Origin of the sequence: Streptomyces sp. NPDC051987 (assembly GCF_040680735.1) — a bacterium.
Lineage (GTDB): Bacteria > Actinomycetota > Actinomycetes > Streptomycetales > Streptomycetaceae > Streptomyces.
Genome location: NZ_JBFAXI010000034.1, coordinates 1 through 93,055 on the forward strand (window position 1 = coordinate 1; position 93,055 = coordinate 93,055).

At 71.7% G+C, this 93,055-nt stretch carries 72 protein-coding genes, 1 tRNA gene, 1 rRNA gene and 3 pseudogenes; 29 read left to right on the forward strand and 48 right to left on the reverse strand.

Annotated features, from left to right (window positions below; genetic code table 11):
* Nucleotides 1–86 precede the first annotated feature (86 nt).
* The 5 genes and pseudogenes from AB0M11_RS19845 to AB0M11_RS19865 all read right to left on the reverse strand — a co-directional run bounded on the left by AB0M11_RS19845 (nt 87) and on the right by AB0M11_RS19865 (nt 6,823).
* Nucleotides 87–974 carry a FadR/GntR family transcriptional regulator gene (locus AB0M11_RS19845; RefSeq protein ID WP_365707136.1) on the reverse strand — a complete coding sequence of 296 codons (888 nt, stop codon included), beginning with the start codon at nt 972–974 and terminating at the stop codon, nt 87–89.
* Between the two features lie 162 nt (nt 975–1,136).
* Complete coding sequence (locus tag AB0M11_RS19850) at nt 1,137–3,773, reverse strand: ATP-binding cassette domain-containing protein (protein ID WP_365707139.1); 2,637 nt, start codon at nt 3,771–3,773, stop codon at nt 1,137–1,139.
* A gap of 79 nt (nt 3,774–3,852) precedes the next feature.
* Nucleotides 3,853–4,611, reverse strand: coding sequence for an NUDIX hydrolase (locus AB0M11_RS19855; protein WP_365707141.1), 759 nt, complete (start codon nt 4,609–4,611; stop codon nt 3,853–3,855).
* Between the two features lie 187 nt (nt 4,612–4,798).
* Nucleotides 4,799–5,002 (reverse strand): annotated as a pseudogene (locus AB0M11_RS19860) (glycogen debranching protein); the annotation flags it as partial.
* A 255-nt stretch (nt 5,003–5,257) separates the two neighbouring features.
* Nucleotides 5,258–6,823: a DUF4192 domain-containing protein gene (locus AB0M11_RS19865; protein WP_365707143.1), complete on the reverse strand. Its 1,566-nt coding sequence runs from the start codon at nt 6,821–6,823 to the stop codon at nt 5,258–5,260.
* Between the two features lie 130 nt (nt 6,824–6,953).
* On the opposite strand from AB0M11_RS19865, the gene AB0M11_RS19870 reads away from it, so the two are divergent.
* On the forward strand, nt 6,954–9,119 hold the full coding sequence (locus tag AB0M11_RS19870) for a RecQ family ATP-dependent DNA helicase (protein WP_365707145.1): 2,166 nt from the start codon (nt 6,954–6,956) through the stop codon (nt 9,117–9,119).
* A gap of 286 nt (nt 9,120–9,405) precedes the next feature.
* The gene (locus AB0M11_RS19875) at nt 9,406–10,026 is read left to right on the forward strand and encodes a hypothetical protein (protein WP_365707147.1); all 621 of its coding nucleotides are present in this window, start codon (nt 9,406–9,408) and stop codon (nt 10,024–10,026) included.
* A gap of 360 nt (nt 10,027–10,386) precedes the next feature.
* Here AB0M11_RS19875 and AB0M11_RS19880 read toward each other — a convergent pair whose 3' ends face one another.
* The 6 genes and pseudogenes from AB0M11_RS19880 to AB0M11_RS19905 form a co-directional block, all read right to left on the reverse strand.
* Complete coding sequence (locus AB0M11_RS19880) at nt 10,387–11,013, reverse strand: hypothetical protein (RefSeq protein WP_365707149.1); 627 nt, start codon at nt 11,011–11,013, stop codon at nt 10,387–10,389.
* A 68-nt stretch (nt 11,014–11,081) separates the two neighbouring features.
* Entirely contained in the window at nt 11,082–11,783 is a 702-nt protein-coding gene (locus AB0M11_RS19885) for a ribonuclease HII (protein WP_365707151.1), read from the reverse strand.
* 81 nt (nt 11,784–11,864) lie between these two features.
* Nucleotides 11,865–12,224, reverse strand: a pseudogene (locus AB0M11_RS19890) (TetR-like C-terminal domain-containing protein); the annotation flags it as partial.
* 484 nt (nt 12,225–12,708) lie between these two features.
* Nucleotides 12,709–13,638, reverse strand: a complete 930-nt coding sequence (locus tag AB0M11_RS19895) for an ADP-ribosylglycohydrolase family protein (protein ID WP_365707153.1) — start codon at nt 13,636–13,638, stop codon at nt 12,709–12,711.
* A gap of 10 nt (nt 13,639–13,648) precedes the next feature.
* Complete coding sequence (locus AB0M11_RS19900) at nt 13,649–14,308, reverse strand: histidine phosphatase family protein (protein WP_365707155.1); 660 nt, start codon at nt 14,306–14,308, stop codon at nt 13,649–13,651.
* Between the two features lie 86 nt (nt 14,309–14,394).
* Entirely contained in the window at nt 14,395–15,000 is a 606-nt protein-coding gene (locus AB0M11_RS19905) for a YdbC family protein (RefSeq protein ID WP_365707157.1), read from the reverse strand.
* 150 nt (nt 15,001–15,150) lie between these two features.
* On the opposite strand from AB0M11_RS19905, the gene AB0M11_RS19910 reads away from it, so the two are divergent.
* Nucleotides 15,151–15,684 carry a TerD family protein gene (locus AB0M11_RS19910; RefSeq protein WP_365707159.1) on the forward strand — a complete coding sequence of 178 codons (534 nt, stop codon included), beginning with the start codon at nt 15,151–15,153 and terminating at the stop codon, nt 15,682–15,684.
* Between the two features lie 84 nt (nt 15,685–15,768).
* Here the strand turns inward: AB0M11_RS19910 and AB0M11_RS19915 are convergent, their stop codons facing one another.
* Both AB0M11_RS19915 and nrdR read right to left on the reverse strand, forming a co-directional pair.
* Nucleotides 15,769–18,663, reverse strand: coding sequence for a vitamin B12-dependent ribonucleotide reductase (locus AB0M11_RS19915; protein WP_365707161.1), 2,895 nt, complete (start codon nt 18,661–18,663; stop codon nt 15,769–15,771).
* 164 nt (nt 18,664–18,827) lie between these two features.
* The gene (nrdR, locus tag AB0M11_RS19920) at nt 18,828–19,379 is read right to left on the reverse strand and encodes a transcriptional regulator NrdR (protein ID WP_365707163.1); all 552 of its coding nucleotides are present in this window, start codon (nt 19,377–19,379) and stop codon (nt 18,828–18,830) included.
* A gap of 504 nt (nt 19,380–19,883) precedes the next feature.
* On the opposite strand from nrdR, the gene lexA reads away from it, so the two are divergent.
* Entirely contained in the window at nt 19,884–20,663 is a 780-nt protein-coding gene (lexA, locus tag AB0M11_RS19925; protein WP_089104346.1) for a transcriptional repressor LexA, read from the forward strand.
* A gap of 242 nt (nt 20,664–20,905) precedes the next feature.
* Here the strand turns inward: lexA and AB0M11_RS19930 are convergent, their stop codons facing one another.
* The 4 genes from AB0M11_RS19930 to AB0M11_RS19945 all read right to left on the reverse strand — a co-directional run bounded on the left by AB0M11_RS19930 (nt 20,906) and on the right by AB0M11_RS19945 (nt 28,022).
* Nucleotides 20,906–22,900, reverse strand: a complete 1,995-nt coding sequence (locus AB0M11_RS19930) for an ATP-dependent DNA helicase (protein ID WP_365707166.1) — start codon at nt 22,898–22,900, stop codon at nt 20,906–20,908.
* Between the two features lie 247 nt (nt 22,901–23,147).
* Complete coding sequence (locus tag AB0M11_RS19935) at nt 23,148–23,945, reverse strand: GNAT family N-acetyltransferase (RefSeq protein WP_365707168.1); 798 nt, start codon at nt 23,943–23,945, stop codon at nt 23,148–23,150.
* Between the two features lie 63 nt (nt 23,946–24,008).
* Nucleotides 24,009–25,958, reverse strand: coding sequence for an IucA/IucC family protein (locus tag AB0M11_RS19940; protein WP_365707266.1), 1,950 nt, complete (start codon nt 25,956–25,958; stop codon nt 24,009–24,011).
* A 426-nt stretch (nt 25,959–26,384) separates the two neighbouring features.
* Nucleotides 26,385–28,022, reverse strand: coding sequence for a diaminobutyrate--2-oxoglutarate transaminase family protein (locus AB0M11_RS19945; RefSeq protein WP_365707170.1), 1,638 nt, complete (start codon nt 28,020–28,022; stop codon nt 26,385–26,387).
* Nucleotides 28,023–28,351: 329 nt separating this feature from the next.
* On the opposite strand from AB0M11_RS19945, the gene AB0M11_RS19950 reads away from it, so the two are divergent.
* Both AB0M11_RS19950 and AB0M11_RS19955 read left to right on the forward strand, forming a co-directional pair.
* Nucleotides 28,352–29,599 (forward strand): enolase C-terminal domain-like protein, encoded by a 1,248-nt coding sequence (locus AB0M11_RS19950; protein WP_365707172.1) that lies wholly within the window; start codon nt 28,352–28,354, stop codon nt 29,597–29,599.
* 99 nt (nt 29,600–29,698) lie between these two features.
* The gene (locus tag AB0M11_RS19955; RefSeq protein ID WP_365707174.1) at nt 29,699–30,922 is read left to right on the forward strand and encodes a hypothetical protein; all 1,224 of its coding nucleotides are present in this window, start codon (nt 29,699–29,701) and stop codon (nt 30,920–30,922) included.
* Nucleotides 30,923–31,070: 148 nt separating this feature from the next.
* Here AB0M11_RS19955 and hflX read toward each other — a convergent pair whose 3' ends face one another.
* The 6 genes from hflX to miaA all read right to left on the reverse strand — a co-directional run bounded on the left by hflX (nt 31,071) and on the right by miaA (nt 39,355).
* The gene (gene hflX, locus AB0M11_RS19960) at nt 31,071–32,564 is read right to left on the reverse strand and encodes a GTPase HflX (RefSeq protein WP_365707176.1); all 1,494 of its coding nucleotides are present in this window, start codon (nt 32,562–32,564) and stop codon (nt 31,071–31,073) included.
* 158 nt (nt 32,565–32,722) lie between these two features.
* Nucleotides 32,723–34,270 carry a M1 family metallopeptidase gene (locus tag AB0M11_RS19965; RefSeq protein ID WP_365707178.1) on the reverse strand — a complete coding sequence of 516 codons (1,548 nt, stop codon included), beginning with the start codon at nt 34,268–34,270 and terminating at the stop codon, nt 32,723–32,725.
* A gap of 70 nt (nt 34,271–34,340) precedes the next feature.
* Entirely contained in the window at nt 34,341–36,482 is a 2,142-nt protein-coding gene (locus AB0M11_RS19970; protein ID WP_365707180.1) for an HD domain-containing protein, read from the reverse strand.
* 295 nt (nt 36,483–36,777) lie between these two features.
* Nucleotides 36,778–37,653 (reverse strand): diaminopimelate epimerase, encoded by an 876-nt coding sequence (gene dapF / locus AB0M11_RS19975; protein WP_365707182.1) that lies wholly within the window; start codon nt 37,651–37,653, stop codon nt 36,778–36,780.
* A 149-nt stretch (nt 37,654–37,802) separates the two neighbouring features.
* The gene (locus AB0M11_RS19980) at nt 37,803–38,309 is read right to left on the reverse strand and encodes a hypothetical protein (protein ID WP_365707268.1); all 507 of its coding nucleotides are present in this window, start codon (nt 38,307–38,309) and stop codon (nt 37,803–37,805) included.
* A gap of 107 nt (nt 38,310–38,416) precedes the next feature.
* Complete coding sequence (gene miaA / locus AB0M11_RS19985; RefSeq protein ID WP_365707184.1) at nt 38,417–39,355, reverse strand: tRNA (adenosine(37)-N6)-dimethylallyltransferase MiaA; 939 nt, start codon at nt 39,353–39,355, stop codon at nt 38,417–38,419.
* Between the two features lie 180 nt (nt 39,356–39,535).
* On the opposite strand from miaA, the gene AB0M11_RS19990 reads away from it, so the two are divergent.
* Nucleotides 39,536–39,850 carry a hypothetical protein gene (locus tag AB0M11_RS19990; protein ID WP_365707186.1) on the forward strand — a complete coding sequence of 105 codons (315 nt, stop codon included), beginning with the start codon at nt 39,536–39,538 and terminating at the stop codon, nt 39,848–39,850.
* A gap of 33 nt (nt 39,851–39,883) precedes the next feature.
* Complete coding sequence (locus tag AB0M11_RS19995) at nt 39,884–40,171, forward strand: antitoxin (protein ID WP_365707188.1); 288 nt, start codon at nt 39,884–39,886, stop codon at nt 40,169–40,171.
* Nucleotides 40,172–40,279: 108 nt separating this feature from the next.
* On the opposite strand, the gene AB0M11_RS20000 is transcribed toward AB0M11_RS19995, so the two are convergent.
* The 4 genes from AB0M11_RS20000 to AB0M11_RS20015 all read right to left on the reverse strand — a co-directional run bounded on the left by AB0M11_RS20000 (nt 40,280) and on the right by AB0M11_RS20015 (nt 44,754).
* Nucleotides 40,280–41,086 carry a class III extradiol dioxygenase subunit B-like domain-containing protein gene (locus AB0M11_RS20000; RefSeq protein ID WP_365707190.1) on the reverse strand — a complete coding sequence of 269 codons (807 nt, stop codon included), beginning with the start codon at nt 41,084–41,086 and terminating at the stop codon, nt 40,280–40,282.
* 10 nt (nt 41,087–41,096) lie between these two features.
* Nucleotides 41,097–41,387, reverse strand: coding sequence for a hypothetical protein (locus tag AB0M11_RS20005; RefSeq protein ID WP_365707192.1), 291 nt, complete (start codon nt 41,385–41,387; stop codon nt 41,097–41,099).
* A 160-nt stretch (nt 41,388–41,547) separates the two neighbouring features.
* Entirely contained in the window at nt 41,548–43,074 is a 1,527-nt protein-coding gene (gene miaB / locus AB0M11_RS20010; protein WP_365707194.1) for a tRNA (N6-isopentenyl adenosine(37)-C2)-methylthiotransferase MiaB, read from the reverse strand.
* Between the two features lie 159 nt (nt 43,075–43,233).
* Nucleotides 43,234–44,754, reverse strand: a complete 1,521-nt coding sequence (locus AB0M11_RS20015) for an amidohydrolase family protein (protein ID WP_365707196.1) — start codon at nt 44,752–44,754, stop codon at nt 43,234–43,236.
* Nucleotides 44,755–45,079: 325 nt separating this feature from the next.
* On the opposite strand from AB0M11_RS20015, the gene AB0M11_RS20020 reads away from it, so the two are divergent.
* From AB0M11_RS20020 to AB0M11_RS20030, 3 genes are all read left to right on the forward strand, one after another.
* Nucleotides 45,080–45,631, forward strand: a complete 552-nt coding sequence (locus AB0M11_RS20020) for a histidine phosphatase family protein (RefSeq protein WP_365707198.1) — start codon at nt 45,080–45,082, stop codon at nt 45,629–45,631.
* A 65-nt stretch (nt 45,632–45,696) separates the two neighbouring features.
* Nucleotides 45,697–46,056, forward strand: coding sequence for a DUF6204 family protein (locus tag AB0M11_RS20025; protein ID WP_365707200.1), 360 nt, complete (start codon nt 45,697–45,699; stop codon nt 46,054–46,056).
* Nucleotides 46,057–46,315: 259 nt separating this feature from the next.
* Complete coding sequence (locus AB0M11_RS20030) at nt 46,316–47,770, forward strand: hypothetical protein (protein WP_365707202.1); 1,455 nt, start codon at nt 46,316–46,318, stop codon at nt 47,768–47,770.
* A gap of 7 nt (nt 47,771–47,777) precedes the next feature.
* Here AB0M11_RS20030 and AB0M11_RS20035 read toward each other — a convergent pair whose 3' ends face one another.
* Nucleotides 47,778–48,245 carry a hypothetical protein gene (locus AB0M11_RS20035; RefSeq protein ID WP_365707204.1) on the reverse strand — a complete coding sequence of 156 codons (468 nt, stop codon included), beginning with the start codon at nt 48,243–48,245 and terminating at the stop codon, nt 47,778–47,780.
* Between the two features lie 150 nt (nt 48,246–48,395).
* Between AB0M11_RS20035 and AB0M11_RS20040 the strand changes: the two genes are divergently transcribed.
* Entirely contained in the window at nt 48,396–49,394 is a 999-nt protein-coding gene (locus AB0M11_RS20040) for a TAXI family TRAP transporter solute-binding subunit (RefSeq protein WP_365707206.1), read from the forward strand.
* Between the two features lie 27 nt (nt 49,395–49,421).
* Here AB0M11_RS20040 and AB0M11_RS20045 read toward each other — a convergent pair whose 3' ends face one another.
* Nucleotides 49,422–50,819, reverse strand: a complete 1,398-nt coding sequence (locus tag AB0M11_RS20045; protein ID WP_365707208.1) for a HAMP domain-containing sensor histidine kinase — start codon at nt 50,817–50,819, stop codon at nt 49,422–49,424.
* A gap of 9 nt (nt 50,820–50,828) precedes the next feature.
* On the reverse strand, nt 50,829–51,521 hold the full coding sequence (locus tag AB0M11_RS20050) for a response regulator transcription factor (RefSeq protein WP_365707210.1): 693 nt from the start codon (nt 51,519–51,521) through the stop codon (nt 50,829–50,831).
* A gap of 317 nt (nt 51,522–51,838) precedes the next feature.
* Between AB0M11_RS20050 and AB0M11_RS20055 the strand changes: the two genes are divergently transcribed.
* From AB0M11_RS20055 to AB0M11_RS20090, 8 genes are all read left to right on the forward strand, one after another.
* The gene (locus tag AB0M11_RS20055) at nt 51,839–52,615 is read left to right on the forward strand and encodes an amino acid ABC transporter ATP-binding protein (RefSeq protein WP_365707212.1); all 777 of its coding nucleotides are present in this window, start codon (nt 51,839–51,841) and stop codon (nt 52,613–52,615) included.
* Nucleotides 52,616–52,686: 71 nt separating this feature from the next.
* Nucleotides 52,687–53,523 carry a glutamate ABC transporter substrate-binding protein gene (locus AB0M11_RS20060; protein WP_365707214.1) on the forward strand — a complete coding sequence of 279 codons (837 nt, stop codon included), beginning with the start codon at nt 52,687–52,689 and terminating at the stop codon, nt 53,521–53,523.
* Nucleotides 53,524–53,633: 110 nt separating this feature from the next.
* A complete protein-coding gene (locus AB0M11_RS20065; protein ID WP_365707216.1) occupies nt 53,634–54,299 on the forward strand; it encodes an amino acid ABC transporter permease in 666 nt (221 codons plus the stop codon).
* Entirely contained in the window at nt 54,296–55,198 is a 903-nt protein-coding gene (locus tag AB0M11_RS20070; RefSeq protein ID WP_365707218.1) for an amino acid ABC transporter permease, read from the forward strand. The genes AB0M11_RS20065 and AB0M11_RS20070 overlap by 4 nt, the downstream gene beginning before the upstream one ends.
* A gap of 236 nt (nt 55,199–55,434) precedes the next feature.
* Nucleotides 55,435–57,093 carry an FAD-dependent monooxygenase gene (locus AB0M11_RS20075; protein WP_365707220.1) on the forward strand — a complete coding sequence of 553 codons (1,659 nt, stop codon included), beginning with the start codon at nt 55,435–55,437 and terminating at the stop codon, nt 57,091–57,093.
* Between the two features lie 78 nt (nt 57,094–57,171).
* Nucleotides 57,172–57,243 (forward strand): putative leader peptide, encoded by a 72-nt coding sequence (locus tag AB0M11_RS20080; protein WP_311737274.1) that lies wholly within the window; start codon nt 57,172–57,174, stop codon nt 57,241–57,243.
* Between the two features lie 70 nt (nt 57,244–57,313).
* Complete coding sequence (locus tag AB0M11_RS20085; RefSeq protein WP_365707222.1) at nt 57,314–57,862, forward strand: cysteine dioxygenase; 549 nt, start codon at nt 57,314–57,316, stop codon at nt 57,860–57,862.
* Nucleotides 57,853–58,275, forward strand: coding sequence for a rhodanese-like domain-containing protein (locus AB0M11_RS20090; protein ID WP_365707270.1), 423 nt, complete (start codon nt 57,853–57,855; stop codon nt 58,273–58,275). The genes AB0M11_RS20085 and AB0M11_RS20090 overlap by 10 nt, the downstream gene beginning before the upstream one ends.
* Nucleotides 58,276–58,326: 51 nt before the next feature.
* Here the strand turns inward: AB0M11_RS20090 and AB0M11_RS20095 are convergent.
* From AB0M11_RS20095 to recA, 3 genes and pseudogenes are all read right to left on the reverse strand, one after another.
* A pseudogene (locus AB0M11_RS20095) lies at nt 58,327–58,512 on the reverse strand (hypothetical protein); the annotation flags it as partial.
* A 97-nt stretch (nt 58,513–58,609) separates the two neighbouring features.
* The gene (gene recX, locus AB0M11_RS20100) at nt 58,610–59,476 is read right to left on the reverse strand and encodes a recombination regulator RecX (protein WP_365707224.1); all 867 of its coding nucleotides are present in this window, start codon (nt 59,474–59,476) and stop codon (nt 58,610–58,612) included.
* Between the two features lie 4 nt (nt 59,477–59,480).
* Nucleotides 59,481–60,614 carry a recombinase RecA gene (recA, locus tag AB0M11_RS20105; protein ID WP_365707226.1) on the reverse strand — a complete coding sequence of 378 codons (1,134 nt, stop codon included), beginning with the start codon at nt 60,612–60,614 and terminating at the stop codon, nt 59,481–59,483.
* Nucleotides 60,615–61,086: 472 nt separating this feature from the next.
* Here recA and AB0M11_RS20110 point away from each other — a divergent pair, with 472 nt between their 5' ends.
* The 4 genes from AB0M11_RS20110 to AB0M11_RS20125 all read left to right on the forward strand — a co-directional run bounded on the left by AB0M11_RS20110 (nt 61,087) and on the right by AB0M11_RS20125 (nt 64,528).
* Nucleotides 61,087–61,383, forward strand: a complete 297-nt coding sequence (locus AB0M11_RS20110; RefSeq protein ID WP_365707228.1) for a polyprenyl synthetase — start codon at nt 61,087–61,089, stop codon at nt 61,381–61,383.
* Nucleotides 61,376–62,428 (forward strand): polyprenyl synthetase family protein, encoded by a 1,053-nt coding sequence (locus tag AB0M11_RS20115; protein ID WP_365707230.1) that lies wholly within the window; start codon nt 61,376–61,378, stop codon nt 62,426–62,428. The genes AB0M11_RS20110 and AB0M11_RS20115 overlap by 8 nt, the downstream gene beginning before the upstream one ends.
* A 49-nt stretch (nt 62,429–62,477) precedes the next feature.
* Nucleotides 62,478–63,638: an oxygenase MpaB family protein gene (locus AB0M11_RS20120; RefSeq protein WP_365707232.1), complete on the forward strand. Its 1,161-nt coding sequence runs from the start codon at nt 62,478–62,480 to the stop codon at nt 63,636–63,638.
* Nucleotides 63,639–63,790: 152 nt separating this feature from the next.
* Nucleotides 63,791–64,528 carry a hypothetical protein gene (locus AB0M11_RS20125; protein WP_365707272.1) on the forward strand — a complete coding sequence of 246 codons (738 nt, stop codon included), beginning with the start codon at nt 63,791–63,793 and terminating at the stop codon, nt 64,526–64,528.
* Between the two features lie 9 nt (nt 64,529–64,537).
* On the opposite strand, the gene AB0M11_RS20130 is transcribed toward AB0M11_RS20125, so the two are convergent.
* Together AB0M11_RS20130 and AB0M11_RS20135 are read right to left on the reverse strand one after the other, a co-directional pair.
* Nucleotides 64,538–65,818, reverse strand: a complete 1,281-nt coding sequence (locus AB0M11_RS20130) for an AI-2E family transporter (protein WP_365707234.1) — start codon at nt 65,816–65,818, stop codon at nt 64,538–64,540.
* A 60-nt stretch (nt 65,819–65,878) separates the two neighbouring features.
* On the reverse strand, nt 65,879–66,073 hold the full coding sequence (locus tag AB0M11_RS20135) for a DUF3046 domain-containing protein (protein WP_365707236.1): 195 nt from the start codon (nt 66,071–66,073) through the stop codon (nt 65,879–65,881).
* Between the two features lie 80 nt (nt 66,074–66,153).
* Between AB0M11_RS20135 and AB0M11_RS20140 the strand changes: the two genes are divergently transcribed.
* The 4 genes from AB0M11_RS20140 (at nt 66,154) to AB0M11_RS20155 (ending at nt 74,045) form a co-directional block, all read left to right on the forward strand.
* A complete protein-coding gene (locus tag AB0M11_RS20140) occupies nt 66,154–67,098 on the forward strand; it encodes a hypothetical protein (RefSeq protein WP_365707238.1) in 945 nt (314 codons plus the stop codon).
* Nucleotides 67,099–67,289: 191 nt separating this feature from the next.
* Complete coding sequence (locus AB0M11_RS20145) at nt 67,290–72,275, forward strand: ATP-dependent helicase (RefSeq protein WP_365707240.1); 4,986 nt, start codon at nt 67,290–67,292, stop codon at nt 72,273–72,275.
* Nucleotides 72,276–72,405: 130 nt separating this feature from the next.
* The gene (locus AB0M11_RS20150; RefSeq protein WP_365707242.1) at nt 72,406–73,248 is read left to right on the forward strand and encodes a DNA-formamidopyrimidine glycosylase family protein; all 843 of its coding nucleotides are present in this window, start codon (nt 72,406–72,408) and stop codon (nt 73,246–73,248) included.
* Nucleotides 73,249–73,280: 32 nt separating this feature from the next.
* Nucleotides 73,281–74,045, forward strand: coding sequence for an SDR family NAD(P)-dependent oxidoreductase (locus AB0M11_RS20155; RefSeq protein ID WP_365707244.1), 765 nt, complete (start codon nt 73,281–73,283; stop codon nt 74,043–74,045).
* Here the strand turns inward: AB0M11_RS20155 and AB0M11_RS20160 are convergent.
* From AB0M11_RS20160 to AB0M11_RS20205, 10 genes are all read right to left on the reverse strand, one after another.
* Nucleotides 73,993–74,271, reverse strand: coding sequence for a hypothetical protein (locus AB0M11_RS20160; protein ID WP_365707246.1), 279 nt, complete (start codon nt 74,269–74,271; stop codon nt 73,993–73,995). The two genes, AB0M11_RS20155 and AB0M11_RS20160, sit on opposite strands and share 53 nt — an antisense overlap.
* Before the next feature lie 101 nt (nt 74,272–74,372).
* Complete coding sequence (locus AB0M11_RS20165) at nt 74,373–74,843, reverse strand: DNA starvation/stationary phase protection protein (protein WP_365707248.1); 471 nt, start codon at nt 74,841–74,843, stop codon at nt 74,373–74,375.
* Between the two features lie 205 nt (nt 74,844–75,048).
* Nucleotides 75,049–75,423, reverse strand: coding sequence for a helix-turn-helix transcriptional regulator (locus tag AB0M11_RS20170; protein WP_132894382.1), 375 nt, complete (start codon nt 75,421–75,423; stop codon nt 75,049–75,051).
* A gap of 109 nt (nt 75,424–75,532) precedes the next feature.
* Nucleotides 75,533–76,078, reverse strand: coding sequence for a CinA family protein (locus AB0M11_RS20175; protein WP_365707250.1), 546 nt, complete (start codon nt 76,076–76,078; stop codon nt 75,533–75,535).
* Nucleotides 76,075–76,830: a CDP-diacylglycerol--glycerol-3-phosphate 3-phosphatidyltransferase gene (gene pgsA, locus AB0M11_RS20180; protein WP_365707252.1), complete on the reverse strand. Its 756-nt coding sequence runs from the start codon at nt 76,828–76,830 to the stop codon at nt 76,075–76,077. The genes AB0M11_RS20175 and pgsA overlap by 4 nt, the downstream gene beginning before the upstream one ends.
* Nucleotides 76,827–78,299 carry a 30S ribosomal protein S12 methylthiotransferase RimO gene (gene rimO / locus AB0M11_RS20185; RefSeq protein ID WP_365707254.1) on the reverse strand — a complete coding sequence of 491 codons (1,473 nt, stop codon included), beginning with the start codon at nt 78,297–78,299 and terminating at the stop codon, nt 76,827–76,829. The genes pgsA and rimO overlap by 4 nt, the downstream gene beginning before the upstream one ends.
* 92 nt (nt 78,300–78,391) lie before the next feature.
* Entirely contained in the window at nt 78,392–79,234 is an 843-nt protein-coding gene (locus AB0M11_RS20190) for a RodZ domain-containing protein (protein WP_365707256.1), read from the reverse strand.
* 277 nt (nt 79,235–79,511) lie between these two features.
* A complete protein-coding gene (locus AB0M11_RS20195) occupies nt 79,512–82,262 on the reverse strand; it encodes a DNA translocase FtsK (protein WP_365707258.1) in 2,751 nt (916 codons plus the stop codon).
* A 124-nt stretch (nt 82,263–82,386) separates the two neighbouring features.
* Complete coding sequence (locus AB0M11_RS20200; RefSeq protein ID WP_365707260.1) at nt 82,387–83,067, reverse strand: response regulator; 681 nt, start codon at nt 83,065–83,067, stop codon at nt 82,387–82,389.
* A 274-nt stretch (nt 83,068–83,341) separates the two neighbouring features.
* Nucleotides 83,342–88,801 (reverse strand): HAMP domain-containing protein, encoded by a 5,460-nt coding sequence (locus AB0M11_RS20205; RefSeq protein WP_365707262.1) that lies wholly within the window; start codon nt 88,799–88,801, stop codon nt 83,342–83,344.
* A gap of 398 nt (nt 88,802–89,199) precedes the next feature.
* Here AB0M11_RS20205 and AB0M11_RS20210 point away from each other — a divergent pair, with 398 nt between their 5' ends.
* Nucleotides 89,200–91,953, forward strand: a complete 2,754-nt coding sequence (locus AB0M11_RS20210; RefSeq protein WP_365707264.1) for a SpoIIE family protein phosphatase — start codon at nt 89,200–89,202, stop codon at nt 91,951–91,953.
* Nucleotides 91,954–92,037: 84 nt separating this feature from the next.
* Here the strand turns inward: AB0M11_RS20210 and AB0M11_RS20215 are convergent.
* The 3 genes from AB0M11_RS20215 to rrf form a co-directional block, all read right to left on the reverse strand.
* Nucleotides 92,038–92,110: transfer RNA gene (locus AB0M11_RS20215), tRNA-Thr, on the reverse strand.
* Nucleotides 92,111–92,186: 76 nt separating this feature from the next.
* Nucleotides 92,187–92,849, reverse strand: a complete 663-nt coding sequence (locus AB0M11_RS20220; protein ID WP_365707274.1) for a DegT/DnrJ/EryC1/StrS family aminotransferase — start codon at nt 92,847–92,849, stop codon at nt 92,187–92,189.
* 113 nt (nt 92,850–92,962) lie between these two features.
* A 5S ribosomal RNA gene (gene rrf, locus AB0M11_RS20225) occupies nt 92,963–93,055 on the reverse strand; the annotation flags it as partial.

Genomic DNA, 93,055 nt, shown 5'->3' on the forward strand with positions numbered 1-93,055 from the left:
CCGGCGGCGGCCGACGGAAGCGGGTTCCCGGAGCGACGGCGCCCCGAGAACGCGGCACTGACCGAGCGCACCGCTCTCGACGCGGATCAGTGCTCGCGCGGGGCGGGCACCACGCGCTCCACCTCGGGGTGGATGGTCAGCAACTGGCGCATCGCCGACTCGGCCGCGGTTCCGTCTCCGGTGCCAAGGGCGTCGACGATCCGCGCGTGCTGGGCGAGGGACGTCTCGTTCGGCCGGTCGCAGCCGGTGACCGGGCCGCCGGACACCTGGAGGGCCGCCGACACGATGCCGGAGAGGTGCTCCAGCATGCGGTTCCCGGCGATCTGGATGAGCAGCGAGTGGAATTCGGCGTCGGCGCGCGAGAAGGTCAGCGCGTCACCCTGCGCCATGGCGTGGCTCATGATCTCGACCATGTCGCACAGGCGCTGCTGGACGTCCTCTCGCCCGTGCCCGGCGGCGAGCCGGGCGGCGAGCGGCTCGATCGTCCAGCGCAGCTCGCTGAGCTCACGGCGCTGGTCGTCGCGCTGCGGCCCGAAGGCCCGCCACTCGATGATGTCCGGGTCAAGGAGGTTCCAGTCACTGACGGGACGCACGCGTGTGCCGACATTCGGGCGGGCGCTGACCAGGCCTTTGGCCTCCAGAACCCGGAGGGACTCGCGGACGACGGTGCGGGAGACCTCGAAACGCTGGCCGATCTCCTCGGGGACCAGGGGGCGGTCCGCACCCAGGTCTCCGGAGACGATCATCTGACCCAGCTGCTGGACGAGTTGACCGTGCAGTCCGCGGCCGCGGCTGCCTGCGGCGCGGCGTCCCACACGGCCCAGCTCCGGCTCCGCGCCCTCCCAGGACGGCGAACCGACACGGTCGGCGGCGGGGACCTCCGCATAGGGGTAGCGGTCGAGTTCGCCCGGGCCGACCAGACCAGAGTCTGCGGAGCGAGCGGCGGTCATCATGGTGTGCGCAAGGGTACTCACGGATCCTTTGTCGGCGCTGCTTCCAACTCCCTTGAGGTCTTTGGTGAAAAGCACACGAAAGGGTGATCGCTCACCCCGTCGCAATTGACGCCTTATCGGAAGGAAATGGCCTTTCTGTAGGGAGTTGTGCACACGACGGGATCGCAAGCGTCCGATCCGCGGTCACCGGGGCCTCGTCCGCAAAGTACTGAACACATACGCGCAGACCAGTGCGACCAGCGACAACGCCAGCGCGCCCCCCATGGGTTGGGCCAGCACCCGGACCGCTCCGACCAGATAGCGCTCTCCCCCGAAGGGCCACTTCAGCAGGAGCGTCTCCCGCAACCGCATCGGGAGTCCGGCGGCCGTCCGCACCCCCGTACCCCGCACTGCCTCGTGTACGACGGGCACGACGAGCACGGGCACGGCGAGCACCGCCGCGAGGCCTCCGGTGGTGGACCGGAAGACGCCCGCCGCCAGTACCCCGGCCCAGGCGCAACCGACGATCAGCCCGAACCAACTCACGGTCAGCAGGGGCCAGTCGGCGGGAACCTGCGTGAGCTCCCGACCGTAGAGGAGGTAGAGCACTTCGGCGTCGCAGCCCACGGTGAGGAACGAGAGCAGTACCGCGGTGGCCCCGGAGACCAGCAGTTTCGCGGTGAGCAGCCCCAGTCTCCGGGGCACGGTGCCGCGGTCCGCCGCCAGCGCGGGGTGGCGGAACTCGTCTCCGAAGGCCAGCGCGCCCAGCAGACCCGCGCCGAGTGCCGCCGGGGGCAGCGGCAGCTCCCGCGGCCAGGCCGCGAACAGCCGGGCCTGGGGGGTGTGCCCGACCCGGGCCAGTAGCAAGGCGGTGAGCACGGACACGAGCAGAACGGCACCGCAGGTGAAGAAGCCGGCGCCGATCCCGGCAGCCCGGCGGAGTTCGTAGCGCAGGGGGCGGAGGGGACTGGGGGCGGGCCGTACGGAGATGGGGGGCGGAAGCGGGGACGGCGCGCCCAGACCGCCCGTGGCGCCGGCCTGGTGCGCGGGTCCGGAGCAAGCGGGCGGCCCACCTGCGCGGTTCTCCCCGGACACGTCGCGGTTCGATGGCTCGTCGACGGCGGCTTCGGCGGATGCGGACTGGGCCTCCGGTAGCGCGGGAGCTTCCAGGGGCAGCGCGCGGGTGGCGGACTGGGCCGCGGTGGCATGGCCGGGTACGGCGTGGGTCGCCGACTGGGCCGCCAGGGCGTCGAGGGCCGTCGGGCTCTCGACGGGCACCGTGCGGGTCAGCGGCTGGGCGGAAGCGGCGGCCGGCGGCTGGGCCGGGACGGCGGGCGCCGTCCTCGTGGCCCCGGCATGCCCGGAGGGCTCGGTGGCACCCAGGGAGGCCGACGTCGTGGCGAAGCCGGGCGCCGCCGAAGGCCTGCCGGCCGCCGGAGCGGACAACTGGTCGCCGGGGTGTACGGGGGTGGAGAACCCCCCGTCCGAAGTGACGGGCAGGAACGCGGCGGCCGAGTCGTCGGTGGGCCCCGCGGCGGTGCGGCAGGGCTGTTCCTCAGCCGCGCCCGGGGGCTCCGTGGTCACCGTCGGCCGGCCTCGACCCGGCTCCTGGTCGGCGGTGCGCGGCCGCTGTGCGGGGTTCGGGGCGTCCGTGGACAGCGGGCCGCTCTGCTCGGCCCTCGGCGCAGGGGCGACGGCGTGCGTGTCCACGCCCTGGCGCCGGTCAGCGCGCGGTGCGCCCTGCCGGCCCGCGGCAGGTTCCTCTCGCCCGCCCGGCTGCGGACGCGCCGGCCGGTCGTCCTCCCGCGCGACCCGCTCACCCTGGCTCGCCCCAGGTGGACGCTCGTGTGCCGACCGGTTCCCGTCCGCGGCGGCAGGCTCCCGGGGGTACGGTTCCCGAGGGTACGGCTCCCGCCACGCCGCCTCCGGTGCCTCGTACGCCGACGGCTCCGCCACGGCGGCGCCCGGCCCCATGTCGCCTGTCTCGTCCGCGAGCTGGTGGACCAGAATGCCGTGCCGGAAGGCGGCCTCGCCGACTTCGGCGGTCGTACTGCCGTACACGGAGAGGCGGTTACCGCCTTCCCGGACGACCTCCACCGAGCGGCGGCCCGCGCGCGCCTCCTTGCCGAGCACGGCGGCGAGCCGGTCGGCGTGGGGGCTGCGGACGGCCACGCGCGGTCGGAGCCGGGTGCGGGCGAACTCCCTGGCCTCCTGGTCCGCCACGAGCCTGCCGGTCTTCAGGGTGACGACCCGGTCGGCGGCGCGGGCGGCCTCCTTCGGGTCGGCGGTGGTGAACAGGACCGTGCCGCCCTGCGCCGCGTGCGCACGGAGCATGCGGTGCAGCCAGTGGGCCTCCCGGGTGGGCAGGCCGTCGGTGGGTTGGTCCAGCACGAGGGTGTGCGGGTCGGGAAGGAGGGCGCAGGCCAGGCCGAGTCGGCGGTCCATGCCGTGCGACAGCGTGCCCAGGCGCTCCTCGCACAGGCTGACCAGCCCGACCGCCTCCAGCACTTCGTCGGCGCGCCGGGCCGGTACCCCCGTCGCCGCGCACAGCATGCGCAGATGACCGCGGACGGATCGGGACGGATGACCGGGGACGTCACCGAGGAGTACGCCGACCTCACGGGCGGGATGGGCGATCCGGTGCAGGGGGCGGCCCCTGAAGTAGGTCAGCCCACGCCCCTGTTGGAGTTCGAGCATCAGTCTGAGCGTCGTGGTCTTGCCCGCGCCCGTCTCACCCAGGAGCGCGGTGACGCGGCCCGCGTCCGCTTCGAAGGTCACGTCGTCGACGGCGGGCGGGTGCGCCTTGCGGGGGTTGCTGGTCAGTCCGAAGGCCTGGATCACCTAGGGAAGATAGCGCGGAATGACCGTTTTTCCGGGTATAGGGAGTTTTGGCGTTTGCCGAGTTCGCGCGGTCGGACGGTCACACCTCGGGCCGCAGCATCGGCGGGTTGAGGAGCGTGGCCCCGCCGGCCCGGAACAGCTGGGCAGGGCGGCCGCCCTGACGAGTCGTCGTACCGCCGGTGGGGACGAGGAAGCCGGGCGTACCGGTCACCTTGCGGTGGAAGTTGCGCGGGTCGAGCGCCACGCCCCACACCGCCTCGTAGACGCGGCGCAGTTCGCCGACCGTGAACTCGGGCGGGCAGAACGCGGTGGCCAGAGACGAGTACTCGATCTTGGAACGGGCTCGCTCCACACCGTCGGACAGAATCTGGGCATGGTCGAAGGCGAGTGGCGCGACGGGCTCGCCGTCCCGGCCGTAGCCGCCCTGAGCGAGCAGTTCCTCCACCGGCGCCCAGCGCGCGTTGCTGGCGTCGCCACCCGCGCGCGGTGCGGGCAGATCCGGTGCCAGGGCGAGATGGGCAACGCTGACCACCCGCATCCGGGGGTCCCGCTTGGGATCACCGTAGGTCGCCAACTGCTCCAGGTGGGCTCCGCCCTCCTGGGCCGGCGCGTCGGGGTCGTGGGCCCGCAGCCCGGTCTCCTCCGCGAGTTCCCGCGCCGCCGCCTGCGAAAGATCCTCGTCGGCCCGCACGAAGCCGCCCGGCAGCGCCCAGCGCCCCTGGAACGGCGCCTCGCCCCTGCGCACGGCCAACGCGCACAGGGCATGGCGCCGCACGGTCAGCACGACCAGGTCCACGGTGACGGCGAACGGCGGAAAGGCTGACGGGTCGTAGGGCATGCGGTGATCATAGTCGTCTGCCTGACGATAAACACTCCCTTCGGTGGTCACTCCGACGGCTGATCCACTTTCCTCCGCCATGCCGCCCGTTCGTTCCGGCATGCGTTCGTCGCTCGATCGTCCTTTCGCCCCGGCCGAGACGTCGTACCCGCACGCCCTTCCGCCGGCGGCTCACCCGCCCAGCTGCCAGCGGTAGCCGCAGCGAGTGGAGTGCGCAGTTGCGCAAGGTGATGCGCTCGGTGCCGTCGGCGTGCCGGATTCGTTCCACGACGACGTCCGGATCCGGGCCTGCACGGCGAGCGGGTCGCGGCCCGCGACCCGCGACCCGCACCTGACAACGCGCGAGAAGCCGTCGACCCGCGCGGTAGAACCCGTCCAGGAGTTCCGCCACTCAGGTGAACGGGGACGGGCTCCTCCTGGTCACGCCCCTGCCTGCCGAAGCCGATCGGATTCCGGGGCGGTACGGAGTCGTTCTGACCGGTCGGCCGGCCACCATGGCAGGGGACACCCAGGTCCGGTGGACCGATCCGGTTGCCGTGGGAGGTGGGTCGGTCACGGCGCCGCTCGGCTCTGATGAGGCTCCGGACCCAGCGGCAGAGATCACCGAGCCGAGTTCGGCCGACCGCCGTCCACGACCGTCCCGATGTCACTCGTCCCCCTCGGCATGACCGCTCCCCGACAGCCCGCCCTCCTGTGCCGCTCCGCCGGCCCCTGCCGCGCTCCGCTCCGTTCGCTCCGCCGCACGCGTGCGCGTGCGTGTGCGTGTGCGTGTGCGTGCGCCGCCCGGCCTGGACGAATCAGGACCGCTCTGTTCCGAGCGCGCCTGCCGCGGGGAGCCTTCCGGCCTGGACCGTCGGGCGTCGGCGGCGTCCCCGACGCGCGGGGGGCGGCGACGGCGGGGACCGGAGGCAGGGACCGGCGCGCCGTCGGCTTCGGCACCCACTTGGGGTTCGCTCCCGGCCTCGGCATCCCGACGAAGCGGGGCGGCGTCGCCCGCCACTGCCGTGTCGGCCACCCGCGCGGGGCCGGTGCGGGCCGTCCGTTCCGTCCGCAGGCAGCGGCGGATCGACTCCGGGTCCAGGCCCTCGTTGCAGGCTTGGTGGAGGAGGCGGGCGAAGAGGTAGTCGGGGTCCGCGCCCAGGGCCATGGCCAGGGCCTCTCGTGCCTCCAGGTCGTCACCGGTCGACCAGGCGACCCAGCCCGCCAGGGTGAGGGGAGCGGCGGCATGTTCGCCGTACGGGCCGACGCAGCGACGGGCCAGGGCTCGCCACAGGCGCAGGGCGGGCTGGGCTTCGTCGCCCTCCATCCAGGCGGCAGCGCGGTCGCGGGTCGTACGGTCCTGCAGGCCGAGAATCAGCGTCGCCGCCTCGCCGTGGGAGACCAGCGCGTCGTCACGGAGGTCCGCCTGACGGGTACCGGACACGGGGTGGGCGGCGGCGTAACGGTGGATGACCCGCTCGGCGAGGGCGAGGGTCTCCTCGGCCACGTCCGCGCGACGGGCGTCGTCGAGAATGCGAGGCACCAGCGCCATTCCGGCGCTGTCCAGCGCGATCTCCTGCTCCTGCACGGCGCCGGTCTCCCAGGGTTGCAGCCGGGCCCGCAGCTCGCGCAGGCTGCCGCGCACCTGGATCCCGGCGTAGGTGGCCGCGGCCGCGAGCACGGAGGTGCCGGGCAGGCCCATGGGGGCGCCCTCGGGGGGACAGCATTTCTCGGCCGGGCAGCAGTATGACCAGAAGCGGCCGTCCGAGACGCACAGTGCCTCGATCACGGGCACGTCGAGCCGACCGCACTCGGTACGCAGCAGCTGGGCCAGCGGCGTGAGCCGGCGCATCACGTCCCGGCCCGATTCGCCGGGCGCCGGTTCCTGGCAGACGTAGGCGACCATCTGCTCGGGCCGGGCTCCCCGGCGCTCGCCGCCGGTCACCAGGCCGTGAGCGAGCTGGCGTGCGGCCGACTCCCAGTCGTCCGTGCTCGCGGGGATGCCGAGCCGGGCGCGGCCGCCGAAGCGGCCACGGCCGGCGCGGTCGTGCAGGGCCACCAGCACCATGCTGTCCTCGGGGCGGTACCCGAGCAGATAGGGCAGCGCGTCGGCCAGTTCGGCCGGGGTGCGCAGGGTGACCTGCGCGTCGTGGATGGATAGCCCGAGGGGGACCGCGCCTCGGGTGATGTCGCCGTTTTCGGAGGGTCCGGTGGTTTCGCCGTGATTCGTCATGCGCAGACGATCTCGCAGATCCGGTGATTCCGGTTTTGCCTGTGGATAAGTCAAATCAGGGACACGACAAAGCCGTCTCGCTGTCCACAGGCCCGCCCGGCTGTCGGTTCCGTCCTGTTGTATGGGACGCATGGAGCACACGAGCAACGCGGAACTCCGGGCCCGGGCGGACGCCGTCCTCGCCCGCCTCGTCGGTGACGACACGGGCGCCGCCCGGCTGCGCGAGGACCAGTGGCGGGCGATCGAGGCGCTGGTCGCGGACCGGCGCCGGGCGCTGGTCGTCCAGCGCACGGGCTGGGGCAAGTCCGCGGTGTACTTCGTGGCGACCTCGCTGCTCCGGGCGGCGGGCAGCGGGCCGACGGTGATCGTCTCCCCGCTGCTCGCGCTCATGCGCAACCAGGTGGAAGCCGCGGCACGGGCCGGCATCCACGCCCGCACCATCAACTCTTCCAACACCGAGGAGTGGGAGTCGATCCAGGCGGAGATCGCGGCCGGTCAGGTCGACGTCCTGCTCGTCTCCCCGGAGCGGCTCAACAACCCGGACTTCCGCGACCAGGTGCTGCCCAGGCTCGCCGCGGCGACCGGACTGCTGGTCGTGGACGAGGCCCACTGCATCTCGGACTGGGGCCACGACTTCCGGCCCGACTACCGGCGGCTGCGCACCATGCTGGCCGACCTGCCGCCGGGCGTGCCGGTGCTGGCGACCACCGCCACGGCCAATGCGCGCGTGACCGCCGACGTGGCCGAGCAGCTCGGGACCGGTGCCGCCTCGGACGCACTGGTGCTGCGCGGCCCGCTGGACCGGGAGAGCCTCAGTCTGAACGTGCTGCGGCTGCCGGACGCCGCACACCGGATGGCCTGGCTCGCGGACCATCTGGCCGAACTGCCGGGATCCGGCATCGTCTACACGCTCACCGTGGCCGCCGCGGAGGAGGTCACCGCGTTCCTGCGACAGCGCGGGCACACCGTGGCGTCGTACACGGGGAAGACGGAGAACGCCGACCGGCAGCAGGCCGAGGACGACCTGCTCGGCAACCGGGTCAAGGCGCTGGTCGCCACCTCGGCGCTCGGCATGGGTTTCGACAAACCCGACCTCGGGTTCGTGGTGCACCTCGGTTCACCGTCCTCCCCCATCGCCTACTACCAGCAGGTGGGCCGCGCGGGCCGCGGTGTCGAGCACGCCGAGGTGCTGCTGCTGCCCGGCCGGGAGGACGAGGCGATCTGGGAGTACTTCGCCTCGCTCGCCTTCCCGGCGGAGGACCTCGTGCGCCGCACCCTGGACGTCCTCGGCCGGGCAGCCGGACCCATGTCGCTGCCCGCGTTGGAGCCGCTGGTGGAACTGCGCCGCTCCCGGCTGGAGTCCATGCTGAAGGTGCTCGACGTGGAGGGCGCGGTCAGGCGGGTCAAGGGCGGCTGGATCGCGACCGGGCAGCCGTGGGCGTACGACGCGCAGCGGTACGCCTGGGTGGCCCGGCAGCGCGAGGCCGAGCAGCAGGCGATGCGCGAGTACGCGGCCACGCGGGACTGCCGGATGGAGTTCCTGCAGCGTCAGCTGGACGACGAGGGCGCCAAGCCCTGCGGTCGCTGCGACAACTGCGCTCGACCCCGGTTCACGGCCGACACCTCCGCTGCCGCACTGGACGCCGCTCGGGTCGACCTGGACCGCGCGGGCGTCGAAGTGGAGCCCCGCCGGATGTGGCCGACCGGCCTGCCGGCGATCGGCATCGATCTCAAGGGACGCATTCCTGCCGGTGAACAGAGTTCGGCGGGCAGGGCCCTGGGACGGTTGTCGGACATCGGCTGGGGCAATCGGCTACGACCTCTGCTCGCACCCCAGGCCGAGGACGCGCCGGTGCCGGACGACGTCGCCCGTGCCGTGGTCGAGGTGCTGGCCGACTGGGCGAAGGGTCCCGGCGGCTGGGCCCCCGGGGCGACCGAGGCCCAGCCGCGCCCCGTGGGGGTCGTCACCGTCGCCTCGCGCTCCAGGCCGCTGCTGATCAACTCGCTGGGCGCGCGCATCGCGGAGGTCGGCCGACTGCCCCTGCTGGGTTCCGTGGAGTACGCCGGCGAGGCGCCACGCATCTCGCGCAGCAACAGTGCCCAGCGCCTGAAGGCTCTCGACGGTGAGCTGACCGTGCCGCCCGGCCTCGCCACCGCTCTCGCCGAAGTCCAGGGGCCGGTCCTGCTCGTGGACGACTTCACCGAGACCGGCTGGACTCTGGCGGTCGCGGCACGCATGCTCCGCAGGTCCGGGGCGCGGGGGGTGTTGCCGCTGGTCCTCGCCGTTCAGGGCTGACCGGGCCCCTCATGGTTCGAACCGGGTGCGGGGTTCGGCGTACGCACGTGCCGCGCTCGAACGTCCCATGGGTCGCCGGACGCCTCACCGGGTAGGGATATATGGCACACACCATCAGATAACAGTCGGTGGCCCCATTTGCTCGTTGCCGCATCCAAGTTCGACAGGAAGAATTGAGGTCCGCTCCCCGCACGGCTCGTCCGTGATCCGGTTGGGCTTTGCTGCGGTGCGCGCGGCCCCGAATCCGTCTCGCCCGCTGTGTGGGCGCGTAGCCGAAGGGAGGAACGTGACCTTCGGATTCGCTCCGTCCTCGGCGGCGTCGTTCTCGACGTCCGCGTCCGCCGCGTCCGCCAGTCGTCTGCTTGAGCCCGCGGAGTGGGCCGACGCCGGAATACCATTGCTGCGCAACCCTCGTGAGGTCGTCAGCGGCCTGCATGCCCGGCATCTGCCGCGTCCCGGCACCGCGGTCGTCGCCGTTCTCGATCCGGAGGAACGGCTGTGTGCCAGCGCTTCCTTCGGTCGGCGCTCGGCCCCGGCCGACGGCTGGATGTTCCGCAACGTGCTGCTGGACCAGTTGCGCAGAGTCATCCCGCACGACCTTCGTCGCCGCACTCCCGTGCGGACAGCCGTGCTGCTCTACTGCCGCGAGGGCGACGCGCGTTGGACGGAGGAGGACGGTGCCTGGATGTGGGGGCTGCGGGACGCCTGCACGTTGCACGGGCTGCGCTGCGGGGCGTACATCACGCTGACCCACGACGGCTGGCAGGTGCTCGGCGAAGGCCGCGGTGGACGGCGGCCCAACGCCGACTCACCGCCTGAGCCCTTCGCCCTGTCGGAGGCCCCACCGCTGGCGCCGCGGACGGGAGGCGCTGCCTCCGAGGTACTGCGCCGCGCGGCCGCCCGCTGAGCCCCGGCCCAGGGCGGGAGCACCCGCCGGGCACGCTTCGCCGGGCGCCACGCCCCGGACTTGGCCTTCGACGTGCTCGGCGGTGGCGCCGCGCTCAGCGCCGGAGCAGAACTCGTCGCGGACGCCCCTCCGCCCCCGTTCGGCCGGTCACCTGACGGACCCCCGTCGGCCGGTCACCTGACGGATCCGGCCCGGTGCCCGCGCGCCGGATCTCTCGTTTCCCGCGTTTCCCGCCGAACAGCCGCTTCGCGACGGTCGGCGGCCCTTGCCCGTCGTCCGGGCACGACAAAGGGACCACTGTGCGAGTCACCACTGCGGCCTCTTCGGTACCTCCGGTGTCCCAGAGGCGCCGGAGGAAGCTCAGACGCCCGCGCCGAGCACCGCGTTGATGCGCTGCGGGTCGCCGCAGACGATCAGCAGGGCGCCGGCCCGGGAGAGAGCCAGGGGCAGGGCGGTGGCGGCGACGGCGTCGGAGCCGCCGTTGAGGGCGACCACGACCACGGAGCGGGTCGCGGCACGGGAAGCGACGGCGGCGTCCGCGTAGAAGACGTCGTCGCCCGCGTCGTGCTGGGCCCAGTAGGAGGCTTCGCCGAAGGACAGCTCGTGATCGGCCCACGGGTGCTGCGCGCCGGTGGTGATCACCAGCACGTCGCCGGGGGCACGACCCGAGTCGAGGAGCAGGTCCACTGTCTCCTCGGCCGCGTCGAGAGCGCTCTCGACGGAGGCCGGGATCAGCTGGATCTGCGGGGCCGCCGCTGCCGCGGCGGGGACGGCCGGGCCGGGCTGGCCTGGCTTGGCCACGTCACGCGGCGTTCGCTGCACCGGCGGCGTGGGCCGCAGAGGGCCGGGACGACCGGGACGCGACGGAGCCGCGGGGCGGGGGCCGGGTACGGGACGAGGGGTCGGCGCGGTACGGCCACTGGCCGGAGTGGCGCGGGGACCCTGGGCACTCTCGTGAATCTGAGGCTCCTCGGGAATGAGAGGCATGAGCTGATATTTATCAAACATTGGTGCAGGTCACGTGAACCGGGTGGCACAACAGTGCGACCGGAAGGTCAGAAATCGAAGCCGAGCTGACCCTCGATCTCCGGAACGCTTCCCTCCGCCCAGCTGCGGACCTTCTTGAGGTGCCGCCACTGGGGCAGCGCATCAAGATACGCCCACGACAACCGGTGGTACGGGGTGGGGCCCCGCTCCTCCAGTGCGGCCTTGTGCACGGGCGACGGGTACCCGGCGTTGTCCGCAAATCCGAAGTCTGCATGGTCGGTACCCAGTTCGGCCATCATTTTGTCGCGCTGAACTTTGGCGATCACCGACGCCGCAGCCACGGCGACACACGATCGGTCACCCTTGATGACCGTGCGCACCTGCCACGGGGCGCCGAGGTAGTTGTGCTTCCCGTCGAGGATGACCGCGTCAGGACGGACGGGCAGGGTCTCCAGGGCCCTGACCGCCGCCAGCCGCAGTGCGGCCGTCATCCCGAGGTCGTCGATCTCCTCCGGCGAGGCGTGCCCCAGGGCGTAGGCCGTGACCCACCCGTGCAGCGTTCCGGCAAGTTCGGTACGCCGTTTGGCGGTCAGGAGCTTGGAGTCGGTGAGGCCCTCGGGCGGTCGGCGAAGACCGGTGACCGCGGCACAGACGGTGACGGGACCGGCCCAGGCCCCGCGCCCCACCTCGTCGACACCGGCAATGACCTTGGCTCCGGTCGTGGCGCGAAGGGAACGCTCGACGGTGTGAGTAGGTGGTTCGTACGGCATGGCGCCCTTAGGGTACGCCGCGCCGATCCCCGAGCGACACCCCGGCTGCCCGACGATGCCGAAGACCGCCGGAGCCGTGGCTCACACCCCGCGCGACAGCAGCAGCGGAAGCACGAGCCGGTCGATCATCTCTTCGATCTCCCGGTCGCTCCATTCGCTTCCAGAAATCTTGTTGCGGTACATCATCATCGTCGGAATGACGTCAAGGACATAGCCGTTGAGCGCGTCGGCGCGCACCTCTCCGCGTTCGATCCCACGGGTGATGATGTCACCGATCAGCCGGATCGTCGGCCCCACGACCCCACTGAAGATCACGCCACGGAAACGTTCAACCTGTCGCTGATCGCATTCGTGAATCACCGACCGCAGCGCGAAGCCGGGACGGGAGAACATCGCGTCCCGGGCCTGCCGGCACAGGGCCAAGAGGTCTTCGCGCTCTGAGTCTCTCCAGCAGGCAAGGGGAAGCGAGGGATCGCAGAGCGAGGGGGACGCGAGGTGCGACGGCAGAGGGGGACTCGGCACACGACGCGCGGTTGAGTGAACGCGGGCGTTCACTGACAGCTTCGTGGCGGATCCATAGTGGCAACCTCTCAGCTGATACCGGATCAGAAACCAGGTGCCGCCCGTCGGCAGAGGCGCCCCGGCATCGCGCTCACCGTGACTGCCCCCTGCCAACTCATGGTGGTACTCGACGGAAGCGTTCGGCTAGACGCCGAAAGGCTCCGGGGCAGCTCCTCCAGGATGTAGCCGCCTCGGACCTCCGGCGGGGAAGCGGTTCGGCGCCTGCCACGGCCGGCCACCGGCCGGCACAAACGGCTCGACGGCCCCCCAGGCGGCGTCACTGACTCGCGCCGGGACCTTCTCCGGCGCCGCGCCGCGCCGCCGTCGCACACGGTCCGCACGGTCCGTTGCCGATGTCAGCCGTTCACTCGCCGGCGCCGATCCCCGTGGCCGCGGGCACCCATTCCGGCAGTGCCTCCGTCCAGTCCGCCCATGCGGTCGGCGGCGCGCCCGCCGTCGCGCCCGCGAGCACGCCGCCCACGATGGCGCAGGTGGTGTCCACATCGCCGCCCACCTGTGCGGTGGCCCAGAACGCCGTCTCGTAGTCGCCAAGGGCGCGGGCCGCCGACCAGAGGGCGAAGGGAACGGTGTCATGGGCGGTCGTACGCCGTCCGCAGCCCAGGACGGCCGCGACCGTGCCGGGGTCGTCGTAGTCGAGCATGTCGCGGGCGCGCCGCAGGCCCTGGCCGACGGCGCTCCTGGGGACGAGGGCGACGACCCCGTCCAGAAGTGCCTTGGGACCCGGCGGGCCGCCGGGCGCGGCCGTGAGCGCCGCTGCGGCCGCCACAGCCATGGCACCGACCACGGCCTCCCGGTGCTGGTGCGTGGGGTAGGCCGAGATCTCGGCCTGGTGGGTGGCCTGCTCCGGATCGTCCGCGTACCAGGCGCCCAGCGGCGCGATCCGCATCGCCGCGCCGTTGCCCCAGGACCCCTGTCCGTTGAAGAGTCCGGCGGCCAGCTCGCGCCAGTCGCCGCCCTCCCGGACGAGGCGCAGCAGGCGGTTGACGGCGGGGCCGTAACCCCGGTCGAAGTCGTGGTGCGTGGCGAAGGAATGGGCCAGCGCGTCCTGGTCGACGCGCTGGTGGGCGGCCAGGACGGCGACGACGGAGCAGGCCATCTCGGTGTCGTCGGTCCACTGCCAGGGTGCCGGAGGCAGCTCCCGTCGCTTCAGCAGCGGGTAGTTCTCCGGCACGAAGAACTGCGAGCCCAGCGCGTCGCCGACGGCGAGTCCGCGCAGGCTGGCCAGGGCGCGTTCCAGGCGCCCTGGGGCCGGGGATTCGGGGGAGGAGGTCATCACGGCCAGCCTAGCCGCTCATCCAGTAGGGCTCCGGGTCCCGCCAGCGGTCGAAGGGCTCGTTGAGCGTGTACTTCCCGTCGTCCCCGAGCACGAGCATCCTCATCTCGGCGTTCCCCGGGTTGGAGAGCGATTCGAACTCCGCGACCGTCCAATGGAACCAGCGCATGCAGAACAGCCGCATCGCCAGGCCGTGGGTCACCAGGAGCACGTTGGGCGGGTGGTCCGGGGCCTCGAAGCTGCGGAACAGGCTTTCCAGGAAGCCGCCGACGCGGTCGTACACGTCGGCACCGGACTCCCCCTGCGGGAAGCGGAAGAAGAAGTGCCCGTACGCGTCCCGGTACGCCTTCTGCAGCCGCACGTCGTCGCGGTCCTGCCAGTTTCCCCAGTCCTGCTCGCGCAGCCGTGGCTCCTCGCGCACGCGTATGAGATCCGGGTCGAGGTGGAAGGCGCGGAGGGTCTCGTGGGTACGGCGGTAGGGGGAGACGTACACGCTGACGCGCTCCCGGCCGAAGATCTCCCGGATGCGTTTTCCGGTCTCCTCCGCCTGTCGCCGGCCCCGCTCGGTCAGGGCCAGCGCGTGGTCGGGTTCCCGCTCATACACGGAGTCGTCGACATTGCCGGTTGACTCGCCGTGCCGGACAAGGACGATGCGCCGTGGTCGTGCCATGCCAAAACCCTAGATCGAGTGACGAAAAATCGAGCACTCGGACGGGCTCCATACAGCGCAGGTCACACCCGTCATGGGTTTGCTTTTCAAACGATCCAGCTCGGTTCGAGCTCCACGATGTCGCCCGTGAGGGCCGCGATGTCGGCCTCCGTCTGGGCGCGGAGCGCCAGCCGCTCCACCCGTTCGGTGCGGTACTTGCCGTGCTCGGCGGCCGACCGCCACATCGAGAGGATCATGAACTCGTGCTCCGGAGCCTCCGCGAACATCCCGCGGATCATGCCTGGCGAGCCCGCCATCGCGGGGTTCCAGACCTTCTCCTGCATCAGCGTGAAGTGCTCGACGCGCTCCTCGTGCACCCGGCAGAGCGCCACCCGGACGAGGTCGCTGTCCGTGAACCGTGGTTCGAAGCCGGTCTTCACGTCGAACCGGTACTCGAACAGCTTGACCTGCTGGTCCTTGTACGTGCCGGACTGGGACGCGGCCAGGCGGTCGTGCGAGCGCGCCATGAAGGAGTCGTAGAAGGCACGGCTCTCCCAGAAGGCGAAGATGTGCGCCACTCCAGGTCGCTGTCGACTCCAGCCCCCGCCCTGTCCCCGAAATCCCGGCTCCCCCGGAAGCCCCGCCCATTTCCGCTGCCCCCGCTCGAAGCCGCGGCGGTCAACCACGGTGCAGCGAATCCACTTGACCAGCACCGCGCCATCGTAAGGCCATGGGGCGTGGCGTTGGTCACGCTCCGGCTGAGATCACCCGCGCATGCGCCCCCGCGCGCATGGCACGATGGACAAAGAGCCTTGGCAAACCATCAGTTGGGGTAGTGACCTCTAGGGGGAAGGGGACGCGTGGTGAGCGGTTTCAGCAAGGCGATCCGCAAGGTCGAGGTCGCGGTGAAGTGGGATCCGAGCCCTTCCGGGCAGCCGCCCACCGATCTGGACGTCATCGCCGGGACGTTCACGACGGCCGACCCGTACGGGGCTCCGGCCTATCTCGTGCACTTCGACAGCCGTTCGCCCGACGGCACGATCTTTCTCAACCGGGACAGTCAGGACGGCAAGGGCTTCGGCTGGGACGAGGTGATGACGCTCGAACTGGACCGGCTCTCGACCAGGTACACGCGGGTGGTGGTCGGAGTGGTCATCCAGCAACGGCCCACGCACCGGACGTTCGTGAACGTCCTGAACCCGGCCGTCCGCGTCCGGGAAGGCTACACCGTGCTGGCCGAGGACGACTTCGGCTCGGTCCTCGGGGCGACGGCGGCCACCGTCGCGGAGTTCGTGCGCGACGGCTCAGGCGACTGGAGCTTCCGCCCCGGCCTGCACGGCTTCGAGGACGACCCCGTGGTCTTCACTCAGGAGATGGGCGGACTCGGCCGTCCCTGAGGGCGGACGACCGCCCGGACCAGGCACACGGTAAGGGGCGCCGGCCATGGCCGGCGCCCCTTACGTCATGTCACATCGAGTTCGTCAGCTGCAGCCGCTGGTCGAGCCGCAGCCCTCGCAGATGTAGCAGGAGCCGGCCCGCTGCATCTTCGTACCGCAGGAGAAGCAGAGCGGTGCGTCGGCCTGGATGCCCAGCTGCATTTCCACCAACTCGGCGCTGGTGTGCGCCTGCTTCGGGGCGGGCTTGGCCACCTCGGCCTTCGGGGCGGCGACGGCCTTCAGTTCCTGGGCACGCGGCGCCGACTGGGCCAGGCCCTCGACGTCGACCTCGTCATCGTCGATGGACGGCTCGTACGAACCGGTCTCCAGGTGCCGCTGGCGCTCCTCGGCGGAGTGGATGCCGAGCGCGGAGCGTGTCTCGAACGGCAGGAAGTCCAGTGCCAGGCGCCGGAAGATGTAGTCGACGATCGACTGCGCCATCCGCACGTCCGGGTCGTCCGTCATACCGGCCGGCTCGAAGCGCATGTTGGTGAACTTCGAGACGTACGTCTCCAGCGGCACGCCGTACTGGAGGCCGACGGAGACCGCGATGGAGAAGGCGTCCATCATGCCCGCGAGGGTCGAGCCCTGCTTGGACATCTTCAGGAAGACCTCGCCCAGGCCGTCGTCCGGGTAGGAGTTGGCCGTCATGTAGCCCTCGGCGCCGCCGACGGTGAAGGACGTGGTGATGCCGGGACGACCCTTCGGGAGGCGCTTGCGGACCGGGCGGTACTCGATGACCTTCTCGACCGTCTCGCGGATGGTCGCCTCGGTCTTCTCGGCGATCTCCTCCTTCTCCTTCTCCTTCGTCTTGGCGGAGAGGGGCTGGCCGACCTTGCAGTTGTCGCGGTAGATCGCGAGCGCCTTGACGCCGAGCTTCCAGGCCTCGAAGTAGATCTCCTCGACCTCCTCGACGGTCGCCGTCTCCGGCATGTTGACCGTCTTGGAGATGGCGCCGGAGATCCACGGCTGGATCGCCGCCATCATGCGGACGTGGCCCATCGGGGAGATGGCGCGCTCGCCCATGGCGCAGTCGAAGACCTCGTAGTGCTCGTGCTTGAGGCCGGGGGCGTCGATCACATTGCCGTTCTCGGCGATGTGGGCGACGATCGCCTCGATCTGCTCCTCCTGGTAGCCCAGGCGGCGCAGGGCCTGCGGGACCGTGCCGTTGACGATCTGCATGGAGCCGCCGCCGACCAGCTTCTTGAACTTGACCAGGGCGAGGTCGGGCTCGACGCCGGTGGTGTCGCAGGACATCGCGAGACCGATGGTGCCGGTGGGGGCGAGCACGGATGCCTGGGAGTTACGGAAACCGTTCTTCTCACCGAGGCGCACCACGTCCTGCCAGGCCTCCGTGGCGGCGGCCCAGACCGGGGTGTCCAGGTCGTCCATGCGGACGGCCGCGGTGTTGGCGTCGGCGTGCTGCTTCATGACGCGGTTGTGGGCGTCGGCGTTGCGGGCGTAGCCGTCGTACGGGCCGACGACCGCGGCGAGCTCGGCGGAGCGCTTGTACGCGGTGCCGGTCATCAGGGAGGTGATGGCACCGGCGAGGGCGCGGCCGCCGTCGGAGTCGTAGGCGTGACCGGTCGCCATCAGCAGCGCGCCGAGGTTGGCGTAGCCGATGCCGAGCTGGCGGAAGGCCCGGGTGTTCTCGCCGATCTTCTGGGTCGGGAAGTCCGCGAAGCAGATGGAGATGTCCATCGCGGTGATGACCAGCTCGACGACCTTGGTGAAGCGGTCGACGTCGAAGGACTGGCTGCCCTTGCCGTCGTCCTTCAGGAACTTCATCAGGTTCAGCGAGGCCAGGTTGCAGGACGTGTTGTCCAGGTGCATGTACTCGCTGCAGGGGTTCGAGCCGTTGATCCGGCCGGACTCCGGGCAGGTGTGCCAGTGGTTGATGGTGTCGTCGTACTGGATGCCCGGGTCGGCACAGGCCCAGGCCGCCTCGGCCATCTTGCGGAACAGGCTCTTGGCCTGGACCTTCTCGATGACCTCGCCCGTCATCCGGGCGCGCAGCCCGAAGTCGCCGCCCTGCTCGACCGCCTTCATGAACTCGTCGTTCACGCGGACGGAGTTGTTGGCGTTCTGGTACTGGACGGAGGTGATGTCCTCGCCGCCCAGGTCCATGTCGAAGCCCGCGTCGCGCAGGGCGCGGATCTTCTCCTCCTCCTTGACCTTGGTCTCGATGAAGTCCTCGATGTCGGGGTGGTCGACGTCGAGGATGACCATCTTGGCGGCGCGCCGGGTGGCGCCACCCGACTTGATGGTGCCGGCGGAGGCATCGGCACCACGCATGAAGGAGACCGGGCCGGAGGCGTTGCCGCCGGAGGAGAGGAGCTCCTTGGAGGAGCGGATCCGGGAGAGGTTCAGGCCGGCACCGGAGCCGCCCTTGAAGATCATCCCCTCTTCCTTGTACCAGTCGAGGATCGACTCCATGGAGTCGTCGACGGACAGGATGAAGCAGGCGGAGACCTGCTGGGGCTGCGGGGTGCCCACGTTGAACCACACGGGGCTGTTGAAGCTGAAGATCTGGTGCAGGAGGGCGTACGCCAGCTCGTGCTCGAAGATCTCGGCGTCGGCGGGCGAGGCGAAGTACTTGTGGTCCTCACCGGCCTTCCGGTACGTCTTCACGATGCGGTCGATCAGCTGCCTGAGGCCGGTCTCGCGCTGCGGGGTGCCCACGGCACCACGGAAGTACTTGCTGGTGACGATGTTGACCGCGTTCACCGACCAGAAGTCGGGGAACTCGACGCCACGCTGCTCGAAGTTGACCGAGCCGTCGCGCCAGTTGGTCATGACGACGTCACGGCGCTCCCAGCTCACCTCGTCGTACGGGTGCACGCCGGGGGTGGTGTGGACGCGCTCGATACGCAGTCCCTTGCCGGCCTTGGTGGCCTTCGCGCGGGAACTCCGTGCCGGACCGCTCGCCGTCTCTGTCATGCCGCCTCCCTGTACGGGCTAAAACGCCCTGAAATGCCACGATGTTCCCGTGACACGCTGTTCTGTTCTCACGTCGCGGGCGCCTTCGGCCGCCGCCCGCGACAAGTCCTGGATCACCGCCCGACCACCGGATCCGGGTCCTCCGCCCGGTTCCGGTCCGCCCGTCAGCCGGCGATGTGAACGGGTGCGGGCGCCTGCGCGGCCCCGCCTGGCCCGTGCTCGTCCTCCTGGCTCCCCGCTCCCGCGTCCTCGCCGTCCGCGGCCGGGTCCTGCGCGGCCTGCCTGAGCTCCGCGATCGCGGCCTCGAAGTCATCGAGCGAGTCGAACGCCCGGTAGACGGAGGCGAATCGCAGGTAGGCGACGAGGTCGAGCTCCTGCAACGGGCCGAGTATGGCCAGCCCCACGTCGTGGGTGGTCAGCTCGGCGCTTCCGGTGGCCCGCACCGCCTCCTCGACCCGCTGGCCGAGCTGGGCGAGCGCGTCCTCGGTGACAGGCCGCCCCTGGCATGCCTTGCGCACACCGTTGATGACCTTGGTACGACTGAACGGCTCGGTGACTCCGGACCGCTTGACCACCATGAGCGAGCACGTCTCCACGGTCGTGAAACGACGGGAGCAGTCCGGGCACTGGCGGCGCCTGCGGATCGACGTGCCGTCGTCGGTCGTACGACTGTCGACCACGCGGCTGTCGGGGTGCCTGCAGAAGGGGCAGTGCATGATCTCCAACCCTCCTCACAGCAGACTCAACAGCCTCACTGGGCCACACGGACCCCTCGAAGCAGCCCCAAGCATAGGCGATCTCAGAGGAGCCGGGGACCCGGGGGACCACAACTTGTGGGCTGCCGTAGCAAGCCAACCACTAGATGTGGTGATTGGCTGATACATCGCCAGGTCGCGCGTGTCGCACACGTACCGCTGCGGCGGATACGGAGATACCGTGGGCGCCACACGGAGGTCGCGTGCGACTCCAGCGCAGATGGGGACGGACCTCCCGGTCGGCGAGGGTCCGGATGGCACACTGGGCACACCCACAAAGCCATCGGTCCGGCGGTGAAGGGTACAGCAATGGGTCCTTTTGCCCGCCGGGTACCGCGTGAGCCATACACCCAGACATGTGATCACGTACGGTGAACCGCGTTTTTTCACTCGAACGTGTGTTTGGCGCAACCTTTCGAAAGCAACTACCGTTGTCCAGCAGGGAGACCATCGAGAGGGGCCGACGTGACCACGACCGCAGACAGTGCCACCATCACCGCCCAGGACCGCTCCCAGGGCCGACTCGACCCGGTGCATGCCATGAACGAAGCCGTGAATCCCGAGGGACACAAGCGTTCTCTGCCGGGCCGACCTCCAGGCATCCGGGCGGACAGCTCGGGCCTCACCGACCGGCAGCGCCGGGTGATCGAGGTGATCCGGGACTCGGTGCAGCGACGGGGTTACCCGCCGTCGATGCGGGAGATCGGCCAGGCCGTCGGCCTGTCGAGCACGTCCTCGGTGGCACACCAGCTGATGGCACTGGAGCGCAAGGGCTTCCTGCGCCGCGACCCGCACCGCCCGCGCGCGTACGAGGTGCGCGGCTCGGACCAGGCAGTGTCCGTGCAGCCCACGGACACCGCCGGCAAACCCGCCGCGTCCTACGTCCCGCTGGTCGGCCGGATCGCCGCCGGTGGGCCGATCCTCGCCGAGGAGTCGGTCGAGGACGTCTTCCCACTTCCCCGGCAGCTGGTCGGTGACGGCGAGCTGTTCGTGCTGAAGGTCGTCGGCGACTCCATGATCGAGGCCGCGATCTGCGACGGTGACTGGGTCACCGTCCGCCGCCAGCCGGTCGCCGAGAACGGCGACATCGTCGCCGCCATGCTCGACGGCGAGGCCACCGTCAAGCGCTTCAAGCGCGAGGACGGCCACGTCTGGCTTCTCCCTCACAACGCGGCCTACGAGCCGATCCCCGGCGACGACGCGACCATCCTGGGCAAGGTCGTCGCGGTACTGCGGCGCGTGTGACGCCTGCGGCGGGCGGCCCCACCGCCCGCCCTCCGATCGGGCCCCGGAACCCCTGCGCCGGTTCCGGGGCCCTGTACTGTCCCGGCCCGGCGACCACCCGCTGCGGGACCCCGTGGGCCACCTGGGCCGCGGGGGATTGCAGAGGCAGGCGGGCTCGCGGGGACGCTTGGCACGCAGGGGCCGCCGCATGGCATCGCATACGGCCGCGGGCGGCCTGAGCGGTGCGGGTCAGGCCGCCCCGATCACTCCGCCTCCGACTCGGCCTCCGACTCGGCCTGCCGTGCCGCCGCGTCGATCGCGGCCAGCGATTTGCGGACCTGGTTACGGTCCGTGGTGTACCAGAAGTCGGGCAGTGAGGACTTGAGGTAGCCGCCGTATCGCGCGGTGGCCAGCCGCTGGTCGAGCACGGCGACCACGCCGCGGTCCCCGGACGCGCGCACCAGCCGGCCGGCGCCCTGCGCCATGAGAAGCGCGGCGTGGGTGGCGGCGACCGCCATGAAGCCGTTGCCTCCGGCGTCCTCGACGGCCTTCTGCCGGGCGCTCATCAGTGGGTCGTCCGGACGCGGGAACGGGATCTTGTCCATGACGACCAGCTGGCAGCTGGGTCCGGGGACGTCCACGCCCTGCCAGAGCGACAGCGTGCCGAAGAGACAGGTTCTGGGGTCGGCAGCGAAGTTCTTGATCAGTTCGCCGAGAGTCTCCTCACCCTGCAGCAGGATCGGAAACTCGGGAATGCGGACGCGCAGTTCCTCCGCGGCCTGCTGAGCGGCCCGCATCGAGGAGAACAGGCCGAGGGTGCGGCCGCCTGCGGCCTGGATCAGCTCGGTCAGTTCGTCGAGCATGTCTGCGCGGTCGCCGTCCCGTGCGGGGCGCGACAGGTGCTTGGCGACATACAGGATGCCCTGTCTCGGGTAGTCGAAGGGCGAGCCGACGTCGACGCCCTTCCACTTCGGGAGGTCGTCGCCCTCGGTGCCCTCCGGGGCGAGGCCCAGGGAGGCGCCGACGCCGTTGAAATCGCCGCCGAGCTTGAGGGTCGCCGAGGTGAGGACGACCGAGCGGTCCGCGAAGAGCTTCTCCCTGAGCAGGCCCGACACGGACATCGGGGCGACGCGGAGCGAGGCGCCGAACCGGTCGTGGCGTTCGTACCAGACGACGTCCCATTCGGAGCCGTTCACGATCCGCTCCGCGACGTCGTGCACGGTCTCCACGGAGGCCAGCGCCTGTTTGCGGACCGCGTCCTCGTCCTGGACGGACTTGTCGCGGGTGGTACCGAGCGCGGAGATCACGGTGCGAGCCGCGTCCCTGAGCGCCGCCAGGGCGTAGCCGAGATCCTCCGGAATCTCCTCCAGACGGCCCGGCAGAGCCAGCTCCATCAGCCGCTCGAAGCCCTCCGCGGCGGTCTGGAGCTGGTCGGCGGCCTTCTCGTCGACCAGCTTGGCGGCGCGCCGGACCGCGCGGTTGACCTGGCCCGGGGTGAGCTCGCCCGTGGCGACGCCGGTGACCCGGGAGACCAGTTCATGTGCCTCGTCCACGATCAGCACCTCGTGCTGCGGGAGTACCGGGGCGCCCTCGATGGCGTCGATCGCGAGCAGGGCGTGATTGGTGACGACCACCTCGGCGAGCTTCGCGCGCTCTCGGGCCATCTCGGCGAAACACTCGGCGCCATAGGCGCACTTGGAGGCGCCGAGGCACTCCCGGGAGGAGACCGAGACCTGGGCCCACGCCTTGTCGGAGACGCCCGGCGTGAGGTCGTCGCGGTCGCCGTTCTCCGTCTCGTCGGCCCAGTCACGCAGTCGCAGCAGGTCCTGCCCGAGCTTGCTGGTGGGCGCGGCCGCCTCGAACTGGTCGAAGAGGCCCTCCTCCTCGTCCTGCGGCATGCCCTCGTGCAGCCGGTGCAGGCACAGGTAGTTGGACCTGCCCTTGAGCATGGCGAACTCCGGGCGCCGGCGCAGCAGCGGGTGCAGGGCGTCGACGGTGCGCGGCAGATCCCGCTCGACGAGCTGTCTCTGCAGGGCGAGGGTCGCCGTCGCCACGACGACCCTCTCCCCGTGAGCGAGCGCGGGCACCAGATAGCCGAGCGACTTTCCGGTGCCGGTGCCGGCCTGGACCAGCAGGTGGGATCCGTCGTCGATCGCTTCTGCGACCGATTCGGCCATGGTCACCTGGCCGGGGCGCTCCGTGCCGCCGACAGCTGTGACAGCGGCATGCAGGAGTTCGGGGAGTGAGGGCTTCGTCATAGCGCGACCACCCTACGACCCGGCGCTGACAATCGGGCGATCAAGGCGGGGCCGGTGGGTGGGATCACGCCGGTGACTCCTGGGCGGGCGGGTCAGGGGCGACGGGCCTGCCACGGGCCTGCCACGGGCCGGGCCGCTCGGAATCTCGCTCGGAATTCCGCTCGGAACTTCTCGGAATTCTTCCGGACGGCCGGGAACTCGACCGGTCGCCGCTTCGTACTACATGTGTACGTGCCATTACTCAGCGCTACATCAGATGACGTAGGGACCGGTCCCGGATCATGAGGGCGGCCCGTTTGCCAGGCAGGTCGACCTCGGCGGCGTAGCGGAAGCCCGCGTTGAGGAAGGCGGCCACGGAGGGGGTGTTATGAAGATCGGGTTCCGCGATGACCCGCGCACAGCCGGGTCGGCGGTCGAGTACGAGATCGGCCACGGCTCTGAGCAGGGCGGACCCCAGTCCCCGGCCCCGGTCGGCGGCATCGCCGACGAGAAGGTGGAGACCGGTGTCGTGCGGGCGGGCGGGATAGTGGCGGGCGAGCGGATCGAGGTCGGCTCGATAGATCTCCCAGTAGCTCATCGGGGTGCCGTCGAGGGTGCCCAGGCACGGCACGCTTCGTCCGTCTCCTGTGAGCTGGGCGCGCAGATGGTCCTCCGTCTGCGCCGGTGAGCCGGCCAGCTGCCAGTACGCGGCCACGGCGGGTTCGTTCATCCAGGCGCTGATGACCGGCAGGTCGCGTTCGACGTGGACCGGCCTCAGGTGGAAGAGGCCGACGGAGGTCTCGACGGGGCCCCAGGCGCCCACCTGGTCGAGCAGGTCGGGTGAGCCGAGGGGGCCGGGCCGGTCGCGGTGCAGCCCAGGGGCTCGCTCGTCGGTTTCGGGTCTCTTCCCTGCGATGAGGGTGAGGAGTTCGTCGGGCAGCCGAAGGTCCAGGGTGTCCTCGCAGTCCCTGACGTCCTCGGCGGTGCGGGGATGGCCGGGATGGCCAGAGCGTCCGGGGTGCACGGGGACGGGGCCTGCGTCGGCGCTCGCGTCGGCGGGAGGCATGGTGCGCTCCTCTCAGGAGACGAGGTGGGTCGTGTTCCTCGGGCGGTGGCGGTGTCGGTGAGTTCAGGAGAGTGCGGTGTGGAGGGGGTTGGCGATGGTGACGTAGACGGACTGGGTGTCTACCGGGCCGACGAGTTCGTCCAGGCCGTGGAGCCGGGTCAGCAGGTTGGCCTTGCACCGCAGGACGGGTGAGTCGAGCAGGCGGCCGGGCAGCGGGGTGCGCAGTCGGGCGGGTCCTGCGACGGCGGCGGTGAGGAACCGGCGGAAAGCCGCGAGCAGGAGCCGTTCGTCGGCCAGCCGCTGGGAACCGAACGCCCCGATCAGGCCCAGCACGTTGTTGATGCCGAGGTAGTAGACGAAGCGTTCGTCGGTGACCTCGTCGGAGACAAAGGTGTCGCTGTGCTCGCCGATGCCCGGCAGTCGGGCGTCGAGGTCGGCCCGTCGGGACTCACGGAAGTAGTAGCCCTGGTTGTCGCGGTAGCGTCCGCCGGTGGGCCAGCCGTCGGCGTCCAGCAGAAGCAGGGTGTTCTGCTGGTGCGCTTCCAGGGCGATGCCGGCCTCGCTGTCGAGCCAGAGCACCGGACGGACGACCTGCTCCAGGTAGCGCAGGAACCACTCGGCGCTGACCGCGCCGACGGGTCGGCCGGTGCGTTCGGCGAGCCGGGAGACCACCTGGGCCAGCCGCGAGCGGGACCGGTGGGGACTGCCGTCCGCGGAGGGGACGTCGAGGGGCCGAGGCGTGACCAGCCCGGCGACGCAGGAGACGTCGTCGGTCGGGGCAAACGGGTTGTGCCGGACCACCACGTCCAGTCCCGGCACGGGCCGGCCGTCCGGGCCGTCGACGGCCAGCCAGGCGGGGTCGCGCACGATGTCGAAGCCGGGGTGGGCGGCCTGCCACTGCTTGGCGAGGCCGGTGCGCAGCAGGCGGTGCACCTCGACGCCGCGGTGGAGTTCCTTGCGGAGGTTCTCGCGGCGGGAGTTGGTGATGCGCAGGCCGAGCGACAGCTTGAGCATCGCGGGAGCGCCGGTTCGGTGGACGGTGCGTACAGAGGAGGTGGGGTGCCAGGGGGCGCCGAGCGGGCCCAGGTCGCGGAGGAGTCCCGCATCGAGGAGAGCGGCGGTCTCCTCGCGGAGAGCTGCGTCGCGGGCCTGCCAGGGGTGCAGGGGCAGGGCGGCGGCGCAGCCGTCGGGCAGGGGCAGGGCCGAGCCGGCCAGGCGTTCCATGAGCCGTGGCGCGGGGACGGGGCGGCCTCGCTCGGTCCAGGCCGAGTCGGTGGCGAGCAGGGAGGAGGCGACCGCGATCCAGTGCAGGGGGAAGGAGCCGCGCAGTTCCGGTGAGTAGAGCCGGGCTTCGGACTCGGTCAGGCCCTCGCGGCTCTTCGGGGTCGGGTGCAGCGGGTGCCCGAGGACCAGTGCCTGCTCGGCTGCGAGAAAGCGGTCGGGACCGTCGGTGGGGTGAGCGCGCCGGTCCGCGATGAAGGTGACCGTACGGCGCAGGGAGTCGCCGACCCGGGCCACGAGGTCGCCGTCGGCCGGCGCGGCCCACAGGCCGGGGGTGTCGCCAGGAGCATGGGCGGCGCTGTCCTCGGCTCGGTCGGCCGTGGCCGCGGGCTCTGCGGTCGCTTCGCGGGTGAGCAGGGCGGCGAGGGTGACCGCGTCGACGGGCGGGGCGGTGTCGGGAGCGCCGGTCAGGCGGGGCGGGCCGAAGCGGTGCCAGCCGGTCGGGGACCAGTGGTGGACCGGGATGATCAGTGCCGTGCCACTGGCGGGCAGCGGGATGCGGAGGGTGCCGGTGGTGGGCGCGGGCAGGTTGGTCTCGCGCACCCAGCAGCGCAGCAGGTTCTCCACGGCGGCGGCCTGCGCGGCGCGGTGCGGGTCAGGGTGTTCGAGGAGGTCTCCCCTGTCGTCGCGGGGCCGGTCGGGCCGAGTGGTCCGTCCTCGCTGTGGAGGGACCGACTCGGCGAGCGGAACGGGGCGTCCCTGGGGGCCTTGGTCCCCGCTTTCTTCCGGGATGGGGGTGGCGTTCAAGGAGGTTCCTCGGGGGGCTCGAGCGGTGCGACGTCCGGCGTCCGGTCGGCGAACCGGGCTGGTCAGGTGGTGAGTCGAGGGCTGGATGTCCTGGGGGAAGGGGTGCAGATCATGTGCGGTTCGGTGCGCGCGCCGGTCGGTGAGCTCCGGGGCCGTCGACCGGTGGGTTCGTCCGGGGCGGGCCGGTCGGTCGGCCTGCTGCCCGTGGTGGGACGGGTGGGCTCCGGCCGGGGCATGCGGGTCATGCGGGCCCTGTTGGCCTCCTGTGCTGGCCGGACCTCGTGGGCCTTGTGGGCCTATCTGGTCTCGGCCTGGACCTTCCTGGTCTCGGCCTGTCGTGCGGCCTGGTCGGTTCGGTCGGCGGGTTCAGGGCGATTGGGCCGGTCGGCCGGGGCCTGTCCGGTGCACCGGTCAGTCGGCCGGCTCCGGGCGGTCTTCCGGGCTCCGGGGCCGAGCGCCATGGGCGGCCGGGTCACGAGCCACGGCCGCCACGGCGTCGGCGAGACGGTCCAGTACCGCGGCCGCCTGTTCGTCGGTGATGGTCAGCGGCGGCAACAGTCGGACGACACCGGCGTGGCGACCGCCGAGTTCGACGATCAGACCCCGCTCCAGGCAGGCGCGCTGGACGGCCGCGGCCAGTTCGGGGGCGGCGGGACGCGGCCCGGGTCGGGTCTCACCGTCCCGCCCGTTCACCGCACGGCCCCGCGCCCGCACCGCATCACCGGCTGCCGCTCCATGTCCCTCCTCGGCGGCCTCCTCCGGCTCCCGCCACCCCTCCGGCTCCCGCCACCCCTCCGGCTCCCGCCACCCCTCCGGCTCCCGCCACCTCTTCGGCTCCTGCCACCCCTTCCGCTCCTTCGCCTCCCCAGCACGCGCCTCCGCCGCCGCCTCTATGGGCTCCTCCCCCTCGGGGTCCACCAACTCCACCCCGATCATCAGGCCACGGCCCCGCACGTCACCCACGCACGCGAAGTCGTCCTGGAGTCGGCGCAGTTGGGACAGCATGCGGGTGCCGAGGGCGGCGGCTCGTTCGGCGAGCGCGTTCTCGCGGACGTGGGCGAGGGTGGCGGTGCCGGCGGCCATGGCGAGCTGGTTGCCGCGGAAGGTGCCGGCGTGGGCGCCGGGTTCCCAGAGGTCGAGGTCGTCACGGTAGACGACGACGGCGAGGGGGAGGCTGCCGCCGATGGCCTTGGACAGCACCATGACGTCGGGGGTGACGCCGCTGTGCTCGACGGCCCAGAAGGCACCGGTCCTGCCCACGCCGGTCTGGATCTCGTCGGCGATCAGAGGGATGGACCGGTCGGCGGTGAGTCGGCGCATCCGGCGGAGCCAGTCGTCCGGCGCGGGGATCACCCCGCCCTCGCCCTGGACGGGTTCGAGGATCATGCCGGCCGGAAGGGGGACGCCCGACTTGGGATCGTCGAGGACGGTCTCGGTCCAGCGGGCCGCGAGTTCGGCGCCCCGGGGGCCACCGACGCCGAACGGGCAGCGGTAGTCCTGGGGGTAGGGCAGCCGGGCGACACGGACGTCGCCAGCCCCGCCGGAGGCGGCCAGGGCGCCGCTGGTCATGCCGTGGTAGGCGCCGGTGAAGGCGAGGATGCCGGTGCGGCCGGTGGCGGCCCGGACGAGTGTGAAGGCGGCCTCGACGGCGTCCGTGCCGGCGGGCCCGCAGAACTGGACGCGGGCGCGGTCGGCGAGGCCGGGCGGCAGGGTGCGGAACAGTTCGGTGACGAAGGCGTCCTTGACGGGTGTCGCCAGGTCGAGGACGGCGAGCGGGGCGCCGGAGTCGAGGACTTTGCGGATCGCTTCCAGCACGACGGGATGGTTGTGTCCGAGGGCGAGGGTGCCGGCGCCGGAGAGACAGTCCAGGTAGCGGCGTCCGTCGGCGCCCTCGATGGTCATGCCGCGGGCCCGCACCGGCACGATGGGCAGGGCGCGCGCGTAGGTACGCGCCCGGGACTCACGCGCCGACTGGCGCCCGAGGATCCCCTCGTGCGCCGCGCGCGCTCCCCCGAACGTCCCCCCGGTCACCGACTCCGTCACGGCCACGGCTCGCTGTCCTCCCCGCTGTCCAGAGGCGAGTTGATCGGTGGGCACCGGGCACAGGCAGCGGGACCCCCACCGCTACCAACCCCGGACCGGCCGACGGGTTACGGGTCGTCTCAAGATCCTTGCCGCGAGCTTGCCTTTGCTGACTCGACGGTCGTTCACTCCACCGGACAGGGACTCCCCCTCGTCCGCCCTCGACCGAGCGGTCGACCATGCCTTGACGTGGAGTTGGGGCGATTCATACCTTGGTGAGTCGAGCTGGCCGTGTGACGAGAATTCCCTGATCTGAACAGCGGTGAGACCGACCGCGGACCGGAGGCAGGCTCCCCATGCGCACGAGGATCCGTGAGCTGATCGTCACCCCGATCGCCTTCCCTGACCCACCGCTGCTCAACTCCAGCGGCGTCCACGAGCCGCTCGCCCTGCGGATCGTGCTCCAACTCGTGCTGGAGGACGGCACAGTGGGCCTCGGTGAAACCCCCGGCGGCACGGCCCGGCTGAAGCGGCTCGAAGCGGCGGCGCGGCTGGTGGTGGGCATGGACGTCTTCGACGTGACGGCCGTCATCGAGGCGATCGACGCGGCTCTGCGCCCCACCGTGCCCGCTTCGCACGAACGCGGGTGGACCACGAGTGCGGTGGAGGTGGCCTGTCTCGACGCCCAGGGCAGGCTGCTCGGGCGCCCGGTCAGCGACCTGCTCGGCGGCCGGGTCCGGGACGCGGTGCCGTTCGCGGCCTACCTCTTCTACAAATGGGCGGAGCATCCCGCTCTCGACGGCCGCCCCGCGATCGGTGACGGCTGGGGCGCGGCGCTGGACCCGGCCGGGATCGTCGAACAGGCACCGCTGATGCAACGGCGGTTCGGTTTCCGGTCGTTCAAGCTGAAGGGGGGTGTGTTCCCGCCCGACGAGGAGATCGCGGCGGTGCGGGCGCTCGCGGAGGCGTTCCCCGGGCAGCCGCTGCGGCTGGACCCGAACACGGCCTGGACGGTGGAGACGTCGACGTACGTGGCGAGGGAGCTCGACGGCGTCCTCGAATACCTGGAGGATCCCACCGCGGGCATCGAAGGCATGGCGGCCGTGGCGAAGGAGTCACCGCTCCTCCTCGCCACCAACATGTGCGTGATCGCCTGGGAGCACCTCCGGCCGGCGGTCGAGCGGAACGCGATACAGGTGCTGCTCACCGACCACCACTACTGGGGCGGGCTGCGTCGCACCCGGGAACTCGCGGGCGTCGGCGAGGCCTTCGGCCTGGCCCTGTCCATGCACTCCAACTCGCATCTGGGCATCAGCCTGGCCGCCATGACCCAGGTCGCCGCGACGATTCCGAACCTGGACCATTCCTGCGACACGCACTACCCGTGGAACAGCGCCGACGACGTCATCCTGCCCGGTGCGCTGGAGCTGGCCGACGGGGTGGTCCACGTCCCCACCGGCCCCGGGCTCGGCGTCGAACTCGACCATGAGGCGCTCGACCGGCTGCACCGGCTGTATCTGGAGTCGGGTGTACGCACTCGCGACGACACCGGTTACCTGCGACGCATCGATCCCACCTATGAACTGCGGTTGCCTCGCTGGTGAGGGCCGTAGCGAAACCGTTGCCCTTCCATGGGGAGCGGCACACAGCGAGCGCATAGTGTGTGGCGCTGAAGTTCCTTTGCAACAGGGGGTGTCACCATCATGCGACCCAACCGGCCGTCGTTCGCCCTTCGAGGTGGAGGGGGCGCGCCGCGTGCGCTGGCGGCCGTCGCCCTCGTCTCGGCGCTGGCGCTGACCGCCACCGCCTGCGGCGGCTCCGGCGACGACGACGCGGGCGGCCCGGCGTCCGCGTCCGCCACGGCCAATACTGGTGACGGCAAGATCAGGATCCCTGACGACATCAAGAACAAGCTCAAAGAGCACGGGATCGACGTCGACAAGTGGAAGCACGGCGCCTGGAAGAACTGGAACAAGGACGACTGGCTGCGCGAGGCCGACGACTTCATCAATCCCATCATCAAGGGCCTGTGGGACCCGAACCGGATGCGGGACGCCAACGACCCCGACAGGGGCAAGGGCGTCGACAGCAACGACATCTCAGGTGACCAGGGGGTCACGGACCCGACGCCGGTGCCGGTCCGGGCCCAGGCGGTGCGGCCGTCGTACCACGCGAGCGCGGCCACGGCCGGGAAGGTCTTCTTCGACTCCCCCCAGGGCACGATGGTCTGCTCGGCGACGGTCGTCGAGGATCCGGCGCACCCGGGCAAGTCCAACCTGGTGTGGACGGCGGGGCACTGTGTGCACGCCGGCAGGAACGGCGGCTGGTACCGCAACATCGCGTTCGTGCCGTCGTACAACGACCAGGGGCTGACCGGTTCGGCGCTGGCGGCGGCCACTCGTTCACAGATCGCGCCGTACGGCGTCTGGTGGGGGGACGGGGCGCAGACCTCGCAGCAGTGGATCGACCAGGGCGGGGAGACCGGCGGCCACGGGGCGTCGTACGACTACGCAGTGATCCATGTGACGCCTGAACAGGGCAGTGACGGCAAGTCGCTGGAGGAGACGGTCGGTTCGGCGCTGCCGGTGAACTTCGACGCGCCTGCGGTGCCGAAGGTCTCGCGCATCACCGCCACGGGGTATCCGGCGGCGAAGCCGTACGACGGGTCGCTGCTGTACCGGTGCGCGGACAGGCCGGGGCGGCTGTCGGTGGACGCGGCGGCGCCGACGATGTACCGGATCGGGTGCACGATGACCGGCGGGGCGTCCGGGGGCGGCTGGGTGGAGACCGGCGCCGACGGCAAGCCCACGCTGGTGTCCAACACGTCGATCGGGCCGGTGGGTTCGGGGTGGCTGGCGGGGCCGCGGTTCGGGGACGTGGCCAAGGGGGTCTACGAGGGGGTCAGCAAGGAGTTCGCCGATCAGTGAGGAAGGCGGGTTTCGCCCTCGCGCCGTGATGCACCTGGTGCGTCGGCGACCGACTCGCCGTCGGGGCTGATCGCGCGGTTCCCCGCGCCCCCGGGAAAGCGAACGGGCCGCCCCCTGAAAAGGGAGCGGCCCGTTCGCCTGCGAACTGTCACGCGGCCGGTGCCGGAACATACGGGGCGAGTTCCGCCGCCAGCTCCTCGTGGACCCGGACCTTGAGGAGGGTGCCGTCGGCGGTGTGTTCCTCCGAGAGGACCTCGCCCTCGTTGTGCGCGCGGGCCACCAGCTTGCCGTGGGTGTACGGGACCAGGGCCTCGATCTCCACCGACGGGCGGGGCAGCTCGTTGTCGATCAGGGCGAGGAGTTCCTCGATGCCCAGGCCGGTGCGGGCCGAGACGGCGAGGGAGCGCTTCTCGTTGCGAAGCAGTCGCTGGAGGACCAGCGGGTCCGCCGCGTCGGCCTTGTTGATCACGACGATCTCGGGGACGTCGGTGGCGCCGACCTCCCTGATCACCTCCCGCACGGCGGCCAGCTGCTCCTCCGGGGCCGGGTGCGAGCCGTCCACCACGTGCAGGATCAGGTCGGAGTCGCCGACCTCCTCCATGGTGGAGCGGAACGCCTCGACCAGGTGGTGGGGCAGGTGCCGGACGAAGCCGACGGTGTCCGCCAGGGTGTACAGGCGGCCGCTCGGGGTCTCCGCGCGGCGGACGGTCGGGTCCAGGGTCGCGAACAGGGCGTTCTCGACCAGGACACCGGCGCCCGTGAGCCGGTTGAGCAGGGAGGACTTGCCGGCGTTGGTGTAGCCCGCGATGGCGACGGACGGCACCTTGTTGCGGCGGCGCTCCTGACGCTTGATCTCGCGGCCGGTCTTCATCTCCGCGATCTCCCGGCGCATCTTCGCCATCTTCTCGCGGATCCGCCGCCGGTCCGTCTCGATCTTGGTCTCACCGGGACCACGGGTGGCGAGGCCACCGCCCTTGCCGCCGCCCATCTGCCGGGACAGCGACTGACCCCAGCCTCGCAGCCTCGGCAGCATGTACTGCATCTGGGCGAGCGAGACCTGCGCCTTGCCCTCGCGGGACTTGGCGTGCTGGGCGAAAATGTCCAGGATCAGGGCGGTCCGGTCGATGACCTTGACCTTGACCACGTCCTCCAGCTGGATCAGCTGGCCGGGGCTCAGCTCACCGTCGCAGATGACCGTGTCGGCGCCGGTTTCGAGGACGATGTCGCGCAGCTCCAGGGCCTTGCCGGAGCCGATGTAGGTGGCCGGGTCGGGCTTGTCGCGGCGCTGGATGACGCCGTCGAGGACGAGTGCGCCCGCTGTCTCGGCGAGAGCGGCCAGCTCCGCGAGGGAGTTGTCCGCGTCCTGCGCGGTGCCCGAGGTCCAGACCCCGACCAGCACGACCCGCTCCAGGCGGAGCTGTCGGTACTCGACCTCGGTGACGTCCTCGAGCTCGGTGGAGAGGCCTGCCACGCGGCGCAGAGCCGCGCGCTCGGAGCGGTCGAACTGGTCGCCGTCCCGCTCTCCGTCGATCTCGTGGCTCCAGGCGACGTCCTCTTCCATCAGGGCATCGGCCCGAAGACCGTCGGGGTAGTCCTGCGCGAGGCGCCTGGTGTCCTGGGAAGGGGAAGAAGAGGAGGTCATTGGGTCCTTACGTCGATGGGGGTGCCGATGCCGGCCTTCGCTTTCCTAACGTACGAGTACCCCGGGAGATTCCCCGCGACCCGTACCGTGCCGGCCCGACGATGGTCGCACGGTACGCCCCGCCTCGGCACCGTGTTATTCGGGGGGCCGTCCCGCCGTCACGTGCGGGTCGGCTTCTTCGGGGCCGGGACCTGCTTCCAGTCCGGGTGGCCGGGCATCGGCGGGGTCTTCGCGCCGTACAGCCAGGCGTGGAAGAAGCCGGTGAGGTCGCGGCCGGCGATCGCGGAGGCCAGCTGGACGAAGTCGGCGGTGGTCGCCGTGCCGTCCTTGTGGCGCTGCACCCAGACCCGCTCCAGGCGCTCGAAGGCGGGCTTGCCGATCGTCTGGCGCAGGGCGTAGAGGGCGAGGGCGGCGCCGTCATAGATGTTCGGGCGGAAGATGCCGATCTTCTGGCCGGGCTCGGGGGGCTTGGGCAGGGCGGGCGGCCCGCCGGCGGCGCGCCAGCGGTCGGAGGCTCCGTAGGCGGCCTTCATGCGGTTGATCATGGGCTGGTGGCCCTTCTCCTCCGCGTACAGCTCCTCGTACCAGGTGGCATGGCCCTCGTTCAGCCAGACGTCGGACCAGACGCGCGGGCTGACGCTGTCCCCGAACCACTGGTGGGACAGTTCGTGCACCATGATCGACTCGATGTACCACTTGGGGTAGGCGGGCTCGGTGAACAGGCTCTTCTCGAAGAGGGAGAGGGTCTGCGTCTCCAGCTCGAAGCCCGTGGACGCCTGTGCCATGAGCACGCCGTACGTCTCGAAGGGGAAGGGCCCGACCTTGCTCTCCAGCCAGGCGATCTGGTCCGGGGTCTTGGCCAGCCAGGGTTCGAGCTTCTTGGCGTCGGCACTCGGCACGACGTCCCGGACGGGCAGTCCGTGCGGTCCGGCGCGGTGCAGTACGGCGGAGCGGCCGATGGAGACCTGGGCCAGCTCGGTGGCCATGGGGTGCTGGGTGCGGTAGGTCCAGGTGGTCGTGCGGCCGGTCCGGGCCGTCTCGGTGGGCAGGCCGTTGGCGACGACGGTGTAGTCGTTCGGGGCGGTCACGTGGAAGGTGAACATCGCCTTGTCCGACGGGTGGTCGTTGCAGGGGAAGACCAGGTGGGCGGCGTCCGCCTGGTTGGCCATGGCGAGGCCGTCGGTGGTGCGCACCCAGCCGCCGTCCTGGCCCTTGGCGGAGACCGGGTCGCTGGTGTGCCTGACGGTGATCCGGGTCCAGTCGCCCCGCCGCAGCGGCCGGCCGGGCGTGACGACCAGGTCCTCACCGGCGCTCTGGAAGGCGGCGGGCCGGCCGTCCACCTCGACGGACTCGACCTTGCCGTGCGCGAAGTCCAGGTTGAGCCGGTCCAGCTCGGTGGTGGTCCAGGCGTCAATGGTGGTGACGGCCTGGAGCGGCTTGTCGTTGCTGCCGGGATAGGTGAAGGAGAGGTCGTACGACGCCACGTCGTACCCCGGGTTGCCGAGGTACGGGAAGAGCCGGTCGCCGAGGCCGAGCGGGACCGGCGGGGCGCTCGCGCCCAGGAGGGCGACCGAGACGGCGCAGGCGAGGAGGGCGGCGGCCCGGCGGCGCCGGAGCAGGCCGGTATCACGCGTGGCAGGGGCGGTGGTTCGCGGGAGCGGGCCGATGCGTCCCGTCAGCGGGCGGGTGCGGAGGGTGAGCGGCATGAACCACCGCTACCAGCGCGCCTCACCCGCAGAGCGACAACACCGAAATGATCCACTCGAACGAGTGAGTTCACTGGTGTTGTGCTCGGCCGACGTCGTACACGCCGGGCACATTGCGCATCGCCCGCATCAGGGCCGGCAGGTGAGCCGCGTCGGACAGCTCGACGGTGTACGTGTGCCGGACGCGCTGCTGGCTGGGGGGTTCCACGGTCGCCGAGACGATCTCGGCGCCCTCCTGGGCCATCGCCTCGGTGAGGTCGGCGAGCAGGTGCGGGCGGCCGAACGATTCGGCGACCAGGGTGACCCGGCAAGCCGTGCTGTCGCCCCAGCTCACGGCCACTTCGGGGCGCCCGGTGCCCTTCATGTGCAGCACCGCGGCGCACTCCACGCGATGCACGGTGACCACTCCCCCGCGCACCGCGAAGCCGGTGACCTCGTCGGGCGGGACGGGGGTGCAGCAGCCGGCGAGCCGCACGGTCGCCTCCGGGCGGTCCACCACCTGGGCGTTGGCGGTCCGGGGGGCGGCGTCCGCGGCGGTGGCGGAGACGGGGAGTTCGGGTACGGGCCGGCTGGGGGCGGGGGCAGGCTGCTCCTCGGCGCTGTCCGGGTGGGCGGCGAGCCAGCGCTGGATGGCGATCCGCGCCGCCGGGGTGTGGGCGTGCTCCAGCCATTCCCGGGAGGGCTCGGAGGCCGGGTCCTGGCCCATCAGGAGCTGGACGGTGTCGCCGTCGACCAGGACCGTGCTGAGGGTCGCGAGGCGGCCGTTGACGCGGGCGCCGATGCAGGCGTGGGCGTCCTCGCCGTACTGGGCGTAGGCGGCGTCCACGCAGGTGGCGCCCTCGGGGAGGCCGAGAGTGCCGCCGTCGGGACGGAAGACGGTGATCTCCCGGTCCTGGGCGAGGTCCTCGCGCAGGGTGGACCAGAAGGTGTCGGTGTCCGGGGCGGCCTTCTGCCAGTCGAGGAGACGGGAGAGCCAGCCGGGACGGGTGGGGTCGGCGCGCTCGCCGTCGGCCGGGGAGTCGGCGGCCTCCGCCGCCGGAGCGTCGGCGCCCGGGGCGTAGGGGTTGCCGAGGGCGACCACGCCGGCCTCGGCGGTCTTGTGCATCTGGTGGGTGCGGATGAGGACTTCGGCGACCTGTCCGTCGGCACGGGCGACCGCCGTGTGGAGCGACTGGTACAGGTTGAACTTCGGTACCGCGATGAAGTCCTTGAACTCCGAGACCACCGGGGTCATACAGGTGTGCAGTTCGCCGAGGACGGCGTAACAGTCCGCGTCCTCGTTGACCAGGACGAGGATCCGGCCGAAGTCGGCCCCGCGCAGCTCGCCGCGCTTGCGGCTGACGCGGTGGACGGAGACGAAGTGGCGGGGCCGGATCAGGACCTCGGCCGGGATGTCGGCCTCGCGCAGCACGCCGCGCACCTCGTCGGCGATCTCGGCGAGCGGGTCGCCGGGGCGGGCCGCGTTCTCGGCGATCAGCTCCCGGGTGTGCTCGTACTCCTCGGGGTGCAGGATGGCGAAGACCAGGTCCTCCAGCTCGGTCTTCAGCGCCTGCACGCCGAGCCGCTCGGCGAGCGGGATGAGGACGTCGCGGGTGACCTTGGCGATGCGTTCCTGTTTCTCGCGACGCATCACGCCGAGGGTGCGCATGTTGTGCAGGCGGTCGGCGAGCTTGATCGACATCACCCGGACGTCGCTGCCGGTGGCGACGAGCATCTTGCGGAACGTCTCGGGCTCGGCGGCGGCCCCGTAGTCCACCTTCTCGAGTTTCGTCACCCCGTCGACCAGATAACGGACCTCCTCGCCGAACTGTTCCCGCACCTGGTCCAGCGTCACATCGGTGTCCTCGACGGTGTCGTGGAGCAGAGACGCCGTCAGGGTCGTGGTCTCGGCGCCGAGTTCGGCGAGGATCAGCGTGACCGCGAGGGGGTGGGTGATGTACGGCTCGCCGCTCTTGCGCATCTGGCCGCGGTGCGAGGACTCGGCCAGCAGGTAGGCACGGCGCAGGGGTTCGAGGTCGGCGTCGGGGTAGTGGGCGCGGTGCGCCTCCACCACATGGCCGATGGCATCGGGGAGTCTGCCGCGGGCGGCGTTGCCGAGCAGCGCGGCCCGGCCGAGCCGACGCAGGTCGATCCGGGGGCGGGCCTTCCTGCGGACCGCCGCCGCGGGCGCTGCTGGACCGGGCGTCGCAGGGTTCGTGGCCTCCGCACTCATGGGCACCTCCGGCTCGTGGACCGGCGGACGGGGCCCCAGGGCATACGCGGCTCAGGGATTGGCGACGTTCCCCCGTCCGTGCCGGTGCTTGATGCTACCGAGCCCATCACCCCCGATTGACCGGCTCCCGCCGAGCGTGAAACGGATCACCCCATCGAGCGACGATTTCGAGGTTTACGATTTTGCGCCACCTGTTCGGGGAGTGGCCGACGTTTCGTGTCGGCGAGGGCAACACCGGCCGTGGATCTGGATGTTGAATGACCGTCCGGAGCTTGGTTTCCGCCGTGCGATCGGCTCAACGCACGGCGTTTTCCAGCCACTCGGCATCGATCTCGCCCTCCGCGACGATCACCGCGGGCCCGGTCATCTCGATCTCGCCGTCGGGCCGCTCGGTGATGACGAGCCGTCCGCCGGGCACGTCCACGGTGTACGTCACCGGGGTGCCGGTGGCCGAGGGGTCGGCGCCGTCCCGGCGTGCGGTGGCCACGGCGACCGCGCAGGCACCGGTGCCGCAGGAGCGGGTCTCGCCGGAGCCGCGCTCATGCACCCGCATCGCCACGTGGCGGGGGCCGCGGTCGACGACGAACTCGACATTGACCCCTTCGGGGTAGGCCGACGGCGGGCTGAAGGGGGGCGGGGCAAGGAGGTCACCCGCGTCGGTGAGGTCCTCGACGAAGGCGACGGCGTGCGGGTTGCCCATGTTCACGTTCCGCGCGGGCCAGCTGCGGTCGCCGACGCTCACGGTCACGTCGCCCTCGGGGAGACGGGCGCGGCCCATGCCGACGGTGACGTCTCCCTCCTTGGCGATGTGCACGGCCTTGACGCCGCCGCGGGTGGCGATGGCGAGGTCCCCCTCCGTGGTGTGCCCGGCGTGCTGGAGGTAGCGGGCGAAGACGCGGACGCCGTTGCCGCACATCTCGGCGATCGAGCCGTCGCCGTTGCGGTAGTCCATGAACCACTCGGCGTCGGCGGCCATCCCCTTGGCCTCGGGGTGCGCGGCGGACCGTACGACGTGCAGCACGCCGTCGGCGCCGATGCCGGCGCGGCGGTCGCAGAGGGCGGCCACGGCGGCCGGGGTGAGGTCAAGGGCGTTGTCGGGGTCCGGGACGATCACGAAGTCGTTCTCGGTACCGTGGCCCTTGAGGAAGGGGATGGGCGTGCGCGTGCTCATCCCTCGATCGTACGGGAGCGGTCTTCGGTGGCAGTGCCCCGCAGTGGGTCACCGCGGGCGCGTCGCGGCTGGTCGCACGGTTTCTCCCCCAGCCTTCGGCCGGGAGGCCGGCCCAGTGCCCCTTACGGGGTGCTCCGGTCGGCGGCGCTTCAGCGCAGGCGCGCCACGCGCCAGACCGCCAGGACGGCCACGATCGCCACCAGGACCACGTAACCGATCACCACGCGCCAGTCGGCCCTGTGGCCCGAGCCCCGTGCCGGGAGGCCAGGCCACGTGTAACCGACCTTGCGGGCCGCCATCATTCCCCAGCCCGCCGCGCAGCAGCAGATCAGCAGGCCCAGCATGGCGATCACCGCGCCGCTGTCGCCGAAGTCGAAGGCCAGCGGGAAGGCGAACATCAGGGAGCCGACCGCGGCCAGGCCGACGATGGGCGCCAGGTGCCACAGGCGCAGGCGGCGCTGCGGGCGGAGCTCCACCTCGACCTCGGGGCCGCTCGTGAACATCTCCTCCGGCTCGGGGCCGTCGGCGGTCACGCCGCCGCCCACCGTGTCGTCCGGTCCGTCGGAGCTCAGCCGGTCCTCGGCCTCTTCCCCGTCCTGGTGCCCGATGGCGACATGCTCGGTGTCTTGTGCGGTGTCGCGAGGGCCGGCCTCCATCGCCACGCGCCCTCCCAACCTAGGACTCCACTTGCGATCGAAGCTCGATGATGGCACGGCGTCGGAGCCCCGGATGGCCGGTGGCGCATCCCGATGCCATGACGTGATCAGGCTGTGACCGGTCGTTCGAGCAACGCCAGGGCCAGCCGCGGAAGTTCCTCCCGGTCCGCCGCGGCCCCACTCAACCAGTGCACCCGGGGATCGCGCCTGAACCACGAATCCTGGCGGCGCGCGAAGCGCTTGGTGGCACGGACGGTCTCGGCCCGCGCTTCCGCTTCCGTGCACTCGCCCGCGAGCGCCGCCAGGACCTGCTGGTAGCCGAGGGCGCGCGACGCCGTGCGGCCCTCGCGCAGCCCGTGCGCCTCCAGTGCGCGCACCTCGGCCACGAGACCGGCCTCCCACATCCGGTCGACGCGCCGCGCGATGCGCTCGTCGAGCTCGGGCCGGGCCACGTCGACGCCGATCTGGACGGTGTCGTAGACCGAGTCGTGACCGGGCAGGTTGGCGGTGAAGGGGCGCCCGGTGATCTCGATCACCTCCAGCGCGCGGACGATACGGCGGCCGTTGCTGGGCAGGATCGCGCGGCCGGCCTCGGGGTCGGCGGCGGACAGCCGGGCGTGCAGGGCGCCGGAGCCGCGCAGGGCGAGTTCGTCCTCCAGCCGGGCCCGGACCTCGGGGTCGGTGCCGGGAAACTCCAGGTTGTCGACGGCGCCGCGGACGTACAGGCCGCTGCCACCGACCAGGATCGGCCAGCGGCCGGCGGCGAGCAGGGCGTCGATGCGGGCGCGGGCCAGCCGCTGGTACTCGGCGACGGAGGCGGTGACGGTCACGTCCCAGATGTCGAGCAGGTGGTGCGGGACACCGGCGCGTTCCTCGGGCGTCAGCTTGGCGGTGCCGATGTCCATCCCCCGGTACAGCTGCATGGAGTCGGCGTTGACGACCTCCCCGCCGAGCCGTTGGGCCAGGAAGACGCCGAGGTCGGACTTCCCGGCCGCGGTGGGGCCGACGACGGCGATGACACGGGGGGCGGAGGGTGCGCTGCTCACCGCACCAGTCTCGCAAACCTCGGAGGCGGGTCTCGAACGAGTTACGTGACGGAGCGTGTCCGGCTTCGTTGCCCGTTGCGAGGTTCCCGCCGCCGCCGGGAGGCGACCACCGCTCCGACGCAATCGGACGCACCGGGGTCACGCGGGATTTCGCTCGCACGAGTAACATATGGAGTGGATATGGGCGTTTTTGCACGTTTCCTCGGGAAGAAGCCGAAGATCTCGGACGAGCCGGCGGCGTCCCAGGAACCGAAGGTCGAGGCGTCGGCCGGTGCCGAGCCGGACGGGCCCGGACCGGAGAACGCCACGGAGGAGGCGGCCGAGGCGGCGGCGAAGGGCTCGGGCGAGGACGCCGGCCGAAGCGCGGACGCGGGGAAGGGCACGGACCCGGAGACGGAGCGCGTCACGGTCGCCGCGGAGTGCACCGAGATCCCCAAGCAGCAGTCCGCCAAGGAGGCCGCCGACAACGAGGCCGGCGAGGGCGCCCGCACATAACGCCCCGCGAGGGAAGCCACAGGGAAGGTGACCATGGGTCTTTTGGAGAATTTGAAGGCCAAGCTCGCCCCGGCCAAGGACAAGGCCTCGCACTTCGCGCAGCAGCACGAGGACAAGGTCGACAAGCTCCAGCACGGCATCGACAAGGCCGCGCGGGTCGTCGACGAGAAGACCAAGGGCAAGTACAGCGACAAGATCCAGACGGGGACGGGCAGAGCCAAGGGCGCCATGGACCGGTTCGTGCACCCGGACGCCATGGGAGGCACGGCACCCGGCCCCACTGTCCCGACCCGGCCGCAGGAGCCGCCGCCGGCTTCCTGAGCCGGGCGGCCCCCGGAGAAGATCGGCGGACGGCCGAGAGTCACCCGACTCCCGGCCGTCCGCCGTGTCGGCACGCGTTCGGGGACCGGCGTGCGGGGCGGCGGGTGCTCAGGACCAGGTCGCGACCAGGTAGCAGACGCCGTAGGGGGCGTCGTCGTAGAGAAGGGCACCGGCGAGGTCCGCGTCCTCGGCAGCGCCCGCCAGGACCTGCCAGGGAGCGCGGCCGGCGGCCTTGAGCCGGTACGCCAGGTCGGGGTCGAGGGCCTTGAGCGCGGCGACGTCGGCCGCGCCGAGCGCCCGGGCGACCTCGGCGTCGAACGGGGCCGCCCGGTCGTCGAGGTAGCCCGGCGCCTTGAGGGTGCGGCAGGCGCTGGCGTCGCCCATCACCAGCAGCGCCACCCGCGCGGCTCGGCCGGCGATCTCCCGGCCGGTCCGGACGCACTGCTCGGTCTCCAAGGGCTCGCCGACACCGAGTCCCTCCACGGGGGCGTCGGCCCAGCCGGTGCGCTCCAGCAGCCAGGCGCCGACGGCGAGCGAGGGCGGCAGCTCCCGTTCACCGGCTGCGTCTCCGTCGCCGGGCGCCGCTCCGTCACCGGCGGCACTCCCCGCACCGGCCGCGGCCCCGCCGCTGACCGCACCGGCCGCGGCCCCGCCGCTGACCGGGCCGGTGCCCAGCCGTACGTCGACCTCGGCTCCGAAACCCCGGAACGTGCCCCGGCCGCCCTGCGGGAAGACGCCCCACCCCGGCTGTTCGGCGGGCCCCACCACCACCAGGAGGTCGGGCCGGGCGGCCGCGAGGACGCCGAGCGCGTCGGTGCAGGCGGCACGCGCGGTGTCCAGCTCCGGCGCGGCTCCCGCGGCGACCTCGGGGACGAGGACGGGCGGGCAGGGGCAGACTGCGGCTGCGACAAGCATGATCGGCAGCCTACTGCCGGTACGCGGGAGCGGCATCGGTGCTCCACGCCAGTTCCGCCAGCCGGTAGAACACCCGGTGCGTGGAGACCATGCCGCCGATGTGGACGTAGTACGCGTCCCCGCCCTCCATCCGGAACACCTCGCGGCGCTGCTGACGCAGCCCCGCGCGCGGCCGGTGGGTGCAGGCGACCTCGTACAGGGTGGCCCGCGCCTGCTCCGGGGTGGCTTCGAAGCGGGTGACCTCCTCGACCTTGTAGTACTCCGCGTTCCCGAACTGCACGACAACCACCCAGCGCGCCATGCTCAGCCCCCCGGCTCCTGACCGACCGGCTCCTGCTCGACCGGTTTCTGCTCTTTCGGCCCTGCTCGACCGGCTCTGCTCGACCGGCTCTGCTCGACCGGCCCTGATCGACCGGCCCTGATCGACCGGCCCTGATCGCCGTGAGGAGTATCGCGCGGGTTCAGTGCGCCGCACAGCCCCCGGTCACCGTCGGCAGCGGCTCGGGCACCCCGATTGTCGGCAGCCCCAGCAGCACGCCCGCCGGCTTGGCCGCCTCGGCCGCGTTCCGCTTCTCCCAGGCGTCGCCGGCGCGGGTGCGCCGCACGCCGAGCACCTGGCCCTCGGCGAGGAGGTGGTGCGGGGCGGCGTAGGTGATCTCGACGGTGACGACGTCGCCCGGCCGGACCTCCTGGTCCGGCTTGGTGAAGTGGACGAGCCGGTTGTCGGGGGCCCGGCCGGACAGGCGGTGAGTGGCGCCGTCCTTGCGGCCCTCCCCCTCGGCGACCATCAGGTCGAGCGTGCGGCCGACCTGCTTCTTGTTCTCCTCCCAGGAGATCTCCTCCTGGAGGGCGACGAGGCGCTCGTAGCGCGCCTGGACGACCTCCTTGGGGATCTGGTTCTCCATGGTCGCGGCGGGGGTGCCGGGCCGCTTGGAGTACTGGAAGGTGAAGGCCTGCGTGAAGCGGGCCTCGCGCACGACGTGCATCGTCTGCTCGAAGTCCTCCTCGGTCTCGCCGGGGAAGCCCACGATGATGTCGGTGGTGATCGCGGCGTGCGGGATCGCGGCCCGCACCTTCTCGATGATCCCGAGGTAACGCTCCTGCCGGTACGAGCGGCGCATCGCCTTGAGGACGGTGTCCGAGCCGGACTGCAGCGGCATGTGCAGCTGGGGCATCACGTTCGGGGTCTCGGCCATGGCCGCGATCACGTCGTCCGTGAAGTCACGGGGGTGGGGGGAGGTGAACCGGACCCGCTCCAGGCCCTCGATGGTCCCGCAGGCCCGCAGCAGCTTGCTGAACGCCTCGCGGTCGCCGATGTCGGAGCCGTACGCGTTGACGTTCTGCCCGAGCAGCGTGATCTCGGAGACGCCCTCGGCGACCAGGGCCTCGATCTCGGCGAGGATGTCGCCGGTGCGGCGGTCCTTCTCCTTGCCGCGCAGGGCGGGGACGATGCAGAAGGTGCAGGTGTTGTTGCAGCCGACGGAGATGGAGACCCAGGCGGCGTAGGCGCTCTCGCGGCGGGTCGGCAGGGTGGAGGGGAACGCCTCCAGCGACTCGGCGATCTCGACCTGGGCCTCTTCCTGGACCCGGGCGCGCTCCAGGAGGACCGGCAGCTTGCCGATGTTGTGCGTGCCGAAGACGACGTCGACCCAGGGGGCCTTCCGTACGATCGTGTCGCGGTCCTTCTGCGCCAGGCAGCCGCCGACCGCGATCTGCATCCCGGGCCGGTCCGCCTTCTTCGGCGCGAGGCGGCCGAGGTTGCCGTACAGCCGGTTGTCGGCGTTCTCCCGCACGGCGCAGGTGTTGAAGACGACGACGTCCGCGTCGCCGTCGGAGCCCTCGGGGGCGCGCACATAGCCCGCCTCCTCCAGCAGACCGGACAATCGCTCGGAGTCGTGGACGTTCATCTGGCACCCGTAGGTACGCACTTCGTAGGTCTTGGGTCCCTGAACGTCCACTGCGAGGCTCCGGTCGCTGCTGCTGGTCATGGGACAAGGGTAGGCGCTCCCCGACGGGGCCCGGCCCGGCGCCGGCCGCAGCACCTCCCCGGACCGCTCGGGCTTCTCCCGCGACACGCGCCACGCAGGGGGTGAAGGCCGGCCCGGAGCCGGGGCGGCCCTCGTCCGCCGGGCGGAACGGCCGCGCGGTCAGTACGGTCCGTGTGTCCACCGGCCGGCCGTCATCGTGGCGTGCACCGGCATGGCGCGCAGGGTGTCCGGGTCCGCGGCGGTCGGGTCCACGTCCACGACCACCAGGTCGGCGCGGTCCCCGACCCGGATGAGCCGGCGTCCGCTGGCCGCCGCGGCCAGCGCGTCCCGTACCGGCAGGCGCTGTTCCGGGTGCCAGGCGGGACGGCCGTCGTCGGTACGGGCGACGGCCGACGCGACGGCGAGCCAGGGGTCGAGCGCGGAGACGGGAGCATCCGAACCGAACTCCAGCCGCGCTCCGGCGGCCAGCAGGCCCGCGTACGCGAAGGCGCGTCCGGTGCGTCCGGCCCAGTAGCGGTCCGCGACATCCCGGTCGTCCGTCGCGTGCCGGGGCTGCACCCCCGCTGTGACACCCAACTCCGCGAACCGCGGGAGGTCTTCGGGGCTCAGCAGCTGCGCGTGCTCGATCCGGCCGCGGCAGCGCACGGCCGCGAAGGCGTCCAGGGCGATGGTGTTGGCCCGGTCGCCGATGGCGTGCACCGCCGGTTCGATGCCGTGCGCGGCGGCCCGGCGCATGAGCCGCACCAGCTCGTGCGGTGCCGTCTGCTCGACGCCGTGCGCGGCGTCCGTGCCCTCAAGACCCGGATAGGGGTCGCGGCAGAGCGCGGTACGGGTGTTGAGCGAACCGTCGGTGAAGAGCTTGAGCGGGCCGACCCGCACCAGGCCCTCGGCCGCACCGATCCGGGACCCGGTGCGCAGCCCGCGTGCCAGAGCGGCGTCCAGGTGACCCGGGTAGACGGCGGCGGCCACCCGTACCGCGGGCCGGGACTGTGCCGCGCGACGTTCCCAGGCGCCGACGGTGTCGCCGAACTGGAAGTCGATGACTCCGGTGACCCCGCGTGCGGCGGCGGCCCGGCAGGCGTCGGCGACCCAGCCGTCCATCGTCTCGTCCGGCACCTCGGGCAGGGCCGCGAGGATGGCGTGGGCCTCCGCCTCCCGTACCAGACCGGACGGGTGGTCGCCGCGGCCGACGAGTGCCAGGCAGGCGGAGTTCAGCCACACGGCGTGCAGATCGGCGCTGACCAGCACGACCGGCCGGTCCGGCAGGGCGGCGTCGAGGAGCCGCTTGTCGGGGGCGTCGGGCCAGAGCCCGTCCCGGAAGCCGTAGCCGAACAGCACCGTGCCCGCGCCCGGCGCCGTACGGCCGTGTGCCCGCACCCGGTCGGCCACCTCACGCGCGCAGGCGGTTCCGGAGAGGTCGAGCCGGCGCCGCGCGCTCGCCCACTCGGCGAGGTGGACATGGGCGTCCCAGAGCCCCGGCAGCAGGACGCGCCCGTCGAGATCGAGGACGCGCTCCCCCATGGCAGTCAGGGTCGGCGCCGCACCGTCCCGCTCCGGGACGACATGAGTGACCCTGCCCTCCGCCACTCGCACGCCGACCAGCGGGCCGCCCGCCCCGAGTCGCACCCGGGCGAGCGTCACCGCCGCCGGTTCGTGCGGGATCATCGCGCCGTCCGTCATGAAGCCTCCGCCCTCACCAGTGACGACACCATGAAATCAGCCGAGGCCGGGCTCGGAACCACAGTCCGGCTCGGGGGCAGGGCCGCCGGGTTCGCCCCGCCCGCACCGCGCCCACGGCCGCCGGAAGGCCGGGCCTGCGCGGAGAACCTGGTCGCGGCGACGCGCTCGGTGCGCACGAAGCCGCAACCAGCCCCGGAGCGCCGGTGCCCTCACCGGTCCCTCAGCCGTGACCGGTCCCGGTGAGGGTGTCGGACGGCGTACTGTCGTGCGCGTCGGGTCCCGCCGACACCGGCGCCCCAGGGACGACCAAGGAGGAACCTCCCCCGTGACCTGCCGAGTCATCCTCGTAGCCCCGGCCATGACACCCTCGCTGCGGCGGGCCCGCTTCGACGACGGTGACTCGATCGAGAAGCCCGAGGCGGTGGCGCTGTCCTTGCCGGCCGCGGGCGCGGAGGTCCGCTCACCGAGCGTGCGCTGCCGGGAGACGGCGGCCGCACTGGGCCTCGACGCCACGGCGGAGCCCGAGCTGTCCGGGCTGGACGCGGGCCGGTGGCGGGGCCGGACACTGGAGGAGGTCGGCACCGCCGAACCCGCCGAGCTGCTTCAGTGGCTGACCGACCCGCAGGCCGCGCCCCACGGAGGCGAATCGGTGCGGGAGCTGTGCGCGCGGGTCGGGGGCTGGCTGGACCGGACGGGCCTGACCATCGGCAGGACGATCGCCGTGGTGGAGCCCGAGGTGGTGCGGGCCATGGTGCTGCACGCGCTCGGGGCCCCCGAGACCGCGTTCTGGCGCGTGGACGTCCCGCCGCTGTCAGCGACGGAGATCACGGGCGGTCCGGGGCGCTGGAACCTGCGGCTGGGCCAGGTCGGCGCCTAGCACCCGCGGCGGGGCGCCGGAAATGCGGTGGAGCGGTGCGCCCCGGCCTGCCTAGGGTCGGCGCCATGACCACCCGCACCTTCCGCGTCACCGTCCGCGGCGTCTTCGACGGCCTCAGCGCCGCCCAGCGCGCCGAGCTGCTCTCCCGGGCCGCCGACCACGACGTGCTGCGCGCGGCCTTCACGCCCGAGGGTCACCTCAGCTACGACATCGCCGCCCGCCCGGCCTTCACCTTCCGCTTCCAGGACAGCGGGGAGGAAGAGGAGGACATCCTGGAGGCGACAGAGCGCGCCGAGGAGGCGGCCAGGGCGTGGCTGACCGAGCGCGGCTACGGCTACAAGAACCTCAGGTCCAGCGCGGAGGACCTCTCCCAGGCGCCCCTCGGCAAGCGGCAGCGCCGGGCGGCCGCGCGGCGGACGGACTGACGCCCACACGCCCGGAGACGGCGACCACAACAGCCGGGGAAACGGCCACGGAAACAGCCACGGCGGCCTGAACTCGCCGTGGTTCAGGTCACGTGGGGATGTGGCCGGATCGTGGGGAGCCTGTGCCGCCGGCGTGGCATGCTCAGGGCCACACCGAGTTACCGACCGGTTCTACTCATCGGTAACCATCGTCGGTGCTCCTCGCCCCCCACCCTCAGGACTGACCTTGCGCAGACGCACAAGGCCCGGGCGTGCGCTCATGCCCGCCTTCGCCGTGACCGCCCTCCTCCTCACCGCCGCCTGCTCCTCGGCGCAGCACCAGACCTCCGCCGACGGCCACGCCCAGGATGCCGCCCGGGTCTCCGCCGACTCCACCACCACCGCCGCGGGCGCGGACGGGCAGACGCTCGCCGTCGCCGCCGCACCGGCCGGCACCGCCACCGCGGCCGCGGGCTCGGCGGCCGCGGGCCGGCCGGCCCACCGCACCACGCTGACCGTCGCCTCGTACGACTCCAGGACCCGACGGGCCGTCATATCCCGCCCTGACAAGGGCAGCCCGGCTGCCCCGACCGTCTCCCCCAGCCTCACGGCGTCACCGTCCTCGTCCTCCTCCTCGTCCCCGTCGCCGTCCCCGACGCCGTCGCCGTCAGCGCCGACCGCCGCCCGGCAGGCCGCCGTCGGTGACGTCATCGCCAGCGCTCCCGCGCCCGGCGCTCCGGACGGACTGCTCGCCAAGGTGACCAAGGTGCTCGGCGAGACCGACGCGGGCACGGAGGTGCAGACCGAGCCCGCCACCCTCGACGCCCTGCTCGGTGACGACACCGCCAAGGGCACCGTGCCCGTCGAACCGGCCGCCTTCGACGTCGACAAGCTGCTGCCGGACGTCAAGGTGTCCTGGGCCAAGTCGGGTGACGTGCACGTCGGCCCCGAGGGCGCCCACGTTCCACTCGGCAGCCTCCGCCTGGACGTCAGCACCGAGATACCCGCCGCCGAGGGTGCGCCGGCGTCCGCCGCGGCCGCGGTGTCGGGCTTCGTGCAGGTCGCGCCGCAGGTCGACTTCGCCTACGGCGGCGCGGGCAGCGGCGCCGCGCCCGGCACCGCCTACCTCGGCGTCTCCGGTGACTGGGACTCCGGCTGGTCGGTCAAGGGGCGCGCGGAGGCCACGGCCACCCCGCTGCGCATCCCCTTCGCCAAGCTGCACGCCGACCCGGTCCTCCAGGTCGGCGCGGTCCCGGTCGTCGTCAACCTCGACCTGACCTGCTACCTCCAGGTGAGCGGCGACGGGAAGATCACCGTCGACGTGGAGCAGAACCTGAAGGGCGACTTCAAGGCGGGCGGCACCTTCGGCACGGCCCAGGGCTGGACGCCGGTCAGCAGCTCGACCATGACCAGCACGCCGGTGCGCACCTCCGTGACCACCGCGGGAAGCGTCAGGACCGCGCTCGGCGCCGAGGCCTCCGTCGGCCTGTACGGCAGCGTGGGTGTCACCGCCGACCTCGCGCCCTACCTGCGCGGCGAGGCCACCGGCACGGTCACCGCCACCTCCGCGACCCCGGGCGCCGACGCCCAGGGCGCCTGGAACCTGTACGGCGGGGTGGACCTGTCCGGCACCCTGCGCCTGCAGCTGTCGGTTTTCGGCACACCGGTCCTGGAGCGGAGCATCCCGCTGGGCGCCCTGCACCGTGAGTGGAAGCTGGCGGGCGGCACTCTCTGATCCCGGGTCAGGCCGCGCCGCCGGGTATCCAGCCCTGACCGCGCAGCACCGCCGCGACGTCCGGCGCCCGGTAGTGCTCGCCCTTGAGCACCTTGCCGTCGGCCCGGCGGGCCACCTGCCCGTCGGGCCCCAGCTTGCTCATGTTGGACCGGTGGATCTCGGCGAGGACCGCGTCCAGGTCGATCCCGTGCACCAGCGCGGTGCCGTACGCCACGTAGACCACGTCCGCCAGTTCGTGCGCGAGCCGGTCGAGCGGCCCGACCGCGACCTCGGCGACCTCGGCAGCCTCCTCTGCGAGCAACTCACCTCGATGCGTGGCCAGTTCGGGGGACACCTCGGTCGGCGTGGCCCGAGCGTCCAGACCGAAGGCGCGGTGGAACTCCCGGACGAGGCGAGCGGGCGAGCCCCCGGCTGATCCACCGGTCGAGCCTGCGGACGAGCCACCGGGCGGTCCGACGGGGACGGAACTGGTCATGCGAACGACTCTAGCGGCCGCCACTGACAGTGCCGGTCCGCCGCCGTGCCCAGCCCCTTGAGGGCTCTGGCCCAACCCCCGGTCCCGCCCCCGGCCTCGGCCCTGGCCCAGCCCTGGTCAGGACGGTGACCGGCTGGCAGGATCGCGCGCATGCCCAAGGTGTTCCCCCGTGTCCGCAGACGCCGCGCGCTCCAGTGCGCGGCGGCCGGTCTCGTCGCGTTCGGCCTGCTGACGTGGTGGCTGCTGCCGTTGGGCGAGAAGCCGCCGACCGGGACGATCACCTTCAGCACCGGGACGCTGCGCGGCGTCTACCAGGAGTACGGCGAACGGCTGCGCACCGAGCTGGGCAAGGACATGCCGGGGCTGAAAGTGCGGCTGGTACAGAGCAACGGGTCGTACGAGAACGTACGGCGGGTGGCGACCGGTCAGGCCGACTTCACCATCGCGGCGGCCGACGCGGTGGAGACGTACGAACTGAACGGCGGGCGGGGCGCCGGACTGCTGCGCGGAGTGGCACGGCTCTACGACGACTACGTCCAGCTCGTCGTGGCCCGCGACTCGGACATCACCAGCGTCGCGGACCTGCGGCACAAGCGGGTGGCGATCGGACTGCCCAACTCGGGGGTGCGGCTGATCGCCGCCCGGGTGCTCAAGGCCGCCGGGATCGACCCGGCCAAGGACATCACACCGGTGTCCGACGGCATAGACACCGGCCCTGACCAGCTGCGGCGGGGCAAGATCGACGCGTTCTTCTGGTCGGGCGGCCTGCCGACCAAGGGGCTGGTGGACCTCGCGAAGAAGTTCGGCTTCACCTTCGTGCCCATCGGGGGCGACCTCGTCACCCGGCTGCACACCGAGGGGGAGGCCGCGCTCTACTACCGGGCGACCAACATGCCGGAGTCGGCGTACCCGTCCGTGCAGCAGGGCACGGCCGTCCCCACGATCGCGGTCTCCAACGTCCTGATGACCCGCAAGGACGTCGACCCGCGCCTCACCGAGTGGGTGACCCGCACGGTCATCAAGAGCCGCGACGACATCGGCAACCACGTGCACTCCGCCCAACTGGTGGACCTGCGCACGGCGATCTACACGGACCCGCTGCCCCTGCAGGAGGGTGCCAGGCGGTACTACCGCTCGGTGAAGCCCTGACGGCCGGGCGTCCTGCCTGCCCCTCCCTCACCGGCTCCTCGGCACAGCCACGGTCACCCGCAGCCCCCGCGGCTCGTGGTGCTCACACGACAGCGACCCGCCGCCCGCCGCGAGCAGCGCCCGCGTGATCGACAGCCCCAGCCCCGACCCCTTCACGTTCTGGTGCCGCCCGCTGCGCCAGAACCGGTCGCCCACGCGCGCGAGTTCCTCGTCCGTCAGCCCCGGTCCCGTGTCGGTCACCACCACCGTCGACACATCGCCCTCGGCCGCCACGGTGACCTCCACCACGCCGCCCTCCGGCGTGAACTTCACCGCGTTGTCGATCACCGCGTCCAGCGCGCTGGACAGCGTGACCGGGTCCGCCCACCCGGTGGTCGGCGTGCAGGCCCCGGCCAGCCGGACCCCCTTCGCCGCGGCGGCCGGTGCCCACGCGGCGATCCGCTCCTCGGCCAGCCGCCCGATGTCGGTCAGCATCAGCTCCGCCTCGGCGTGCTCGGCCAGCGCCAGGTCGAGCAGGTCGTCCAGCACCTGCGCGAGGCGCTTGCCCTCGGTGCGGACCGAGGCGATCTCCTCGTTGTCCTCGGGGAGTTCGAGGGCGAGCAGTTCGATGCGCAGCAGCAGCGCGGAGAGGGGGTTGCGCAGCTGGTGGGAGGCGTCCGCGACGAAGGCCCGCTGCTGCTCCAGCACGTCCTCGACGTTGTCCGCCATCTCGTTGAACGCGCGGGCCAGCCGTCTGAGTTCCGGCGGACCGCCGGCCGCGGCGACCCGGGACTTGAGCCGGCCGCTGGCGATCGCGTGCGTGGTGGCGTCGAGCACCCGTACCGGCCTGAGCACCCAGCCGGTCAGCCGCAGCGCCGCGCCGACGGCGAGCAGCATCGCCGCGGCCTCGCCGGCGCCTATGACCAGCCAGTCGCGCAGGGTGCGGGAGCGCATCGGCCCGGTGGGCGAGTCGGTGACCACGACGGCGACGACGTCACCGTCCCGGATCACCGGCGAGGCCACCACCAGGCGGCTGCGCTGCCACGGCCACACCTGCGCAGGATCATGGCTGCGGCGGCTGAGCAGAGCCTCGTCGAAGGCCTCCCGGACCTCGCCGGTCGTCGGCAGCACCCAGTCGTCGGGCGCGTTGGCCATGGAGGAGGCGTTGCGGTAGAAGACGCCCGCGCGGATGCCGTACACACCGTAGTAGCTGGCCAGTTCGCGACGGAGGGTCTCCAGCCGGTCGTCGGTGCTCATGGGGCGCGCGGTGGTGGGTGTGTCGGTCACGAACTGGGCGAGAGCCGCGAACCGCGCGGTGTCGTCGATGCGGTCGACGACGACCTTCTGCTGCTGCGCGGAGGCGGTGCTGACGGCGAGCGGTACGCCGAGCGCGAGCAGCACGGCCGCCATCAGGACGATGAGCAGCGGAAGGAGACGTGTGCGCACCCGTCCCCGCTACGCGGCCGGGGCGACGAGCCGGTAGCCGACGCCGCGTACGGTCTCGATGAGCGCGGGCATGCGCAGCTTGGCGCGCAGGGAGGCGACATGCACCTCCAGGGTGCGGCCGGTCCCCTCCCAGCTGGTACGCCAGACCTCGCTGATGATCTGCTCCCGGCGGAAGACCACGCCGGGCCGCTGGGCGAGCAGCGCCAGCAGGTCGAACTCCTTGCGGGTGAGCTGGACGACCTTGCCGTCGACGCTGACCTGACGGGTGGGCAGTTCGATGCGGACGGCGCCGAGCCGCAGCGCGCTGTCGCCGTCGGCACCGGCCGCGCCGTCCTCGTGGTGGGTGCGCCGGCTGACGGCGTGGATCCGGGCGAGCAGTTCCCCGGTGTCGTACGGCTTCACCACGTAGTCGTCGGCACCGAGGTTGAGTCCGTGGATGCGGGAGCGGACGTCGGAGCGGGCCGTCACCATGATCACCGGGGTGCTGGTGCGCTTGCGGATCTTGCCGCAGACCTCGTAACCGTCCTGGTCGGGCAGGCCGAGGTCGAGGAGGACGACGTCGAAGCCGTCGCTCTCCGGGACGAGGGCCCGCAGGGCCTCCTCGCCGCTGCGGGCGTGGGTGACGGAGAACCCGTGCCGGGCCAGGACCGCGGAGAGCGCGGCGGCGACGTGGTTGTCGTCCTCGACGAGCAGCAGTCTCATTCCGGCCCCCTCCGGTGCAGCGGTCGTACGGTCGTGGTTCGTCCTCGGCTTGTCCGCGGAAAACCCGCGCATTGTAGAAAACGCGCGCACGCGCGCGTGCACAGGGCAGTCACGCTGATGGACGCCGGTGGCGTCAAGTGGGTTCCGGTGACAGGCCGGTTCCGTTACGCGGCCGATACGCCGGCCGCCCATGCTGCCACCGCAGGTGCCCGCCGACTGTCGGATCGTGATGCTCAGATCTCGCTCAGATGTGATGACGCTGGTCATCGGCGAAAACTACATTCCTCCGAAACCGAGGAGGACGGAGCCCGAAAGCGATGACCGAAGTATCGGTGGCCAAGGAGGACGTGGCCGCGACCGGAGAACTGGTCGTCCTGAAGAACGTCAACAAGCATTTCGGAGCGTTGCACGTACTCCAGGACATCGATCTGACGATCGCCCGCGGTGAGGTCGTCGTGGTGATCGGGCCCTCCGGGTCCGGCAAGTCCACTTTGTGCCGCACCATCAACCGTCTGGAGACCATCGACAGCGGAACCATCACCATCGACGGCAGGCCGCTGCCGCAGGAGGGCAGGGAGCTGGCCCGGCTGCGCGCCGACGTCGGCATGGTCTTCCAGTCCTTCAACCTCTTCGCGCACAAGACGGTGCTGGAGAACGTGATGCTCGGGCAGCTCAAGGTCCGCAAGGCGGACCGCAGGCAGGCCGAGGAGCGGGCCCGCGCCCTGCTCGACCGGGTCGGGGTGGGCACCCAGGCCGACAAGTACCCCGCGCAGCTCTCCGGCGGCCAGCAGCAGCGCGTGGCGATCGCGCGGGCACTGGCGATGGACCCGAAGGTCATGCTCTTCGACGAGCCGACCTCGGCGCTCGACCCCGAGATGATCAACGAGGTCCTCGATGTCATGCAACAGCTCGCCGGGGACGGCATGACGATGATCGTCGTCACGCACGAGATGGGCTTCGCGCGTTCGGCCGCCAACCGGGTGGTCTTCATGGCCGACGGCCGGATCGTCGAACAGGCCACCCCGGACCAGTTCTTCGGCAGTCCGAGCAGCGACCGGGCCAAGGACTTCCTGTCGAAGATCCTGCACCACTGATTCGAGGCGCGGCACAGCCCGCTCCCCTGTCCGTCTTCACCCCGTCTTCACCACAACGAGGGATGTTCATCATGCAGCTCCGCAAGGTCACCGCCGCCTCCGCCGCCGTGCTCGCGCTCGCCCTGTCCGCCACGGCGTGCGGCGGCGGCGACAAGGACGACAGCGGCTCCTCGGGCGGCGGCAAGATCAAGATCGGGATCAAGTACGACCAGCCCGGTCTCGGCCTCCAGGAGCCCGACGGCTCCTTCTCGGGCTTCGACGTGGACGTGGCCACCTATGTCGCCGGGCAACTCGGTTACAAGCCGGACCAGATCGAGTTCGTGCAGACCAAGAGCGCCGACCGGGAGAACGCCCTCGCGCGCGGCGACGTGAAGTTCATCGCGGCCACCTACTCGATCACCGACGAGCGCAAGGCCAAGGTGGACTTCGCCGGCCCGTACCTGCTGGCCCACCAGGACCTGCTGGTCAAGAAGGACTCGACCATCTCCAAGGGCACGGACCTCAACGGCAAGAAGCTGTGTTCCGTGACCGGTTCCACCTCGGCGCAGAACCTCCAGAAGACGATCGCCCCGAAGGCGAACCTGAAGGAGGTCGGCACCTACTCGGAGTGCATCGCGGGCCTGCAGAGCGGCGCCGTCGCCGCCGTGACCACGGACGACTCGATCCTCGCGGGCTTCGCCTCGCAGGACAAGTACAAGGGCCAGTTCAAGCTCGCCGGCCTGAAGCTGAGCAACGAGAACTACGGCATCGGCGTCAAGAAGGGCGACTCCGCGACCGTTGACAAGATCAACAAGGCGCTGGAGAAGATGGTCTCCGACGGCTCCTGGCAGAAGGCAGTCGACAAGAACTTCGGCCCGGCGAACTACAAGAACGAGCCCGCCCCGAAGATCGGCGTGATCGTCAAGTAAGGCCGCGGTTCTCCAGGGGACCCTCTCGGGCGCGCCGCCCGCCACCGCTCCCCCGTCGGCGGCGCGCTCTGCCCTCCACGTACCCCACACACCCGGAAGCGCGGGAATTCGTGTTCGACTTTCTTCAAGGCTACGACGTCCTGGGGGCGTTCTGGACGACGGTGAAACTGACCGTCTTCTCCGCCGTCGGCTCCCTGGTCTGGGGCACCCTGCTGGCCGCCATGCGGGTCAGCCCGGTCCCGCTGATGCGCGGGTTCGGCACCGCCTACGTCAACATCGTCCGGAACATCCCTCTGACGGTCATCGTCATCTTCACCTCGCTGGGCCTCGCCGACATCTTCGGCGTGACGCTCGGCGCCTCCGACTTCAAGGTGCAGGGCTTCCGCCTCGCGGTGCTCGGCCTTGCCGCCTACACCGCGGCCTTCGTCTGCGAGGCGCTGCGCTCCGGCATCAACACCGTGCCCGTCGGCCAGGCCGAGGCGGCCCGCGCGATCGGGCTGAACTTCTCCCAGACCCTGCGGCTGATCGTGCTGCCGCAAGCCTTCCGCGCGGTGATCGGCCCGTTGGCCAACGTCCTGATCGCCCTGACCAAGAACACCACCGTGGCGGCCGCGATCAGCGTCGCCGAGGCCGCGGCCCTGATGAAGACGATGATCGAGAACGAGGCCCAGACCGTGGCCATCGGCGCGGTCTTCGCCTTCGGCTTCGTGGTCCTGACCCTCCCGACCGGCCTGTTCCTCGGCTGGCTCGCCAAGCGCCTGGCGGTGAAGCGATGAGCTCCGTCCTGTACGACACTCCGGGGCCCCGCGCCAAGCGGCGCAACCTGCTGTTCTCCGTCGCCTTCGTCCTGCTCCTCGCCCTGCTGGCCTGGTGGGTCTGGCAGAAGCTGGACGACAAGGGCCAGTTGAAGTGGGCTCTGTGGCAGCCCTTCACCACCTCCGAGGCGTGGACCACGTATCTGCTGCCGGGGCTCGGCAACACCCTCAAGGCGGCCGCGCTCGCCATGGTGATCGCCCTGCCGCTGGGCGCGGCCTTCGGCATAGCCCGGATGTCCGACCACGCCTGGGTGCGGATCCCGGCAGCCTGGATGGTGGAGTTCTTCCGTTCGATCCCGGTGCTGCTGCTGATGCTGTTCGCCCAGGAGTTCTACGTCCGCTCCACCGACGTCGGCAGTGACGAACGGCCGCTGTACGCGGTCGTCACCGGCCTGGTGCTCTACAACGCCTCGGTCCTCGCCGAGGTCGTACGGGCCGGCGTCCTCGCGCTTCCCAAGGGGCAGACGGAGGCGGCGTACGCGATCGGGCTGCGCAAGGGGCAGACGATGACCGGCATCCTGCTGCCGCAGGCGGTCACCGTGATGCTGCCGGCCATCGTCAGCCAGCTCGTGGTGATCGTGAAGGACACCGCGCTGGGCGGGGTGATGCTGCAGTTCACGGAGCTGCTCACGGCGCGCGGCACCCTGGCTGCCAACTACGCCAACGTCATCCCCAGCTTCGTCGTCGTGGCGCTCGTCTTCATCGTGCTCAACCTCGCGCTCACCACCTTCGCCTCCTGGCTGGAGCGGCGGCTGCGGCGCAGCAAGCGGGGCACGGGCGCGGTCCTCGGGGCCGAGGACGTCCAGGACCTGAACGCGGCCGAGGTGACCGGCGCCTTCGGCACGGGGGCGTCCGCCTGACGCGGAGTCGACCCGCGCACGGGGTACGGGGGCGGCGGCCGCACGGTCGCCGCCCCCGCCTCGTCGCACCGGCCAGGCGGTCTCCGCGCGCCCGCCATGCTGACGTGTCCCCGGGTGCGCCGCTTGACCGGGTGGCGCCCAGTCTGTTGCATACGTTCTGTGATCGTGCACCCTGCTCCACCCACCTGTTCACCCAGCTCCGTCGGGACTCGCGTACGGGCAGGGGGCGCCGCGCCGTGGACCCGGTGATCATCGTCGGAGCGGGGCCCGTCGGGCTCACGCTCGCCCTGGCGCTGGCCCGTCAGGAGGTACCGGCCGTCGTCCTCGACGAGGGTCCGGGCAAGGACGAGCCGCGCCCGGCGCGCACCGTGGTGCTGCGCGAGGACACCGCCGCCCTGGTGACGCGGCTGAGCGGCGCACCCCTGGACGAGCTGGGCCTGCGCTGGACCGGCTGGCGGTCGGTGCGGCGCCGGCAGGTGATGCGTGAGGTCGTCTTCGACGACACCGGCGAGCCTGCTCCGCTGCACATCGAGCAGCACGTGCTCACCGGCGCGCTGCGCGCCGCGATCGCCGACGAAGCGCTGGTCAGGGTGGTCACCGACAGCCGCCTGGACACCGTCGAGCAGGAGCGCTCCGGGGTCACCGCGCACACCCGGGGCCCCAAGGGCACCTGGTGGCGCGGCAGTTACCTGGTGGGCTGCGACGGCCCCCGCTCGACCGTGCGCAAGCTGCTGGACATCCGCTTCCCGGGCCGTACGGCGGTGGAACGACACGCGGTCGCCGCGCTGCGCGCGGAACTTCCGTGGCCCGGTCAGGCGTTGCTCCATCGGACACCGCCGTGGCGGATGTCCGGGCCCTCGGCCGGGGAGGTGACCGCCCGCCCCCTCCCGGACGGCGTGTGGCGCCTGGACTGGCTGCTGCCGCCCGGCAAGGACCTGGTCACGCCCGAGCTGCTCGTGACCCGGATCCGCGAGACCCTCGCGGGCTGGACGGACGGCACCACACCGCCGTACGACCTGCTCGACACCGGCGTCCACACCGTGCACCACCGCCTCGCCCGCCGGTGGCGGGTGGGCAGGGTGTTCGTCGCCGGGGACGCCGCGCACCTGCTCGGCGCACTCGGTACGCACGGGCTCGACGAGGGGCTGCGGGACGTCGACAACCTCGCCTGGAAGCTGGCCCCGGCCTGGCACCACGGCCCGCACGAGGCGCTGCTGGACAGCTACCAGACCGAGCGGCGCGGCGCGGTCGCCGCCCGGCTGCGCGCCGCCGACCAGGTGCTGCCGGTGCTGCGCGGCGGTGGCGGACTGCGCGGGTTCGTCCCCGGCGCGTCCAGGGGGCACGACGCGCTCCTCACGGACGGTCACCTGGGGCGCGGCCCGCTCGGTGCGCCGGGGGCGTACGCCGACTCGCCCCTGGCACCCCGGCACCTGGAGCACGAGATCCCGGTCGGCACTCCGCCCGGCTCCCAGGTCACCGACGTCAAGGTCACCGCGGAGGACGGCTCCTTCGTGCGGCTGCGCTCCCGGCTCGGCCGCGGCGCGCTGCTCGTCGTCCTCATCGCGCCCGGTACCGGGGTGTGGGACCGCAAGCACTGGGTCTCCGCCGGGATCATGCCCCGGCTCGCGGCGGCCGTGACCGCGCTGCCGCACCCGGCCGAACTGCTGGTCGCCGAGGCCTATCCGGACGCCCCGGCGCACACCGTGCTGCTCGTGCGCCCCGACGGTCACCTGGTCACGGCCCTCAACGGGGTCCGCCCGGCCGATCTCTACGCGGCGGCCGAGGCGACCCTGGGCGGCAAGGACCAGGAGAGCACGGAGCACCCCGAGGACGCGCCGCCCACCGAGCGGACGGACCAGAGGACCGGGGCGGAGGCCGGTTCCCCCGCCCGGTGACCGAGCGGTCCACATGCCGACGCTGAGTTGACCGGTCCGGACCGGCATGGTGTACTCCGCATCGTGAACGACACCACTGTGCGCCTGTGGCGGAAGGTCCATGTGGACCTCGTCCGCTATGCGGGCTGCGTGTGTCTTCCGTCCTGCTGACTTCGCACTCCACTTCTCTCAGGGCGCCGTCTGCGCCCGTTTCTGCGAACTCTCATCAGGATCGGTGCACGTGTCTGCTTCCCTCTCCTCCGCTCCCGTCTCCTCCTCCGCCCCCGCGCCCGGCGCCGCGCCCACCCAGGCGGACCTTCTCGACTTCGTCCGGCGTACGGCCGCCGACGCCGAGCTGATCGCCTCGCTCCCGCTGGACCCCGAGGGCCGCACCTGGGTACGGCTCGACGGCCCCGGCGGCAGTGAGGCCTGGCTGATCGGCTGGCCGCCCGGCAGTGGCACCGGCTGGCACGACCACGCCGAGTCGGTCGGCGCCTTCCTCACCGCCCGCGGTGAACTGAAGGAGTTCTCCCTGGCCACCCGGCTGCCCACGGACGGCTGGAAGACCCTGGAGCTCTCCGAGGGCGTGGACCGCGAGCGCCGGCTGCCGGCCGGAAAGGGCAGGTCCTTCGGTCGCGACCACGTCCACGAGGTGCTCAACGAGTCCGCCGAGCAGCACGCGATCTCCGTCCACGCCTACTACCCGCCGCTGCCCCGGATCCGTCGCTACAGCCGCACCGGACAGGTGCTGCGCCTGGAGCAGGTCGAGCGCCCGGAGGACTGGCAGTGAGCGGCCCGGAACAGGCGGAACAACGCCCGGTCGGCATCGACGAGCTGCTGGAGCGGGTGCGCACGGGCTACCGGCGCATCGAGGCGCAGGCGGCGTACGAAGCGGCGCGCACCGGTGATGCCCTGCTCGTCGACATCCGGTACGCGGCTCTGCGCGACCGGGACGGGCTGATACCCGGTGCCCTCGTCATAGAGCGCAACGAACTGGAGTGGCGCCTGGACCCCCAGGGCAGCCACAGAACCGCGGAGGCAACCGGCCACGACATCCAGGTCGTGGTGATCTGCAACGAGGGATACGCCTCCAGCCTGGCCGCCGCCTCCCTCCACCAGCTGGGCCTGCACCGGGCGACCGACCTGATCGGCGGCTTCCAGGCGTGGAAGGCGGCGGGCCTGCCGGTCACGCCGCCGGCCTGAACCGGCGGACCGGCCGCGGTGGCCGGTGGCCGGTGGCCGTCTGGCGGACTACTGGTCGGCGGAGACCACGACCGGGGCCGCCGCGTAGCGCTCGGTACGGATCGTGCCGCGCAGGCCGGTGTCGAGGAGGGTGCCGCAGGCGGAGATCAGGGCGGCCGCGCAGAGCAGGGCGAGGAAGGCGCCGAGGAAGCCGGTCTTGCGGGCACGGACGGTCTTGAGGGCGTAGCGCAGCAGCATCATGGCGTACACCGTCGTCCATGCGGAGGCCCCAAGGCTCTGCGGCGTTCCGGCGTCCTGGCCGGGGGTGAGCCCCCCTTCCGAGGCTGTCGCCCCGTCAGAAGCTCCCGTCGTCCAGGAACTCCGTGTCCTCGCCCTCCTCCTCCAGGGCTCGCCGGACGACCCGCAGGGCCATGCCCTCGGGATACCCCTTGCGGGCGAGCATGCCGGCGAGTCGTCGGATCCGCTTGTCGCGGTCGAGGCCCCGGGTGGAGCGGAGTCTGCGGGCGACGAGTTCGCGGGCCGTCTCCTCCTCCTGCTCGGAGTCGAGCTGGGCGACGGCCTCGTCGACGAGCGCCGGGGCGACGCCCTTGGTGCGCAACTCCTGGGCGAGTGCGCGCCTGGCCAGGCCGCGGCCGTGGTGCCGGGACTCCACCCAGGCGTCCGCGAACGCGCTGTCGTTGATCAGCCCGACCTCCTCGAACCGCGACAGCACCTCCTCGGCGACGTCGTCCGGGATCTCCCGCTTGCGCAGGGCGTCCGCGAGCTGCTTCCGGGTGCGCGGGGTCCCGGTGAGCAGGCGCAGGCAGATCGCCCGCGCCCGCTCAGCCGGGTCCGCCGGAGGTTCCCCCTGCTCGGCCCTCGACGAGAAAGAGGAACCCCCGGGCCCTCCGTCCGCAGCGGACGGCTCCCCGACGCCGCGCCGACGGCGGGCCCCGGGCCCGCGCGAGCCACGGCCGGGTGACCCGTGCCCGCGGAACCCGCCCGTGCCGCCGTGCACGCCTTCACCGTGCGTGCCGTCACCGTGCACGGCGTCATCGTGCGAGCCGTCACCCCCGTAGACGCCGTCCCCGTAGTCGCCGCCGCTCGTGCCGTAGGCCGCGTCGCCGTCCCCGGCGGAGGCCGGGTCGCCCCCGGTGCCCCTCCCCCGTGGGGCACCGGGGGACGTGTATGCGTGGTCGGCCCAGTCGGTTCGTCGTGTCACGGCGTCAGCTCTTGGCGGTGGCGGCCTTGGGCTTGGTGGTCTTGGCAGCGGCCGGGGCGGGCACCGTCTTCGCCGTGTCGTCCGGGGCCGCGGGGGTGGTGACCGCCGCGTCCGCGCCCGGCTCGGCGGCGGGCTCCTCCGGGCGGACACCGACGCCCAGCTTCTCCTTGATCTTCTTCTCGATCTCGTTGGCCAGGTCGGGATTGTCCTTGAGGAAGTTGCGCGCGTTCTCCTTGCCCTGGCCGAGCTGGTCGCCCTCGTACGTGTACCAGGCGCCGGCCTTGCGGACGAACCCGTGCTCCACGCCCATGTCGATCAGACCGCCCTCGCGGCTGATGCCCTGGCCGTAGAGGATGTCGAACTCGGCCTGCTTGAAGGGGGGCGCGACCTTGTTCTTGACGACCTTGACCCGGGTGCGGTTGCCGACCGCCTCGGTGCCGTCCTTCAGGGTCTCGATGCGGCGGATGTCGATGCGCACCGAGGCGTAGAACTTCAGCGCGCGGCCACCGGTCGTGGTCTCCGGGGAACCGAACATCACGCCGATCTTCTCGCGCAGCTGGTTGATGAAGATCGCGGTGGTCTTTGACTGGTTGAGCGCGCTGGTGATCTTCCGCAGCGCCTGGCTCATCAGGCGGGCCTGGAGACCGACATGGCTGTCGCCCATCTCGCCCTCGATCTCGGCGCGCGGGACGAGCGCGGCGACGGAGTCGATGACGATGAGGTCGAGGGCGCCGGAGCGGACCAGCATGTCCACGATCTCCAGAGCCTGCTCGCCGTTGTCGGGCTGGGAGAGGATCAGGTTGTCGATGTCGACGCCGAGCTTCTTCGCGTACTCGGGGTCGAGGGCGTGCTCCGCGTCCACGAACGCGACCTGGCCGCCGGCCTTCTGCGCGTTGGCCACGGCGTGCAGGGTCAGGGTCGTCTTACCGGAGGACTCCGGTCCGTAGATCTCCACGACGCGGCCGCGCGGCAGGCCACCGACACCGAGGGCGACGTCGAGCGCGGTCGAGCCGGTCGAGATGACCTCGATGGGCTCCTTGGCCCGCTCGCCCATGCGCATGACCGCGCCCTTGCCGAATTGCCGTTCAATCTGTGCGAGCGCGGCGTCGAGCGCCTTCTCGCGGTCGGTTCCTGCCATGGGTTCCACCCGGTTTGCTTGAGTCGATCGCTTCACGTCAAAGACGCTAACGCCTGCCACTGACAATGCGCCCCGACGCCGGTTCGGCCTGTGGACAACTCGGGGACTTACCCCCCGAAAACGTGTCGAACTGCCGCCGAAATCCCCACTGGGAGCCGCACCGGAGCCTCCATAAGAATAGATGTTCGATTTTCGTGTCAAGCGCACCACGCGGTACTCCCGCCACTTCCCCGCAGGGGGCTCACCCCCGCTCACCCCGCGCTCACCCACCGCTCACCCACGGGTCGCGGGCGGGAGCGTGCGGCACGCCGGGGGCGCGGGCGGGACGGGGGCCGCGGCACGGTCCACCGCACCACCCCGCGAGGCGTTCACCCGATCGTGGATTTCCGTAGGCACCCGCCCGCCGTGCCCCGATGCTCGAAGAGGCGGCCGGGGAGCGGCGCCGCCCTGGAATCCGTGGGTGGGAGAGCGCATGACACCTGAGACAGCACGACGCGGTGGTGAGACAGCACGACGCGGTCTGGACGAACAGGCCGTGCTGCTGGCGGCGGGGCTGGCCAACCTGGCGGTGAGCACGGTGGGCACCGCCTTCGGGACGTTACGGGGGCTGCTGCGCCGGGCGGACGCCGGCGAGCTGGCGGCGGAGGCAGAGCACGACCTCACCGCACGGGGGCGCCTGGTCCTGGACCGGTACGCGGCCGTACCCCCGGCCCATCTGGAGATCCTCGCCCGGCACACCCTGGCCCGGCGGACCGCCGCCGATGACTGAGCGGTGGGATCCGGGCGCCTTCAAGAACCGCGTCGACGAGGTACTGCGCCGGTTCGTCGCCGAGGAGGCCGACCTGTTCGCGGCGGTCGACCCGCTGCTGAGCCCGGTGGCCGGGCAACTGGAGGCGGCGGTCGCGGACGGCAAACGGCTGCGCGCGGCGTTCTGCTACTGGGGCTGGCGTGCGGTCGGCCAGCCGGACAGCGACGCGCTGGTACGGGCGGCGGCCTCCATGGAGCTGGTGCACGCCGCCGCCGTCGTGCACGACGACCTCATCGACGACAGCCCGCTGCGGCACGGGCGCCCCACCCCGCATCTCGCCCTGCGTGCGGCCGTGGGGGACCGCGCGCACGCCGACGACACCGCGCGGTCGCTGGCGATGCTCGTGGGCGACCTGCTGATGTCCCTGGCCGGGCAGTTGTTCGCCACCTGCGGGCTGCCCGCCGCCTACCTCACCCGGGCCCGACCCCTGTGGTCGGTGCTGGCCCGGGAGCTGATCGCGGGCGAGTGCCTGGAGATCCTGCGCACCGGAACCGGTCCGGACACCTCTGCGTCGCTGAAGGTGATCCGCTACAAGACCGCGAAGTACACCGTGGAGCAGCCCCTGCTGATCGGCGGCGCCCTGGCCGGCGCCGGCCGGCGGCTGCGCGAGGGGTACTCCGCGTACGGGCTGCCGCTGGGCGAGGCCTTCCAGCTCCGCGACGACCTGCTCGGCCTGTTCGGCGCACCGGAGCACACCGGCAAGGCCAACGCCGACGACGTGCGCGGCCACCGGCCCACCGCCCTGCTCGCGGAGACCTGGCGGCTGGCCCGTGCCGACGACCGGGAGCGGCTGGGCGCCTTGCTCGGCAGCCGGGACCTGGACGCGGAGGGCCTGGACACGGTCCGCGAGGTCATGTGCCGGCTCGGCGCACCCGACCGGATCGAGCACATGATCGGCGCGCGGGTCACGGAAGCCCTCGACGCCCTTCACGAACTGGGCCTCCCGGCTCCCTCCGCCCATGCCCTGACCTCGCTGGCCCGTTCGGCCACGGTCCGCCTGTCCTGACCCCCACGGGTGGCCAGGACGACACCCGCGACGACGAAGGAGCCCTGCCGTGATCCACACCGAGGCCTCGATGGACGCCCTGCGGCACGCCGGTGACGAACTCGCCGACGCCACGGTCGCCACACTCTTCGAACGAGGGGAGGTAGGCACGTTCAACACCCTGATGCGCTACGTCTCCACCGCCGGCGCTCCGCTGCCCGACGGGCTGCCCGACGTCGCGCGGGAGTACCTGGAGGCCACCCGGGTGCCGCCGTCCTGGGTGGACTGGGGCGAGATGGAGAAGGCCCGGCTGTTCTTCATCGACAACAACGTGCACATCTCGACCGCGCTGTCCTTCGCCGCCATGCCCGCCTGCTACGTGGTCCCGCGCGTGGCGAAGCTGCTGTCGGCCACCCACGGGCTGCGCTACCCGTCCAAGCGCATGGCGGAGACCGGTCAGTTCACCGTCTACCTCATGCGGCCCGACGCCTTCGAGGCCGGCGGCCGCTTCGTCCCCGCCGCCCAGAAGGTGCGTCTGCTGCACGCCTCCATCCGGCATCACCTCAGGCGTGAGAACCGCTGGGACACCGAGGCGCTGGGCACGCCGATCTGCCAGGAGGACATGATCGGCGGGCAGATGTTCTTCTCGATGCTGGTCCTCGACAGCCTGCACCGGCTGGGCGTCCATCTGTCCACGGAGGGCGCGGAGGCGTACTACTACGCCTGGCGGGTGGTGGGCGCCATGCTCGGCGTCGACCAGGAGGCCGTCCCGAGGACACTCGACGAGGCGCGCGCCTTCCTCGACCTGTACATGGTCCGGCACATGGGGCCCTCCGAGGAGGGCGCGGTCCTGACCCGGCAGCTCATCGACCTCTACGAGGAGGTCGTCCCCGGCACCTTCTTCGATCCGGTCGTCTCCGCCCTGATCCGCCACCTGGTCGGCGACACCTGCGCCGACTGGCTGGAGGTGCCGCGCACCCCGTGGGACACCGTCGTCAAGGCCGTACCGCATCTCCTCGGCGTCCTGGAGGCCGTCGAGGACCGCTCCCCGCTGGGCGCCTGGGCCCTGGACCGCCTCGGCCACCTCACCACCGTGCTCGAACTGTCCTCGCTCACCCGTGGCCGCGTCATGCACTACGCCATCCCCGAACACCTCAGGAAGGACTACGGCGTCACGCGCACCGTGCCCCGCACCCGGCGATGGACCCCGCCGGCCGCCACGGTCTCCTGATCTCCAGATCTCTTGATCTCCTGCTCCGCACGACGTACCGCCGGTGCCTTCGGCCGGACGACGACCGGGCGGGCAACCCCCGGGAGGCTGGGCGCATGTCCTCCTCTCCGAAGAGTCCGCCCCGGAAGGCACCGGCGAACCCGCCGGCCGGGATGCGCTCCGCCGAGCGGCTCTGTCACACGACCAGTGCCTTCCTCGCCCTGTCCGGTCTGGCACATCTCATGGTGTTCGCGGTCGACGGCGGCCCCTGGTACGGCCCGGTCTCGTGGCGCAAGCCCGTCACGTTCGGGCTCTCCTTCGGGCTGACGCTGATCGCGGTCACCTGGGTCACGTCGTACCTGAGGATCGGAGAGCGGCTGCGGAGCCTGCTGCTGCTCGTGTTCGCCGCCGACTGCGTGGTGGAGGTCGGCGGGATCACACTGCAGGCATGGCGCCGGGTGCCCTCGCACCTCGACATGCAGACGCCGTTCGACACGGCGGTGTCCATGGCACTCGCCGTGGGCGGCGGGGTTCTGGTGGTGCTGCTCGGCGTCTTCGCGGTGGTGTCCTTCCGGCGGCGCCCGGCCGGCCCCGCGGGCATGGCGCTCGCGGTGCGCTCCGGGTTCGCGCTCCTGCTGGTGGCGCTGGCCTCGGGAGCGGCGATGATCGCGCGCGGGGTGGTGCTCGTCCGGACCGGGCACCAGGAGGCGGCGTACGAGTCGACGGCCCCGCTCAAGCCGCTGCACGGGGTCAGCCTGCACGCGGTGCTGGTCCTGCCGGCCCTGGCCTGGCTGCTGTCCCGCACCGCCTGGAGCGAGCGGACCCGGTGGCGGGTCGTGGCCGTGGCGGTGGGCTGCTACGCGGCCGCGGTGGCCGCGGCCGGGAGCTGGGCGGTGCTCACCTACCGGTAGCGGCGGGCGTCAGGACGGACTGTCCCCGGATCCCTCGGCGGGCCGCTGCCATATCAGCCTCCGTGCACGGGTGAGCAGCCCCGGGCCGCCCGCGTCGCGTCGGCGGTGACCGTGCACCCGGGGGTCGTCCGTGACGTCGTAGCGCTTCACATAGGCGCCCAGGAACGCCTGGAGGGTGGCGACCGCGGGAATGGCGATCAGCGCGCCGACCGCGCCGAGGAGCGCGGTGCCCGCGATGACCGAGCCGAAGGCGACCGCCGGGTGGATGTCGACCGACTTGGAGGTCAGCTTGGGTTGGAGCACGTAGTTCTCGAACTGCTGGTAGACCACGACGAACACCAGCACCCACACCGCGTACAGGGGGTTGACGGTGAACGCGATCAGCATCGGCAGCGCACCCGCGAGATAGGTGCCGATGGTGGGGATGAACTGTGAGACCAGCCCCACCCAGACGCCCAGCACGGGCGCGTACGGCACGCCCAGGGCCTCCAGCAGGATGTAGTGGGCGATGCCGGAGATCAGCGCCATCACACCGCGCGAGTACAGGTAGCCGCCGGTCTTGTCGACGGCGATCTCCCAGGCCCGGAGCACCTCGGCCTGGCGGGCCGGCGGCAGCACGGAGCACAGGGTCCGGCGCAGCCGGGGGCCGTCGGCGGCGAAGTAGAACGCGAAGAGGGTGATGGTGAGCAACTGGAACAGGCCGCCGAGCACCTGCCCGGAGACGTCGAGCACGCCGGCCGCGCTGTTCTGCGCGTACTTGCGCAGCCAGTCGGAGTGCAGCAGGCCCTCCTGGACGTCGACCCGTCTCAGGTGGCTGTGGAAGGTCTCGTTGACCCAGTTGATGACCGAGTCCAGGTAGTCCGGGAAGTCCGTGACGATCTTGTTGATCTGTCCGGCGAGCATCGAGCCGAGCAGGGTGACGAAGCCCGCGACGGCGATCGCCAGGCCCAGGAAGACCAGGAAGGTCGCGAAGCCGCGGCGCATGCCCCGGGACGCCATCCAGCTCACCGCGGGCTCGATGGCCAGCGCCAGGAAGAACGCGATGAGGATGTTGATCAGCAGGCCGGTCAGCTGGTGGAAGGCCCAGCTGCCCAGCTGGAAGGCGGCGACGAGGGCGAGCGCCAGCACCATGGCGCGCGGCAGCCAGCGGGGCATGCGGGCGCCCGGTACCGCACCGCCGACGGCCGGCGATCCGGCTCGCGGCGTCGTGCCCGACGTGCCGGCCGTGCCGACCGTGTCGGCCGGGGATGTGTCCTGGGCGGTCCGCCCACCCTCGTCAGTGGCTGCCACGGTGCAAGTCTCGCGCACGCCACTGACAACGCGTGGCCCGGATTCGATCTTCGTGCACGGTCAGCGCCTCTCCCCCGGAACGTTCATGACCGTGCAGACCACGCGCCACACGTCCTTCGCCTCCCAGCCGGCGTCCAGCGCCTCGTTCACCGTCAGCCCGCCGAGCTCCGTCATCACGTGATCACGCGCGAAGGTGTCGGCGTACCCGGAACCGAAGTGTTCCGCCATCCGCTGCCAGAAGACCGTCAACCGCATGACTCCAGTATCCCGCCCCTGAGAGTGGGCCCTGCCCGGGAGCACTCGCCGAGACCGCTTTCCGCCCTACGGTCTTTCGCATGGCCGAAACCGGAGCTTCCCCACTCCCCCCTACGCCCCCGGCGCACTCCCCTCTCCTGCGCGCCGAGCAGTTCGTGTGGCTCACCGCGCGCGTGCTGGAACAGCGGCTCTTCTCGTATCACTTCCTGAACGGCGGTCCCGATCCGGTGGAGACGGCGCTGGACGCCTACCGCAACGAGGACGGCGGCTATGCGCACGCGCTGGAGCCCGACCTGCGCGGGCCGGTGAGCCAGCCGCTGCACACCGGACGTGCGCTGCGGATCCTGGACGCCATCGGGCGGTGCGGCGGGCAGCGGGTGGAGCGGGTGTGCCGCTATCTGACGGCCGTCTCCGCGGCCGACGGGGCGCTGCCGGCGGTCCGTCCGAGCCAGCGCGGCTATCCGGCGGCGCCGTTCGTCCCGGTCGTCGACGACCCGCCCAGCGAGCTCCTCGCCACCGGCCCGGTGGTGGGCCTGCTGCACCGCAACGAGGTCTGGCACGCGTGGCTGTTCAGGGCCACCGACTTCTGCTGGCAGGAGATCGACCGTCTGGAGAAGTCGCACCCCTACGAGATCGAGGCCGCGGTCGCCTTCCTGGACACGGTGCCCGACCGCTCACGCGCGGAGGCGGCCGCCGACCGGCTGGGCCGCCTGGTGCGCGAGCAGCGGCTGGCCGCGCTGGACCCCGAGCGGCTCGGCGTCTACCCGGTGGCGCCCGGCTACGCACCGCGCGAGCACCACTTCCCGCACGACTTCGCGAAGTCGCCGGACTCGCTCGCCCGCGCGTGGTTCACCGACGAGGAGATGACCCGCTCGCTCGACTTCCTCGCCGCCGAGCAGGAGGCGGACGGCGGCTGGCCGATCCGCTGGCGCCAGTGGGCACCGGCCGCCGCCCTGGAGGCCCGCCCGATGGTGACGATCGAGGCGTTGCACACACTCAGGGCGTACGGCCGCTTCGTGGGGTGACGGACGAGAGCGGAGCGCGGGCCCGTCGGCGGCCGCCCGCCCTCCGGCAGTCAAACCAGACGAACCTTAAGAAGCTGTAAGAAACTGCGAGAAACCGGAAGAAATACGACCGAAGGCACGACCGGGACCGCCCGGTTCTCGTATCTCCGCAGGTCAGGTCCGTTGTCAGTGGCCGGGTGCAGGATGGACGCATGGCGAAATCCGCGCACCGGGCCCTCGACGGCTTCTCCCCCGCGACCCGCGGCTGGTTCACGGGGGCGTTCTCCGCGCCCACCGCGGCCCAGGCGGGCGCGTGGCAGGCCATCGGCGCGGGCTCGGACGTGCTGGTGGTCGCCCCGACCGGCTCCGGCAAGACGCTGGCCGCCTTCCTCGCCGCCCTGGACCAGCTGGCCTCCACCCCGCCCCCGGCCGACCCGAAGAAGCGCTGCCGGGTGCTGTACGTGTCACCGCTCAAGGCCCTCGCGGTCGACGTCGAGCGGAACCTGCGCAGCCCGCTGACCGGCATCCGCCAGGAGTCCGTGCGCCTCGGACTGCCCGAGCCGGAGGTGAAGGTCGGCATCCGCTCCGGTGACACCCCGGCCGCCGAGCGCCGCGCCCTGTCCACCCGGCCGCCGGACATCCTGATCACCACCCCGGAGTCGCTGTTCCTGATGCTGACGTCGGCCACGCGCGACGCGCTGACCGGCATCGAGACGGTCATCCTGGACGAGGTGCACGCGGTCGCCGGCACCAAGCGCGGCGCACACCTCGCGCTCTCCCTGGAGCGGCTGGACGAACTGCTGCCGAAGCCGGCCCGCCGCATCGGCCTGTCGGCAACCGTCCGCCCGGTCGACGAGGTGGCCCGCTACCTCTCGCCGCGCCGCAAGGTGGAGATCGTCCAGCCGAAGTCCGGCAAGGAGTTCGACCTCTCCGTCGTCGTGCCGGTGGAGGACATGGGAGAGCTGGGCGGCTCCCCGGCCACCGACGGCGCCGAGGGCGCGGAGAAGCCGTCGATCTGGCCGCACGTGGAGGAGCGGATCGCCGACCTGGTGCAGGCGCACCGCTCGACGATCGTCTTCGTGAACTCGCGCCGGCTGGCGGAGCGGCTGTGCAACCGGCTCAACGAGATCGCCTACGAGCGGGCGACCGGCGAGCCGCTGGACGAACACCACTCCCCGGCCGAGCTGATGGGCGGCTCGGGCGCGGCGCAGGGTGCCCCGCCCGTCCTGGCCCGTGCGCACCACGGCTCGGTCTCCAAGGAGCAGCGCGCCCTGGTCGAGGAGGACCTGAAGGCCGGCCGGCTGCCCGCCGTGGTGGCCACCTCCAGTCTCGAACTGGGCATCGACATGGGCGCGGTGGACCTGGTCGTCCAGGTCGAGTCCCCGCCGTCGGTGGCCTCCGGTCTGCAGCGCGTGGGCCGCGCGGGGCACCAGGTGGGCGCGGTCTCCACCGGCGTGGTCTTCCCCAAGTACCGGGGCGACCTGGTCCAGGCGGCCGTGGTCACCGAGCGGATGCGCACCGGCTCCATCGAGTCCCTGAAGGTCCCGGCCAACCCGCTGGACGTACTGGCCCAGCAGCTGGTCGCGATGACGTCGCTGGACACCTGGCAGGTCGACGACCTGCTGGCCACCGTCCGCCGCGCGGCTCCTTTCGCCTCGCTCCCGGAGTCGGCGTTCACCGCGGTCCTGGACATGCTGGCGGGCCGCTACCCGTCGGACGCGTTCGCGGAGCTGCGCCCGCGGGTGGTCTGGGACCGGGTCGCGGGGACGGTCACCGGCCGGCCCGGCGCGCAGCGGCTCGCGGTCACCTCCGGCGGCACCATTCCCGACCGCGGTCTCTTCGGTGTCTTCCTGGCCGGTGCCGACCCCAAGAAGGGTGGCGGCCGGGTCGGCGAGCTGGACGAGGAGATGGTGTACGAGTCCCGGGTGGGTGACGTCTTCACCCTGGGCACCAGTTCCTGGCGCATCGAGGACATCACCCGCGACCGCGTGCTCGTCTCCCCCGCCCCGGGCGTTCCGGGCCGCCTGCCCTTCTGGAAAGGTGACCAGCTGGGCCGCCCGCTCGAACTGGGCCGCGCGGTCGGCGCGTTCCTGCGCGAGGTCGGCTCGCTTCGCAAGGACGACGCCCGGCTGCGCCTCCTCACGGCGGGCCTGGACGCCTGGGCGGCGGACAACGTGCTGTCGTACCTGGACGAACAGCGCGAGGCCTGCGGCCATGTCCCCGACGACCGCACGATCGTGGTCGAGCGCTTCCGCGACGAGCTGGGCGACTGGCGGGTCGTCGTCCACTCCCCCTTCGGCGCCCAGGTCCACGCTCCCTGGGCGCTCGCCCTCGGAGCCCGGCTGTCCGAGCGGTACGGCATGGACGCCCAGGTCATGCATGCCGACGACGGCATCGTGCTGCGGCTGCCGGACGCCGACCTGATGGGCCTGGACCTGCTCGACCAGGCCCCCATGAAGGCCGGTACGGAGTACGACGCCGAACAGGCCCCCGTGGGCGCGGCGGACGTCTCCTTCGACAAGGGCGAGGTCGACCAGATCGTCACCGACCAGGTCGGCGGCTCGGCCCTGTTCGCCTCCCGGTTCCGTGAGTGCGCCGCACGCGCTCTCCTGCTGCCGCGCCGCAACCCCGGCAAGCGCACCCCGCTGTGGCAGCAGCGCCAGCGCGCCGCCCAACTGCTCCAGGTGGCCAGCGAGTTTGGTTCGTTCCCGATCGTCCTGGAGGCCGTCCGCGAGTGCCTCCAGGACGTCTTCGACGTCCCCGGGCTCGTGGAGCTGATGGGTGACCTCGAATCCCGCAGGGTCCGCCTGGTCGAGGTCACCACCCCGGAGCCGTCCCCGTTCGCGCGCTCCCTGCTCTTCGGTTACGTCGCCCAGTTCCTGTACGAGGGTGACTCCCCGCTCGCCGAGCGCCGCGCGGCCGCGCTCTCCCTGGACTCCAGGCTGCTGGCCGAACTGCTGGGCCAGGCGGAGCTGCGGGAGTTGCTCGACGCGGAGGTGCTGACCGAACTGGAGCGCGAGCTCCAGTGGCTGGCCGAGGACCGCCGGATCAAGGACCCGGAGGGCGTGGCCGACGTGCTGCGGCTGCTCGGGCCGCTCACGGACGCCGAGTTGGCGGAGCGGGGCGCCCAGCCGCAGTGGGCGGCGGAGCTGGCGAGGGCCCGCAGGGCCATCAAGGTGCGGATCGGCGGCGGCGAGCACTGGGCGGCGATCGAGGACGCGGGCCGGCTGCGCGACGCCCTCGGCACGGCGCTGCCCGTCGGTGTCCCCGAGGCCTTCATGGAGCCGGTGAAGGATCCGCTCGGCGATCTCCTCGCACGGTACGCGCGCACCCACGGCCCGTTCACGTCGACCGCTGCGGCCGCCCGCTTCGGGCTCGGGGTGGCGGTCACGGAGGGGGCGTTGCAGCGGCTCGCCGCGAGCGGGCGGGTCGTGCAGGGCGAGTTCCATCCGGCGGGGATCGGCCAGGAGTGGTGCGACGCGGCGGTGCTGCGCAGGCTGCGCCGCCGTTCCCTGGCCGCGCTCCGGCACGAACTGGAGCCGGTGGCACCCGCGGCGCTCGCCCAGTTCCTGCCGCAGTGGCAGCACATCGGAAAGGGGCACGGGCTGCGCGGCGTCGACGGACTGGTGCGCGTCGTCGAGCAGTTGCAGGGCTCGTCCGTGCCGGCCTCCGCCCTCGAGAAGCTGGTGCTGCCGTCCCGGGTGGCGAACTACTCGCCCGCGATGCTCGACGAACTCACCGCGGCCGGTGAGATCGTGTGGGCCGGCGCAGGCGCCCTGCCCGGCAAGGACGGCTGGGTCTCGCTCTACCTGGCGGACGCGGCCCCCGTGCTCCTCCCGCCGCCGCACCCGCTGGAGCTGACCGCGCTCCACCAGTCCGTCCTGGACGCCCTCTCCGGCGGCTACGGCCTGTTCTTCCGCCAGATCGCCGACCAGGTGCGCGCCACCACCCACCCGGACGCCACCGATCCCCAACTGGCCGACGCCGTCTGGGACCTGGCCTGGTCGGGGCGGCTCACCAACGACACGCTGGCCCCGATGCGCTCCCTGCTGGGCTCGGGCCGCACCGCGGGCTCCACCGCGCACCGCGCCAAACGTGCCGTCCCGCGCGGCCGTTACGGCTCCCTGACAGCCGCGGCCCGGCCCGCCTCCCGTACCGGCCCGCCGACCGTGGCCGGGCGCTGGTCTCTGCTGCCGCAGCGCGAGCCGGACACCACCGTGCGCGCCCACGCCCTGGCCCGTACCCTCCTCGACCGGCACGGTGTGGTGACCCGCGGCGCGGTCGCGGCGGAGGGCGTGGAGGGCGGCTTCTCTGCGGTCTACCGGATCCTGTCAGCGTTCGAGGAGAGCGGTCAGGCGCGCCGGGGGTACGTCGTGGAGGGCCTGGGGGCGGCCCAGTTCGCGATGGACGGCGCGGTCGACCGGCTGCGCGCGGTGTCCAACGCCCGTGAGCGGGGCGAGAGCCTGCCGGGCACCGGCTTCGACGGCCCCGGCGCCACCAGAACCGCGTTCACCGGCCCGAACGGCGGCCACGGCGCTCCGGCCGCCGACCCGCTCGCCCCCCTCGGCCCGTTCGATGCGGCCGGCTTCGCCGATCCGGACGGCGACTTCACGTGGCCGCCCGAGCCGCCCACCGCTCCCGGCGACTACGTCTCCCCGAAGGACCTCGCCCCCACCGACCCCTTCGCCGCCCCCGGCTACGGCGGCCCCCGGGGCGGCGGTACCGCGCACCCGCACGGCACAAGCCCGTACGGCTCGAACCCCTACGCCTACGGCAGCCACCACACCCGCCCTCCCGCCGCCCCCGATTCCAGAGCCGTGGTCCTCGCCGCCGCCGACCCGGCCAACGCCTACGGCGCCGCGCTCGGCTGGCCCGAGCCGCCGACCGGCGCCGGGCACAAGCCGGGCCGGAAGGCGGGCTCGCTGGTGGTCCTGGTCGAGGGCGAGCTGAGCCTCTACATGGAGCGCGGCGGCAAGACCCTGCTGGCCTGGCCCTCCGCCCCGGACGCGGACGCGACCGGCGACGCCCGGCTCCGCACGGCCGCGGAGGCCCTGGCGGCGGCCGCCCGCGCGGGCTCACTCGGTACGGTCACGGTGGAGCGCGTCAACGGCGCTTCGGCCCTGACCTCTCCCCTCGGCACCCTCCTGGAGGCAGCAGGCTTCATCGCGACCCCGCGCGGCCTGCGGATCCGGGCGTGAACGACCTGGGAACCGCATGGCAGCCGCCCGCCGACAAGCCCGCCCGCACCCCGCACCCCGCCCAGCGTCCGCCGCCGCCCCCACGCGCCCTCCCCGACCCGTCCGGCCGCTCCCGTGCCACCCTTGAGCCATGCCCGAAGGTGACACGGTCTGGCAGGCAGCGAGGCGCCTGCACGACGCGCTCGCCGGCCAGGTGCTGACCGGCAGCGACTTCCGGGTGCCGAAGTACGCCACGGTCGACCTCAGCGGCCGTACGGTCCTCGGCACCACCCCGCGCGGCAAGCATCTGCTCACCCGTTTCGAGGGTGGCCTGACCCTGCACACGCATCTGCGGATGGAAGGGTCGTGGAGGGTCTACGCCGCCGGTGAGCGCTGGCGAGGCGGTCCCGCACACCAGATCCGGGCGATCCTCTCCACCGCCGACCGCGCGGCCGTGGGCTACCGCCTCCAGGTCCTGGAGCTGCTGCGCACCGGCGAGGAGGAGCGCGCCGTGGGCCACCTCGGTCCCGACCTGCTGGGCCCGGACTGGAATCCCGACCGCGCCCTCGCCAACGTCCTCGCGGACCCGGCCCGCCCCCTCGGCGAGGCTCTGCTCGACCAGCGCAACCTCGCCGGGATCGGCAACATCTACAAGAGCGAGCTCTGCTTCCTGCTCGGCGCGACCCCCTGGCTCCCGGTCGGCGCGCTCCCCGCCGACCGCGCCGCGCTCCTCCCCGGCCTCGCCCAGCGCCTCCTGGAGGCCAACCGCGACCGCGCGGTGCGCCGCACCACCGGCCTGCGTGACCACGACCTGTTCGTCTACGGCCGCGCTCCCCGCCCCTGCCTGCGCTGCCGCACCCCCATCCGCCTCGCCGACCAGGGCGACGGCTCCCGCGAACGCCCCACCTACTGGTGCCCCACCTGCCAGACCGGTCCGGCCCCCGCCCCGGGTGCCCGGCATCCTCGGAGGGCCCGCCCCCGCACGACCAATTGACGACCCGTCAGAAACGCTCGTACCGTCCCCTCATGCCCCTCACGGCGTACGACCTCACCGGACGCACCGCATTCGTCACCGGCGCCGCCGGCGGCATCGGCAGGGCGACGGCCGTGCTGCTCGCGGAGGCGGGCGCGACCGTGCACTGCGCGGACCGGGACCCGGACGGCCTGCACGGGACGGCGAGCCTGATCAAGGACCGGGGTGGCACGGCGCACACCCACACCCTCGACGTCACCGACCGGGCGCGGCTCGGACAGGCCGTGCGGTCCTGCGAGCGGCTGGACGTCATGGCGGCGATCGCCGGGATCATGCACCGCAGTCCGGTCCTGGAGACCAGGGACGAGGACCTCGACCGGGTGCTGGGCGTCAATTTCAAGGGCGTGCTGTACGCCTGCCAGGAGGCGGCGCGGCTGATGCTGGCCGGCGGACGCGGCGGCAGCATCATCACCATGGCCTCCGGCGCGATCGACACCGGCGGTCCCGGCCTCCTCTGCTACGGCGCGGCCAAGGCGGCAGTGGTCCAGCTGACCAGGACGCTCGCCAACGAGGTGGGCCGCCAGAGCATACGCGTGAACGCGGTCGCCCCGGGCTGGACGCGCACCCCCATGACCGACCGCCACGACAGCGCGGAGCAGCAACGGACAGAGGACCGGATGGCGCGGATGTCACCTCTGGGCCGGGTGGGTGAGGCGGAGGACGTCGCGCACGCCGTGCTGTATCTGGCGTCCGACGCCTCCTCGTTCACGACGGGCCAGATCCTGCGCCCGAACGGAGGGGTGGCGATGCCCTGGTAGCGTCCCGCGCCCGCCAGGCCGTCCGCCAGCGGGCCGGCCCCAGGGCTCCCGCCGCCCGGGACCTCGGCACGCAGTTCACCGGCAGCAGGCTCAGCCCCCAGCCGCCGGCCGCCACGGTTCCTTCCAGCGCCCCGGCGCCGCCGGTGTACACGATCCGCAGCACGGCCCACCACCACAGCGCCGCCAGCCCCAGCGCGACCCCCCAGCGCACTATCCGCCCCACCATGGCCGTCACCTCCAGCCGGACGCTAGAACGCCGCCCGGCGCATCGGGGAGGCGCACCGAGGGCTCACCGATGCAACGGCCGTGGACCGGCATCGGCCTCTGCTACGCGTTCTCCGCCTGGAACATCCAGTGGTGCTTCTCCAGATCCGCCGTGATCCCGATGAAGATGTCCTGGGAGACCGGGTCCGGCTCAGCGGTCGCCGCGACCCGCTCCCGCATCCGGGTGATGACCGCGCCCAGGGCGTCCACCAGGGCCGCCACCGCGTCCGTGTCCTTGACCCAGCCCCCGGGTACCGACCCGACGCCGCTGCCCGCGGCCACAGTGGCCGCGCGGCCGTCCGGTGAGACGCCCAGCGCCGAGGCACGCTCGGCGACCGTGTCGGAGTGCGCTCGGGCGGTGTCCACGACCTCGTCGAGCTGAAGGTGGACGGTGCGGAAGCGGGGTCCGACCACGTTCCAGTGGATCTGCTTGGCCGCCAGTGCCAGGTCGACCAGGTCGACGAGGGCACCCTGCAGCGCCTCGGCCACGGTCTTCAGGTCCGCGTCGGACAGCGGGCTCTTCACGACGTACATGTGCTCTCTCCGGTCGTTCGCCCCCTGTCACGTCCTCCCACCATGACGGGCCCCCCGGGCACCGGCAAATGGACGCACGCCTGTCGCGGGCACGCGAAAGCCCCGGCCGTACCTCTCCCGGTCTTCCCGGGAGGGCCCCGGCCGGGGCCTCGCACACTTCTTCGGCGCCAGGTCGGCGCCGCGTCGGTCTACGTCCGCGCAGACGTCACGCGGCGACCACGTCCACCGCCTCGGCGGGCGCCTTGATGGTCACCCGTTCCGGTGGCACACCGGTCACCGAGACGGTACCCAGCATCGGGCGCACCGGCGTGGGCACGGACTCGGTTGCCTGGGCGGACTGGGCCAGCTCGGCAAGGGCGAGCTCGTCGCTCACTTCCCGCATGAGCTCGGACATCCGTACGTCCAACGCGTCGCAGATGGCGGAGAGCAGCTCGGAGGAAGCCTCCTTCTGCCCCCGCTCCACCTCGGAGAGATAGCCGAGTGAGACTCGGGCGGACGAGGAGACTTCGCGCAGAGTACGGCCCTGGCGCTGGCGCTGCCGACGCAGCACGTCACCCAGCAGGCGACGGAGCAGAATCATCGGTGGCTCCCTCCTCGGACCGCGTAGCCGCATCCTTCACGCCCCACCGTACCGCCTTGCGCCGCGGCCGTGCGGGGAGCGATGTCGTGTTCACTCAGGGCTGCAAACATCAAAACCCCCCGTTCTGTTCCGTATCCTGTGTCCGCTCATTCCCGGTGTGTTCGCCCGCAAGCTCCCTCAGGAGCAGTGCGAGTACGCTCCGTACACTCTCTCTACGAATTTCCGCGCGGTCGCCGTTCAACCGCAGGGCCTCCACTTTTCCGCCAGCGGCGGAACCGGATCCAGGACCGAACGGCCCGTCGACCGCCACGAAGACCGTCCCGACCGCCTGGCCGTCCTGCGGGTCCGGACCGGCGACGCCGGTGGTCGCGAGACCCCAGTCGGCGCCCAGCGCCCTGCGCACGCCGGCGGCCATCTGGGCCGCGACCTGCGGATCCACCGCTCCGCGCTGGGCCAGCAAGGTGGCGTCGACACCCAGCAGCTCGTGCTTCAACTCGGTGGCGTACGCGGTGACCGAGCCCCGGAACACCTTGGACGCTCCCGGGACCGCGGTGACCTCCGCGGCGACCAGGCCGCCGGTCAGCGACTCGGCGACAGCCAGGGTCCATCCCCTCACTGTCAGTAGTCGCACCAGTTCGGCGGCCGTGGAATTCACGCTTCCGTCTTCTCCGACGCTGCCGCGCGCTCGGCGATGCCGCGCCGCCGCAGCACAATGGCCTGTCTCACATAGTCGAGGCCCGTGGCGACCGTCAGGACGACGGCCACCGCCATCACCCAGAACCTCAGGGTCGCCAGCCACCCCGTCAGCGCCAGTACGTACATCCCCACGGCGATGCCCTGGGTGAGGGTCTTGAGCTTGCCGCCGCGGCTGGCCGGGATCACGCCGTAGCGGATGACCACGAACCGCATCAGCGTGATGCCGAGTTCCCGGGCGAGGATCACGATCGTCACCCACCAGGGCAGATCGCCCAGCCCGGACAGACAGATCAGCGCCGCCCCCATGATCGCCTTGTCGGCGATGGGGTCGGCGATCTTCCCGAAGTCCGTGACCAGGTTGTAGGTGCGCGCCAGATGCCCGTCGAACAGGTCGGTGATCATGGCGATGGCGAAGGCCGCCCAGGCCAGCGAGCGCCAGGCCGGGTCGTAACCCCCGTCGGCCAGCATCAGGGCGACGAAGCCGGGCACCAGGACCAGCCTGAGCATGGTCAGCAGATTGGCGACGTTCCACAGGCTGGCCTGATTGACGGCGGCAGCGGCGATCTTTCCGCCCCGTGCGGGCCGCTGGTCGTCGTGGGCACCGGAACCGGGGGGACCGGAACCCGGGGCGCCACCGGAGGGGGCGGCGGAGCCCGTGGCGCCGGGCGCGCCGGAGGAGCCGCCCGCGGCGGACGCCGGCACTCCGGTCATCTGCCCGCCTCCTCACCGGACCCGTGCGAGCCGTGCAGGGGCTCGGCCACCAGGTCGACACCTTCCGTACCGACCACCTTCGCCTCGACCATACGGCCGACACGCAGTTCCGCGCCGCCGGTGAGCAGCACCTGTCCGTCCGTCTCGGGCGCCTGGTGGGCCGCCCGGCCGTGGACGCCGTCCTCGGCGTCCACGGACTCCACGAGGACGTGCACGGTCTCCCCGAGGCGTTCCTCGGCCCGCTGCGAGACGAGTTCCTCGGCGAGCCGGGAGATGTACGCGAGACGGTCGGCGACGACCTCCTCGGCGAGCTTGTTGTCGTAGGTCGCCGCCTCGGTGCCCTCCTCGTCGGAGTAACCGAAGACGCCGATGGCGTCGAGCCGCGCGCCGTTCAGGAAGCGCTCCAGCTCACCGAGGTCGGACTCGGACTCGCCGGGGAAGCCGACGATGAAGTTGGAGCGGACGCCGGCCTGCGGGGCCTTGGACCGGATGGTGTCGAGCAGCTCCAGGAAGCGGTCGGTGTCACCGAAGCGGCGCATGGCGCGCAGCACGCCCGGGGCGGAGTGCTGGAAGGACAGGTCGAAGTACGGGGCGACCTTCGGGGTGGAGGTCAGTACGTCGATCAGGCCGGGGCGCATCTCGGCGGGCTGGAGGTAGCTGACGCGCACCCGCTCGATGCCGTCGACCTCGGCGAGCTCCGGCAGCAGGGACTCCAGGAGGCGGATGTCGCCGAGGTCCTTGCCGTAGGAGGTGTTGTTCTCGGAGACCAGCATGATCTCCTTGACGCCCTGCTCGGCCAGCCAGCGGGTCTCGTTCAGCACGTCGCTGGGCCGGCGGGAGATGAAGGAGCCGCGGAAGGACGGGATGGCGCAGAAGGTGCAGCGCCGGTCGCAGCCGGAGGCGAGCTTGACCGAGGCGACCGGGGAGCCGTCCAGCCGGCGGCGCAGGGGCGCGCGCGGGCCGGAGGCGGGCGCGACGCCCTCCGGGAGGTCGGCGGGGCCGTGCCCGGGGAGCGCCACCGCCGCGGCCGAGTCCTGCCGCTGGGCCGGGCTGATGGGCAGCAGCTTGCGCCGGTCGCGCGGGGTGTGCGAGGCGTGGATGCCGCCGTTGAGGATGGTCTGCAGTCGGTCGGAGATGTCGGCGTAGTCGTCGAAGCCGAGCACGCCGTCCGCCTCGGGCAGCGCCTCGGCGAGCTCCTTGCCGTACCGCTCGGCCATGCAGCCGACCGCCACGACGGCCTGGGTTCTGCCGTGGCCCTTGAGATCGTTGGCCTCAAGGAGGGCGTCGACCGAGTCCTTCTTGGCGGCCTCGACGAATCCACAGGTGTTGACGACGGCGACGTCGGCGTCAGAAGCGTCCTCGACGAGCTGCCAGCCGTCCGCCTCCAAACGGCCTGCGAGCTCCTCCGAGTCCACCTCGTTACGGGCGCAGCCGAGAGTGACTAGTGCGACGGTACGGCGTTCAGGCATGGGCTCAAGACTACTTTGTCTCACTGACGGCCCACGTCGAAGGGGCTGGCCGATCTTGGCCAACCCCTTGAATGCGCGCCGAATCCGAACGATTATCCGACTTCCGGGTCGCCCTTGGTGTACGTCAGACGCTCCACCGCGCCGGGCCGGAACTGGTCCTCGATCTTCTTGCCGTTGACGTAGAGCTGGATCGCTCCGGCGTCGCCGAGGATCAGGTTGATCTTGGTGCTGTCCTGGAAGGTCTTGGAGTCGCCCTTCTTCAGGAGCCCGTCGAAGAGCATCCGGCCGTTGTGGTCCTTGGCCGAGATCCAGCTGCGTCCGCCCACCGCGCTGACCTGGACGGTGACCTTGTCCTGGGGCGCGGCGGCGATCGCGCTGTCGGAGGGCTCGGGGGTCTTGCCGGTCCTGCTCTCCTTCGGGGTCGGCGAGACCGGCTTACTGGTCGTCGGGGCGGGGCCCTCGGCGACCGACTGCTTGGCGTCGTCGCCGTTGCCGCCCTTGAAGGCGGTGAAGCCGACGAAACCGACCACGACGACGATCGCGGCGACCATGGCCGCCGTCCAGTTGGGTCCGCGCCGCTCGGGGCGGATACGTTCCGCCTCGAACAGCGGTGCTGCGGGCGTCGGCGCGGGCCGCCCACCACCGTGCTCCGCCGCGAACTGCGCGAGCAGCGGCTCGGGATCGAGGCCGACGGCCTTGGCCAGGGTCCGGATGTGCCCGCGGGCGTAGACGTCACCGCCGCAGGGGGCGAAGTTGTCGGCCTCGATGGCGTGCACGATGGCGATGCGGACCCGGGTCCTCCCGCTGACGTCGTCGACGGTCAGCCCGGCGGCGATGCGGGCCTGTTTGAGGGCTCGGCCTACGGAGGGGCGGTTTTCCTCGGACACGTCTGGGAACGGACGCTCGTCTTCAGGGAAGTTGCTGCCGATGGACACGGGGGCGCCTTTCGAGCGTATAGCCACCTGTGCTGGAGGTTCAGTCTATGGGGGGTGCGAAAGGGTGAAGCAACCGGGCGGTACGACTTTGTACGCCATCGGTATGGCCCGACATCCCGATGACGGGTCAGGTGTGCGCCCAAGCATGGGGTGCACACCTTTCCTCTCGCTCAACTTGACGTACGTCAAAGGGAAACGGTTGCCCGACGGTCCCTAACGGGTGGATCACGACAACGACTCCACCCGGACCACAGGCCTCCGCAGCCCTGACAGACTCCTACCCCTCCGACTCCCCACGGATCACAGCAAGCACCCCGTCCAGCTCATCAGGTTTCACCAGAACGTCGCGCGCCTTGGACCCCTCGCTCGGTCCGACCACCCCGCGCGACTCCATCAGGTCCATGAGCCGGCCGGCCTTGGCGAAGCCGACCCGCAGCTTGCGCTGGAGCATGGAGGTGGAGCCGAACTGGGTGGAGACGACCAGCTCGGCCGCCTGGCAGAGCAGGTCGAGGTCGTCGCCGATGTCCTCGTCGATCTCCTTCTTCTGCTTGGAGCCCACGGTGACGTCGTCCCGGAAGACGGGCGCCATCTGGTCCTTGCAGTGCTGGACGACGGCGGCGACCTCCTCCTCGGTGACGAACGCGCCCTGCATGCGGGTCGGCTTGTTCGCCCCCATCGGCAGGAAGAGACCGTCACCCTTGCCGATCAGTTTCTCGGCGCCCGGCTGGTCGAGGATGACCCGGCTGTCGGCGAGCGAGGAGGTGGCGAAGGCGAGCCGGGAGGGCACGTTCGCCTTGATGAGACCGGTCACCACGTCGACCGAGGGACGCTGGGTGGCGAGCACCAGGTGGATGCCGGCCGCCCGCGCGAGCTGCGTGATACGGACGATCGCGTCCTCGACGTCGCGCGGGGCGACCATCATCAGGTCCGCGAGCTCGTCGACGATCACCAGCAGGTACGGGTACGGCTGCAGCTCCCGCTCGCTGCCCTCGGGCAGCTTCACCTTGCCCTCGCGGATCGCCCGGTTGAAGTCGTCGATGTGCCGGAACCCGAACGCGGCCAGGTCGTCGTAGCGCAGGTCCATCTCGCGCACGACCCACTGGAGCGCCTCGGCGGCCCGCTTGGGGTTGGTGATGATCGGCGTGATCAGGTGCGGGATGCCCTCGTAGGCGGTCAGCTCGACGCGCTTGGGGTCGACCAGGACCATCCGCACGTCCTCGGGGGTCGCCCGCATCATGACCGAGGTGATCAGGCAGTTGATGCAGGACGACTTGCCGGAGCCGGTGGCGCCGGCGACCAGCATGTGCGGCATCTTCGCCAGCGAGTGCATGACGTAGCCGCCCTCGACGTCCTTGCCGAAGGCGACCAGCATCGGGTCGTCGTCCTCGGCGGACTCGGCTAGCCGCAGCACGTCTCCCAGATTGACCATCTCACGGTCGGTGTTGGGGATCTCGATGCCCACCGCGGACTTGCCGGGGATCGGGCTGATGATCCGCACGTCCGGGCTGGCGACGGCGTACGCGATGTTCTTGGTGAGGGCGGTGATCCGCTCGACCTTCACGGCGGGGCCGAGCTCGACCTCGTAGCGGGTGACCGTCGGCCCGCGGGTGAAGCCGGTGACGGCCGCGTCGACCTTGAACTCCGAGAAGACGTTGGTGAGCGAGGCGACCACCCGGTCGTTGGCCTCGCTGCGCGCCTTGCCCGGTCCGCCGCGGGTGAGGAGGTCGAGCGAGGGCAGCGAGTAGGTGATGTCGCCGGAGAGCTGGAGCTGCTCGGCGCGCGGGGGCAGCTCGCGGGGCTCCGCGGGCGCCGGCTTGGTCAGGTCGGCGACGACCGGCTCGACCTTGAGCTTCTCCTGCTTGGGCCGCGCGGCCGGGACCGCACCGGGTGCCGGTGCCGGCGCGGGCACGGGTGTGGGCGTGGTCTCCTCGCGGTCGCCGACGCTGACGCCCTGGGTGAGGTCGGCGACGAGCGGGGAGGGCGGCATGCCGTGCAGGACGGCGCCGTCGAGCGCGGCCGCGGCGGCCGCCGCGACGTCCACGGCGTCCATCTGGCGGCCCAGTTCGGGCTGCGGCACGGCGGAGCGCCGCGGGCGGCCCCGACGCTTGGCCAGGGCGTCCTGCTCGGCACTCTCGGGGTCGTAGTTCTGCGGGGCGCCGGAGCGCCTGCGGGGGCGCGCGGGCAGCGCCTCGCGCCACTGCTCCTCATAGCGCTCGTCGTCCCCGCCGTACTCCGGGTACTCCTCCGGCTCGGGATCGTGCAGCAGCCCGAGGCGCACGCCGAGTGCCCGCAGCCGCTGCGGGATGGCGTTCACCGGGGTCGCGGTGACGACGAGCAGCCCGAAGACCGTGAGCAGCACCAGCAGCGGTACGGCGAGGACCTCGGTCATGGTGTACGTCAGCGGGGTGGCCGCCGCCCAGCCGATGAGGCCGCCGGCGTCCCTTATGCCCTGCATGCCGTCGCTGCGGGCGGGCGAGCCGCACGCGATGTGGACCTGGCCGAGCACGCCGACGACCAGGGCGGACAGGCCGATCACGATCCGCCCGTTGGCGTCCTGCTGCTCGGGATGGCGCATGAACCGCACGGCGATCACCGCGAGCAGTATCGGCACCAGCAGGTCGAGGCGGCCGAAGGCGCCGGTGACCAGGATCTCGACCAGGTCGCCGACGGGACCGCGCAGGTCGGCCCAGGTGCCCGCGGCGACGATCAGGGCCGTGCCGAGCAGCAGGAGCGCGATGCCGTCCTTGCGGTGCGCGGGGTCCAGGTTCCTGGCTCCCTGTCCTATGCCGCGGAAGACGGCGCCGACGGCGTGCGCGACGCCCAGCCAGAGGGCGCGCACCAGCCGGTAGACGCCCCCGGTGGGACTGGGCGCCGGCCTGGGCGGCGGCGCGGACTTCTTCGCCGCGGTCCTCTTGGCGGGCGCCTTCTTGGCCGGGGCGTTCTTCGCGGCGGCCTTCTTCGCCGGAGCCTTCGAGGCAGCGGCCTTCTTCGCGGGCTGCTTCTTGGCTGCCGAGGGACGTGAGGCCATGGGTGTGAGGTTACCGGGGGATGCCACAGGGGACACGTGTGCCCACGGCTTCACCCGTTCGTGTCGCCCCTCGCAGGGCACGGAACTGACGCACGCTCATGGGCAACTGCGTCCGCGAGCGCGGTCAGTTCTGCGACGGGAGCGACGGCGCGGAGCCGCCCGTGCCCGGTTCGAGGGCGTCGAGCGCCCGGCGCAGGCCGGTGAGTTTGCGCTCCAGGTGGGCCGCCGTGGCCACCGCCGCGGCGTCCGCGGACTCGTCGTCCAGCTGCTTGGACAGCGCCTCGGCCTGCTCCTCGACGGCCGCGAGCCGCGCGGACAGCTCGGCGAGCAGCCCCGCGGACTCCTTGCCGGCGACCGCGCCCTTGCCGCCGCCCTCCAGTTGCAGCCGCAACAGCGCCGCCTGCTCGCGCAGCTGGCAGTTCTTCATGTACAGCTCGACGAACACCGAGACCTTGGCGCGCAGCACCCACGGGTCGAAGGGCTTGGAGATGTAGTCGACCGCGCCCGCGGCGTAGCCCCGGAAGGTGTGGTGGGGGCCGTGGTTGATGGCGGTGAGGAAGATGATCGGGATGTCCCGGGTCCGCTCCCGCCGCTTGATGTGCGCCGCGGTCTCGAATCCGTCCATGCCCGGCATCTGGACGTCCAGCAGAATGACCGCGAAGTCGTCCGTGAGCAGTGCCTTGAGCGCTTCCTCCCCGGACGATGCCCGCACCAGTGTCTGATCGAGCGCGGAGAGGATGGCCTCCAGCGCCAGCAGATTCTCCGGCCGGTCATCGACCAGGAGGATCTTGGCCTTCTGCACCATGGCCCGCCCTCCTCGCCCCGGATGTGCACCGGGCGCCGCCCCAGGGGACGACTCCCTTTCGCCGCCCGTCCTTGTGCCGGTCATGGTAGCCGCACCCCGCCTGTCGCCACACCCTGTCACCGCGATGTCACTGTGCACGTAGCAGAAACGCAGCCTGAGACCAGAAGGTTCCCCCGATACCGCACTTCTACACGGGATCCGCCACCCTGAGTCAGCAACTCCCCGTGCTCACGGAAGGTTCCCGCAACGTTCACATCACCCTTGACCGATCCGGTCACTCCCCGCGCATCCACTGCTCCATCACCGCCAGAAGATGATCGGGGTCGACCGGCTTGGTGACGTAGTCGGAGGCGCCCGACTCGATGGCCTTCTCCCGGTCGCCCTTCATCGCCTTCGCGGTGAGCGCGATGATGGGCAGCCCGGCGAACTGCGGCATCCGGCGGATCGCGTTGGTCGTCGCATAGCCGTCCATCTCGGGCATCATGATGTCCATCAGAACGACCGCGACGTCGTCATGCTGTTCCAGGACCTCGATGCCCTCCCGGCCGTTCTCGGCGTAGAGCACTGACAGGCCGTGCTGTTCCAGGACGCTGGTGAGCGCGAAGACGTTGCGGATGTCGTCGTCGACGATCAGCACCTTCTCCCCGCCGAACCGCACGCCCCGGCGCGGCTGCGCCGACGCCACCTCCTGCTCGGCCGGCACCGGCCACGCCTCGGCCACCGGGGCCCCCCGGCGCCGGCGCCGGAAGAGCGCCGCCGCGCCGTTCTGCGTCTCCTGGTACGACTTCACCTCGGCCGGCGTCTCGATCTCCACCCCGGACAACTCCGAGCCGTGGTTCTGCGAGGCCACCAGGTCCCCGGCCTCCAACTGCGGCACGGCCTGCTGGTAGCCCTGCGGCGGCAGCTCACTGGGATGCAGCGGCAGGTAGAGCGTGAACGTGGAGCCGCGGCCCGGCTCGCTCTGTGCGTAGATCTCACCGCCGAGCAGCTGCGCGATCTCCCGCGAGATCGACAGGCCGAGGCCGGTACCTCCGTACTTGCGGCTGGTCGTGCCGTCGGCCTGCTTGAACGCCTCGAAGATCACCCGCATCTTGCTGGCCGCGATGCCGATACCGGTGTCGGTCACCGAGAACGCGATCAGCGGCGCGTCCGGGTCGCTGAGCGAACCGGCCTCCAGGAGCTGCTCCCTGATCCCCACCGGCACAGCGCCGCCGGCCGGCCGGATGACCAGCTCCACCGAGCCCGAGTCGGTGAACTTCACCGCGTTGGACAGCAGGTTGCGCAGCACCTGCAGGAGCCTCTGCTCGTCGGTGTGCAGGGTGGCCGGCAGCTCCGGGGAGACCCGCACGGACAGGTCGAGGCCCTTCTCCGCGGTCAGCGGCCGGAAGGTCGCCTCCACGTAGTCCACCAGCTGGACGAGCGCGATACGCGTCGGGGAGACGTCCATCTTGCCCGCCTCGACCTTGGACAGGTCCAGGATGTCGTTGATCAGCTGGAGCAGGTCGGAGCCGGCCCCGTGGATGGTCTCGGCGAACTCCACCTGCTTCGGGGAGAGGTTGCCCTCGGCGTTGTCGGCGAGCAGCTTGGCCAGGATCAGCAGCGAGTTGAGCGGGGTGCGCAGCTCGTGCGACATGTTGGCCAGGAACTCGCTCTTGTAGCGCATGGAGACGGCGAGTTGCTCGGCGCGCTCCTCCAGGACCTGCCGGGCCTCCTCGATCTCGGTGTTCTTCACCTCGATGTCCCGGTTCTGCTGGGCCAGCAGCTCGGCCTTCTCCTCCAGTTCGGCGTTGGACGCCTGGAGGGCCTTCTGCCGGTTCTCCAGCTCGGCCGACCGCTCCTGCAGCTGCTCGGTCAGCTCCTGCGACTGCTTCAGCAGCACCTCGGTCTTGGTGTTGACGGAGATGGTGTTGACACTGGTCGCGATCATCTCGGCGATCTGGTTCAGGAAGTCCTTCTGGATCTGCGTGAACGGCGTGAACGACGCCAGCTCGATCACGCCGAGCACCTGGCCCTCGAACAGCACCGGAAGCACGATCACCTGCGCCGGCGGGGCCTCACCCAGCCCGGAGGAGATCTTCAGGTAGCCGGTGGGCGCCTTCTCCACCAGGATCGTGCGCTTCTCCTGGGCGGCCGTGCCGATCAGCGCCTCACCGGGCCGGAACGACGTCGGCATGGAGCCCATCGAGTAGCCGTACGAGCCGAGCATGCGCAGTTCGTACGCGTCCTCGTCCTCGGCGTTCGTGTCCTTGCCGTCCACCAGGGGCATCGCGAGGAAGAACGCGCCGTGCTGCGCGGTCACCACCGGGGTCAGTTCGCTCATGATCAGGGAGGCCACGTCCGCCAGGTCGCGCCGGCCCTGCATCAGCGCGGAGATCCGGGCCAGGTTGCCCTTCAGCCAGTCCTGCTCCTGGTTGGCGACCGTGGTGTCCCGCAGGTTGGCGATCATCTTGTTGATGTAGTCCTGGAGTTCCTGGATCTCGCCGGACGCGTCCACGTCGATCTTCAGGTTCAGGTCGCCGCGGGTCACCGCGGTCGCCACGCGCGCGATGGCACGCACCTGCCGGGTCAGGTTCCCGGCCATCTCGTTCACCGACTCGGTCAGGTCCCGCCAGGTGCCGTCGACGTCACGCACGCGCGCCTGGCCGCCCAGCTGCCCCTCGGTGCCCACCTCTCGGGCCACCCGGGTGACCTCCTCGGCGAAGCTGGACAGCTGGTCCACCATCGTGTTGATCGTCGTCTTGAGTTCGAGGATCTCACCGCGGGCGTCGATGTCGATCTTCTTGGTCAGGTCACCCTTGGCGATGGCCGTGGTCACCATGGCGATGTTGCGGACCTGGCCGGTCAGGTTGGACGCCATCTGGTTCACCGACTCGGTGAGGTCCTTCCAGGTGCCCGCCACCCCCGGCACGTGCGCCTGCCCGCCCAGGATGCCGTCCGTGCCCACCTCACGGGCCACCTTGGTGACCTGGTCGGCGAACGAACTCAGGGTCTTCACCATCGTGTTGATGGTGTCGGCGAGCTGGGCCACCTCGCCGCTCGCCTCGATGGTGACCTGCCGGGTCAGGTCGCCGTTGGCGACCGCCGCCGAGACCTGGGAGATGTTCCGCACCTGCATGGTCAGGTTGTTGGCCATCTGGTTCACGTTGTTACTGAGGTCCTTCCAGATGCCCGTGACACCCGGAACCCGCGCCTGACCGCCCAGGATGCCCTCGGTACCCACCTCACGGGCCACCCGGGTCACCTGCTCGGCGAAACTCGACAGCTGATCGACCATGGTGTTGACCGTCGTGACGAGTTCGAGGATCTCGCCCTTCGCGTCAACAGTGATCTTCTTCGACAGATCGCCCTTGGCGACCGCCGTCGTCACCTCGGCGATGTTGCGCACCTGGCTGGTCAGGTTGTTCGCCATGAAGTTCACGGACTGGGTGAGGTCCTTCCAGGTGCCCGCGACACCCTGCACCTCGGCCTGGCCGCCGAGGATGCCCTCGGTGCCCACCTCGCGCGCGACGCGCGTGACCTCCTGGGCGAACGACGACAGCTGGTCCACCATCGTGTTCAGGGTGTTCTTCAGCTCCTGGATCTCACCGCGCGCGTCCACGGTGATCTTCTGGGAGAGGTCACCGCGGGCCACCGCCGTGGCGACCTGCGCGATGTTGCGCACCTGGGCCGTCAGGTTGCCGGCCATGCCGTTCACGGAGTCCGTCAGGTCCCGCCACACGCCCGCCACACCGGGCACCTGCGCCTGACCGCCCAGCCGGCCCTCGGTACCCACCTCGCGGGCCACCTTGGTGACCTGGTCGGCGAAGGCGGAGAGCTGGTCCACCATCGTGTTGATCGTGTTCTTCAGTTCGAGGATCTCGCCGCGCGCGTCGACGTCGATCTTCTGGGACAGGTCGCCCCGCGCCACCGCCGTCGTCACCTGGGCGATGTTGCGCACCTGCGAGGTCAGGTTGCCGGCCATCGAGTTGACGGAGTCGGTGAGCTCCTTCCACGTGCCGGAGACGCCGTCCACCCGCGCCTGACCGCCCAGCCGGCCCTCGGTGCCCACGTCCCGCGCCATCCGCGTCACCTGGTCGGCGAAGCTCGACAGCTGGTCCACCATCGTGTTGACGGTGTTCTTCAGCTGGAGCATCTCGCCGGAGACGTCCACGGTGACCTTCTGCGACAGGTCACCGTTGGCCACCGCCGTCGTCACCTGGGCGATGTTGCGCACCTGACCGGTGAGGTTGCGGAACGCGGTGTTGACGGAGTCGGTCAGGTCCTTCCAGGTCCCGGCGGCCCCGGGCACCTGCGCCTGGCCGCCCAGCTCGCCCTCGACACCGATCTCCCGCGCGACCCGGGTGACCTCGGCACCGAACGACGACAGCTGGTCGACCATGCCGTTGACGGTGTTCTTCAGCTCCAGCATCTCGCCGGCCACGTCCACGGTGACCTTCTGCGACAGGTCACCGTTGGCCACCGCCGTCGTCACCGCGGCGATGTCGCGCACCTGGGTGGTCAGGTTCCGGAAGACCGTGTTGACCGAGTCCGTCAGGTCCTTCCAGGTACCCGCCGCGCCCGGCACGTTAGCCTGCCCGCCCAGCCGGCCCTCGCCACCGACCTCGTTGGCCACGCGTGTGACCTCGTCCGCGAAGATCCGCAGCGTCTCGGTCATCTGGTTGATCGTCTCGGCCAGCTGTGCGACCTCACCGCGCGCCGGAACGGTCACCTTGCGTGACAGGTCACCGTTGGCGACCGCGGTGGTCACCTCGGAGATCCCGCGCACCTGGGCCGTCAGGTTGCCGGCCATGGTGTTGACGGAGTCGGTGAGCTCCTTCCACGTCCCCGCCACCCCGGGCACGTGCGCCTGACCGCCCAGGATGCCGTCCGTGCCCACCTCACGGGCGACCCGGGTCACCTCGGAGGAGAACGCCGACAGCTGGTCCACCATCGTGTTGACGGTTTCCTTCAGCTCCAGCATCTCGCCGGCCACCTGCACGGTGACCTTCCGCGACAGATCACCCTTGGCGACCGCCGTCGTCACCAGGGCGATGTCGCGCACCTGTGCCGTCAACCGGTACGCCATCGTGTTCACCGAGTCCGTGAGGTCCCGCCACGAACCCGACATGCCCCGCACGCGTGCCTGACCGCCCAGCTTGCCCTCGGTGCCCACCTCGCTGGCCACCCGCGTGACCTCGTCGGTGAACGTCGACAACTGGTCGACCAGGTTGTTGACGGTCCGGCCGATCTTCAGGAACTCACCGCGCAGCGGATGCCCCGCGGCCCCGTCCGCCGCCGGCGACCGCAGGTCCATCCGCGGTGAGAGATCACCCTCGGCCACCGCCGTCAGAACCCGCCCGACCTCGGAGACGGGACGAACCAGGTCGTCCACGAGCGCGTTGGAGTTGTCGATGGCGGCCGCCCAGGAGCCCTCGCAGGCGCCCGTCTCCAGCCGCTCCGTGAGCTTTCCTTCACGTCCGACGACACGCCGTACCCGCGACAGCTCACCCGTGAGGTGGAGATTCCGGTCGGCCACCTCGTTGAAGACCGCCGCGATCTCCGACATCACGCCGTCCCCGGACACCGTGAGCCGCTTGCGGAAGTTGCCGTCCCGCATCGCCACGAGCGCCATCAGCAACCGGTTCAGGGAAGCCGTGTCCACCGTGGTGGTACCGTCACCGCCCCGCTGCCTGCTCAGGGACGGTCCGCCCTTCGCGCGCGCCTTAGTGCCCCGCGCCGCTGCGCCAGACTCCACTGTGTCCCTCCCGCAGGGGTCGACCGTTACTGCTGTGCCCGGACACCGCCATACTCGGCGTACCGCTTATATCGGCGTACCAGTTACTGCTGCGTATTTCTGCCATACGAGATCCGGCCACACCAAGGGCTGCTGCCCGCCGTACACGGAACGCACTCGGGCCGGCCGGACCTTCTTCAGAAGCTTGCCCAGTGTTTCACCCCGGCCGAACCAGGCCATAACAGTTCGGCAGCTTCGCACATCGTCCGCACACCCTTGGGGCGTAAACACTGGCGACCGGCATCCGCCCGGACGGCGAAGGTAAGTAACCTTGCTTGCGGCTGTCCAGCCGCACCGGTCCGTCCGGCCTGGGCGGTGGCACGAGAACGAGCGGGCATTCGGAGGGGCGGCCGCAGACCATGACCACCGGAGTGATCCCCGGGGGACACAACCCGGAGCCAGGGCCCACGGGCGAGCGCATGCCGCACCAGCGGCAACAGCCCGGCCAGGCGAGCCCGCATGTCGAGACCCGGTCGAGGAGTTCTGTGATCACCGCGCGCGCGGCCGCCAGCTTCGAGCCCGTCGGGCGATCGGTCGCGACCGCCCGGTCCTTCGTCCGCGACACGCTCCAAGGCTGGGGCTTCGCGGACGTCGTCGACGACGCCGTGGTCCTCACCAGCGAACTGGTGACCAACGCGGTGGTGCACGCCGGCACCCACGCCGACGTGCTGTGCCTGCGCACGGAGGACGGCGTGCGCATCGAGGTCGCCGACCGCTACCCGGAACGCGAGGTCCCGCTCCAGGGCTCCGCCGTCACCATGGGCAGCCCCGACCGCGAGGGCGGGCGCGGCCTCCAGCTCTGCGCGGCCCTCGCCGCCCGCTGGGGTGTCGAGTACACGCCCACGCACAAAAATGTCTGGTTCCAGCTCGATCTGCCCGAACGCCCGGTGGGCACCCGCGCGGCCGGCCCCTCCCTCCCCGCCGACCTGCTGCCCCTGGCGGACGGCCGGGTCCGGGTCGCGGTCGTCCAGATCGACCGCAAGGGCTCCATCTCCGCCTGGAACGAGGACGCCGAGGAGATCTTCGGCCACACCGCCGCCGAGGTCACCGGCAAGCCGCTCACCGACCTCGCCGCCTGGCCGCACACCCCCGGCACCGGCACCGGCATCGCCGAGGCCCTCCAGCTCTCCCGCTGGGAGGGCAGCTACGGCATCCGCGGCGCCGACGGCCGGGTGACCCCCGTGTACGCCTCGCACCTGAGGGTCCGTGACACCGGCGGCGAGCCCTCCACGGTCTGTCTCCTCGTCCGCGACCACGAACGGGCCGTCCTGCAGACCCCGTTGCGCGTCCCCGCCTCCGACGCCGGCGGCGCCTCCGACGGCCAGAGCAGCGACCCCTTCGAGGTGTTCATCGGCTCTCCGGCCCCGGACGACCTCGACGGGCTCCTCCAGCGCACGGTCGAACGCGCCCGCGACATGCTGGACGGCGACTCCGCGTTCCTGCTCCTCGCGACCGACGACGAGACCGAGTTGGAGGTCCGTGCCTCCACCGGCCTCCCGTCCGCCCGTCAGCGCTTCGCACGCGTGCCCGTGGAAGCCGGCCCCGGCCGCTACGGCTCGGCCCGCATGCCGGCCGTGCACGACGACCTGGCGGCCGTTCCGGGCGCGGTCCCCCTCCTGGCCGGCACCGGCATGCGCTCGGTCGTCACGGTCCCGCTGAAGGTCGAGGGCCGCCTGACCGGCTCCCTGGGCGTCGCGGCCGAGGCCCCGGGCAGGTACTCCAACGAGGAGGCGCTGCGCCTGCAGTTCGCGGCCGACCGGATCGCCCTGGCCGTCGAGTCGGCCCGCCTGGGCGAGCTGGAACGGCTGCGCCGCGGCTCCCTCAGCTTCCTCGTCGAGGCCTCCGACCTGCTCGCCGGCACCCTGGACCGCGACCAGACCCTCGCCCTGATGGCCCAGATGACGGTCCCGACCCTCGCCACCTGGTGCGCCGTCTACACCATCGCCGACCAGGCCTCCGAGCCGTACCTCTCGTACGTCCTGCACGAGGACGAGGAACTCATCGACGGCATCAAGTCGTTGCTCTCCAAGGTCCCCCCGCCGGACCCGGTGCCCACGCCCGGGGCCCGCGTCTGGACGGTCCCCGGCGAGCACGCCCACCAGGCCGCCCTGCGCAGCTCCATGCGCAGCCTCGGCCTGGCCGGCGGCCCCACCCGACAGGTCTCCTCCGGCATCGGCCCGACGCTCGCCACGGCCTCCGCCGTGGGCGGCGAGACAGTGGTCCTCCCCCTGGTCGCCCGCAACCGCGTCATCGGCATGCTCACTCTCGGCAAACCCACCGACGAACACTTCCGCCAGGAGATCCTGGAACTGGCCGAGGACCTGTCCCGCCGGGCCGCCCTGGCCCTGGACAACGCCCGCCTGTACTCGGAGCGCACGGCCATCAGCCAGGCCCTCCAGCGCAGCCTCCTGCCTCCCGGCACCCCGCACATCGAGGGCATGGAGGTCGAGGTCATCTACCGCGCGGCCGGCGAGGGCAACGAGGTCGGCGGCGACTTCTACGACGTCTTCCCCATCGCTGACAACGCCTACGGCTTCGCCATCGGCGACGTCTGCGGCACGGGCCCCAACGCGGCCGCGGTCACCGGCCTCGCCCGGCACGCGCTGCGCCTGCTCGCGCGGGAGGGCCTCAGTGGCCCGGCCGTCCTGGAGCGCCTCAACTCGGCCATCCTGGACGAGGGAGACCGCAGCCGCTTCCTGACCCTCCTGTACGGCGAGATGCGCCCCCAGGAGGACGGCAGCGCGGAGATGAAGGTGGTCTGCGCAGGTCACCCGCTCCCGCTGCGCCTGCGCCAGGACGGCACGGTCGAGGCCGCCGCCGAACCGCAGCCCCTCCTGGGCGTCATCGAGGACCTCGAACTGTACGAGCAGACGGTCGTCCTCGACCCCGGTGACGTCCTTCTCTGCGTCACGGACGGCGTGACGGAACGCCGGGAGGGCACCCGCATGCTCGGCGACGACGGTCTCGCCGACGTCCTGACCACCTGTACGGGCCTGACGGCGGGCGCGGTCGCCGCACGCATCATGCGGGCGGTGGAGCGCTTCGCGTCGGACGCCCCGTCGGACGACATGGCGATTCTCGCGATGCGGGTCCCGGGCCTCCAGAAGGACTGAGAAGGGCCCAGGGGCCGAGGTGGCCGAGGGAGGAAAGCGGGCATGAAAAAGGCCCCGCCCTTGACGGGCGGGGCCTTTTCACTGAGCCCCCAAACGGAATCGAACCGTTGACCTTCTCCTTACCATGGAGACGCTCTGCCGACTGAGCTATAGGGGCCTGTCGCCTTTTCGAGGTTTCCCCCGCGGCAACGGAATAGATCATACCCCGAACAGACCCGAGTTCCCAAACGCGTTCAGAAGGCAGGCTGGAGCAGTCCGCCGAGGGCATTGCACGCGGAGACGATCCGCTGCATCTCCCGCTTCGTCAGTGAGGCGTCCACGGGCAGCGCCAGCGTCTCGTCCGCGGCGATCTCCGTCGCCGGCAGCGAGACACAGCGCCGGTATTCCGGCAGCCGGTGCACCGGCGTCTTCACCGGCACCCGGCAGTCAACTCCCTTGCCCCGCAGGGCGCGGGCGAAGGCGTCCCGGTCGGGCCGGCCGTTCCCCGGCACCCGCACGACGTACTGCTGGTAGGTGTGCCCGTCTCCGCCGTCCGGCGTCCGCACGCCACGCAGCTTCGCGTCCAGGTAGGAGGCCCGCTGCCGCCGCTGGGCGATCTCGTCGTACGGGGCCTCGGACTCGCCCTGCTCCAGCACCAGCAGACCATGCCGCTGTCCCAGCTCACGCAACCGCCTGATGTCGGCCCAACGGCCGAAGCGGTGGACGACAACCACCGCGGCGGAACGGGCGGTTACGGCCGCTTCCACCTCCGTCACGTCGAGGCAGTAGGTCAGCGGATCTATGTCGGCGAACACCGGAAGCGCACCGGCCAGTGTCACGGCCTCAGCGACCTCGGCGTTCCCGAAGGCCGGCACGATGACCTCGTCGCCGATTCCGACACCGGCGGCCCTGAGCATTGCGGCAGTACCCATGCTGGGATGCTCGGGGCGGAACGTGAACGACACGTTACGCAAACCAAAAAAGGGTTGGACCCTGAACCGAAGTTCCGGGTCCAACCCTTTCAAAAGTTGTTCGGCGGCGTCCTACTCTCCCACAGGGTCCCCCCTGCAGTACCATCGGCGCTGTAAGGCTTAGCTTCCGGGTTCGGAATGTAACCGGGCGT

Coding starts and splice junctions, on each gene's coding strand:
- AB0M11_RS20110 (WP_365707228.1), top strand. CDS start 61,087: ATGACACCTGAGACAGCACGACGCGGTGGTGAGACAGCACGACGCGGT.
- miaB (WP_365707194.1), bottom strand. CDS start 43,074: ATGACCAGCAGCAGCGACCGGAGCCTCGCAGTGGACGTTCAGGGACCC.
- AB0M11_RS19930 (WP_365707166.1), bottom strand. CDS start 22,900: ATGACGAAGCCCTCACTCCCCGAACTCCTGCATGCCGCTGTCACAGCT.
- AB0M11_RS20135 (WP_365707236.1), bottom strand. CDS start 66,073: ATGCGGTTGACGGTCTTCTGGCAGCGGATGGCGGAACACTTCGGTTCC.
- AB0M11_RS19955 (WP_365707174.1), top strand. CDS start 29,699: ATGCGACCCAACCGGCCGTCGTTCGCCCTTCGAGGTGGAGGGGGCGCG.
- AB0M11_RS20005 (WP_365707192.1), bottom strand. CDS start 41,387: ATGGCGCGCTGGGTGGTTGTCGTGCAGTTCGGGAACGCGGAGTACTAC.
- AB0M11_RS20040 (WP_365707206.1), top strand. CDS start 48,396: ATGCCCAAGGTGTTCCCCCGTGTCCGCAGACGCCGCGCGCTCCAGTGC.
- nrdR (WP_365707163.1), bottom strand. CDS start 19,379: ATGCACTGCCCCTTCTGCAGGCACCCCGACAGCCGCGTGGTCGACAGT.
- AB0M11_RS20165 (WP_365707248.1), bottom strand. CDS start 74,843: ATGTACGTCGTGAAGAGCCCGCTGTCCGACGCGGACCTGAAGACCGTG.
- rimO (WP_365707254.1), bottom strand. CDS start 78,299: ATGCCTGAACGCCGTACCGTCGCACTAGTCACTCTCGGCTGCGCCCGT.
- AB0M11_RS19995 (WP_365707188.1), top strand. CDS start 39,884: ATGGGTCTTTTGGAGAATTTGAAGGCCAAGCTCGCCCCGGCCAAGGAC.
- AB0M11_RS20015 (WP_365707196.1), bottom strand. CDS start 44,754: ATGACGGACGGCGCGATGATCCCGCACGAACCGGCGGCGGTGACGCTC.
- AB0M11_RS20070 (WP_365707218.1), top strand. CDS start 54,296: ATGAGCTCCGTCCTGTACGACACTCCGGGGCCCCGCGCCAAGCGGCGC.
- AB0M11_RS20060 (WP_365707214.1), top strand. CDS start 52,687: ATGCAGCTCCGCAAGGTCACCGCCGCCTCCGCCGCCGTGCTCGCGCTC.
- AB0M11_RS19900 (WP_365707155.1), bottom strand. CDS start 14,308: ATGGCACGACCACGGCGCATCGTCCTTGTCCGGCACGGCGAGTCAACC.
- AB0M11_RS20210 (WP_365707264.1), top strand. CDS start 89,200: ATGACCACCGGAGTGATCCCCGGGGGACACAACCCGGAGCCAGGGCCC.
- AB0M11_RS20125 (WP_365707272.1), top strand. CDS start 63,791: ATGCGCTCCGCCGAGCGGCTCTGTCACACGACCAGTGCCTTCCTCGCC.
- AB0M11_RS20200 (WP_365707260.1), bottom strand. CDS start 83,067: ATGGTGCAGAAGGCCAAGATCCTCCTGGTCGATGACCGGCCGGAGAAT.
- AB0M11_RS19885 (WP_365707151.1), bottom strand. CDS start 11,783: ATGCCGTACGAACCACCTACTCACACCGTCGAGCGTTCCCTTCGCGCC.
- AB0M11_RS19970 (WP_365707180.1), bottom strand. CDS start 36,482: ATGAGTGCGGAGGCCACGAACCCTGCGACGCCCGGTCCAGCAGCGCCC.
- AB0M11_RS20155 (WP_365707244.1), top strand. CDS start 73,281: ATGCCCCTCACGGCGTACGACCTCACCGGACGCACCGCATTCGTCACC.
- AB0M11_RS19915 (WP_365707161.1), bottom strand. CDS start 18,663: ATGACAGAGACGGCGAGCGGTCCGGCACGGAGTTCCCGCGCGAAGGCC.
- AB0M11_RS20000 (WP_365707190.1), bottom strand. CDS start 41,086: ATGCTTGTCGCAGCCGCAGTCTGCCCCTGCCCGCCCGTCCTCGTCCCC.
- pgsA (WP_365707252.1), bottom strand. CDS start 76,830: ATGACCGGAGTGCCGGCGTCCGCCGCGGGCGGCTCCTCCGGCGCGCCC.
- AB0M11_RS20220 (WP_365707274.1), bottom strand. CDS start 92,849: ATGCTCAGGGCCGCCGGTGTCGGAATCGGCGACGAGGTCATCGTGCCG.
- AB0M11_RS19880 (WP_365707149.1), bottom strand. CDS start 11,013: ATGCCTCTCATTCCCGAGGAGCCTCAGATTCACGAGAGTGCCCAGGGT.
- AB0M11_RS20050 (WP_365707210.1), bottom strand. CDS start 51,521: ATGAGACTGCTGCTCGTCGAGGACGACAACCACGTCGCCGCCGCGCTC.
- AB0M11_RS19855 (WP_365707141.1), bottom strand. CDS start 4,611: ATGCCCTACGACCCGTCAGCCTTTCCGCCGTTCGCCGTCACCGTGGAC.
- dapF (WP_365707182.1), bottom strand. CDS start 37,653: ATGAGCACGCGCACGCCCATCCCCTTCCTCAAGGGCCACGGTACCGAG.
- AB0M11_RS20115 (WP_365707230.1), top strand. CDS start 61,376: ATGACTGAGCGGTGGGATCCGGGCGCCTTCAAGAACCGCGTCGACGAG.
- AB0M11_RS20055 (WP_365707212.1), top strand. CDS start 51,839: ATGACCGAAGTATCGGTGGCCAAGGAGGACGTGGCCGCGACCGGAGAA.
- AB0M11_RS20160 (WP_365707246.1), bottom strand. CDS start 74,271: ATGGTGGGGCGGATAGTGCGCTGGGGGGTCGCGCTGGGGCTGGCGGCG.
- AB0M11_RS20025 (WP_365707200.1), top strand. CDS start 45,697: ATGACCACCCGCACCTTCCGCGTCACCGTCCGCGGCGTCTTCGACGGC.
- AB0M11_RS19935 (WP_365707168.1), bottom strand. CDS start 23,945: ATGCCTCCCGCCGACGCGAGCGCCGACGCAGGCCCCGTCCCCGTGCAC.
- AB0M11_RS19980 (WP_365707268.1), bottom strand. CDS start 38,309: ATGGAGGCCGGCCCTCGCGACACCGCACAAGACACCGAGCATGTCGCC.
- AB0M11_RS19865 (WP_365707143.1), bottom strand. CDS start 6,823: ATGACGAATCACGGCGAAACCACCGGACCCTCCGAAAACGGCGACATC.
- AB0M11_RS19990 (WP_365707186.1), top strand. CDS start 39,536: ATGGGCGTTTTTGCACGTTTCCTCGGGAAGAAGCCGAAGATCTCGGAC.
- AB0M11_RS20170 (WP_132894382.1), bottom strand. CDS start 75,423: ATGATTCTGCTCCGTCGCCTGCTGGGTGACGTGCTGCGTCGGCAGCGC.
- AB0M11_RS20150 (WP_365707242.1), top strand. CDS start 72,406: ATGCCCGAAGGTGACACGGTCTGGCAGGCAGCGAGGCGCCTGCACGAC.
- AB0M11_RS20035 (WP_365707204.1), bottom strand. CDS start 48,245: ATGACCAGTTCCGTCCCCGTCGGACCGCCCGGTGGCTCGTCCGCAGGC.
- recA (WP_365707226.1), bottom strand. CDS start 60,614: ATGGCAGGAACCGACCGCGAGAAGGCGCTCGACGCCGCGCTCGCACAG.
- AB0M11_RS20140 (WP_365707238.1), top strand. CDS start 66,154: ATGGCCGAAACCGGAGCTTCCCCACTCCCCCCTACGCCCCCGGCGCAC.
- AB0M11_RS19895 (WP_365707153.1), bottom strand. CDS start 13,638: ATGACCTCCTCCCCCGAATCCCCGGCCCCAGGGCGCCTGGAACGCGCC.
- AB0M11_RS20145 (WP_365707240.1), top strand. CDS start 67,290: ATGGCGAAATCCGCGCACCGGGCCCTCGACGGCTTCTCCCCCGCGACC.
- AB0M11_RS19870 (WP_365707145.1), top strand. CDS start 6,954: ATGGAGCACACGAGCAACGCGGAACTCCGGGCCCGGGCGGACGCCGTC.
- hflX (WP_365707176.1), bottom strand. CDS start 32,564: ATGACCTCCTCTTCTTCCCCTTCCCAGGACACCAGGCGCCTCGCGCAG.
- AB0M11_RS19950 (WP_365707172.1), top strand. CDS start 28,352: ATGCGCACGAGGATCCGTGAGCTGATCGTCACCCCGATCGCCTTCCCT.
- AB0M11_RS20030 (WP_365707202.1), top strand. CDS start 46,316: ATGCCCGCCTTCGCCGTGACCGCCCTCCTCCTCACCGCCGCCTGCTCC.
- AB0M11_RS19965 (WP_365707178.1), bottom strand. CDS start 34,270: ATGCCGCTCACCCTCCGCACCCGCCCGCTGACGGGACGCATCGGCCCG.
- AB0M11_RS20195 (WP_365707258.1), bottom strand. CDS start 82,262: ATGGCCTCACGTCCCTCGGCAGCCAAGAAGCAGCCCGCGAAGAAGGCC.